General features: G+C 56.1%; 99 protein-coding genes. 48 read left to right on the forward strand and 51 right to left on the reverse strand.

Annotated elements, in window-relative coordinates:
• The coding region (locus LKO31_RS14425) for a sugar phosphate isomerase/epimerase family protein (RefSeq protein WP_227691275.1) at positions 1-509 on the reverse strand (509 nt) is incomplete at its 3' end.
• A gap of 42 nt (positions 510-551) precedes the next feature.
• On the opposite strand from LKO31_RS14425, the gene LKO31_RS14430 reads away from it, so the two are divergent.
• On the forward strand, positions 552-986 hold the full coding sequence (locus LKO31_RS14430; RefSeq protein ID WP_227691276.1) for a nuclear transport factor 2 family protein: 435 nt from the start codon (positions 552-554) through the stop codon (positions 984-986).
• 107 nt (positions 987-1,093) lie between these two features.
• Here the strand turns inward: LKO31_RS14430 and LKO31_RS14435 are convergent, their stop codons facing one another.
• A complete protein-coding gene (locus LKO31_RS14435) occupies positions 1,094-3,328 on the reverse strand; it encodes a TonB-dependent receptor (RefSeq protein ID WP_227691277.1) in 2,235 nt (744 codons plus the stop codon).
• 326 nt (positions 3,329-3,654) lie between these two features.
• Positions 3,655-4,749: a DUF1214 domain-containing protein gene (locus tag LKO31_RS14440; protein WP_227691278.1), complete on the reverse strand. Its 1,095-nt coding sequence runs from the start codon at positions 4,747-4,749 to the stop codon at positions 3,655-3,657.
• 40 nt (positions 4,750-4,789) lie between these two features.
• Between LKO31_RS14440 and LKO31_RS14445 the strand changes: the two genes are divergently transcribed.
• A complete protein-coding gene (locus LKO31_RS14445; protein WP_227691372.1) occupies positions 4,790-5,257 on the forward strand; it encodes a nuclear transport factor 2 family protein in 468 nt (155 codons plus the stop codon).
• Here the strand turns inward: LKO31_RS14445 and LKO31_RS14450 are convergent.
• Together LKO31_RS14450 and LKO31_RS14455 are read right to left on the reverse strand one after the other, a co-directional pair.
• Positions 5,242-5,997, reverse strand: a complete 756-nt coding sequence (locus LKO31_RS14450; protein ID WP_227691279.1) for an SDR family NAD(P)-dependent oxidoreductase — start codon at positions 5,995-5,997, stop codon at positions 5,242-5,244. The two genes, LKO31_RS14445 and LKO31_RS14450, sit on opposite strands and share 16 nt — an antisense overlap.
• 157 nt (positions 5,998-6,154) lie before the next feature.
• The gene (locus LKO31_RS14455; protein ID WP_227691280.1) at positions 6,155-6,385 is read right to left on the reverse strand and encodes a hypothetical protein; all 231 of its coding nucleotides are present in this window, start codon (positions 6,383-6,385) and stop codon (positions 6,155-6,157) included.
• A gap of 136 nt (positions 6,386-6,521) precedes the next feature.
• On the opposite strand from LKO31_RS14455, the gene LKO31_RS14460 reads away from it, so the two are divergent.
• From LKO31_RS14460 to LKO31_RS14470, 3 genes are all read left to right on the forward strand, one after another.
• Positions 6,522-7,151 (forward strand): nuclear transport factor 2 family protein, encoded by a 630-nt coding sequence (locus tag LKO31_RS14460; protein ID WP_227691281.1) that lies wholly within the window; start codon positions 6,522-6,524, stop codon positions 7,149-7,151.
• A 151-nt stretch (positions 7,152-7,302) separates the two neighbouring features.
• A complete protein-coding gene (locus LKO31_RS14465) occupies positions 7,303-8,943 on the forward strand; it encodes a GMC family oxidoreductase (RefSeq protein ID WP_227691282.1) in 1,641 nt (546 codons plus the stop codon).
• On the forward strand, positions 8,943-10,070 hold the full coding sequence (locus LKO31_RS14470; RefSeq protein WP_227691283.1) for a zinc-binding dehydrogenase: 1,128 nt from the start codon (positions 8,943-8,945) through the stop codon (positions 10,068-10,070). Before LKO31_RS14465 ends, LKO31_RS14470 begins: the two co-directional genes overlap by 1 nt.
• 95 nt (positions 10,071-10,165) lie before the next feature.
• On the opposite strand, the gene LKO31_RS14475 is transcribed toward LKO31_RS14470, so the two are convergent.
• Positions 10,166-11,245, reverse strand: coding sequence for a Rieske 2Fe-2S domain-containing protein (locus LKO31_RS14475; RefSeq protein WP_227691284.1), 1,080 nt, complete (start codon positions 11,243-11,245; stop codon positions 10,166-10,168).
• A 133-nt stretch (positions 11,246-11,378) separates the two neighbouring features.
• Here LKO31_RS14475 and LKO31_RS14480 point away from each other — a divergent pair, with 133 nt between their 5' ends.
• Both LKO31_RS14480 and LKO31_RS14485 read left to right on the forward strand, forming a co-directional pair.
• On the forward strand, positions 11,379-12,209 hold the full coding sequence (locus LKO31_RS14480) for a LysR family transcriptional regulator (RefSeq protein WP_227691285.1): 831 nt from the start codon (positions 11,379-11,381) through the stop codon (positions 12,207-12,209).
• A 193-nt stretch (positions 12,210-12,402) separates the two neighbouring features.
• On the forward strand, positions 12,403-13,593 hold the full coding sequence (locus LKO31_RS14485; RefSeq protein ID WP_227691286.1) for a sulfotransferase family protein: 1,191 nt from the start codon (positions 12,403-12,405) through the stop codon (positions 13,591-13,593).
• Between the two features lie 298 nt (positions 13,594-13,891).
• Here the strand turns inward: LKO31_RS14485 and LKO31_RS14490 are convergent, their stop codons facing one another.
• The 3 genes from LKO31_RS14490 to LKO31_RS14500 are packed head-to-tail and all read right to left on the reverse strand — an operon-like array spanning position 13,892 to position 17,729.
• Positions 13,892-14,875 carry a tetratricopeptide repeat protein gene (locus LKO31_RS14490; RefSeq protein WP_227691287.1) on the reverse strand — a complete coding sequence of 328 codons (984 nt, stop codon included), beginning with the start codon at positions 14,873-14,875 and terminating at the stop codon, positions 13,892-13,894.
• A gap of 29 nt (positions 14,876-14,904) precedes the next feature.
• The gene (gene amaB, locus LKO31_RS14495; protein ID WP_227691288.1) at positions 14,905-16,449 is read right to left on the reverse strand and encodes an L-piperidine-6-carboxylate dehydrogenase; all 1,545 of its coding nucleotides are present in this window, start codon (positions 16,447-16,449) and stop codon (positions 14,905-14,907) included.
• Positions 16,450-16,466: 17 nt separating this feature from the next.
• On the reverse strand, positions 16,467-17,729 hold the full coding sequence (locus tag LKO31_RS14500; RefSeq protein ID WP_227691289.1) for a metal-dependent hydrolase family protein: 1,263 nt from the start codon (positions 17,727-17,729) through the stop codon (positions 16,467-16,469).
• Positions 17,730-18,126: 397 nt separating this feature from the next.
• Here LKO31_RS14500 and LKO31_RS14505 point away from each other — a divergent pair, with 397 nt between their 5' ends.
• The 4 genes from LKO31_RS14505 (at position 18,127) to LKO31_RS14520 (ending at position 23,454) form a co-directional block, all read left to right on the forward strand.
• Entirely contained in the window at positions 18,127-20,556 is a 2,430-nt protein-coding gene (locus LKO31_RS14505) for a TonB-dependent receptor plug domain-containing protein (protein WP_227691290.1), read from the forward strand.
• 170 nt (positions 20,557-20,726) lie between these two features.
• Entirely contained in the window at positions 20,727-21,350 is a 624-nt protein-coding gene (locus LKO31_RS14510) for a helix-turn-helix domain-containing protein (protein ID WP_227691291.1), read from the forward strand.
• 86 nt (positions 21,351-21,436) lie between these two features.
• On the forward strand, positions 21,437-22,510 hold the full coding sequence (locus LKO31_RS14515) for a dipeptidase (RefSeq protein ID WP_227691292.1): 1,074 nt from the start codon (positions 21,437-21,439) through the stop codon (positions 22,508-22,510).
• Positions 22,507-23,454, forward strand: coding sequence for a tetratricopeptide repeat protein (locus LKO31_RS14520; RefSeq protein ID WP_227691293.1), 948 nt, complete (start codon positions 22,507-22,509; stop codon positions 23,452-23,454). The genes LKO31_RS14515 and LKO31_RS14520 overlap by 4 nt, the downstream gene beginning before the upstream one ends.
• A 78-nt stretch (positions 23,455-23,532) precedes the next feature.
• On the opposite strand, the gene LKO31_RS14525 is transcribed toward LKO31_RS14520, so the two are convergent.
• Entirely contained in the window at positions 23,533-24,429 is an 897-nt protein-coding gene (locus LKO31_RS14525) for a LysR substrate-binding domain-containing protein (RefSeq protein WP_227691294.1), read from the reverse strand.
• 124 nt (positions 24,430-24,553) lie between these two features.
• Here LKO31_RS14525 and LKO31_RS14530 point away from each other — a divergent pair, with 124 nt between their 5' ends.
• Positions 24,554-25,576 (forward strand): 2-oxoadipate dioxygenase/decarboxylase family protein, encoded by a 1,023-nt coding sequence (locus tag LKO31_RS14530; RefSeq protein WP_227691295.1) that lies wholly within the window; start codon positions 24,554-24,556, stop codon positions 25,574-25,576.
• Between the two features lie 17 nt (positions 25,577-25,593).
• A complete protein-coding gene (locus tag LKO31_RS14535; protein WP_227691296.1) occupies positions 25,594-27,057 on the forward strand; it encodes an FAD-binding oxidoreductase in 1,464 nt (487 codons plus the stop codon).
• A gap of 104 nt (positions 27,058-27,161) precedes the next feature.
• Here the strand turns inward: LKO31_RS14535 and LKO31_RS14540 are convergent, their stop codons facing one another.
• From LKO31_RS14540 to LKO31_RS14555, 4 genes are all read right to left on the reverse strand, one after another.
• On the reverse strand, positions 27,162-28,202 hold the full coding sequence (locus LKO31_RS14540) for an alcohol dehydrogenase family protein (protein WP_227691297.1): 1,041 nt from the start codon (positions 28,200-28,202) through the stop codon (positions 27,162-27,164).
• Positions 28,203-28,219: 17 nt separating this feature from the next.
• Positions 28,220-29,446, reverse strand: a complete 1,227-nt coding sequence (locus tag LKO31_RS14545) for an acyl-CoA dehydrogenase family protein (protein ID WP_227691298.1) — start codon at positions 29,444-29,446, stop codon at positions 28,220-28,222.
• Positions 29,447-29,531: 85 nt separating this feature from the next.
• The gene (locus tag LKO31_RS14550) at positions 29,532-30,269 is read right to left on the reverse strand and encodes an SDR family NAD(P)-dependent oxidoreductase (protein ID WP_227691299.1); all 738 of its coding nucleotides are present in this window, start codon (positions 30,267-30,269) and stop codon (positions 29,532-29,534) included.
• A gap of 48 nt (positions 30,270-30,317) precedes the next feature.
• On the reverse strand, positions 30,318-31,343 hold the full coding sequence (locus tag LKO31_RS14555; protein WP_227691300.1) for a phosphotransferase family protein: 1,026 nt from the start codon (positions 31,341-31,343) through the stop codon (positions 30,318-30,320).
• An 80-nt stretch (positions 31,344-31,423) separates the two neighbouring features.
• Between LKO31_RS14555 and LKO31_RS14560 the strand changes: the two genes are divergently transcribed.
• The gene (locus LKO31_RS14560; RefSeq protein WP_227691301.1) at positions 31,424-32,077 is read left to right on the forward strand and encodes a TetR/AcrR family transcriptional regulator; all 654 of its coding nucleotides are present in this window, start codon (positions 31,424-31,426) and stop codon (positions 32,075-32,077) included.
• Here LKO31_RS14560 and LKO31_RS14565 read toward each other — a convergent pair.
• A complete protein-coding gene (locus tag LKO31_RS14565) occupies positions 32,063-33,772 on the reverse strand; it encodes a hypothetical protein (protein ID WP_227691302.1) in 1,710 nt (569 codons plus the stop codon). The two genes, LKO31_RS14560 and LKO31_RS14565, sit on opposite strands and share 15 nt — an antisense overlap.
• Before the next feature lie 219 nt (positions 33,773-33,991).
• Here LKO31_RS14565 and LKO31_RS14570 point away from each other — a divergent pair, with 219 nt between their 5' ends.
• From LKO31_RS14570 to LKO31_RS14600, 7 genes are all read left to right on the forward strand, one after another.
• Positions 33,992-35,062 (forward strand): aldo/keto reductase, encoded by a 1,071-nt coding sequence (locus LKO31_RS14570; RefSeq protein ID WP_227691303.1) that lies wholly within the window; start codon positions 33,992-33,994, stop codon positions 35,060-35,062.
• Positions 35,059-35,925: an amidohydrolase family protein gene (locus LKO31_RS14575; RefSeq protein ID WP_227691304.1), complete on the forward strand. Its 867-nt coding sequence runs from the start codon at positions 35,059-35,061 to the stop codon at positions 35,923-35,925. The genes LKO31_RS14570 and LKO31_RS14575 overlap by 4 nt, the downstream gene beginning before the upstream one ends.
• A gap of 6 nt (positions 35,926-35,931) precedes the next feature.
• The gene (locus LKO31_RS14580) at positions 35,932-36,774 is read left to right on the forward strand and encodes a fumarylacetoacetate hydrolase family protein (RefSeq protein WP_227691305.1); all 843 of its coding nucleotides are present in this window, start codon (positions 35,932-35,934) and stop codon (positions 36,772-36,774) included.
• Complete coding sequence (locus LKO31_RS14585; RefSeq protein WP_227691306.1) at positions 36,771-37,535, forward strand: SDR family oxidoreductase; 765 nt, start codon at positions 36,771-36,773, stop codon at positions 37,533-37,535. Before LKO31_RS14580 ends, LKO31_RS14585 begins: the two co-directional genes overlap by 4 nt.
• A complete protein-coding gene (locus tag LKO31_RS14590; protein ID WP_227691307.1) occupies positions 37,532-37,879 on the forward strand; it encodes an L-rhamnose mutarotase in 348 nt (115 codons plus the stop codon). The genes LKO31_RS14585 and LKO31_RS14590 overlap by 4 nt, the downstream gene beginning before the upstream one ends.
• Positions 37,876-39,018, forward strand: a complete 1,143-nt coding sequence (lldD, locus tag LKO31_RS14595; protein ID WP_227691308.1) for an FMN-dependent L-lactate dehydrogenase LldD — start codon at positions 37,876-37,878, stop codon at positions 39,016-39,018. The genes LKO31_RS14590 and lldD overlap by 4 nt, the downstream gene beginning before the upstream one ends.
• Positions 39,019-39,106: 88 nt before the next feature.
• Entirely contained in the window at positions 39,107-39,928 is an 822-nt protein-coding gene (locus LKO31_RS14600; protein WP_227691309.1) for an alpha/beta fold hydrolase, read from the forward strand.
• Between the two features lie 8 nt (positions 39,929-39,936).
• On the opposite strand, the gene LKO31_RS14605 is transcribed toward LKO31_RS14600, so the two are convergent.
• Positions 39,937-41,037: a mandelate racemase/muconate lactonizing enzyme family protein gene (locus tag LKO31_RS14605; protein ID WP_227691310.1), complete on the reverse strand. Its 1,101-nt coding sequence runs from the start codon at positions 41,035-41,037 to the stop codon at positions 39,937-39,939.
• 500 nt (positions 41,038-41,537) lie between these two features.
• Between LKO31_RS14605 and LKO31_RS14610 the strand changes: the two genes are divergently transcribed.
• Complete coding sequence (locus LKO31_RS14610; protein WP_227691311.1) at positions 41,538-42,305, forward strand: IclR family transcriptional regulator; 768 nt, start codon at positions 41,538-41,540, stop codon at positions 42,303-42,305.
• A gap of 747 nt (positions 42,306-43,052) precedes the next feature.
• Here LKO31_RS14610 and LKO31_RS14615 read toward each other — a convergent pair.
• The 7 genes from LKO31_RS14615 to phhA form a co-directional block, all read right to left on the reverse strand.
• Positions 43,053-44,303, reverse strand: coding sequence for a replication initiator protein A (locus LKO31_RS14615; protein ID WP_227691312.1), 1,251 nt, complete (start codon positions 44,301-44,303; stop codon positions 43,053-43,055).
• 73 nt (positions 44,304-44,376) lie between these two features.
• Positions 44,377-45,474 (reverse strand): ParB/RepB/Spo0J family partition protein, encoded by a 1,098-nt coding sequence (locus LKO31_RS14620; protein ID WP_227691313.1) that lies wholly within the window; start codon positions 45,472-45,474, stop codon positions 44,377-44,379.
• Between the two features lie 66 nt (positions 45,475-45,540).
• Positions 45,541-46,740 carry an AAA family ATPase gene (locus tag LKO31_RS14625; protein ID WP_227691314.1) on the reverse strand — a complete coding sequence of 400 codons (1,200 nt, stop codon included), beginning with the start codon at positions 46,738-46,740 and terminating at the stop codon, positions 45,541-45,543.
• 214 nt (positions 46,741-46,954) lie between these two features.
• A complete protein-coding gene (fahA, locus tag LKO31_RS14630; protein WP_227691315.1) occupies positions 46,955-48,259 on the reverse strand; it encodes a fumarylacetoacetase in 1,305 nt (434 codons plus the stop codon).
• 25 nt (positions 48,260-48,284) lie between these two features.
• Entirely contained in the window at positions 48,285-49,673 is a 1,389-nt protein-coding gene (gene hmgA / locus LKO31_RS14635) for a homogentisate 1,2-dioxygenase (RefSeq protein WP_227691316.1), read from the reverse strand.
• 15 nt (positions 49,674-49,688) lie between these two features.
• On the reverse strand, positions 49,689-50,765 hold the full coding sequence (hppD, locus tag LKO31_RS14640; RefSeq protein ID WP_227691317.1) for a 4-hydroxyphenylpyruvate dioxygenase: 1,077 nt from the start codon (positions 50,763-50,765) through the stop codon (positions 49,689-49,691).
• 24 nt (positions 50,766-50,789) lie between these two features.
• Entirely contained in the window at positions 50,790-51,689 is a 900-nt protein-coding gene (phhA, locus tag LKO31_RS14645) for a phenylalanine 4-monooxygenase (protein ID WP_227691373.1), read from the reverse strand.
• Between the two features lie 110 nt (positions 51,690-51,799).
• Here phhA and LKO31_RS14650 point away from each other — a divergent pair, with 110 nt between their 5' ends.
• Positions 51,800-52,261, forward strand: a complete 462-nt coding sequence (locus tag LKO31_RS14650) for an Lrp/AsnC family transcriptional regulator (RefSeq protein WP_227691318.1) — start codon at positions 51,800-51,802, stop codon at positions 52,259-52,261.
• A gap of 44 nt (positions 52,262-52,305) precedes the next feature.
• On the opposite strand, the gene LKO31_RS14655 is transcribed toward LKO31_RS14650, so the two are convergent.
• From LKO31_RS14655 to cysD, 5 genes are all read right to left on the reverse strand, one after another.
• Positions 52,306-53,442 carry an epoxide hydrolase family protein gene (locus LKO31_RS14655; RefSeq protein WP_227691319.1) on the reverse strand — a complete coding sequence of 379 codons (1,137 nt, stop codon included), beginning with the start codon at positions 53,440-53,442 and terminating at the stop codon, positions 52,306-52,308.
• Between the two features lie 138 nt (positions 53,443-53,580).
• The gene (locus LKO31_RS14660; protein ID WP_227691320.1) at positions 53,581-57,126 is read right to left on the reverse strand and encodes a CHAT domain-containing tetratricopeptide repeat protein; all 3,546 of its coding nucleotides are present in this window, start codon (positions 57,124-57,126) and stop codon (positions 53,581-53,583) included.
• Between the two features lie 209 nt (positions 57,127-57,335).
• On the reverse strand, positions 57,336-58,088 hold the full coding sequence (locus tag LKO31_RS14665) for a 3'(2'),5'-bisphosphate nucleotidase CysQ (protein ID WP_407699292.1): 753 nt from the start codon (positions 58,086-58,088) through the stop codon (positions 57,336-57,338).
• A 23-nt stretch (positions 58,089-58,111) separates the two neighbouring features.
• Positions 58,112-60,025, reverse strand: a complete 1,914-nt coding sequence (gene cysN / locus LKO31_RS14670) for a sulfate adenylyltransferase subunit CysN (RefSeq protein ID WP_227691322.1) — start codon at positions 60,023-60,025, stop codon at positions 58,112-58,114.
• Positions 60,025-60,936 carry a sulfate adenylyltransferase subunit CysD gene (gene cysD, locus LKO31_RS14675; RefSeq protein WP_227691323.1) on the reverse strand — a complete coding sequence of 304 codons (912 nt, stop codon included), beginning with the start codon at positions 60,934-60,936 and terminating at the stop codon, positions 60,025-60,027. The genes cysN and cysD overlap by 1 nt, the downstream gene beginning before the upstream one ends.
• An 84-nt stretch (positions 60,937-61,020) precedes the next feature.
• Between cysD and LKO31_RS14680 the strand changes: the two genes are divergently transcribed.
• The gene (locus LKO31_RS14680) at positions 61,021-62,115 is read left to right on the forward strand and encodes a helix-turn-helix transcriptional regulator (protein ID WP_227691324.1); all 1,095 of its coding nucleotides are present in this window, start codon (positions 61,021-61,023) and stop codon (positions 62,113-62,115) included.
• A 7-nt stretch (positions 62,116-62,122) separates the two neighbouring features.
• On the opposite strand, the gene LKO31_RS14685 is transcribed toward LKO31_RS14680, so the two are convergent.
• Positions 62,123-62,782 carry a TetR/AcrR family transcriptional regulator gene (locus LKO31_RS14685; protein ID WP_227691325.1) on the reverse strand — a complete coding sequence of 220 codons (660 nt, stop codon included), beginning with the start codon at positions 62,780-62,782 and terminating at the stop codon, positions 62,123-62,125.
• A 118-nt stretch (positions 62,783-62,900) separates the two neighbouring features.
• On the opposite strand from LKO31_RS14685, the gene LKO31_RS14690 reads away from it, so the two are divergent.
• The 3 genes from LKO31_RS14690 to LKO31_RS14700 all read left to right on the forward strand — a co-directional run bounded on the left by LKO31_RS14690 (position 62,901) and on the right by LKO31_RS14700 (position 67,793).
• Positions 62,901-64,685, forward strand: a complete 1,785-nt coding sequence (locus LKO31_RS14690; protein ID WP_227691326.1) for an FAD-binding protein — start codon at positions 62,901-62,903, stop codon at positions 64,683-64,685.
• A gap of 108 nt (positions 64,686-64,793) precedes the next feature.
• Entirely contained in the window at positions 64,794-65,312 is a 519-nt protein-coding gene (locus LKO31_RS14695) for a nuclear transport factor 2 family protein (protein ID WP_227691327.1), read from the forward strand.
• Positions 65,313-65,525: 213 nt separating this feature from the next.
• Positions 65,526-67,793, forward strand: a complete 2,268-nt coding sequence (locus LKO31_RS14700; protein WP_227691328.1) for a TonB-dependent receptor — start codon at positions 65,526-65,528, stop codon at positions 67,791-67,793.
• 353 nt (positions 67,794-68,146) lie between these two features.
• Here the strand turns inward: LKO31_RS14700 and LKO31_RS14705 are convergent, their stop codons facing one another.
• Complete coding sequence (locus LKO31_RS14705) at positions 68,147-69,841, reverse strand: FAD-binding protein (protein ID WP_227691329.1); 1,695 nt, start codon at positions 69,839-69,841, stop codon at positions 68,147-68,149.
• 259 nt (positions 69,842-70,100) lie between these two features.
• Between LKO31_RS14705 and LKO31_RS14710 the strand changes: the two genes are divergently transcribed.
• The 3 genes from LKO31_RS14710 to LKO31_RS14720 all read left to right on the forward strand — a co-directional run bounded on the left by LKO31_RS14710 (position 70,101) and on the right by LKO31_RS14720 (position 72,530).
• Complete coding sequence (locus tag LKO31_RS14710) at positions 70,101-70,862, forward strand: SDR family NAD(P)-dependent oxidoreductase (RefSeq protein WP_227691330.1); 762 nt, start codon at positions 70,101-70,103, stop codon at positions 70,860-70,862.
• A 69-nt stretch (positions 70,863-70,931) separates the two neighbouring features.
• Positions 70,932-71,639 (forward strand): EthD domain-containing protein, encoded by a 708-nt coding sequence (locus LKO31_RS14715; protein ID WP_227691331.1) that lies wholly within the window; start codon positions 70,932-70,934, stop codon positions 71,637-71,639.
• 18 nt (positions 71,640-71,657) lie between these two features.
• Positions 71,658-72,530: an SDR family NAD(P)-dependent oxidoreductase gene (locus LKO31_RS14720; RefSeq protein ID WP_227691332.1), complete on the forward strand. Its 873-nt coding sequence runs from the start codon at positions 71,658-71,660 to the stop codon at positions 72,528-72,530.
• Positions 72,531-72,634: 104 nt separating this feature from the next.
• Here LKO31_RS14720 and LKO31_RS14725 read toward each other — a convergent pair whose 3' ends face one another.
• On the reverse strand, positions 72,635-73,420 hold the full coding sequence (locus LKO31_RS14725; RefSeq protein WP_227691333.1) for a glucose 1-dehydrogenase: 786 nt from the start codon (positions 73,418-73,420) through the stop codon (positions 72,635-72,637).
• Positions 73,421-73,532: 112 nt separating this feature from the next.
• Here LKO31_RS14725 and LKO31_RS14730 point away from each other — a divergent pair, with 112 nt between their 5' ends.
• The 4 genes from LKO31_RS14730 (at position 73,533) to LKO31_RS14745 (ending at position 76,876) form a co-directional block, all read left to right on the forward strand.
• Positions 73,533-74,465 carry an alpha/beta hydrolase gene (locus LKO31_RS14730; RefSeq protein WP_227691334.1) on the forward strand — a complete coding sequence of 311 codons (933 nt, stop codon included), beginning with the start codon at positions 73,533-73,535 and terminating at the stop codon, positions 74,463-74,465.
• A 128-nt stretch (positions 74,466-74,593) separates the two neighbouring features.
• Positions 74,594-75,055 carry an Lrp/AsnC family transcriptional regulator gene (locus tag LKO31_RS14735; RefSeq protein ID WP_227691335.1) on the forward strand — a complete coding sequence of 154 codons (462 nt, stop codon included), beginning with the start codon at positions 74,594-74,596 and terminating at the stop codon, positions 75,053-75,055.
• Positions 75,056-75,058: 3 nt separating this feature from the next.
• Positions 75,059-75,550: an Lrp/AsnC family transcriptional regulator gene (locus LKO31_RS14740; RefSeq protein ID WP_227691336.1), complete on the forward strand. Its 492-nt coding sequence runs from the start codon at positions 75,059-75,061 to the stop codon at positions 75,548-75,550.
• A gap of 240 nt (positions 75,551-75,790) precedes the next feature.
• Positions 75,791-76,876 (forward strand): alkene reductase, encoded by a 1,086-nt coding sequence (locus LKO31_RS14745; RefSeq protein ID WP_227691337.1) that lies wholly within the window; start codon positions 75,791-75,793, stop codon positions 76,874-76,876.
• 67 nt (positions 76,877-76,943) lie between these two features.
• Here the strand turns inward: LKO31_RS14745 and LKO31_RS14750 are convergent, their stop codons facing one another.
• Entirely contained in the window at positions 76,944-78,422 is a 1,479-nt protein-coding gene (locus LKO31_RS14750) for a flavin-containing monooxygenase (protein WP_227691338.1), read from the reverse strand.
• 346 nt (positions 78,423-78,768) lie between these two features.
• Here LKO31_RS14750 and LKO31_RS14755 point away from each other — a divergent pair, with 346 nt between their 5' ends.
• Genes LKO31_RS14755 through LKO31_RS14765 form a run of 3 tightly spaced genes read left to right on the forward strand, consistent with a single transcriptional unit; the run spans position 78,769 to position 82,297 of the window.
• Positions 78,769-80,919, forward strand: a complete 2,151-nt coding sequence (locus tag LKO31_RS14755; protein ID WP_227691339.1) for an oxidoreductase — start codon at positions 78,769-78,771, stop codon at positions 80,917-80,919.
• 39 nt (positions 80,920-80,958) lie between these two features.
• On the forward strand, positions 80,959-81,732 hold the full coding sequence (locus tag LKO31_RS14760) for an SDR family NAD(P)-dependent oxidoreductase (protein ID WP_227691340.1): 774 nt from the start codon (positions 80,959-80,961) through the stop codon (positions 81,730-81,732).
• On the forward strand, positions 81,725-82,297 hold the full coding sequence (locus LKO31_RS14765) for a nuclear transport factor 2 family protein (protein WP_227691341.1): 573 nt from the start codon (positions 81,725-81,727) through the stop codon (positions 82,295-82,297). Before LKO31_RS14760 ends, LKO31_RS14765 begins: the two co-directional genes overlap by 8 nt.
• Positions 82,298-82,362: 65 nt before the next feature.
• Here LKO31_RS14765 and LKO31_RS14770 read toward each other — a convergent pair whose 3' ends face one another.
• From LKO31_RS14770 to LKO31_RS14855, 18 genes are read right to left on the reverse strand one after another with little or no spacing between them, the layout of a single operon-like run.
• Complete coding sequence (locus LKO31_RS14770; RefSeq protein ID WP_227691342.1) at positions 82,363-83,913, reverse strand: FadD3 family acyl-CoA ligase; 1,551 nt, start codon at positions 83,911-83,913, stop codon at positions 82,363-82,365.
• Positions 83,914-83,924: 11 nt separating this feature from the next.
• Positions 83,925-85,127, reverse strand: a complete 1,203-nt coding sequence (locus tag LKO31_RS14775) for an acetyl-CoA C-acyltransferase (RefSeq protein WP_227691343.1) — start codon at positions 85,125-85,127, stop codon at positions 83,925-83,927.
• Between the two features lie 24 nt (positions 85,128-85,151).
• Positions 85,152-85,526, reverse strand: a complete 375-nt coding sequence (locus LKO31_RS14780) for an SgcJ/EcaC family oxidoreductase (protein ID WP_227691344.1) — start codon at positions 85,524-85,526, stop codon at positions 85,152-85,154.
• A 4-nt stretch (positions 85,527-85,530) separates the two neighbouring features.
• Positions 85,531-85,992, reverse strand: a complete 462-nt coding sequence (locus tag LKO31_RS14785) for a MaoC family dehydratase (protein ID WP_227691345.1) — start codon at positions 85,990-85,992, stop codon at positions 85,531-85,533.
• Positions 85,993-85,996: 4 nt separating this feature from the next.
• The gene (locus tag LKO31_RS14790) at positions 85,997-86,776 is read right to left on the reverse strand and encodes an SDR family oxidoreductase (protein ID WP_227691346.1); all 780 of its coding nucleotides are present in this window, start codon (positions 86,774-86,776) and stop codon (positions 85,997-85,999) included.
• Positions 86,773-87,951, reverse strand: a complete 1,179-nt coding sequence (locus tag LKO31_RS14795) for an acyl-CoA dehydrogenase family protein (RefSeq protein WP_227691347.1) — start codon at positions 87,949-87,951, stop codon at positions 86,773-86,775. Before LKO31_RS14795 ends, LKO31_RS14790 begins: the two co-directional genes overlap by 4 nt.
• Positions 87,948-89,009: an acyl-CoA dehydrogenase family protein gene (locus LKO31_RS14800; protein WP_227691348.1), complete on the reverse strand. Its 1,062-nt coding sequence runs from the start codon at positions 89,007-89,009 to the stop codon at positions 87,948-87,950. Before LKO31_RS14800 ends, LKO31_RS14795 begins: the two co-directional genes overlap by 4 nt.
• A gap of 3 nt (positions 89,010-89,012) precedes the next feature.
• The gene (locus tag LKO31_RS14805; protein WP_227691349.1) at positions 89,013-89,918 is read right to left on the reverse strand and encodes an SDR family oxidoreductase; all 906 of its coding nucleotides are present in this window, start codon (positions 89,916-89,918) and stop codon (positions 89,013-89,015) included.
• A 4-nt stretch (positions 89,919-89,922) separates the two neighbouring features.
• Positions 89,923-91,074: an acetyl-CoA C-acetyltransferase gene (locus LKO31_RS14810; protein WP_227691350.1), complete on the reverse strand. Its 1,152-nt coding sequence runs from the start codon at positions 91,072-91,074 to the stop codon at positions 89,923-89,925.
• Positions 91,067-92,098 (reverse strand): acyl-CoA dehydrogenase family protein, encoded by a 1,032-nt coding sequence (locus LKO31_RS14815; protein WP_227691351.1) that lies wholly within the window; start codon positions 92,096-92,098, stop codon positions 91,067-91,069. Before LKO31_RS14815 ends, LKO31_RS14810 begins: the two co-directional genes overlap by 8 nt.
• A 12-nt stretch (positions 92,099-92,110) precedes the next feature.
• On the reverse strand, positions 92,111-93,256 hold the full coding sequence (locus tag LKO31_RS14820; protein ID WP_227691352.1) for an acyl-CoA dehydrogenase: 1,146 nt from the start codon (positions 93,254-93,256) through the stop codon (positions 92,111-92,113).
• Positions 93,256-94,005, reverse strand: a complete 750-nt coding sequence (locus tag LKO31_RS14825) for an enoyl-CoA hydratase family protein (protein ID WP_227691353.1) — start codon at positions 94,003-94,005, stop codon at positions 93,256-93,258. The genes LKO31_RS14820 and LKO31_RS14825 overlap by 1 nt, the downstream gene beginning before the upstream one ends.
• Positions 94,006-94,024: 19 nt before the next feature.
• On the reverse strand, positions 94,025-95,089 hold the full coding sequence (locus tag LKO31_RS14830; RefSeq protein WP_227691354.1) for an NAD(P)H-dependent flavin oxidoreductase: 1,065 nt from the start codon (positions 95,087-95,089) through the stop codon (positions 94,025-94,027).
• A gap of 4 nt (positions 95,090-95,093) precedes the next feature.
• The gene (locus tag LKO31_RS14835; RefSeq protein WP_227691355.1) at positions 95,094-95,990 is read right to left on the reverse strand and encodes an enoyl-CoA hydratase; all 897 of its coding nucleotides are present in this window, start codon (positions 95,988-95,990) and stop codon (positions 95,094-95,096) included.
• Position 95,991: 1 nt separating this feature from the next.
• Positions 95,992-96,780: a CoA-transferase subunit beta gene (locus LKO31_RS14840; protein WP_227691356.1), complete on the reverse strand. Its 789-nt coding sequence runs from the start codon at positions 96,778-96,780 to the stop codon at positions 95,992-95,994.
• A gap of 12 nt (positions 96,781-96,792) precedes the next feature.
• Positions 96,793-97,683, reverse strand: coding sequence for a CoA transferase subunit A (locus LKO31_RS14845; protein WP_227691357.1), 891 nt, complete (start codon positions 97,681-97,683; stop codon positions 96,793-96,795).
• Complete coding sequence (locus LKO31_RS14850) at positions 97,680-98,603, reverse strand: VOC family protein (RefSeq protein ID WP_227691358.1); 924 nt, start codon at positions 98,601-98,603, stop codon at positions 97,680-97,682. The genes LKO31_RS14845 and LKO31_RS14850 overlap by 4 nt, the downstream gene beginning before the upstream one ends.
• Positions 98,604-98,607: 4 nt before the next feature.
• Positions 98,608-99,426, reverse strand: coding sequence for an SDR family oxidoreductase (locus tag LKO31_RS14855; protein WP_227691359.1), 819 nt, complete (start codon positions 99,424-99,426; stop codon positions 98,608-98,610).
• 143 nt (positions 99,427-99,569) lie between these two features.
• On the opposite strand from LKO31_RS14855, the gene LKO31_RS14860 reads away from it, so the two are divergent.
• From LKO31_RS14860 to LKO31_RS14910, 11 genes are all read left to right on the forward strand, one after another.
• Complete coding sequence (locus LKO31_RS14860) at positions 99,570-100,781, forward strand: acyl-CoA dehydrogenase family protein (protein ID WP_227691360.1); 1,212 nt, start codon at positions 99,570-99,572, stop codon at positions 100,779-100,781.
• Between the two features lie 33 nt (positions 100,782-100,814).
• Entirely contained in the window at positions 100,815-101,633 is an 819-nt protein-coding gene (locus tag LKO31_RS14865; RefSeq protein ID WP_227691361.1) for an alpha/beta fold hydrolase, read from the forward strand.
• Positions 101,620-102,408 carry a fumarylacetoacetate hydrolase family protein gene (locus LKO31_RS14870; protein ID WP_227691362.1) on the forward strand — a complete coding sequence of 263 codons (789 nt, stop codon included), beginning with the start codon at positions 101,620-101,622 and terminating at the stop codon, positions 102,406-102,408. Before LKO31_RS14865 ends, LKO31_RS14870 begins: the two co-directional genes overlap by 14 nt.
• A gap of 15 nt (positions 102,409-102,423) precedes the next feature.
• Positions 102,424-103,359 carry an acetaldehyde dehydrogenase (acetylating) gene (locus LKO31_RS14875; RefSeq protein ID WP_227691363.1) on the forward strand — a complete coding sequence of 312 codons (936 nt, stop codon included), beginning with the start codon at positions 102,424-102,426 and terminating at the stop codon, positions 103,357-103,359.
• A gap of 24 nt (positions 103,360-103,383) precedes the next feature.
• Complete coding sequence (gene dmpG, locus LKO31_RS14880) at positions 103,384-104,421, forward strand: 4-hydroxy-2-oxovalerate aldolase (protein WP_227691364.1); 1,038 nt, start codon at positions 103,384-103,386, stop codon at positions 104,419-104,421.
• A gap of 19 nt (positions 104,422-104,440) precedes the next feature.
• Entirely contained in the window at positions 104,441-105,073 is a 633-nt protein-coding gene (locus tag LKO31_RS14885) for an NADPH-dependent FMN reductase (RefSeq protein ID WP_227691365.1), read from the forward strand.
• Complete coding sequence (locus LKO31_RS14890; protein WP_227691366.1) at positions 105,070-106,536, forward strand: FAD-dependent oxidoreductase; 1,467 nt, start codon at positions 105,070-105,072, stop codon at positions 106,534-106,536. The genes LKO31_RS14885 and LKO31_RS14890 overlap by 4 nt, the downstream gene beginning before the upstream one ends.
• A gap of 28 nt (positions 106,537-106,564) precedes the next feature.
• Positions 106,565-107,335 (forward strand): SDR family oxidoreductase, encoded by a 771-nt coding sequence (locus LKO31_RS14895; RefSeq protein ID WP_227691367.1) that lies wholly within the window; start codon positions 106,565-106,567, stop codon positions 107,333-107,335.
• On the forward strand, positions 107,332-107,889 hold the full coding sequence (locus tag LKO31_RS14900; protein WP_227691368.1) for an SRPBCC domain-containing protein: 558 nt from the start codon (positions 107,332-107,334) through the stop codon (positions 107,887-107,889). The genes LKO31_RS14895 and LKO31_RS14900 overlap by 4 nt, the downstream gene beginning before the upstream one ends.
• Position 107,890: 1 nt before the next feature.
• Positions 107,891-108,424, forward strand: a complete 534-nt coding sequence (locus LKO31_RS14905) for a nuclear transport factor 2 family protein (RefSeq protein ID WP_227691369.1) — start codon at positions 107,891-107,893, stop codon at positions 108,422-108,424.
• Between the two features lie 74 nt (positions 108,425-108,498).
• Positions 108,499-109,467 (forward strand): aldo/keto reductase, encoded by a 969-nt coding sequence (locus LKO31_RS14910; RefSeq protein ID WP_227691370.1) that lies wholly within the window; start codon positions 108,499-108,501, stop codon positions 109,465-109,467.
• Here the strand turns inward: LKO31_RS14910 and LKO31_RS14915 are convergent.
• On the reverse strand, positions 109,464-109,895 hold a 432-nt coding region (locus LKO31_RS14915; RefSeq protein ID WP_227691371.1), incomplete at its 5' end, for a sugar phosphate isomerase/epimerase family protein. The two genes, LKO31_RS14910 and LKO31_RS14915, sit on opposite strands and share 4 nt — an antisense overlap.

Consider the following 109,895-nt stretch of genomic DNA (forward strand, 5'->3'; position numbering starts at 1 on the left):
AAATGCAACAGGTCCACATTCACGCCCACACGCTGGGGCCGTCCGACTGCCTGCACCAACGCCAGCGCCGCTGAAAGGGATGGGATTTGCGATACCGGATAAAATTCCAGCGCAACGCCCAGCCCATGTTTTTCGGCCAAATCGCTGAACGCACCAAAATTGTCCAAGCGTCGTTGGCTGTCCCGATCATAGACCAAAGCATTGACCAGCTTCGCCCCCAATTCCGCTGCGCAGGCCAAGGCGGGTTCCAAATCCGCAACGTGGGTGCGGCCTGCCAAGGTGAAGGGATAGGCCAAATCCAGCCCAATGTTCAGCGCCGCCATATGCGAGCGCAAGGCCCGCCGCTGGGCGGCATCACCATACAGGTCAAATGCAGGCATGTGCGGCAACACCGCCATCGGTTCCATGAACAGGCAAATGGCATCACAGCCAGCCTCGGCGGCAGCACTGACCAATTCCATAGGCCCCGCATCCACCGCGGTCAGATGATCCAATGCCAATCCTGTCATATTCATAGTCCCAAATTATCATGTGAAAGCGAGCAAAAGACGATGAGCCACGAAAGCAAAATTGCGAACCTACTCTATCTATATGCCGAACGAATGGATGGCGGAGATTTGGACGGGGCAGCCCTATTATTCCGTCACGCGGATATCATGGTTCTGGGCAAGGATGCACCCATAAATCATCAGGAATTAAGGGAAATTTGGAACAATTTTGTCCAAATTCACCCCTGCGGAACCCCGCGTACCAAACATATTGTGTCCAACCCGATTATCGATGTGGATGACGCGGGGACCAAGGCAAGCTGTCGGTCCTATTACACCGTCTTGCAACAGACGGACGAACTGCCGTTGCAAATCATCGCTGCGGGCCGATATCATGATCGCTTCCAGCGCGTGGACGGCGAATGGCGCTTTGTCTTTCGCGATTATCGCCTATTCGACCATGTGGGGGACGTCAGCCAACATTTGAAACACATGTAATCGCCGTTGAGCACCGCCGCGCGGCGGTCATGCGTTCACAAAAAGCAAAACAACAAAAAAGGCCCCGTGCGAACCAACGCACGGGGCCTTTTTATCAATTCAAGAAATTAGAAGCCCAAACGTGCTTCCACGCCGATGGTCCGTGGCTCTTGATAGGTCTTGGCTGCGCCCGTGAAGCCAGTCGCCAAGGTTCCACCGATTGCGGCCGAATAGGTGCTGCCGCGATGGTCCAGCAAATTGTCTGCAAAGACCGACAGCTTAAACTCTGCACCCGAAGCGGTCGGACGCTTGAAGCTGATCCGTGCATTCAACAGCTTGGATGGGTCGCTGAAATAAAAGTCACGACCAACAACCGCGCGTCCAGCGGCGACCGAACCCGATACCTTACCTTGATAGCCATAATTGGCATGCAGGCTGAATTCTGCATCATCAGCCGTCCGCAAGAATGTCCAATCACCGCCAAAATTATAGCTATATTTGGGAACAAACGGCAAATAGAGATAAGGTGCAGCATTATCGCCCTGATCCAAGACTTGGTCGAAGACCGAGCCTGGGATCACATCCACTTGCTTCACATTCTGGTCCATATAGCTGAATGAACCATAGAAAGAGAAGTCATTGCTGAGGCGCAGTGTCGCATCCAGTTCAACACCCTTGATCGACGCACGGCCCGCATTGCTGGTCGCGATGATTGTCTGATCATTGGTTTCCAAATAATCGACCTGCAGATCGTTGAAGTCATTATAGAAAGCAGCAAGGTTCAGCGTCAAACGACGGTCGAACAATTGCGACTTAAAGCCGGCTTCCCATGCCTTGACCTTTTCGGGGCCAAAGGTGTTGGCAAAATTCAGGGTCGATTCTGCGGAACCACCAGCCTTATAGGATTGCGAATATTTCGCATAGGTCATCAAATTGCTGGTCCACTCAACAGCCAAATTGGCCATTGGGCTGAAATTATCAAAGCTTTGGTTATTATATTCGCGTGGGTTCAGAACCTCTGGATCCGCGTCATAGGTGACACGGTCCGCACTGCGCTTATCCTTGGTGTAACGCGCACCCACCGTCAGCTTCAATCGATCGTCCAACACCCCTGGAGTCCATGTCGATTGAGCATAAGCGGCATAAGATTTGGACAGCGTGTTCACGTCGCGGCCTGAATATGCATCAAAGCCACCCGAGAGGGCATCTGTATAGAGATAAACACTATGGTTATCAGCTTTATGGCGGCCCTTTTCACGATAGAAATATAAACCGCCCGTAAAGGTCAGGCGATCATTAATGTCACCTACCAATTGCAGTTCCTGCGAATATTGGCTGGTGCGATAATAATGATCCTGTTCAACCGTTAGGTTAAATTCATTACCTGCTGGAACCAAACCTGCCGTCGAATAAACCGCGCCATAGTTCACATCTTGCGTAGCGCGGAAACCGCGATAGGCCGACAGGCTGCGGATTTGGAACTTGTCGCTGATATCCCATTCCAACGTCAACTGATGGTCGACGAATTTGGAAACGCTATAATCCAGATCCAGCGTAGTATAAGTCCGATCTTTGTCGGCTACATAGCCGTCCAACACCAAATCATTATTGATATAATAGTTTGGCGTGGTGCGAACGCGGCCAAGGTTGAAGCCATAGTTGGCCGTAAAATTATCGGTTGGGGCCCATTTCACGGCCAAACGGCCAGCGAATTGGTTGAAATCATTGTAATTGCGGTCCGAGTCGCCATTCTTGACCCAGCCATCCTTGTCCACATAGGTCAGCGAGCCTTTGACCGAGATATTGGCAAATTCTGGCAAATCAATGGTACCAAGCGCACGCACCAAATTGCGGCTGCCGGTCGCCAAGGTCACATTGCCGCCCAATTCGCCGCTTGGCTTTTTGGTAATGATATTCACCGCGCCGCCCGTGGTGTTGCGGCCATAGAGCGTGCCCTGTGGGCCGCGCAAAACTTCGATACGCTCTGGATCACCCAAATCCAACAGCGCGCCTTGCGGACGACCGATATAGAAACCATCCATATACAGACCCACACCGCCGTCGCGGGTGATTTGGCCTACGTCACCAGCGCCTTGGCCGCGCATGGTTAGGGTCAATGTGTCCGACGCGTTCGGATAGGCTGTGACCTTCAAGCTAGGCGCAGCAGCGGCCAAGCTGTTCAAATTGGTGACTCCTTGGTTCACCAATGTTTCGCTGGTCAATGCGGTCATGGCGACCGGAACTTTTTGCAGGCTTTCCGAACGACGCTGAGCCGTCACGATGATTTCGCCCGGTACATAAGCACCGCTTTCGGCTTCGCTAGCCTGCTGGTCATCAGCGCTGCTTTCGTTGGCATGGGCCATGCCTGACTGCAAAATCAGGGCCGCAAAAACCGGCAGCAAAAGCGAGCGATTAACGCGTGGAGCATTTATATTATTTCTACGCATATCAAATCGTCTCCCGATTATAAAAGAATGTTTGCGTTATCTATCATCTGCCAGATGGCATTTTTTTGGCATTTGTCAAAAGATTTGAACATGAGACGGCATGACTTTCATCAACAAAGTGTAAATATCTGTAATTATGGTGATAAATTTGCAACAATAAGATATCAAAAACAAAACGGCCCGTTATGTTGCAGTGCAACATAACGGGCCGTTTTGTTTGATAGAATACGAATCAATATTGGTTATTTAACCTTCACAACGCGGCATTCCGGTACGGGATATTGCTGCGCACCAATCCAGCGCAATAAACCTGTCCCTTGACGGTGACCAGCCAAGTCAATCCAGTTGCCATAGCCTTTATCTTGTTCGGCACAGACCAAAACAACACTGCCGTCCGCTTCATATTGAACCTGTGTATTGTTCACCCACACTTTTTGATGAACATGGTCCAGCGACTCCATCCACCAATTGTCGATCTGGAAATTCCACATGCGGCAGGGTGGCGGGGTAAAACGCAATTCCAACGCTTCGTCCGCCGCCAAATCAAAATATAAATGGCCATACCAAATATTGGGATCACCGCCTGCGGTTTGGAAAAAAGCTTGTTCCTTTTCATGAATTTGGTTCGGGGTTTGTTGGAACATCTCCGACCAATCAGCAAATGTATTGGCGGTCCCACGAACCCATGCGGCGGATGCCTGCAATTGTTGACGAATTTTCTCTGCCGTTAAAATATCTGGCACGGCTGGACCATCACCGATCCGCTCCACCTTCACATCAGCGGCGACTTCGGTGTTTTTGTCGTTAAAGGTTTGGCGGACGATCAACAGGCTGCTGTCATCGGCCATGGGCAACCAATTGCCAGGCTGCGGGGTGCAGCTGGCGATAATTTCGAAACTGCCGTCTGGACCAAATTCCATATCGTCAAATTCCAGCTCGCCCGTCGACGCCATGGTGCCGTCAATCGCGTAGCGGTTCGCTTTGCTGCCGATGCTGAAATAAGGAACGCTGTTGCGCTTGCCGGTAATACGATAGGTGCGGCTGGGGTTCACCACACATTGCTGATACAGATTGTCAGGATTGTCCGCCCCAATTTTCAGCTTGTCATCGCACAGCAAAAACAAGCGTGGAAAATCTGGGTCCGCGCTGTCCACCATCATATTCAGCGACGTACGCGCCAAACGGCTGAGATAGCGCAGACCTTCTGCCTGATCGATATCATTCAGCGGCGATGAGGGACGAGCAAGAACTTCCCCCGCTTCTGCCAATTGCGCGCAAAACTCGCGCCATATATGGTCCAGCGCCGGAGATGGTTTGAGGCCATTGTTGTTCGCCATGTTCAATCCTTTTCACCCATAGGAAAATATCGTGTCAAATATGTTGGAGAGCCTCGTCGCGCGCGTGCAATTGCTTGAAGATCGCGAAGCTCTGCGAAACCTGATCGCCCATTATGGCCCCTTGGCCGACAGCGGAGACAGCGAGGCCGTGAGCCAATTGTGGGATGTCGCCGGCAGCTATGAAGTGCTGGGATTTGCCAAAGCGACCGGCCAACAAGCCATTGCCGGATTGATTGAATCGGATGAACATCAATCCTTGATGCGCGATGGCTGTGCTCATCTGCTGGGCCCCGCCGCGCTGACCATCACGGGGGATAGCGCCGTCGCGACGGGCCACAGCATCGTTTTTCGTCGCAGCGACACCGGCTTTATCGTCTATCGCGTGTCCGCCAATCATTGGCAATTCACGCGCGGCCCAAATGGCTGGTTGGTCAGCCATCGGACCAATGCCTTGTTGAACGGCGACGAGGCGGCACGGGCGCTGCTGCATCCTTATCCGGCGAGCTGACCACCATCGACAACCATCAGCGACCCTGTCACCTTGCGCGCCCGTTCGCCCGCCAAGAACAGGAACATATTGGCGATATCGTCAGGGTCGCAGCTTCCGTCCTTCAGCTTGGGGGCATTGCGCATCACCAAGTCCCAATTCACATCGCCTTCGGGCGGCGCGGTTAATTCGGTCATTGGGGTGTTCACTTGTCCTGGGCAAATGGCGTTTACACGCACGCCCTTGGCGCCAAATTCAATCGCCAAGCCTTTGGTGATCGCCGCGACAGCATGTTTTGATGCCGAATAAGCGATGGTGTAAGCAATACCCTGAAGCGCCGCCGCCGACGCGGTATTCACAATATTGCCGCCCGATTTGACCAAATGGGGCAAGGCCGCCTGACACAGCGCGAAAACGCTGGTGGTGTTGATGCGCATGACTTTTTCAAAATCATCGATCGAGAATTCTTCCGACGGACCCCACATCAAAACACCGGAAATATTGCACAAAACGTCCAGACCATTGACGGCGGCAACGTCCACCAAGCGGCGGCAGCTATCAATATCCATCGCGTCATAGGGCTGAATCACGGGCTGACGCGCCATCATGGCAGCGGTTTCTTCAAGGCCAGCGACATTGCGATCGGCAATGGTCAGATTCGCGCCTTCGGCCGCAAAACGCAAAGCCGTCGCACGGCCAATGCCGGACGCCGCGCCTGTCACCAAAATATTCTTGCCGGCAAAATCACCCAATGTCGTCATGCTGATATCTTTCGTCAGCACCCACTGGGCAAGCCTGCGTGGGCGCAAGGTTGTAAATCATTATCGTGGCAAACTGGCGGCGTGTGACGCCGAAAACCCAATATTTGGGGCCGAATCTCGGGGACAGAGGCCAAGGATCAAAGCCCTATCGCCTGCCTTAATGCGAGGTAATCAGCGCCATCGTCTGGGGCGATACCATCGGATATTGCGCCGCATAAGCCGCTGTTCCGACAGAAAATTCACCAGTTTGCCGTTCTTGAATCCGTAAGTGCGCGGCCTGATTCTGGCTGTCGCTATATGTTGTTGTCGCCATTTTCACGGGCGCCGTCGGTGCGCCAATCATCATGAAAATAGGGGTCAGCAGCGCCGCTGCAGCCAATCTCAACATATTACCCTTGCCTCCCAAAATTTAATTTGCGCTTCCGTTTTATCGAAAGGCTTATGATTCATTGACATCCATGGTAGTTTAATTGTTTAATTCGTCAATTAAAGATATCAAATTTACGCAAATTTAGGATTTGGCAATGTCATCATTATCGATTGAAGCCCGTCTGGACCGTCTGGAATCGCTGGATCAAATTCGCCAACTTCCTGCGAAATACGCCCTTTGTCTCGACATGCGGGATATGGATATGATGGTGACGCTGTTCCCCGACGATGTTCGCGTGGGCAAGGATTCCAGCGGTCGTCAGGCTTTGCGCGCCTATATGGACCGCACGTTGCGCAGCCCCTTCACCGGCACATCCCACCATATTGGTGGCCATATTATTGAATTTGACGATGCCGACCACGCCCATGGCATTGTCTATTCCAAGAATGAGCATGAAACCGGTGACGAGTGGGTGATCATGCAAATGATGTATTCCGACGAATATATCCGCCGCGACGGCCAATGGTTTTTCGCCCGCCGCCTGCCGCTTTATTGGTATGCCACCGATTTGAACAAACCGCCTGTGGGCGACCAGAAAATGCGCTGGCCCGACAGCGACCCCGTCGATGGCAATTTCCACAAATTATTCCCCAGCTACGAAGAATTTTGGAGCCGCGATGGCGACCATGGTGGCCCCGTTCCCGAAGCCGCGCCCTTGGAGCAATTTTTAAACCATATGCGGCGCGGTCAAGCCGCACCCAAGGTCAAGGTCCGCGCGGACTGACGCTGCAAAGCGTCGCCATAGAGCATGAGTTTCAGGGGAAGGGCACCATGGTACCGCAATTTTGCGCGTCCCCCGTCTCCTGTTTCTCTTGCGCTTTTCTTCTTGTGCGGCGCTTGCCCACAGCGCCCAGACCACCCGTTTGAGGGACATTATGAATATCGATAGCCCCTATGATTATATCATCGTCGGCGCGGGTGTTGCTGGCTGTATTTTGGCCAATCGCCTGTCGGAAAACCCCGCCCACCGCGTGCTGTTGCTGGAAGCCGGCGGCCATGACCGCAGCGCGCTAATCTCTGCGCCCGGCGGATTGTTGGGTATCATGATGTCAGGCCGCCATGCTTGGCCCTATTTGTCCGCGCCGCAGCAACATTTGGATGGCCGCAACCTCTATGTCCCGCGCGGCAAGGTTCTGGGCGGCGGGTCGTCCATCAACGGCATGGTTTATGATCGCGGCATGCACAGCGATTATGACCGCTGGGCACAGGCTGGTAATGATGGTTGGTCCTTTGCCGAGGTCCTGCCCTATTTCAAAAAGCTAGAAAGCTTTGGTCCCTTTCCCAGCGCGTGGCACGGTCAGGATGGACCGATCCAAATCAGCCGCGCGTCGCAAGACCACCCCTTTTCCCAAGCCTTTGTCGCCGCTGGCCAGCAAGCGGGCTATGCGTTTTGCCCCGATTTTAACGGCGAACATCGCGAAGGCTTTGGACCGGTTGACCTGAATATCGGCAAGGGCAAACGATCCAGCGCCAGCCGCGCCTATCTTCATCCCATCCTATCACGTCCCAATTTAACCGTCCTGACCAAGGCTCATAGCAACCGGATTTTGTGGGATGGCACGCGGGCGAGCGGGGTCGAATATCAGCATCGCGGCGCCGTTCATACAGCCCATGCGGCACGGGAAATATTGTTAACGGCTGGCGCGATCAACTCGCCGCAATTGCTGATGCTATCGGGCATTGGGCCTGCCGCCCATCTGGCGGACCATGGCATAAAGGTTGTCGCCGATCTGTCTGGCGTCGGGCAAAATCTGCAAGATCATTTGGCCGCGCATGTCAAAATGCGCAGCACCAAGCCATGGTCGATGCTGCGTTACCTTAGCCCATGGCGCGGCGCTATGGCGATGGGGCAATATCTGATCAGCCGCACCGGACCTTTGGCCGACCCTGGCATGTCGGTGGCGGCCTTTGTGAAATCCGACCCCAATTTGCCCGAGGCCGATATAAAAATGCTGCTTGTGAGCGCCCTGATGGCCAATAATGGCCGGACGATGGTGCCGCAGCATGGTTTTTACGCCCATATCAACGTGGCCCGTCCCGAAGCACGGGGCAGTGTGACTTTGGCCAGCGCCGACCCCATGGCTCCGCCGATTATTGACCAAAATTACAATGGCACACAAAGTGATCGCGACGTGATGCGCGCTGGTGTCAAAATTGCCCGCACCATTTTCGCGCAAGCCGCCTTTGACATATGCCGTGGCCCCGAACTGGCCCCCGGCCCCGATGTGCAAAGCGACGAAGATATTGACCGCTATATCCGCACCACCGCCGAAGCGGATTATCACAGCGTCGGCACAGCCCGCATGGGCGATGATGCAGGGGCCGTCGTCAATGCCCAGCTTCAGGTTCATGCGGTACAGGGCCTGCGCGTTGTTGACGCGTCCATCATGCCGTCCATTCCGGGCGGCAATACCGCCATGCCGGTGGCCATGATCGCGGAAAAAGCCGCCGATATGATCATGGGCCGCCCTGCTTTGCCCGCCGAAAATCTCGGCCCCCTAAAAGGTCAGGCATAATGTCGAATAACGCCGAACACAGCCGCACCCTCAAGGTTCAAGCCATGGTTTGCCACGCGGCTGGCGAACCGCTGGTGCTGGAAACACTCGACCTCGCTGCGCCGGTTGACGACGAAATTTTGGTCGAAATCATGGCCAGCGGTTTGTGCCATACAGACGCCAGCCAAATCAGCGGCGCGTCCGCCCCCTTCCCCTTTCCGGTGGTGGCAGGGCATGAAGGGGCCGGTATTGTGCGGGAAGTCGGCCCCGCCGTTACCGACATCAAGGTCGGCGACCATGTCGTGCCCTTGTCAATTGGGGAATGCGGCGAATGTGAAAACTGCTTGTCGGGTAAAACCAATCTTTGCATGGCCTTTTTAGCGGAACTCGGCTCGTCTCAGCATCGTTTTTCCCTGAACGGCGTGCCGGTGTCGGCCTATGGCGGCGTTGGTTCCTTTGCCCAATTCATTGTGATCAAACAGCATAATGCGGCCGTCATTCGCAAGGATGTGCCCTTTGATCTGGCCTGCTTGGTCGGCTGCGCGGTGGCGACCGGTGTCGGCGCGGCCACCAAAACCGCCCAGGTTGCCAAGGGAGATAGCGTGGCCGTTTTTGGCTTGGGCGGCATCGGCCTGAATGTCTTGCAAGGCGCACAATTGGCGGGGGCCAGCCGTATCATTGGTATCGACCTGAACCCAGCCCGCGCCGAAGAAGGCAAAATTTTCGGCATGACAGATTTTATCAACCCTGCCGATGGCGACGCCGTCGATGCGGTACGCAGCTTGACGGCGGGCGGCGTCGATCACAGCTTTGAATGTGTGGGCCACCCCGCCTTGATGAAACAAGCACTGGATGCCACCCGCATTGGCTGGGGTTGTTGCACCGTTTTGGGCGTTCCCGCCGATGGTCAGCAAATCCAGATCACCCCGTTTGACCTACAATTGGGCCGCACGGTAAAAGGCAGCTTCATGGGAAATATGCGTGGACGCAGCGATCTGCCCATGCTGCTTGACCATTATGTCGATGGCCGGTTGAAACTGGACGAATTGGTATCGCATCATTTGCCGATCGAGCAAGTTAACACGGGCTTTCAGATCATGGAAGAAGGCGCAGCCAAGCGGGTTGTTGTCAGCTTTACTGGCGCTTAGCACAAAATATAGGGGGTGCAGAACCAGCTGCACCCCCTATCTTTCTGGCCGGTGCCCCACATCACCACCGGTGACATGGGGCGCGGAGCAATATTTTAAGCCGCTGTTTTATTAGGGCGGGTGTCATAGGTGACAACCAAGCCATTGACGCGGGCCTGCAAGGCTTCGGCCTTGTCGCGGGGGTTATAAAATTGCTTATACCAGCTGCGTACCTTGCCATATGGACCATCCGCAGGGATAGCCATCGGGTTGATGCAGGCGCGCTTATTGCCCCAAATTTCAACGTCCTGCGCAAAGGCCAGACGGCTGCCTTCTTGATAAGCAAAGGCGATTTCACGATCTTGGTCGGTGATTTCGCGCGAACCGTCATGCACCTTCACCATCAACGCATGCCATGAACGGGTCACGCCATTTTCGATGGGGGTGTTGGCAATCATGATAAAGCTGTCAAACGCGCCAGCCATTTCCGATTGCAGGAAACCGGGGCCTTCATACCATGTGTCCAAGACCAATTGGTCATCGGCTTCTGCCGTCAAAGTGCGGTGGCCAGCGCTATAATATTGGTGGACCTTGTGGCCGATGAATTCATTGGCGAAATATTGGAAATCCTTGGCACCATGGATCGGCACGAAGTGCGCATAGTCGGCCATATTGTCGACGATTTCGATGCCATGAACGTTCAAATCGCCCATATAGTCGATTTTCCATTCGACCCAGCCCGGTTCGCCATAATGGCCGCCGAAATCGGCCAATTCCACGTCCGGTTCCAAGCCTTCGGGGCAATGCCACATCCACAAAATGCCCGCACGTTCGATCACCGGATAGGTGCGCAGCGTCGCCGCCTTGGGAACAAAGTCCGAATAAGGAACATGGTTGCACTTGCCATCAGTGCCAAAGCGCCAGCCATGGAAGGGGCAGCGAATGGATTCGCCTTCGACCTGTTCACCATCCAAAACGATATAGGACGTGCTATTTTTCGCCAGATGCGCGCCCATATGCGGGCAATAAGCATCAACGACATAGGGCGTACCCGATTCGCCGCGATACAGGACCAAGTCCCTACCAAAATAACGAATTGCACTGGGCGTGCGGGTTGCGTCGGTCGCAGGTCCAATCATGAACCAGCCACGGGCGAATTCAAATTCGCCTAGGCCATAGTCAGCTGATGTAGCCATCTCGTCTATCCTCATCGTATCGCGCCAAGATTCCCGCGCATTTGTGAAATCGAATACCCCATGGGAATAAAAATGCGAAGTTATTTACGCTGCACACATCTTGTGCAAAAATGCACGCATGCAATGGGACGACATGAAAATCTTTCTCGCGGCCGTGCGGGCGGGGTCATATACCGCCGCTGCACGGCACTTGGGCATTAACCGCACAACGGTTGGACGCCGCATTGATTATCTGGAAAAACAATTGGGGGTGGAGCTGTTTCATTACCGCACCGCCAGCCCCTATCCCACCGATGCCGGCATGGCCTTGATGCAAACCGCCACGCGTATGGAAGACGCCGTTTTGGAATTGGACCGAAAATTGGCGGACCAAAGCCAAGCTTTTCCCACATTACGAATATCCGCCAGCGCAGGGATGGCATCGGAATTCATGCCAGAATTGGCGGATTTTCAACGCAGAAACCCCAATATTCCCATTGAAATATTGTCCGAACTCGATCCCGTCGATTCCGTCACCCATCGCCGTGCAGATTTGGGGCTGGCTCTGCTGCGCCTGCCGCCAAAGCAGCTGGATGGCATTGAAATTGCGACGGCGCATCAAGCCGTCTATGGGGCCAAAAACCGCGCCACCGATCGGGCCCTTGGCTGGGGCCATGAAATGGACGTGGCCATTCCCGCCCAATGGACCGGCAGCAACCCGTCCGGCCCCCGCGCCGAGGCAGCAGGCCTGCCGTGTTTCAACAATTGGAACGAGATGAAACAAGCCGTCATCGCGGGTATCGGAACCGCCAGCCTATGGACATTTGCCGTCCAAGATCAGGACCAATTGGACCAGCTAACGGAGCCAGACTCCCGTTTTTCCTTCCCCCTTTGGCTGATTCGGCGGGCCACCTTTCCCCCCAGCCCGTCGCTGCTGATGTTGATCGACTATCTCAAAATCCATCTCGCGGCGCGCCTTGCCTAGCGGTTAGGCGCACATGCGCCTCTCGAGGGTCCATCGCTATCATCGTATAAATATTTCAAAAACCGGTCTGAAATCGCTAAATTATCCTTGCATAAAGCATCAATGCGAAGAATATACGATCCCCAATAACGCAAATTAAATTTTATTGCTGATATGACGCATCCTGTGCGTAATCATTTGGGGAAGGTTTCATATGTCCGACACAGCCGCTGCAACAATGGCCATGGCTCGCTCCCCTTATTTTGATCGGGAACAGCTTTTGGCATTGGCCCGCGAACGGGCGGGCTTGGATGATTTTGGGGACACATGGTTTTTTGAACCGATGGACCAATTCATCAGCGCCAGCAATCGCGAAGCCAATCTGACGGAAATGGGGCTAGGCGGACAAATTGAAACCATCGTCAAAGGGTTGGTGAGCCGTTTGCGCATGGTCGATGATATCAAGCGCCACCCCGAAATTTTGGACGAGAAAATCGAGGTTGCGGGCATCATCTTGGGCTTGCCCCGCACGGGTAGCACTATTTTCCATCGCCTGCTGGCCTCGGCCCCAGGGATGACGGCTATTCGTTGGTATGAAGCGCAAAATTATGCGCCTTTCCCCGGTGAAGACCCCGTGACCTCCCCCGACCGCCGTGCCTATGCACAAGCGATGATCGATGGCTGGCTGAACGCCGCGCCCGAATTGGCATCCATCCACCCGCTGGACCCCGATGCACCGGACGAAGAAATTCTGATCCTTGGGCAATTGTTCGTCAGCACCATGGTCGAAGCCATGACCTTTGCGCCCAGCTTTGCGGCATGGTTGAACGATTATGACCAATCGCGCGGGCACGAAGACCTCAAGACCATCTTGCAATATCTGCAATGGCAAAACCCCAGCCGTCGCGGCAAAAAATGGATTTTGAAAAGCCCCTCCAATCTGCCCTATGCCGAGGTGGCGGCCAACGCATTTCCAGATGCCCAACTAATCATGACCCACCGCGACCCGCTGGAAATTGTGCCGTCCTATGTCAGCATGGAAGCATCACTATACAGTTTGGTGTCGGACATTAGCGACGCGGACGTTGGCCAATTTTGGTCGCGCCGCTTGGCGGATTGGATGAACCGCTTTGAAGAGGCGCGGGACCGCATCGGTGCCGACCGCTTCATCGACATCGATTATCGCGCCGTCACCCGCCAACCGATGGAGGAAGCCCGCCGCGTTTTGGCGGCTATCGGCATCGCGGATGGACCGGAAGTGGACGCAGCCCTCAGCGAATTTATGGCGGGTAACAAACGCGAACAACGCCCAGCCCATGACTATAGCTTGGAGCGTTTTGGCTTGGATGCCGATTGGATCAAGGAAGCCTTTGCAACCTATCGCGCCCGCTACACCCAGATGTGACAGCGGCAGATGCGATAGGGCATCGCCATCACAACTTACCGAAATGAAGCTATTGGGGGAGCCACGCCCATAGAGATATGGGCATAGGCTTTGCTTCATTTCCAACACTGACCCGCGCGTGACCTTGGCCCTTCGCCATGGCACGCGCGGGTCATTTTTATTTTACACCCCAGTGCGCAACTGCGCGCAAAGCTCGGCTACCATGGGATCAGGCCGAAAAGCAAAAGCCCGCCCGCAAGCATGGCATGAACCGAGCCATGATATCCCCCTTTCCAGCGATATCATGGCTAGATCTGAATTATGGCTGCTCTCCTGGGAACAGCTTTACCCAATCAGCCTCCGCTTGGATGCGCGCAAAAAAGCCCCAGCTTTCCACCGCAATGGAACGGGCGAGCCAAGGCTTGGCCTTTTCCCATTCACCGCGCAAAATATAATAGTTGGCGAGGCTATAGGCCGATGACGCCGCCACACCGTCCGCCGTTGCAAAGGCGCGGCCGCCGTCCTTATCGCTAAAGAAGCTAGCGGGGTCGCGGTGTCCTTTGAACAATTGGATACCATCAAAATAGGTATCCGACCCGCCCGCCGGATGAACGTCGAACAATGTCAGGTCATAGCTGTCGAGCAAGGCTTGTGCTTCGCGCATCTGACCGCCGCGTGCCAAGGACAAATATTCCCAATAGGTGTTGGCGGTGCGGGCATCCAAATCCTTGGTGAACATTGCTGCTTCAGCCGATTTGCCGAACCATTTTGCCGCATTATCAAAATCATGCTTGGCAAAATAAGCCGCGCCCAAATGATAATAGAGATAATATTGCACGACATCCGGATCGCCGCGGAAATAATCCGGACCCGGCTTCTCCCGTTCCAACGGCTTGCCTTCATAGAGGCGCGCTGCTTTCAGGCCGGTTTCAATGGATTGGTCAAATTGCCGCAGCGAAAATTGACGGTGCGCCAAATGCCGCAGCAATTTTGGCGAATTGGGGAATTTCGCCAAGGCCTTGGTATAAACGGCGGCGCTTTCCTTGCTATAGCCTTGATAGAAAAGAATGCGGCCATACCATGTTGCGGTATCGACCGTCATATTGCGGTCGAAATCGGCCTTGGCGTCGGCCGCTGCCCGTTCCAACAACGCCACCGAAGCCACACCCACATTACGGGCGGGTTCGGTGATCATGGGCTTGCCTAACAAGGATGTGCCTTGCAGGCTGCCCTGCGCTGCGGCGGGGGCCGCGCACAGCAACAGAGCAGCGCCCATCCAATATTTCATTTTGCCGTTCAGCATCCCTTATTTCCTCCTGCTATCTTTTGATTTTAGGCGTCAATGTCAAATTCCACGCCCTGTGCCAGCGGCAAAGAACTGGAATAATTGACGGTTGTGGTCATGCGGCGCATGTAATTTTTCCAGCTATCGCTGCCCGAAACGCGGCCACCACCCGTGACCTTTTCACCGCCAAAGGCCCCGCCAATTTCTGCGCCGCTGGTGCCGATGTTGATATTGGCGATGCCGCAATCACTGCCATTGGCGGATTGGAAACGCTCTGCCTCGCGCATGTCATTGGTGAAAATGCTGCTCGACAGGCCTTGGCTGACCCCATTTTGCAACATGATGGCTTCGTCAAACGCGCCATAGGTCATCACATATAAGATGGGGGCAAAGGTTTCTTCGCACACAATATCTGTTTGCGCGGGCATTTCCACAATGGCTGGGCGCACATAATAGCCACCATCCAGACCATCGACCATGACCCGTTCGCCGCCATAGACCGTGCCGCCCTGTGCTTTGGCCGTTTCCAAGGCACGCTGCATGGCGTCATAAGCCCGTTCGTCGATCAATGGACCGACCAACACGCCGTCTGTCAGCGGGTTGCCGATCTTCAGCGTCGCATAGGCCGCCCTCAAGCGCGGCATAAAGGCCTGCTTTACGCTTTCATGAACAATCAAACGGCGCAATGTGGTGCAACGCTGGCCAGCCGTACCGGTGGCGGCAAACACGGCCCCACGCAGGGCCAAATCCAGATCGGCCGATGGCGCAATAATGGTGGCATTATTGCCGCCCAGTTCCAAAATCGGGCGACCAAAACGCGCAGCCACCCGCAAATTCACATCGCGTCCCATCGCAACACTGCCCGTGGCGCTGACCATGGCAACACCGGTGTGATCCGCCAAGGCCTTGCCGCAATCCGCGCCGCCAACGATGGTTTGAATCAAATGATTGGGGGCGGGTTCAAATTCATCGGCAACCTTGGCCAGCAAGCCCGCCATCGCCAAGGCAATCAGCGGGGTCTTTTCCGATGGTTTCCAAATGGCCGTATCGCCGCACACCAAGGCCACCGTCGTTCCCCACGCCCAAACGGCAGCCGGAAAGTTAAACGCAGAAATCAGGCCCAAAACCCCCATCGGATGCCAATATTCGGTCAAGCGATGTTCTGGGCGTTCGGTTGCAATGGTCAGGCCAAATAATTGGCGCGACAGACCCACTGCATAGTCGCAAATATCAATAACTTCCTGAATTTCGCCGCGCGCTTCGGTCAGGATTTTGCCATTTTCCATCGATAGCAATATCGACAAATCTTCTTTGTGGGTCCGCACCACATCCCCAAAACGGCGGATCAATTCCCCGCGCACGGGACCCGGCACCAATTTCCATTGATCAAAAGCAAGCTTTGCGCGATTTACCATTTCGTCAATATCGCTGGCGACATGACTGTTCAGCACCGCCAAAGGCGCGCCGTCGATCGGGGAGTGAACAGCCAGACCATCACCCAAATAGCCGTTCAGATTCAGGCCCAGTTTTTCAAAGCTAGCGGTTACGCTTAGGTCGCAGTTCGTCACATGATTTTCCATTTTATTTGCCATCTTAATTTTATTCTTCGTTAATTGCGGATCAGCGCCGCCGACCGGACGATTTCCCCGTTTTTAATGACGGTGGTCACGCGTTCCAAATGCGACACATCGTCATAAGGATTGCCAGCTACTGCGATAATATCGGCATATTTGCCACGCTCTATGGAGCCAATGTTCGACGATTGATCTAGTAATTCCGCCGCTGTTACCGTCGCGGCCCGCAGGGCCTCCATACCGGTCATCGGGCCTTGCTCGACCATCAAGGAAAATTGCCGCGCATTAAGACCATGTTGCGATACGCCAGCATCGGTCCCAAAGGCGATCTTCACGCCATATTTTTTCGCGAGCCGGATATTTTGACCCGATACTTTGCGCGCTTCAGCCATTTTGGCCAAGACGGCGGGGCTTAGATTTTTCGCTGCACTATCTTGGGGATTTACCAACCCCAATGTCGGCACCAAATAGGTTCCGCGCTGGGCCATCGCCTTGGCGGTATCCACATCCAAATAGGTGCCATGCTCGATACTATCGACGCCAGCGCGCACCGAAGCTGCTACACCCGCCAACCCATGGGCGTGGGACGCTACTTTCAGCCCCAAATCATGCGCCGCCTTGACGATCGCCTGTAATTCTTCGTCGTTCAGATGCTGACCCAAACCACGGGCTTGCTGGGACATAATGCCGCCCGTCGCCGTAATTTTAATCAGATCCGCACCATATTTCGCGGCTTCGCGAACCCGCATCGTACATTCCACTGGTCCGGTACAAGCGCCCGTATAATCATAAGGATAAAGGGCCTCGGTCGCTTTGCGGTTCAGTCCCGACATGTCCCCATGGCCACCGATGATCGATAAAGATGTACCTGACAGGAAAATACGAGGACCAATAACCTTTCCTTTGTTGATCGCATCGCGCAGCGCGTGGATGGACTCGCCATCCGACCCAACTTCGCGGACCGTGGTAAATCCGGCATCCAATGTTTTTTTGGCATTGGCATAAGCGAAAAAGGCCACATCCTCGGGACGATCAATGGCCGCCGACCACACCTGCGTCGATGGGTCAAAGCTGAAATGCACATGGCTATCGATCAGCCCCGGCAACACTGTTTGTGTTTTCAAATCCAATATGCGGACGGCAGGCCGCGTGACATATCCATCGTAAACGTCCGATATGCGCCCATCTTGAATCGCAATTGTTGATGGCCCGCGCAAAGCTTGGCCAGCGATACCAATCATCTGCCCCGCATGAATGAGCATGTCATAGGGGCGGGCTTGCTGGGCTGAATTCTCCATATTCTGCGCTCCAGCGTCCGTAAAGCTATGGGCCCAAGCAGACGGCATCATCGCCAAAGAGCAAAGGGCCGTTGCCGCCAAAAGCCCAAGGGATGCTGTTGCACAAATATCACGATCAGCCAGAATTTTACGTATCGGAAAATTGGCTATGCGGCGCAATCTCGTCAATTCCATCCCCTTCATGCCTGTCCGCTCTCTCATCTCTCATGTTGAAAATTGCCAATTTCATGATTATTTTCAACGTATATGCCATCACGGCTCAATGGCAGCCTTGCCGTGCCACCACCCATGCTGTCTATAAACATAATCAATAATCGGCAATAAATTTTATGATAGGAAATTTATTGCGATGAATGTTAAGGAGCCATTACAAATTAAGACGAGAGTGGAGGGCAAATTGTCGAAACTTATATCCCGCCTGCTGCTGACATCGGTTCTAACGGTCGCGGCAACACCTGCGGCTTTGGCCGAAGAAGTCAGCGGCTATTCCGAAGATAACAGCCGCAACGACATTGTGGTGATCGGTTCACGCCGTAAAGATCGCACCGTAACCGATAGCGCCGTCGCTATCGACGTAATCTCGCCAGAGAGCATCACCGCTACGGGCTATTCGGACATGAACGACGCCCTGCGGACCTTGGTCCCCGCGTTCAATGCCCAGCGCCTGCAAGGCAATGATGGCTCCTCTTTCGTGCGCCCAGTGACCCTGCGCGGATCACCGGCAGACCATGTGTTGTTGCTGATGAACGGCAAACGCCGTCACCGTGCGTCGATCGTACAGATTGGCACAGGTCACGCCTCAACATCTGGTTCGCAGGGCCAAGACTTTAACGTCATTCCAACCATTGCTTTGGCCAATGTCGAGGTGCTGCGTGACGGTGCATCGGCACAATATGGCTCCGATGCCATCGCCGGCGTGATCAACATGGACTTGAAAAAAGACAAGTCTGGCGGGTCATTGATCGCACAAGTGGGTGAATATTATAAAACCGGTGGGCGCACCTACGACATTCAGGGCCATGTCGCCGTGCCGGTTGGTGATCGTGCCTATTTCAACATCGCCGCCCAATTTACCGATCAGGCCAAAGCGCTGATCAAAAAGTCACCGCACGTCGGCGCAGCAGCCCTAAATGCGCAAGGCGTCGAAGGCGTTCCCAAGAACCCAGGCGGCAATCTAGACCCCTTTTATCGCGCCTTCAAAGCCGTGTGGAACGCTGGCGTCGAAGTGGGTGACGAACTGGAAGCCTATAGCTTTGGTAACTATATGACCGGTGAAAGCTCGGTCACCTTTGGCATGCGTATGCCCTTTGCGGCAGGCGGCCTTGGTCAACATGCCACTTATGCGCCCTCAGCCTATGACAATAGCCCTGAGCATCCGGGAACATTTGACCTCGCAGCCCGCTATCCCGGCGGCTTCGCTCCAGAATTTGCGGGTAATCTAGAAGATTTCAGCGCCTTGCTGGGGTTGCGCGATCAGGTTGGACGCCTCAATTGGGACATTTCCGCCCGTTATGGCGAAAATACGGTCGACTATAAAATCACCGATACGATTAACGCATCGATGGGCAATGCGTCACCTTCGGCGTTCAAGCCCGGTTCGCTCACCCAGCGCGAATTGCAATTTGACGGTGAAATTTCCTACGAACTCACCGATAATATTCTGGCCTTCGCCGGTGCCAGCTATCGCAAAGAAACCTATGTGATTGGCCAAGGCGACGAAGCCAGCTATATTCAAGGTCCGCTGCGTGATTTGCCGGTGGGTTCCAACGGCTTCCAAGGCTTCTCGCCAGACATCGCCGGATCCTTTGATTCATCCAGCTATGCGGTGTTCGCAGAAATTGACGCTGACATCACGTCATGGTGGAATTTCTCGGCTGCCGGTCGTTACGAAGATTACAAGCAATTCGGCGACAATTTCAGCTATAAATTCGCAACCCGTTTTGAACTGAATGATGCCGTCGCCCTGCGCGGTTCCTTCAGCACCGGCTTTCGCGCTCCCGCGGCAGGACAGGTCTTTGGTACCAGCCTGACGTCCCAGCTTGATGGCCAAGGCGGCTTTGTTCTGGACGCCGTTTTGGTGCCTGGATCGCCAGCGGCTCAGATTTTCGGCTCCAAGGCTTTGAAACCCGAAACGTCGCAAAATATGTCGGCAGGCATTGTCTTGACCCCAGCCTCTAACTTCACCACGACACTGGATTTCTACCAGATCAAAGTGGATGATCGTTTGTTGCTGACCCCGTCGACAAACACGACACAAGAACAAAAAGACGCCTTGGCCGCCATTGGCTTCCCCAACGGTGGTTCGGTTCAGCAGGTTCGATATTTCCAAAATGAAATGGACACCCGCGTTCGCGGCTTCGATTTGGTCAGCACCTATCGTCATGCATGGGCCGATGAAGTGTCAACGGACTTCAGCCTTGCTGTAAACTATAATGAACAAAAGCTGCGCGGCGCGCCGCCTCCGGGCTTTAACCCTGTCATTGTGACCGAATTTGAACGCGGAACACCGCGTTGGCGCGGCAATTTCAGCGCCACCACCAAAGTGGGTGATTTCGGCTTTATGGCCCGTGCCATCCATTATGGAAAATGGCTGCGGAACAGCCAAGGTACGATCTTGCCGCGCAAGGCCGTGACGCTGTTTGACGCCGAAATTAGCTATTCCGGTATCGAGAATGTTGACCTGAGCTTCGGCGCGCGAAACTTGTTCAACATCTTCCCTCCCGGTCGCGGCCCCGCACTGGAACGTACGGGCATGCTGTACGACAATCATAGCGTCTTCGGTATTGCCGGCGGTTTTTACTACGCCAATGCCAAAGTCCGCTTTTGATGCACCCCCCGTGCCTTCCGATAGGCAAATAGCTTTCATGGCATAGCCTATCGGAAGTTTGTGGATTATAGAAAGGGCCGATGTATGCTCATCGGCCCTTTCTATCATAGGGGCCTATGGCTTCTCTTATTTATTAACAGAATATCGTAACCAGCAGGAATCATCTGTTTATGTCGCCCACCGAGGGAATAGATACCTCCTTTCAGGCCATATCGCGCCCCACGCGGCGCGCGAAGTCAGGCCCATTCCATCTGGGCAAAAGATTAAGAGAATTGCGCCGCGACCGTGGCATGACCCTAGAGGATGCAGGCCGTAGCACCGGCCTTGCGGCATCCACTTTGTCCAAGATCGAAAATGATCAAATGTCACCAACGTTTGACGTTGTACAAAAATTGGCGTCGGGCTTTGATATTGATATCACTGATCTTTTTTCAGTAGATGCGGAAACCCATGCCAATGGCCGCCGCAGTGTGACGCTGGCCGGACAGGGCCGTCCCATGGAAACCCCCGTCTATGCCCATCGCTTGGTAGCATCAGAAATTAAAAATAAAAAAATTCTGCCTTTTGTCACCACCATCAAAGCACGCAGTTTGGATGATTTTAACATTTGGTCCAAACATAGCGGTGAAGAATTTGTCCACGTTCTATCCGGTGAAATATGCTTTCATACGGAACATTATGAACCAGCCTATTTGGGCGCGGGCGACAGCATTTATATCGACAGCAATATGCAACATGCCTGTTACACCACAAGCGAAGAAGATGCGGTCGTTCTGTGGGTGAACACCGGCTAGAAAATAGGCCCCGATCCAAGCTAAATTTCTTGCAATAGATTTCGGAAACGCTAATATTTTTCCAATAGGAAAAAGGGGATGTTTCCATGCAAAGGCGTGACTTCATTTTTACTAGCGCAGCCTTTTCTGCGATGACCGCTGGGGCGTTTCTGTCGGGGGCCAGCCAAGCGCGGACGCCGCAACGCCCCCTCGCCTTTGATGCCATGGGCGAACTGCGCACCAATTATGAACCGGCACTCATCCGCCGGATGCAACAAAGCGGCATCGACGCCATCACCGTCACCCTGTGCGATCCCAAAAGCTATGAGGGAGAGGCATTTGTCGAAGCCTTAAAAGCGGTGCGCGAACATGACGCATTTATCGCGGCGCATCCCCAATTGCTGGTAAAAGCCACCAAGACCGATCATATCGACATCGCCCGCCGCAATGGTCAAATTGCCGTTTTCTATCTGTTCCAGAACAGCACCCAATTTGGCCGCGACCTGAACAATGTTGATAAATTTTACCAATTGGGTGTCCGGTCCGCACAGCTCACTTATAATGATCAAAACTGGGCGGGGTCCGGCTGCAAAGAATTGGGGGCCAATGGCCTGACCTTATTTGGCCGCGATCTGATTGATCGTATGAACCAGTGCGGAATGTTGTTGGACCTGTCGCACGTCAACATGCAAACCATGGGCGAAGCCATTCGGCATTCCGCCAAGCCCGTGATCATTTCCCATACCGCCCTGAGCAGCGTTCATACGAACACGCGCAACACCAGCGACGAAAATCTTCGCCTATTGGCCCAGCGCGGCGGTGTGGTGGGGATATGCCAAATCCGTCCCTTTCTGACTCAACTGCGGGATGGTGCACTGGAAGATTATTTCCGGCACATTGACCACGCCGTCAATATTTGCGGCAGCGACCATGTCGGCATTGGCAGCGACCGCGACCACCGTGTGGTTGAGATGGATGAAGCCTATATTGCCGAGTTGAAAGCCGAAGAAGGCAGCAATTTCAACGAATCTGAATGGCCCTTATTTATCAATGAACTAAACGGTCCCCACCGGATGGAAATTTTGTGGGATGGCCTGCGCAAACGCGGTTATCCGGCGGGCACCGCCGAAAAGATTATGGGCACCAATGTGCGCCGCATTTATCAAGAGGTGATCGGATGACCCATAATCTTGTCTCTTCTGCGCTTCTATGGACGGCGGCCTGCTTAGCACTAGCCACCCCCGCAGCGGCCCAATCAGCACCCAGCACCGTCACCGGCCAATGCGATATGGCATTGAATGGCAGCAAATTGGCCATTCCCACCTATCCCGCGGCAACCCAAAAACGCTTGGACGAAAATATCGCCATCGCTCGTTCGGCCCTAGCCATCGCACCAGATCGCGAGGATCATTATATATGGCTGGGTCGGCACCTCGATTACGCAGGCCGCGTGTGCGAGGCTGTCGAGGCTTTCAATGCCGGACTGGCCAAATTTCCGGACAGCTACAAGCTATACCGCTTCCGGGCGCGGGACTTAACGCGTGCGCGGCAGTTTGAAGCCGCATTGGCCGATTATGAAACCGCATTGCGATTGATGGGGGACAGCCCCGATATTTTTGAAATCGACGGGCTGCCCAATAAATTGCATCTGACGATCAGCACCTATCGTGGGAATATTGTTTATTATCATGCCCAAACCAGCTTTGCGACCGGCGACTATCTCACGCTGATCTTGGGCATGGCGACCGCCCTTGATCTGTCCTTCCCATTTGCGCGCGATGATATGCACGTGCCCACCGCCTATTGGTCTTATCTTGCCTTGCGAAAAATGGGTCGGCATGACGAAGCGCGCGCCCTAATTGCGGCGGTGCCGGACGGGCTCAATCTGATCGAAAATGATATATATTATGACGCGGTCAAGGTGATGCAAAAGAAGATCAAACCGGAAGCCTTGGCGTCCACCAAAGACAGTACGATCAAATTTGCTATCGCGATGGAATATCGCTTTGATGGGAATGAACGAAAAGCCCAGCAAATTTTTCAGGAAATATTGGCCGAAAATCCACAAGGCCATTGGCCGACGGAGGTGGAATTGGCTGCACCAGACCGCAAAACAGGCTGGTAAACGCCCCTGTGTCACCAAAATAGCTAGCGATGATGCGTTTTACGCATCATCGCAAAACTCGCACACGCGAATATCCACTTACCCAGCCCCTGCCTCGGCCTGCATCCACTGGGCGAAAACCTGAACCGCATAGGGGGTGCGGCCACCGTCCGGTTCCATGAAATAATAGCTGGCGTCGCTGGGAACGGCGGGGTCCATGATGGGGCGCAGCGTTCCGCCCTGCAAATCCGCGCCAACCAAGAAAGACGGCATTACGGCCACCCCCAAATTGGCGCGCGCCGCGGCCAGTGCCATCGCAAAGGTGTCGACGGTGATTTGGGGGTTCAGCGCCAAATCCGCCTCCCCCCAAAAACGCGCCCAATCCCGCCATGCAAAGGGCCGTGCGCGAACTTGGATCACATTTTCTTGCTGCAACGCTGGAAAGAGATCTGCCTGTGCCGATATTCGCGCCGCCATGTCCGGCGCGGCCACCGCCACCAAAGCCTCGCTGAACAGAAAATGCGCCTGTGCCCCCGGCCAATTGGGCTGGCCAAAATGAATGGCGCAATCCACCCGATCAAATGCAAAATCAAAAGGTTCGGGCCGTTCCACCAATTGAATGGAAATACGCGGAAATTGCGCGCGAAATCTGTGCAAGCGCGGCACCAACCAATGCGCGCCAAAGGTCGGCAGCGTCGCTACGCTCAGGGTGCCGGACCGGCCACGGCTGGTGATCAATGAGGTCGTCGCTGTTTGCAGCGCCTGCAAACTGTGCCGCACTTCGGGCAAATAAGCGGCCCCTGCCTCGCTGAGGGCCAAACGCTGGGATTGGCGCAGGAACAGCGCAACACCCAATCTTTGTTCCAGCATCGCAATATGGCGGCTGACCGCGCTTTGCGTCAGGTATAATTCTTTGGCAGCGCGGGTCACGCTGCCCAAACGGGCGGTGGCCTCAAAGGCAAGCAGTCCGTTCAGCGATGGGATGACACGCGACATAGTATATATTCCAAAAAAGAATGAACTCAGTGCAATATGCCGATTGGCCTGTTGATACCAGAACGGATAATGTCGTCGACATTCTTTCGCCATCAACCAAGCGAGTCGATCCATGAACGCCGACATGACCAGCCTTTTTCAACTCTTGCGCCGCCATGTGTCGGTGGATGATGCGAATATATTGTTGTCCAGCGTCGACATTCCCGCCGTTCTGCGCGGTGAGGCCGATGCAACAGCCAGCCGTGCCGTCATCGCACAGGCGCTCAACCTGCTGCTGCTGCATGATTTGCTGAACCGCTCCGCCGCCAGCCGCGCCTATTTTGACGATTTATTGCAATCAGGCGGTCAATTGCGTTTTGATCATGGCGCGCTGCGCACCATTGATATGGCGGATATGGGTAGCTTGCCTGCCGGTGAAGAAGCGATCACCCGCATTTTGCGGCCCTTGGGTTATGACATGGCGGAACTCTATCCATTGGACCGACTGCGCATGACGGGGCGCAGCTATCGCCATCAGGATTTTCCCGCCGACATCCCGCAATTTTTTGTCAGCGAATTGCATGTTGATCGCTTTTCCGCCGCCTTCGTACAGGCGGCCGCGCGCGTCACCGCCAGTTCGACCGACCCGCTGGACGCCGACAGCCTGTCTGCGCTGCAAATCTTGACGGACAGCCACAAATTGCCCGTGCCACAAGCGGCCGAGTTGCTGGGACCATTGGTCCGTTGTTTCAGCCGCCGCCACGCGGTTCCAGCCTTGGACGATTATGAAATTTTGCTGGCGGAATCCGCCGAGATGGCGTGGATTTCCACCGAAGGAAATGCCTTTAACCATGCCACCGACCGCGTCGGCAATATCGACGCCGTGGTCGCGGTGCAGCGCGATGCTGGGCGCGCGGTCAAGAAAGCCGTGGAAATATCCCGCTCTGGCCGCGTGCGCCAAACCGCCTTTTTGGCGGATAAGGTCGAACGCGACTTTACCAGCCATGGCCAAATCATCCGCCGCATCGTGCCCGGTTCTTTCTTTGAATTTATCGAACGAGACCCCCTGCCCGATGGCAGCGGCATCGACCTGAGCTTCGACACGGGCAACGCACAGGGTATTTTCAAAATGACGGCGGCCGCCGCATCTGCCAACACGACCGCCTGATCGGATATTGGGGCGATATGACGGCTGTTCCTTCTTCTTTGTTGCGCGACCTATCAGCTTTGCTGGGGCCAAAAGGGCTGATTTCGGACGCCGACCGCGCGCCCTATGAACGCGGCTATCGTTATGGCGCGGGACGCGCCGCCGCCCTTATACGTCCGGCTGACGTCGACCAATTGCGGTCCGTCATCCGCTATTGCCACGCACAGGATATTCGCTTTTTCGCCCAAGGGGCCAACACCGGCCTTGTCGGGGCCAGCACGCCCGACGACAGCGAAGAACAAATCCTCATCAGCCTTGGCCATATGACGGCCATAGAAACGCTGGACCCGCTGGACCGCAGCATGACGGTGCAAGCCGGCGCGCGATTAAGCGCCATCAACGCCGCCGCCGCGCCGCATGATCTGTTCTTCCCCATTGATTTGGGCGCGGACCCCAGCATTGGCGGCATGGTCGCCACCAACACCGGCGGGTCGCGGATGATGCGCTATGGCGATGTCCGCCGCAACCTATTGGGACTGGAAGTGGTGCTGCCCGACCAAGACGCCACCTTGCTCAGCAACTTAACGGGGCTGCGCAAAGATAATAGCGGGCTGGACTGGAAGCATTTATTTGTTGGGACCAGCGGCGCCTTCGGCCTTGTCACCCGCGCGCGCATCGAATTGCACGCCGTGCCCCGCCGCACGGCCGCAGCGCTGGTGGTGCCGCAAACCCAAGCCGCCGTGCCCCATATCATCGGATTGCTGGAAAATGCGCTGGGCGACAGCTTAACGGCGTGCGAGGGCATGTCGCGCCGTGCGATGCAGGCCGCCTTTGACCATAACCCTGCGCTGCGCCGCCCCTTTGGCGGCGATATTCCTGATTATGCGATTTTGGTCGAATTGGGCACCAGCCTGTCAGACCGCATCATGCCCGATCTGGATGGCATATTGGTCGATATTTTGGGGTCTGCCTGCGAAGGCCCTGCCGCGTTGGTGCAGGATGTGCTGTTCGGGCGGGCTGCCGATTTTTGGGCCATTCGCCACAGCATTAGCGACGGTGTCGCCGCCATGGGTCAGGTTATTGCCTTTGATATTTCGGTCCAGCGATCGGCCCTACCCGCCTTTCGCGCCGCGGCAATTGATCTGATTGAGCGGGAATTTCCGCAACTGATCCTGTGCGATTTTGGCCATTGCGGCGATGGCGGTGATCATTTCAACCTGGTGTGGCCCAATGACATTGGCCCTGCCCGCGAAGACCGCGCCCCGATGATCGCCCGCCTGCGCACCGCCCTTTATGATTTGATCACTACCGAATTTCACGGCTCGTTCAGCGCGGAACATGGGCTTGGCCCTTATAATCAGGGATTTTACGATCGGCTGAAATCGGCGCCAGAGCGGCAATTGACGGCCGCAATCAAAGATAGAATGGACCCGAAAAATCTGGTCGGGAATATCCGCTTTGAGCGCGGCAGCCTTTCGCCCGCACCGCCGCCCACCGCCTAGGCAGGTCCGCAGCCATATCTTGTCGCCGGTGGCGGCGGCTCCAATCAGCGAAGTGGTCAGGGCGTCTCAATTTCACCCCGACCGCCAACCACCCGCCTATCCACTCAATCGGGTGTCAGCACCATTTTCAGCGCCCCCGCTTCGCGCGCTTCAAACAATTGATAGGCTGCGGCCCCGTCACGCAGCGGCAGTCGGTGGCTGATATATTTTTCGGGACGCAAACGGCCCGATTGCACCAGCAGGAACAGGGTCGGCAATTCTTCGGGCACCGAACATGTCCCCGCGCGGAAGGTCAGCCCCGCTGCGAACGCCCGTTCCAAGGGGAAGGGGAAACGCCGCGATTGCTGCACCCCAATCACCGACACCGTGCCGCGCCGCCGCACCAAGCGCAGGGCCAAATCGACGGTGCTATCATGGCCCACCACTTCGACAACACAGTCCAATTTCTGGCCCTTGGTTGCTTCTTTAATGGCATCGAGCGCGCCGTCGGGGTGCAGGGCAATGGCCCCTGCTTGCTGGGCCAAGGCGCGCCGTTCGGCAATGGGGTCAATAGCATAAACCACATGCGCGCCCATGATAAACGCACTGTCCACCGCCATCAGGCCAATCGGCCCCAGACCAATGATCGCCACGCTACTTCCGGGGCCGATATCAGCGTTGCGGGCGCCATACCATGCGGTAGCCATGGCATCGGTCATCATCAACGCCTGATCCGCCGACACGCCGTCCGGTATCAGCACGGCATTGCTGTCCGCCGCCGGAACCCGCACGGCTTCGGCCTGTGACCCTTGCAATTGGGCGGACAATCCATAGCAACTGCCCAGCGAATATTCGCACAAGGCGACGACGCCCGACAAACAAGATCGGCACGCGCCGCACCCGACAGCGGCGGGGATCATCACCTTGTCCCCCACCTTCAGCCGCGATACGCCGCGCCCAACTTCGACCACTTCGCCCACCGCTTCATGGCCCACGCAAAATCCGACATCTTCGGAAAAACCATGCCCATGATATATGTGCAAATCGCTGCCACAAATAGAGCAAGCGTCCACCTTGATAATCGCATCACGGTCGGACTGGGGGGTCGGATCGTCCATGCTTTCATAGCGTATATCGCGCGTGCCATAATAACGCAGGGCCTTCATCGCTTCTCTCCCTTGGGTTAACGGGCTTTCGCGGCGACATATTCCGCGATTTTTTGCTTTCCAAGCTGGGACATATGCACTTCCTCGGGGCCATCGGTCAGGCGGACATAACGGTTCAGCGTAAAGAAGCTGGCGATCGGCGTATCGCCGCTGACACCCATGCCGCCATGCGCCTGAATGGCGCGGTCCGCGACTGTTTGGGCCATCGTCGGGGCAATGACCTTGATCGCGGCGATGAGATCCTTGGCCTGTTTATTGCCATATCGATCCATCGCATCGGCGGCCTTAAGGGTCAGCAGACGGGCCATTTCCACTTCGCAAAAGCTTTTCGCGACATCTTGCCGAATGCTGCTTTGGTCCGCCAATTTTTTGCCAAAGGCCACACGGCTGTCCACACGGCGCGCCATATATTCCAGCGCGCGCTGGGCTTGCCCAATGGACCGCATACAATGGTGAATGCGGCCTGGCCCCAAACGGCCTTGCGCAATCTCAAAGCCCCGCCCTTCGCCCAAAATCAGATTTTCCTTGGGCACCCGCACATTGTCGAACAGCAATTCCACTTCGCCGCCCGGTGAATTATAGGAACCAAAGACCGTCAAATGGCGCACCACGGAAATGCCCGCCGTGTCACGCGGCACCAAAATTTGCGAATGCTGGGCATGGCGCGGCGCGTCAAAATCCGTTTTTCCCATCACAATGAACAGATCACAGCGCGGGTGCATGGCATTGGAAATCCACCATTTGCGGCCATTGATCACATAATCATCGCCGTCGGGGATGATCGACAATTCCAAATTGGTCGCGTCCGACGACGCCACTTGCGGTTCGGTCATCACATAAGCCGAGCGGATTTCCCCGTTCAGCAGGGGCGTCAGCCATTTGTCCTGCTGCGCCTTGGACCCAAATTTGGCCAACACCTCCATATTGCCGGTATCGGGCGCGGAACAGTTGAACACTTGGCTGGACCATGGCACGCGGCCAAATATTTCGGCCAAGGGCGCATATTCCAAATTGGTCAGGCCCGGTGAAAATTCGCCATATTCATGGGGCAAGAACAGGTTCCACAGGCCTTTTGCACGGGCTTTGGCCTTTAATTCCTCCATCATCGGCCATTCTTGCCAGCGATTATTCTGGTCCTGCACAAAGTCGGAATAGGCCCGTTCATTGGGATAGATATGCTCGTCCATAAAGGCTTCGACTTGCGCGATCAGCGCGGCGACCTTGTCGCTAAATTCAAAGTTCATATCATGCCTTTGCAAAATTAGGGCGCTATGCCGCCAAGGGAGGAAATGTTGGAAATTCACGAAGTGGAAGTGGGAGCGGATCGGCCTAAAGCGACAAGCCCCCATCGACGACCAGCGTGTGCCCCGTCACATAGGACGCAAGGGGTGACGCCAGAAAAATAGCCGCGCCCGCCATGTCTTGCGGCGTGCCGACACGGCGTTGGGGGATATTGGCCAAGGCCCCGTTTAAGCGCGCCTCATTTTGGGTGGTTACTTTGGTCAGCTTGGTATCGACCAATCCGGGGGCCAGACCATTCACCCTTATGCCATCCGCCGCAAAGGCTTGGCCCAATGTCTTGGTCAGGCTGATCGCCCCTGCCTTGGACGCCGCATAAGCGGGGTTGCCGACATTGGCTTTCAGGCCGGAAATCGAACTGACGATGACAATCGACCCCGCCGCCGCCGACAGCGGGCTGCGAAATTTGCGGGCGATGTGCATCAAACTGTCCAGATTGACCGCCATCACCCGGTCCCACGCCTCGCGCTCAAATTCTGCGCGGCGATAGGCGACCGTGCCTTGGCACAAGATTAAAATATCCAAGCCGTCAAAGGGGGCGGGTGCAGCGTCAATAGCGTCGGGGTCGCCGACATCCACGGCGCTATAGCCCAGCCCCGTCAGGTCCGACCCATCGGCCGCGTCATAATCTGCTGCGCTGGCGCGCGTGCCCCAGACATGCACCTGCGCGCCGCGCTGGCTAAAGGCGTGGGCTATGCCATTGCCAATGCCGCTGGACCCGCCGACCACCAGCACCATTTTGCCCGTAAAATCTGTGTCTGATTGCATGGATCATTCTCTTTTGTTGCGGAAAATGGTTTGTTGTGGATGATGGGCTCAGGCGATGCGGCGCAGCGCCCGTTCAAACAGATGGATCGCATGGGCATGCAAACGGTCGCCGGTTTCCTTGGGCGCTTTTCCGGCGCAGGCCCGTGCATGGGTCCCCTCTAGGATGATGCCCAGTTTGAAACAGGCCAGCACAACATACCAATCCAGCGCATCCAAATTGCGGCCACTGACCTTGGCGTAATGGGCCGATAATTCGCCCGCGGTGGCAAATCCGTCCCACGGCCGCACGGCGACATCGGTGGCGTCCGGCATGTCCCCTTCGGGCCATGTCGCCAACAGCCAGCCCAAATCGAGCAAGGGGTCGCCAATGGTGCTTAATTCCCAATCGACCACGGCCGCCAAATCGCCGCTATCGGGGCGCACCATCACATTGGCCAGATGGAAATCGCCATGGATGATGCCCGCTTGGAAATCGCTGGGTCGGTGGGCGTCCAGCCATGCCCCCACAAGGTCAACCCCCACCAAGCCTTGCGGCCCCGCCCATCCCGGCATGTCGCCATAGCTGGCAAGCTGGGCTTTCCATCGCCCGACTTGGCGTTCCAAATAATTGTCGGGCTTGCCAAACCCATCCAGACCGACGGCGCGGTAATCCAGCGCGCCCAGCGCTGCTATGGCTTCGACCATCGACAGGCCTATGCGGTGCCGCATGGCGGCATTTTGGCTGTGCAGCGCAGGCAAGCCTTGCGTCGGGTTGAACCCTGATATCGGCTGCATCAGGTAAAAAGCCGCGCCCAGTACCGCTTCGTCGGCGCACGCCGCAATCAAGCGCGGGTGCGGCACATCACTGCCGTGCAACGCGGCCAGCACGCGCGCCTCGCGGCTCATGGTTTCATTGCTGTTTGGCCGCAAAACCGGTGGCGGTCGGCGCAGCACATATTCATCTGTGCCGCGCCGAAAATGCATCAAAATATTCTGCGTGCCGCCCGACAACAGCCGCGCATCCATGATCGGCCCCGTGCCGACACGCTGTTCGTCCATCCAACGCATCAGCGCTGGAATGTTGACGTCTTTCATGGCCTCTACCCAAAATTTTCACTTTATCCATTTGGATAAATGGAATTGACGCCTCCTAATGTCAATGGCAAATGTCGCCGATGCCCCAAACGCCCCCTTCACCGTCCAGCGACGCCGCCAAGCAGATCAAGCTGGTGGCGCTGCGGTTATTCGCCCAGCATGGCATTGACGGGGTCAGCGTCCGCCAAATTGCTGACGCGGCGGGACAGAAAAACCACAATGCGATCACCTATTATTTCGGTTCGAAAGACGCGCTAATCCGCGAATTAATCGTCGACGGGGCCAAGGCTATTGATCAGCGCCGCAACGCAGCCTTAGACGCCGCACAAGCGTCGGGCGGACCATCCACGGTGCGCCAAGTCATGGAAATTTTGGTCGATAGCTCGATCGACCCCAACCCGCCCATTTGGGGGGAAAGCTACACCCGCTTTATCGTCGGGATGCAAATGTCCAACCGCGCCTTGTTTATGGATGCCTTGGCTGGGCGGTGGAATTCTGGCTATTTGCGCTGTCTGGATGATGTTCGCCGGTTATGCGCCGACATGCCCGCCGATGTGTTGAACCAGCGACTAGTATTCATGGGGGCCGCGCTAGGCGGGATTATTTCCGGACGCGAAGCAGAGCTGTCTGACCACAGCCGCGGCCACCCCATGTGGTCCGCCCCCGAAACCCTGCGCCGCGTGGCCGCCGCATTGGCCGCGATCATCACACAAGACGCATCACAGACCGAATAATTTCAACAGGGCATCCAGCATCCCTTCCAGTCCGCGCCGTTCATGAGCGTCCCGCCTCGTCTTTGGCGCTTCCTCGACAATCAGCACCCCCTGCCCCGCCAACACACGGTCTTTCAGCAACGGTTCGCGCCCCAGAAAATAAGGCCAAAATGTTTCGGTGCGGGTGACGGAATAGGATAGGTCTGCCGAGAATCCGACCAGCTGATCTTGGCCGAAAATCCGTCCTTGCTCGGCCATTTCCACCCGCACCCCGCGCCCGCCCTTTAGGATCAAACGCGCCGGCCCGTGGAACACCAAATAGCGCAGCTGCATCGTCAGCCATGCGTTCAGTGATAATAGCCGCCAGTGGCTGGTGATACGCACCGGACGGCCAATCGGCTGGACCACCGCCGCCAGCGCGCGCGGTTGCAGCACACAAGCCGCGCCTTCATTCAAGTTCAGCGATGTCACCTCAGCAAATCCGTCGTTGATGGCCGACACATTGGTCATCTCTCCGTCCCCGCGCAAACAGGTCAGGAAGCTCAGGCCCGACACCAGACTGACCAAAGGCCGCCGCCAATCCAGAAACCAGCGCGTGCTTTTGCTGCTAGCATGGCTGCTGCTTTGCAAATAATCCTGCCGAACCAGCAATTCCTGCCCCGCACCCAATCGCACCGCCAGCGATGTGACCGATGGCAAGGACGGCGCAATGGCTTGCCCCATCGCAGCGGGAATATGCAGGCGAATATAAGGACGCCGCATCGCAATGGGGGCCAAGATATAATAAAGGAACAAGCGCAAGATCAGCGGTGTCATCATGATGACCAGCAATGCCGCTGCCGCCTTCCACATCAAGGATGCCAAGCCAATTTGCGCCGCCCACAGCCGCAATTTTTCGGGCACACTGCCCGACAAAATCACAGCTGCCTTTGCGGCATCCGCTGCCAAGTCACGGCCCGCCGCATCGATTTTCTGCGTGGTTTGGGCGGCGCTGGCAAAGGCGCTATCCGCCGCTTGCTGGGCCTGTTGCTGATAGCGCGCTGCCGCTTGAAAGCGTTGAACCGCGCGCTGCGCCTGATCGCGCGCGGCGCAGCTTTGCGCTTTTTGCGCCACCAAAGCGCGGTGATCGGCACTTTCAATCCATTGTCGCCAGCGCCAATGCCAGCGCGCTTCATAATCTTGCAAACGCTGCGCAGCCGCGCTGCAAAGCTGTTGCTGCTGGGCCAAAGCCTGCCTCTGCGCAGCAACATTTTGCTGGGCCAATATCGACCGCCCATCGCTGTCCACCGCGGCGCGGGCGGCATCAATCGCTGCCACTTGCTGGTCAATCATGGCGGCCCGCAATTTGCGCCGCTGCCCATCCAATAGCGCCTGTTGATCGCTGATCGCCAGCACCCAAGCGGGGCGCGCCCTATCCATTTGTTTTTGCAAATCCGCGCGTTCAGCCAATAGGCGTGTTTTTTGGGCGTCCAATTCCGTCAGGCTTTGTTGGCGAAGCGGACCCGCCTGTGTGCGAAATGCCGCCGCCGCACTGCCGGCTTCGCGGCGCAAAATCTGGTCTGCTTGCTGTAAGGCTGTTTGGCGCTGCTCGGCCTGCCGCGCTCCGGCCCAAATCTCTTGCACCCAAGGCACCGTGATGGTCGCAAGGCCAATCACCACAACCAACAACAGATAAAGAGCGGCTTTCTGGCCCAAAAAAGTGATTATGCGGCGCATCTTATTGTCAACTCATCATCCGCCCCAACGTCAGATATATGTTAAGCTATGCCGCCTATCGCGCGGCGACACCAGAATTTTGCACAACGCAGCGCCAATGGCGGTAAAATCCCCTGCTCAGCAATTGCATATATGATATATTTTTTATATGTGACACATCAACACGCCTCATAAGGCAGCTAGGCACGGTCATTTGCGCCTAAAGATGAAAGACTGGGCATGAAATTTCGGGAGGTCGCATCATCCAATGCCGCGCTGCGTTTGCCAGAATTATCTTTTGGCGCAGCATCCCTTGGCAATTTATATCATGCCATTGCGGACGATGATGCCCGCCATATCCTGACCACCGCTGCCCGACAGGGGATCAGCTATATCGACACCGCCCCCCATTATGGGCACGGCCTGTCAGAGCGACGCGTTGGCGATTTTATGCGGGGTCAAGATCATATCCTTGTCTCCACCAAGGTGGGACGGTTGTTAAAAGCCAATGCCAGCCTACCGAAGGGCGAAATCCGCGAAGGCTTTGCATCTGATCTGCCTTTTGATCGGACCTTTGATTATAGCTATGACGGCGTCATGCGATCTTTGGAGGACAGCCAGCAAAGGCTGGGGCTGGCATCCATTGATATTCTTTATGTTCACGATATCGGTCCCTTAACCCATGGGCCGCGCCACGACATATATTTCACCCAATTGACCAAAGGCGGCGGGCTTCGCGCGCTGGAAGAATTGCGAACAAGCGGAGTCATCAAGGCCTTTGGGGTCGGCGTCAATGAATGGCAGATATGCCAACAGGTGATGGACCATGCCCATTTGGACATGATCTTATTGGCTGGGCGCTACAGCTTATTGGAACATAGCCCATTGGACGAATTTTTCCCGCTCTGCGCCGCACGCGGAACATCCGTGGTGATCGGCGGGGTGTATAATAGCGGCATTTTGGCGACAGGGACGGCCCATGAGGAACCAATTCATTATGATTATGCCCCTGCGCCCCCGCACATCATCGACCGTGTCCGGCACCTAGAGGCGATATGCGCCGACCATCAGATTCCCCTGCCCGCTGCGGCTTTGGCCTTTGCGCTGGCTCATCCACAGGTGGTGTCGGTGTTGGTCGGACTGTCCAGCACGGCGCAGGTGGAGCACAGCATGCGCCTGTATCACCAATCCATCCCCGATGATTTATGGACCGACATGAAGCAAGCAGGGCTGTTGCCACAAAATGCCCCAACGCCCCATGGCACAACGCCCAACCCCATATTGGCGGACGCACCGCAGGCGGGCGGATGACAGTCATGAAGATTATCGACGCCCACCACCATAGTTGGCAGATCAGAGCCGCGCATCACCAATGGCCGAAGCCTGACGAGGCCGCCATTTACCGCGATTTTGAAATCCGCGATCTAACCGACGAAGCCGCATCATCACAAGCGATAGGCATCGATAGCGCGCCCCAACTGGTCGCTAGCGTCTTGGTGCAATCGCAGCCGGACGCCCGCGACACAGCGTGGATGCTGGAACGGGCGGCAAAGGCTCCCTTGGTACAAGCGGTGGTCGGCTGGGCTGATTTACTGGCCGATGATGCGCCGCGCCAAATTGCGGCGCTGGCCCGCCACCCGCTGCTGCGCGGGTTGCGGCCCATGCTGCAATCCATCCCCGATACCGATTGGTTGCTGCGCGATGATCTGGCGCCGGCCATCTATGCCATGATCGACCATGGCTTGCGGCTCGATGCCCTCGTTCAGCCGCGCCATTTGCCGATGCTGGCACGCTTCGCCGCCCGCTATCCCCAACTGCCCATCGTGATCGACCATGCGGCAAAGCCGCGCATTGCCGCCGCCCCTGATGCCAAATGGCGCGATGATATGATGATGCTGGCAGACCAAGGCCTGTGGTGCAAATTGTCCGGCCTTCGCACCGAACAAAGCCCAGACCAGCCCGCCGATAATCTGACGCCTTATGCGCAGCAGATTATCCGCCAATTTGGCCCGCGCCTGATGTGGGGCAGCGATTGGCCGGTGCTGCATTTGGCGGGCGACCAGTGGGGCGATTGGTATCAACAATGCGCGGCGTGGGCGGCAGGTACCATCGACGCCGAGCGCTTGTTCCACGGCGCTGCCGCAGAATTTTATTCGATAAATATAAAGGGATAAGGATAGATGAAACTGGCGCGCTATGGCCAAGCAGGGCAAGAAAAACCCGCCGCGATTGACGATCAGGGCATCGCCCGCGACCTGAGCGCTATCGTGTCTGACATTTCGGGCGATGTGCTGACACAGGCGGGCCGCGCCGCGCTGGCCAAGCTGGACCTTGCCGCCCTGCCCGCTCTGCCTGCCGACAGCCGCATTGGGGCGGCTGTGGCAGGGGTTGGTAAATTCATCTGTGTCGGCCTCAATTTTCGGGACCATGCGGCAGAAACGGACGCAGATATTCCGACCCAGCCGATCATTTTCATGAAGGCCACCACCGCCATTTGCGGCCCCAATGATGACACGATCATTCCGCGCGGGTCGGTGAAAACCGATTGGGAAGTGGAATTGGGCGTGGTGATTGGCGATGTCGCGCGCGATGTGTCGGTCGAACAGGCGATGCAGCATGTCGCAGGCTATGTGCTGATTAACGATCTGTCCGAACGCGAATTTCAACTGGAACATGGCGGCCAATGGGTGAAAGGCAAAAGCTGTGACAGCTTTGGTCCCATCGGTCCGTGGTTACTGACCGCCGACGAAGTTGCGGACCCGCAAAATTTGGCGATGTGGCTGGATGTTAACGGCCATCGCTATCAAGACGGGTCATCGGCCAATATGGTCTTTGGCGTCGCGGAATTGGTCAGCCATATCAGCCGCTATATGACCTTGATGCCCGGCGATATTATTTCCACCGGAACGCCAGCGGGCGTGGGATTGGGGCAAAATCCGCCCAAATATCTGAAGGCGGGGGATATTGTCCATTTGGGCATCGAAGGGTTGGGCACCCAACACCATCGCATGGTGAACGCATGAGGGCCGCCGCACCCGCCGCGCCCCATCCGACAGGCCGTCTGGCTGGCAAACGCTGTGTCATTACGGGCGCTGGCCAAGGCATTGGCCGCGCCAGCGCCGAACTTTTCACCCGCGAAGGGGCGGAGGTGATGGCGCTGGATATCAATGAAGCCAGTCTGTCGTCGCTTCAAGTCCATAGCCGCCATGTCATCGACCTGACAAACGCCGCTGCCATAGCAGAATTTGGGGCATCGCAACGCGCGGTCGATGTGCTGTTTAACTGCGCCGGATTTGTTGATGCGTCGACCATTTTAACGGTGGAGGACCGCAATTATCAGCTGTCCTTCGACCTGAATGTTCACGCGCCGATGCGGATGATCCAAGCCATGCTGCCCGCCATGTTGAACAATGGGGGCGGGTCGATCATCAATATGGCATCGGTCGCCAGTTCGATTTTGGGGGTCGCCAATCGCTTTGCTTATGGCGCATCAAAAGCCGCGCTGATCGGCCTGACCAAATCGGTCGCGGCGGATTATGTCCGCCAAGGCATTCGCTGCAACGCTATTTGCCCCGGCACGGTGCAATCCCCCAGTTTGGACGAACGCTTGGCCGCGACCGGCGATGCCGAGGCAGCGCGCACCCAATTTATTGCGCGCCAACCCATGGGCCGCATCGGCACGGCAGAGGAAATTGCCGAGCTTGCGCTTTATTTGGCGTCGGATGTATCATCTTTTACCACGGGGGCCTTGCATATTGTCGATGGCGGATGGAGCAACGAATGACCAACAGCAAACGCTTATGTTTGGCGCTGGACTTGCGGGATGATGCCGCCGCCATTGCCGAATATGACCGCATTCACGCGGCGGGCGCTGTCCCTGCCCCCGTCAACGCCAATTTGCGCAGCGCGGGCATCATCGACATGGAAATATGGCGCGTTGCCAATCGCTTGGTCATGATCTGCGAGGTGACAGAGACGTTCGACGGTTTCGGCCAAGCCGATCATAGCAACGCCGAAATCCGCGCATGGGATGTGCTGACATCCAGCCTCCAAAGCCCGATTGATGGCGCAGATGCCGTCGGATGGGCCGAAATGCGCCGCGTGTATAATTTGGCAGATCAAGCATGATCATTGGGTCCCCCGCCGATTTCTATCCCGCGGCACGGGCGCGTTTGCCCCGATTTTTATTTGATTATGCCGATGGCGGGGCGACCAGTGAAACGACCATGGCCGCCAATATCGCGGACCTGAACCAAATCCGGTTGCGTCAACGCGTGCTGCATGACGTGTCGAACATCAGCCTGTCTACCAATTTGCTGGGCCAAGACTTGGCCTTGCCGATCATCTTGGGTCCGGTGGGAATCAGCGGCATGTATCGGCGGCGCGGCGAAACACAGGCGGCCCGCGCAGCCCATGCACGCGGCGTTCCCTTCACCCTTTCCACCGTCAGCCTCTGTTCCCTGCAAGAGGTGCGGGCTGCGTCCAATGGCGCGCTGTGGTTCCAGCTTTATGTCATTCGCGACCGCGCCTTCATGCTAGACCTGCTGGCGACAGCGCGGGAATGCGGTGTGTCGACCTTGGTCTTCACCGTCGATATGCCCGTACCGGGCAGCCGCTATCGCGATATGCATTCTGGCATGTCCGGCCCCAATGCGCCCATAAAACGGGTATTACAAGCCATGACCCATCCCAAATGGGCGTGGGACGTTGGCCTGTGGGGCCGCCCGCACCGTTTGGGCAATTTAACGCCGGTGCTGGGCAAGGACAGCGGGCTAAATGATTATATGGGCTGGTTGGGGGCCAATTTTGACCCGTCGATCACATGGGCAGACCTTGGCTGGATTCGTGACAATTGGCACGGCAAGCTGGTAATTAAGGGGATTTTGGATCCCGAAGATGCCCGCGAAGCAGCGAATATGCAGGCCGATGCCATTGTCGTGTCCAATCATGGTGGCCGCCAATTGGACGGCGTCTTGTCCACCGCCCGCGCCCTGCCCGCCATGGCCGACGCGGTGGCGGATCGGCTGACCATCTTGGTCGACGGCGGCGTTCGGTCGGGGCTGGACGTGGTACGCATGTTGGCGCTGGGCGCGGATGGCGTGATGCTGGGCCGTGCGTGGCTGTGGGCCTTGGCCGCACAGGGCGAACAAGGGGTTGTGCGATTGTTGGACATGATGGCCCAAGAAATGCGCACCGCGATGGCCCTGACAGGTGTGACAGACATGAACCATCTCGACCGCTCTATTTTGGCTACGCCAATCGGCTGACGGCTTCGGCGCCAACACCCCCTGCCCCATTAAAACTGCTAGGGTAATTTCTTTTTTAAACACGGAAACAACATGCTAGTGCATGTTTATGTCCAGCCCCCTTCCCATTGATCGCTTTATCACGACGCCGCAGGGGCGTTTGTTCACCCGCTGTTGGCGCAGCGACTTGCTGGCCCAGCGAGCGCCGATCATTTTATTTCATGACAGTCTGGGGTCGGTTCAACAATGGCGCGATTTTCCGATGTTATTGGCGCAGGCCAGCCAACGCAGCGTCATTGCCTATGATCGCCTAGGATTTGGGCAATCCGATCATAATAGCACCCTGTTACAATCCTATTTTGTCCAAGCAGAGGCCGAACATGGGCTGGCACCGCTGCGCCATGCCTTTCATATCGACCATATGATCTTGCTAGGCCACAGCGTAGGCGGCGGCATGGCGCTGGCTGCTGCTGCCGCTTTTCCTGATGTGACAGACGGCGTCATCAGCATAGCGGCCCAAGCCTTTACCGAAGACCGGACGCTGGACGGCATTCGCCAAGCCAAAAGCGCCTTTCAGGATGCGGGCCAAATGGAACGGCTGGCGAAATATCATGGCGATAAGTCCCGCTGGGTGTTGGATGCATGGATTGAAACATGGCTAGGCCCTGCCTTTGCTCACTGGTCACTAGATGCAGAGCTTGGCCGTATCGCCTGCCCCATTTTGGCCTTGCACGGCGATCAGGACGAATATGGGTCGAGCGCCCACCCCCAGCGCATTGCGGCCCACGCCAAAACCCCTGTTCAGGCCGTGATTTTGCCAGATTGTCACCATATGCCGCACCGCGAAATGCCGGATATGGTGCTGAAACTGATCAGCAAATTCTTGGCCCAATTGCCCGCATGGCAAACCTTTGCCTCTGCCTCTAGCTGACGGGCGGTTTAGGCCAAAATTTCGTGCATCAACGTCATCTGCGCAATGGCGTCCATATCCCAATCGATACCCAAGCCAGGGACATCGCTGGGAATGGCGCGGCCTTGTTCAATCTTTATCCCGCTATGGGTGATGGCATCCAGCTGCGGTATATATTCCACCCAGCGGGCGTTGGGCACTGCCGCACATAGCGACACATGCAATTCCATCAGAAAATGCGGCGCAACCGATATGTTAAAACATTCGGCCATATGCGCCACTTTCAACCATGGCGTGATGCCGCCAATGCGCGCCACATCCACCTGAATGATCGAACAAGCCCCGCGCTCCAGATATTCGCGGAAATGCGACATGCTGTAAATACTCTCCCCCACCGCCACCGGAATGGGGGTGGATTGCGACAAGCGGATATGACCTGCCACATCGTCGGCGGGCAAAGGTTCCTCGATCCACCCCAAATTAAGCGGCGCCAGCAAATGCGCGCGGCGGATCACGTCATCGGACGTAAAAGCTTGGTTGGCATCGGTAAAAATCTCAAACTTCGGCCCAACCGCGGCCCGAACGGCGGACAATCGCTCGACATCCTCCTGCGGAGATCGGCCAATTTTGATCTTGCAACCCTGAAACCCCTCTGCCTGCGCCTCTAATGCGCCAGCGACCAATTCATCGCTTGTCAGGTGCAGCCAGCCACCCTCGGTTGTATAGGTGGGAATGGACGCCTGCGCCCCGCCTGCAAATTTGTGCAGCGGCAAGCCCGCCCGCTTGCAGCGCAAATCCCATAAGGCCGTATCAATGGCTGCCATCGCCAGCGCCGTGATCGCGCCAACCGATGTCGCATGAGTGATGCGCAGCATATCGCGCCAAATCGCCTCGGGCTCGTCGCCATCACGGCCCAGCACCAAAGGGGCCAAGCTATGCTGGATCAGCGCCATCACCGACCAGCCGCCCGTACCGATCGTATAGCTATAGCCGATCCCCTCTACGCCATCCGCATCTCGGATGCGCACAATGGGGGTTTCCTGGCTGACGAACGATTGAATGGCATCTTCCCGCCGCACCTTGGGCAACAGATCAACCATGAACAATTCAATATGAACTATTTTCGCCACAAGTGCCCCTTATATTCCCTCTCAATATGTGCCGCATGTTTTGGTCATCTGTGAATCCGCGAAACGGTCATGATCTGATGGTGTTGGATGACCTCTTAGAGGGTTGGCTGGAATAGTTACGCCGGACGCGTTCGATAGGCCCCAAAACGCAAAATCTCATCCCTCTCATTCCCCACCAATGCCACTTATTTCCCCCGTCACACGGCAGCAAAAAAGAAGCGGCGGCTAACAGCAAGCAAAGGGGTGCCAGTCCACCCTGTTACAGAAAGGAAAGGGCAACATAGGCGGCAACTTTAGTCGTCGCTATCTCCCCTCCCCTGTCAGCCGCCGCTCTTCATGCTTATTGGTGACAATATTTATATATGATGCATTTTTTACATATGCAAATATAAATATTGTTGCTGTCCACCAAAATCCGCTAGGAACAAGCGAATAATATTGGCTTTCGGGCCAAATTGACGCATGGTTTCCAAATAATTCCAGCACGATGCAGAGCATTTATGACCATTGAAACAGACAAGAAAATATATCGCGCACCAGCTCTGGAAAAGGGTTTGGATATATTAGAATTGCTGTCCAACGGCGATGCGCTGTCCTTTACAGAAATTGTCCAAAAGCTGGGCCGGTCCCATGGCGAATTATTTCGTATGACGCAGGTTTTGGAAGCACGTGGCTATATTGAGCAAAGCGACAACGGTCTGCGCCTGACCTCTCGCTTGTTCGAACTGGGTTTGGGCCGCCCGCCGGTTCGTAATTTGGTCGAAGTCGCCCTGCCGATCATGCGCGATCTGTCAATTGCGAGCGGTCAATCCTGTCATTTGGCTTTGCTATCTAAAAGCGACATCGTCGTTATCGCGCGTATGGAAGCCCCGCAACAAATTGGATTTTCGGTGCGCATTGGGTATCGGAAGCCTCTCACACTTTCTGGGTCGGGATTGGCAATTTATGCTTTTCAATCCGATGACGGGCGGGCGGAACTGGAATCGATGCTGTCGCCCAAATTGTCAAAGGACAAGATTAAAGCCTTGCGCGAACAGGCGAATGTCGTTCGCGAAGTTGGAACCGTGCAACAACCTAGTAGTGTCTATCAAGGGATTACCGACGTTGCGGCCCCGATTATGCGCGGCGATAAAGCCATTGCCGCTTTGACCATCCCTTATCTTCAACCACGGGCCGTTGCGGATGGATTAGACAGGCTTACGCTTGCCCTGCGTGACAGCGCGAATGCGATTTCTAACGCCATTCGGGTTGAAGATAACCGCGCGTAACAACCGGCTTTTTGTATCGTATCTGTTGCCCGTCCCAAAGCGAGGCGTGCGGTTGTGCGCCCTCCCCTTATCCTTTGTGAAAATATATATCTGTTAGGGTTAGACAAGTTAAAGTTTGTTAGAAGGTTAAACGCTAAAAATGCCCTAAAAATCGGCTATTTTCTTGGGATAATAGGCCATGGCTTGTTCTCGAAAGGTCGATCATCCGTTCCTGAAAGAGCGAAGCTTTGTTCCTATTGTGTCGTCGTCTCGTTCCCGAAAGGTCGATATCACGTCCAATACCGTTCCCAATATGTCGAAACATGTGCCATGGCGACGGATGAGAGTGAGCAATTGAATCATTTTCCAACTTCACGCTGCAGATAAGGTTCAAATTTTCAAATTTTCTGCTTCACCCATTTTTCTTCAATTCCCTTTTCAATCGCTGCACGACACTTCGGGAACAGTCATGGGTGATGTTAAATTCTGACTCTGTGATCGATTGTCCCCAATGCGTGATGAGCGGCTGTTCATAACGGCCGCTTAAGGGCGTACGTCTGCTTCCGTTCTTGGAATTTCCTGCACGAAATTGCGGATTTGCAGTTTCCTCGGGGAAACTTTTATGGGCAGCGGCATCATCGCCATATTTTTCTCAGCGATCGTGATGGTGGGGCCGTGACATTTAGCACGCGGATAGCGGCCATTTTTTTTGCTGAACAGCCCCCTTCCCTGCCATGGGCTATGATGATTGGGTCCGCTCAGGCTTTCTTAACCGCGCAGGCTATGCCGATGTTTTTCGTGATAACGCCGCACCCAGCCAATGAAGGCCTTTTGCCAATTGGCGGGTGTGCGATCGGCTGATCCAGCGACCCATTTTTCGAAATCTGCATGTAGGGCGTATAAATCCCACCCGGGGCATTGTTCGCGCAGTAGAGTGGCGGTTTCTTCGGTAAAATATCCCCGCGTGGCTGCGTCACTCAGTCCGACGATGGTGGAACGAACAAGGGATGATATGTCGACCATCTCGCTCGGTTCAACCTGTGGTGTGGACGACGTAGGGGTCGCCGCTGCTTTACGCGTCGGCTTGCGGCGAACGGGCTTGGCCATGCCATCGGTGATAGTGGGCGATGCCAGCGAAGCCGGGGGCAGGGGCGGATTTAGCTCTTCGCTATCGGCCCCGTCATCGCCGCGTTGGCGGACCATACGCAACAAAGGCTCTCCGCCCGATTTGCTGGGCTCGATATAGAGGGAATAGCCGGGCAGGGCGTTTTTCTCCGCCAGCTTGACGATCTCAAATTTAAACCGTCGATATTCGCCCTCTGCGCCGCTTTTCTCGAATAAGGTGGGCATGGCGATGGCAAAGCCATCCGTTCCTGCACCGCCAGCATGTTTGCGCGCAACTTTATACAGCCAACGCTCACGCCCGCCGCTGATGTTAAAATAGGCGCGATCAATGGCCAATACGCCGCCTTTCATCATCACGCCTTCGTAAAACCAGTTGGACAGTTCCAGCGTCATTCCCTTGGAGCGCTCGGTGCGCTCGTCTACCAACTGGGTCCAACCGTCCAGCCAGCTAAAGGTCGCCTCACGGCGATTTTCAGCGCGAATATTGGTTTTGATGGTCGTGGCGACCAAACGGTCCAGCGCTTGGCCCAATAATTCATAGGCACGGCCCGTTGTGGGGCGGCCAATGGAGCGCAGCAAATCATAAGGCATGATGTGTAATTTGCGCGGGATATCATTGATGCCACGCCGCGCCATATCGGCCAATAGGCTGGCGCAATAAATCAAGATATCGGCGTCCCAAATGGTGGCCATGCCATAATCGGGGTTGGCGGATACATGGACCCATAATTTCTGATCAGGGCTGGTGTAATCAATCGGTTTGACCCGCTTGGTCTTCGCCAAACTGAAAAAAGGGCGTTCCATCATTTCGCGTTGGTCGCGGAAATTGAGGTCGGCAATATAGGGTAAAAACAAGTCGAATTGATCGCCGGCAGGGGGCTTGGCACCGCGCATGATCAAAAGTTTCCTGTAGGAAACTTTGATATATGATCAAAAGGCATTTGCCAGCGGCGGGCCATGAATATGATCATTTCAGCTCAACGCCTTGGCTGCGCAGCATCGCAATAATCTGGCGGACGGCGTCCATATATTCATCATCATCAGCGCCGCTAGCCATTGGCAGGTGCAGGGTAATCCCTTGTCGATTAACATTTTTTACCGACATGATGGTGCGCCCCATTTTCCCTTGAATATCCATTTCAAGATTGGGGGCCGGGGCGATGGTATCGGCTTTTGCGGCCATGAGACGGGCCATTGCGGCCGCGCCAGCCAGCGGAGGCAGGCCCTGCGCCATGGCCTTGCGATTGTCTGCGGCGATCAGCTCGGCCTCTTTGCGAATGATCTTGGCGCGCAACTTATCGTCCATCGCCACCGCCAGCTTATAGGCAGGGTTGAGCGACAATTCGGTCAAATTTCCAAAGGCCGATAAAATAGCGTCGGGCAGGGTCGCTGCTTTAAGCATTTTGGACAGCCAGCCTTTGGACAGGTTTAACCGTTCGGCCATACGCACAGCCTTGCCGCCATAATGGCGGTCCACAGCCTCGGCATAATTTCGGGCCCGTTCGATATCGCTAATGTCTTTGCGGGCGCGATTCTCGATATCGGCCAAGCGAAAAGCGGCCTCGTCGTCCAACTCCGCGACTTGAGCCAGCAGCTTCATGTCCGGATAATTATTGGCGCGCAGCCAAGATATGGAAAAATGACGGCGCGTGCCCGCGATCAATTCATAATCATGGTCAGGGTCGCCGCTCAGGTGCCGGACAACGGCCGCCACCTTTTGCCCACCCTCGGCCAAAATACTGTCGATCAGATCGCGGCAATTTTCTTCGCTCAGCTGTTTTTGAATGCGCGCATTGCCCGCCCAAATCCGCACACGGGCTGGATCAATGAGCAACTGGGTGATCTGGCGTACTTCACCGCTGGCCACGCGGGCCAAGGCATTTTCACGGCCCAACAGGGACAATCCGGCGCGCGCTGTTGGCCGCTCCGTGAGCGGTGTGATACGCGGTTCGGCGCTTATTTGCGGCGTTTCCGATGTTTTTTCTGTTTGTTTTTCGATGCTTGGTTCATGCGAAATGTCTGCCGCCAACAGGCTGGCTAAATATGCATTTTGTTTTTTCGCCATCACCGCACCCCATGCAGAATCGCCACGTCCACCATCATAGGCAGCGCGGAATTTTGTAGGAAAGGCTTAAACTGTCGCATTGATCACCTCCCGCTCCGAAGCGGGGGGCGCAATACCCCATCCGCGCCGGACCAAGGCTTCGACCTGACCCATGGCTTCGTCCAGATTATTCTTGCATCTTTTGTGGGTTTTGGGCGTGCCAATCGCCTTTTCTAATTCATAAACGGTCATCATGCGCAGGGCCGCATGGCTGATTTCGGCGCTTTCCAAAATCGGAATGGGCAGCAACGCCGGACCGAAAGTTTGCTCCATAATTTGACGAACCATGGCATGGCTGGGGTCGTTGGAGTCGAATTTCGAACAAATGAGGCGGACAAAATCATAATCCACATCAATGCCCGCATCGGCCAATTGGCCCGTCACTTGGTCCATCATCGACATAAATTGAACGGTGGAACAAAAATCCGGTGTGGTGGCGGCCAGTGGGATGATCAAGGCATTGGCGGCTTGCATGACAGCAAGGCTGATGGTCCCGAGCGCAGGCGGGGGGTCCAATATGACAACATCATAAGCCTGAGCAAGATCTTTAAGACCCTGTTTTAGCTTGCGAAAACGCGAAGCGAGAACACTTCCGCCATCTGCACCCGATGCGGCCAGTTCATATTCCACATCGAATAATTCCAAATTGGATGGGATCAGATCGACATTGGGCCAAGGGGTTTTTTGCACCGCATAGCCCAAATCGCTTTGGGTCGGATCAATCGACAAATAGGGGTAAAGCGTCTGTTCGCGCGTGATGTTAAAATGGGGGTTAAAGCCAAATAATGTGGTCGTGGTCGCCTGACTGTCGCAATCCACCACAAGCACCCGATATCCTTGCACCGCAAAATAATGGGCCAAATGGGTGGTGACCGTAGATTTTCCAACGCCGCCTTTGAAATTCTGAACTGCGATAATCGCCGGATTATCCAGCGGTGCGCGGGCGGGCGAAGCGCCCAAAATTTCGCGCATATGCAGGATATTCTCGATGGAATATCCCGGACGGCGCCCATTTTCGGTGGCAGAGGGCGGTGGTAAGCGGCCATCTTCTTCGGCCATGCGAATGCGATTGGTGGAACAGCCGAGCAAAGCGGCCGCCTCTGCGATGCCATAGCGGACGGACAAGCCCTTGCGCGATTCTGGCAAAAAGGCCTGCCGGCGCAAACGCTCGATCATGCGTTCGCCAGCTTGCGCCATTTCGGCAATTTGCTCGACCTCTGAATGCATAGCCCGCCCAATATCTAAATTTGAATGTAATTTACACTATATGGCTTTGAAATGCTTCAGTCTAGCGAGATTTAGCGAAATATGATCTCGCCGCAAGCTCTGACCATCGCGCCGCATGGGCGCGGGCGATGCCATGTTTCATGCATCGCCCGACATGATTTTTCAGGGAAATATTATCATATTATATCAATAATATATGGGCAAATCGACGATATTAAAGGGCGGATAATATGGTCGCGCGGCATTCCCCAAACCCGATGGTGGCACGATCCGGCGCGGCAGCCTGTGCCCGCAAGATCACCTCATCACCGTCCTGCAGAAAGCTGCGACTCTCGCCATTGGGTAGGGGGTAGGGGGATGTTCCGCCGTTGCTTAACTCCATTAAACTGCCGAAACCGCTGATATCCGGTGCAGAAATGGTGCCTGTACCCAGCAAATCTCCAGCCATTAAATTGCACCCATTGGATGCATGGTGGGTGATGATTTGATGGACGGTCCAATACATATTGCTGGCTGGCCCTTGGCTGAGCAGGGCAGGGGCGTCACCCGATTGCCGCATCTGATCGGTCAATAAATAGACGGATAATTGAATAGCAAAGCCGCCATGGGCCTGATCGTCGACATCCATCAAATAGGGTAGGGGCACGGGGTCGCCTGCTGGGCGCGGGGGCTGGGCGATGCGATAGGGGGCCAAGGCTTCGGCGGTTACCACCCATGGCGACACGCTGCTGTGAAAATTTTTCGCCAAAAATGGCCCCAAGGGTTGATATTCCCATGCCTGAAAATCACGGGCGGACCAGTCATTGAGCAAGCATAAACCAGCAAAATGCTGGGCGGCATCAGCAATGGAGATGGGCTGACCCAGCGCATTGCCTTCGCTAATCCAAACCCCCATTTCCAGTTCGTAATCAAGGCGCTGGCTGGGTTCAAAACGCGGCAAATCTTGGTCCGGCGCCTTGCGCTGGCCCGATGGTCGGCGCACATTCACCCCCGATGCGCGAACCGATGATGCGCGCCCATGATATCCGATCGGGATATGTTTATAGTTTGGAAGCAACGGGTTATCGGGCCGAAATTGGCGGCCAATATTTTCGGCATGATGCAGGCCGACGTAAAAATCCGTAAAATCACCAATTTGTGCTGGCAAATGCATGGTGCATTCGGCTTGGGGATAAAGATGGGGCGTCAAATCATCGCGATATTGCGGGTCGGACAAGAAACGGCTGATATGTTGGCGCAGCAATTGCCGCTGAGCAGACGGTAAAGCCATCAGCGCGTTGAGGCTGTGACGTTGCAGGCAACTGCTGAGCGCGGGCGATGAGAACAGCGCTTCGGCGGCGCAGGCCGTCAGGTCCAAAATGGCGTCGCCAATCGCGGTGCCGATACGCGGCCCTTGTTGCTGCGGTGAAAATACCCCCAGCGGCAGATTTTGGATCGGAAAATCCCTATGTCCTTGGGCGCTTTTCACCCATGATGTCCGCTGCGCATCATGGGTTTCGTCCGTTGACCACCAATTCATGATTATATGCTCCCTATCGTGCCGCTTATCGCTGCGACGCTGATGTTGTTTCGGGCAATTGGGCTTTGGGAAAATTGTCCCAGCACCGATCATAGCCTTGTTGCAACAAGCTGGTTTCTAGCGCCCAAGGAGTTGTTGTAAAAGGGAAATTACTTTCCAGCATAAAGGCCATCGTGCCATCCAATTTTTGGGGATGCAGCGCGGCATCAATGGCGGCGTGATAGCTGGCAGAATCAGGGCCATGGGCGGCCATACGGTTGTGCAAACTGGCCCCGCCTGGTGCAAATCCGCTGGCTTTGGCGTCATATTCGCCGCAAATCAGGCCCATAAACTCGCTCATGATATTGCGGTGGAACCATGGCGGGCGGAAACTATGTTCGGCGACCATCCAGCGCGGCGGGAACAGCACAAAATCCAAATTGGCGGTGCCGGCATGCTGACTAGGTGATGTGAACAGGGTAAAAATCGACGGGTCGGGATGGTCAAAGCTGACGCTGTTCATTGTGTTAAATCGGCGCAGATCATAGCGATAGGGCGCGGCATTGCCATGCCAAGCCACCACATCAAAGGGACTGTGATTTTGGGTCATCGTCCAAAGATGATTTTGAAATTTCTGGATGATTTCAAATTCTTCGTCGATATTTTGAAAATCCGCATGGGGGGCCTCAAAATCGCGGGCATTGCCCAAGCCATTGGCCCCGATGGGGCCGAGTTCGGGCAAGCGAAAGGGCGCACCATGATTTTCGCACACATAGCCACGGGCAAAATCGTCCAGCAATTCCACCTGAAAGCGCAGACCGCGCGGGATCAGCGCGACCTCTAAGGGGCCGATTTCCAGCACGCCCATTTCTGTACGAATATGTAGCCGCCCTTGTTGGGGAATGATCAGTATTTCCCCATCTGCCGAAAAGAACGCCCGATTTTTCATCGAACATGTTGCGGTATAAAGATAAATTGTGCCGCCCATATCGCTGCCGCTGTCGCCGTTCCGGCAATAGGGGATGAGGCCGGAGACAAAATCGGTCCCGCCCTCTGCCATGCTATTCTGTTCGGCGTCATGCGGGGCGGAAGCGGAGAGGGGGGCGGGCAGGGGGTTCCAGCGCAAGCGATTGGGGGATGCCACACCCCCGCCATCGCCCAGCCCGCGCCATGAAGCGGGGCAGGGCAGGGGGGCATAAGGCGGATGGGCGGCGCTGGGGCTCAGGCGGTATAGCCAAGATCGGCGGTTTTCAGCGCGCGGCGCGGTGAAGGCCGTCATGGAAAATTGCTCGGCATATAGGCCATAGGGCACATGCTGCGGCGAATTTTGTCCAATAGGCAAGGCCCCGCTGACCGCCTCGCTGCTATGGTGATTGCCAAAGCCGCTTAGTGGTGGGCGGGTGTCCGCCAGATTAGAATGTGGACCGCCGGACATAGCCGTTCCTTTTGCTTATGATGGTTGCTGCACCGCGATCACGCCTCGGCGGATCTGGTCCAGTTCAATGCTTTCAAACAAGGCCTGAAAATTGCCGTTGCCAAAGCCTTCATTGCCCTTTCGCTGAATGATTTCGACAAAGATTGGCCCGAACAGATTTTCGGTAAAAATTTGCAGCAAAATACCTTCGCCGGTCTGGGCGCTGCCATCAATTAAAATGCGGTTTTGGCGCAAACGCTCTAGGTCTTCGCCATGCTCTGGCACGCGCTGGTCGACCAGATCATAATAGGTTTCGATCGTGTCTTGCAATCGTACACCCCGTGCCCGTAGTTTTTCGATGGTGCTATAAATATCGTCGGTCGTGAAGGCCAAATGCTGAATGCCCTCGCCATTATATTCGCGGATAAATTCTTCGATTTGGCTGTTGTCATCTTGGCTTTCGTTCAACGGAATGCGGATCGCACCGTCGGGTGCGATCATCGCTTGGCTGAACAGGCCCGTTGCTTGGCCCTTGATATCAAAATGCTTTTGTTCCTCAAAGTTGAACAGGCTGCGGTAAAAATCGCTCCACACATGCATTTGGCCGCGTCGCACATTATGGGTTAAATGGTCCAGCAAATCCAAGCCGACCTGATTGTCGGCCTCCGCCTGTTGCCAACCCGCAATTTCTGACCAGTCAGCATAAAGATTTTCGCCATCTTTGATGAAATATAGATAAGATCCGCCAATGCCTTCGATCACCGTGTCGGCTTCGATGGTCGGTTTGGCACCATGGGCCAAGGCCCATGCGAGCGCGGCATCGGGGTCCGCTACACGAAATCCCATGGCGCTGGCGGATGGGCCATGCGCGCTGCGAAAGGCGGTAATGCGCGGGCTATCGTCTTCATTCAGCATCAAATTGATGCGGCCTTGCTTGAAACGGGTGATGTTTTTGCTGGGGTGACGATGGCTAGCGACAAAGCCCAATTGTTCCAACTGTGCCCGCATTTGCTGTGGGTCGGGGGATGTGAATTCCACAAATTCAAAGCCGTTGAGACCCAAGGGATTCTGCGGGTTGGCGGGGGTTGGCGGCGTGTGGGGTATGGCGGTCATGTCATTAGGTCCAATCATGAGCAATCAGAGACTATGGGGTGAAAGTTGATCGTCGCGCGCGGCGCGGCCCGCCTGCTGGCGCGCATAATCTTGGGTGCCGCGGGTGATGGCGGCGTCGCTGGGCAGCAGGGTGGCGGGCGACAGGCTGGGTTGCTGCGCAAGGTCGCGGTATAGCGGCGCAAAATCCTGTTGGCGCGTTTCGGTCAACAGATCGTCAAAGCTGTCGATCACGAAATAGCATTGTTGGAAATCATCGATGCGATAGTCGGTTCGCATCACCCGTTGCAGGTCAAATTTGATGCGGTGGGGCGATGGGTCGCGCAGCGCAAAGCCGCATTCCCCAAAGGACGATACCAAGCCTGCGCCATATAATTTCACATCGTCATTTTGGAGTATCAGCCCAAATTCAATGCTATACCAATATAGGCGGGCCAAATAGGGCAGGGCGTTGAGGCCACTGGCGCGCAGGCCTGCTTGGCCATAGGCCTGCATATAGTCGGCGAAAATGGGGTGGGCCAGCATTGGCACATGACCGAAAATATCGTGGAAAATATCGGGTTCTTGCAAATAATCCATCTGGTCTGCTGTGCGGATAAAGCGCCCCGCCACAAAGCGGCGATGGGCCAGATGGTCAAAGAATAAAGCGTCGGGGATCAATCTGGGGACGGTGATGATCTGCCACCCCGTGCGCTGCATCAGCGTCTCCGACAATCGCTCGACATTCGGAATGCCGCCATCACTCAGCCGCAATAAGGATAGTCCATCCAGAAATTCATCGGCCGCATGGTCCCGCAACAAGCGGGTTTGGCGGGCAAAAAGCTGGTCCCACCGCGCATGTTCGGCGGCGGTATAGGACGCCCAATTTTGCGCCACGCTGCCGTCGGCGTTGGGGGTAAATCCGCCGGATGATGGGACATTTTCCATTGATATATTTTGCACGATATCGGTGAAAATATGTTTCAAATTTCACGTCTTATGCCTGTATAGTGAAACATATGGTTCGATATTTTCTAAAAACTGAAATGAAATGATCGATGAAAGATTTGGACGCGATTGACCGGCGAATCATCAAGGCATTGCAAGAAGATGGCACGATCACCCACAATGACTTGGCGGAACGGGTGGGCGCCTCTAGCGCGTCTTGTTGGCGCCGGATTAAGGCCTTGGAGGCAGCGGGCGTTTTGGGCCGCACCGTGCGTTTGGTAAACCCCCAAGCCATTGGGCGCGGGGTGAATGTTATGTGTAATGTGCGGATGAACAGCTATACGTTGGACGTGCGGCAAGCCTTTGAAAAATTTGTGCGCGACCGTGCCGAAATTATCGAATGTTTTTCTATGTCCGGCGATTGGGATTATCTGATGCGCGTCGTGGTGCCGGACGTCGAGGCCTATAATCATTTCATGATGCATAGCCTGCTCAACCATCCATCCGTGGCGGGGGCGTCTTCGCATTTTGCCTTGGCGCACACCAAATATAGCACCGCTTTGCCAGTGTGATGGGCGGGGCAGCGTCCAAACCGGCGAACGCCACGCCCCGATCCTCACCGCAATTGGGCGAAGCAGGTCCGCAATTCTTGGGTGAAAATTTGGGGCTGTTCCCACGCCGCAAAATGACCGCCGCGCGGCAATTCATTCCAATGGATCAGCTGAGGCATCAATCGTTCGGCCCAGCGGCGGGATGGACGGATGATTTCCTTGGGAAAGACGCTGACCCCCACGGGCAAATCCAAGGCGGTGGGCACGAAATTGGCAAAGCTTTCCCAATATAGCCGCGCCGATGATGCGGCGCTGCGCGACAACCAATATATCATGATATTGTCCAAAATCGCATCGCGCCCCAGCAAGGCTTCGCAATCGCCATCATGGTCGGTCCATTCGTGGATTTTCTCATAAATCCAAGCGGCTTGTCCCACTGGGCTGTCGGTCAGGCCATAGCCCAATGTTTGCGGGCGGGTGGATTGAATGCGGGCATAGCCATTGCCGTTTTGCTGATAATCGGCGGCCGCCGCCAAAGCCGCCATTTCGCTGGGCGATAAATTGGCCATATCCTCTTCATTGGGCATGGCCAGCGCGAAATTCAGGTGGATACCCAAACAGCTTTTGGGGCGGCTTTTGCCAATGGCGGTGGTGACCGCGGCGCCCCAATCCCCGCCTTGGGCAACCCAGCGATCATAGCCCAAATGCTGCATCAATTCTGCCCAGCACAAGGCGATTTGATCGACGCCAAATCCGGCGGTTCGGGGTTTTTCCGAAAAGCCAAAACCGGGCAGGGCGGGGATGACCAGATGAAAGGCATCGGCTGCACTGCCGCCATGGGCTTCGGGGTTGGTGAGCGGGTCGATGACATTTAAAAATTCGGCCACCGAACCCGGCCAACCATGGGTCATCACCATGGGCAAGGCCTCTTCATGGCGCGAGCGTATGTGCAGAAAATATATATCGATGCCGCCAATGCGGGTGACATATTGCCCGATATTGTTCAGCCGTGTTTCAAACCGCCGCCAATCATAATCTTGCCGCCAATATTCGCACAGGCTTTGCACCTTATCCAGCGGTGCACCTTGGCTCCAATCGCCGACCGCCTCGCGCTCTGGCCAGCGGGCGGCGTCCAAGCGCCGCCGCAAATCGTCCAATTCGCGTTCCGCGATATTCAGGTGAAATGCGTGAATGTCCGCCATATGCTGTCCCCCGTCCCACATATCCCCACCCTGCGCTGTTGTCGGCGCGGGCGGTGTTGGGGGGAATATGGCACGATGATGGACAATTGCGACAGGATTTTACGGGCGCAGCCTAGCGTGCGCCTCAGCCCGCCCGCCTCAATCGAAATTGGCGATATTGGTAAAGGCCGCCCAAGCGCTGGGGTGCGCCCAGTCCGATTTCCAGCCCGCCAGCTTGCTGCCATCCGCGCGCTGGCCCGTGCGGACATAGGCCATGGCCGTGGACAGCGCCTGAGCGCGGCTGAGGGCGGGCTTATTTTGCTGCACCGACAGGGTTTCCACCGTCAGGGCGGCGGTGGCATCGTCGGATACGCGCCAATGGCTGGCCAATAACGCCTTGGCCCCTGCGAACAGAAATCCGCGCGCCAAGGCCGACAGGCTGTCATTCCCGCCGCTATTATGCGCCGATGCCGTATTACACGCCGACAAGATCACCCAATCGGCGGACAGGTTTAATTGGGCGGCCTCGCTGGCGGTCAGCAATCCGTCATCCAAATTGCTGGGGTTGTTGGGCGGGGTTAAGACCAAGCCCGGTTCGCCCATCCCCAAAATTGGGTCGGGTAATAGTCCGTGGGTGGCAATGGCGATGATGCGGCTGTTCGCCAGCAAGGGGTCCTGACGCAAGGCTTGTTCGGTGGCCTGCTGCGCCAGCACCAGATTTTTGTCGGGCGTGCCCAGCAATTTCGCCAGCGCCGTCAATTCGGTGGTGGTGCCGGGCAGGGGGGCCAATTTTCGCAAAGCGTCGGGATCGGCCAAGGGCGCGCCCGATCGGGACAGGCTGGAAAATACCCCCACCCCAGCGCCCACGGCGGCGCGGGTTGCCCCCTCGCTGCCTTGTAAAATTGGCGCGCCATAACCGCGAAAATTCACGCTGACCTTATTGTTCCCGCTGGACGTCGCCGCGCCATTGGTGCTGATCGTCCGCACATCGCGGGGCAGGGTGAGCGCGGCGACCGAGGGCAGGTTGGTAAAGGCATAGCGGTCCGCCAGCCATTGGGCCCGTGCCAACATATCAGGGTCCGCGACATCCGCCCCCACGGGCATGGGGGAAGCAGACAGCATCGCCAGCGGCAAATCGCCCAGCTTGCCCGATGCATTGACATAGAGTCGCTTGCTATTGGCCAGCAAGGGTTCGATGGGCGCAAATAAATGCTGATACAGACGGTGGGCGGTGGCCAAGTCAAAACGGCGGCGGCCATTTAATTCTTGTTCGCTCATGGGCATGGCGTCCAGCTCGGCGGTGCGGGCGGCGGAACAGGTTTCCACATCCACATCGCAGCGCAAGTCGCCAATATCCTTCATCATCATCGCCAATTCGACATTGGGGCGGCTCCACCCGACCACATTGGGTGTAACGACAAACAGATGCATGGTGTTGGCGGCCTCGGTCATCAGCAACAAGGCTTCGTCGGGCTTCAGCGCCTTTTGCACCTCGGCCAAGCCAGCGGGGCGGGGGGCCACCAATTGGCGATATTCGGGATAGCGATGGTCAATTTGGGCGCTCAACTCCGCAAGCTGGGCGCGCACGCTTTCCAATTCCCCGCGCAGCTTGGTGGCGGTGACGCTTTGCCCCTCACTCAGGGCGCGGAGCAGATTTTTATCCAGCATCTGAGCCTGCGCGGCCAGATTTTGTTCCTGCCGCACGGTTTCGGCCATTTGCGGGCTTTTGGCCGCATGGCGCGCAGCGGTTTGCATCATGGCGCGGCCCGACGCCGAACTAATGGCATCTTGCGCCGCCATGAAGGCGCGGTCTTGCAGGCGCGATTGCTCCGCCGCATCGGGCGTATGGCTCATCAGGCTGAAGGCGGCGTTCATATAGCTGGTGTAAATTCCGCGATCAGGGTCCGCTTGTCGGCGATCCAGTGCCGACAGGCCCAGGGCATCGCGCCCCATCGCTTCGCGGCTCAATCGGCGGTAAATGTCCATGGCCTTGCCTGCCATTTGCTCTGCCTCTGCCGCCCGCCCTTGACGGTTGAGATTGGAGCTCAGGCTTTCATAGGCCCGCGCCGTATCAATATGCTGATCGCCAACCGCATGTTGGTAGATCGCCAAGGCTTGGCGGTAATAAGGTTCGGCGGTGGCATCGCCTTGGCCGGCACGGGTCAGGGCGCTGGCGGTTTGGTGATAGCTGGTCGCCGTCAACACATGCTGTTCACCCAGCACATGCCGACGAATATCAAGCGCCTTGCCCATATAGGATGCGGCCTGTTGATGCTGGCCCGCTATGCTCAGCTCGCCGCCCAATGCGCCATAAGCCCATGCTGTGTCGATATGGTCGGTGCCCATGGTTTTTTCATAAATTCCGACGGCGCGCGATGCCATCTCCTGCGCGGCGGCGGCATCGCCATTGTTCCGCTGAACGGCGGCATAGTTAATCAGCAAAATAGCATAGGATGGATGGTCGCTGCCCGTCAGGCGTTGGCGCAAATCCAAAGCGCGGCGATACATGGCGTCTGCTTCATTATAACGCCCCTGTGCCGCCAGATTTTGGGCAATATTGCCATACAACACCGCAACGGATTCATTGCCTTCACCATTGGCGGCGCGGCTGATGTCCAAGGCCTTGCGCAGCATGGGTTCAATCACGCTGGGCGGGCGGCCTTGGTTTTCCATGGTCAGCGCCAGATTATTATAAATTTCACCCGTTAACGGATGGGCCGCACCCAATTTTTTCTCGCGAAGTGTCAGCGCGCTGCGATAGGCAGCCTCGGCTTCATCAAAGCGGCCCGCCCGCCCCAGCACATAGCCCATCGCTGCATGGCCCAGCGCGGCGTCCGCGCTGTCGGGGCCGGAACTGGCCTGCCACATCGCCAAGGCTTGTTCGGCCTTAGCCATGGCGGGTTGTTGCTGGCCCATATCGGAATAGTTGATGGCGCTGTTATACAGACGCAAAGCGACGCGGCTATTCGGCCCGCGCGACAGGCTTTGATCAATGGTCAGCGCCTCTGCCAACATCGGCTCGGCGGCTTGATATTGCCCGCGCGCCCGCAAGATAACGGCCAAATTCCCATAAGCACTGGCCGTTTCCAAATGATGCCGCCCATGAACCGCCAGATTTCTGTCCAGCACGCTGCGATATAGGGCCTCTGATGCGGCCAATTCGCCCACATTATGCAGGCTGGCGGCGACATTGCTGTCTGCGATGATCGCTTTGGGGTCATTGGCACCCAGACTAGCGGTGCGTTCGCGGGCAATATATTGGCGCAGCGGCAGGGCATCGGCAGACCGGCCTTGTGCGACATAATTGGCCGCCAAAAATCCGGCGGCGACCAATGTTTCTTCGTGGCGGTTGCCCACTTGGGCCAAATTTTGTTCATAGAGGCGGCGACGGATCGGTTCGGCGGCGGTCCAGCGGCCTTGGCTTTCCATGCTGCCGGCCATCAACCGATAACCCAGCCCGGTCATGGGGCTGTCGTCGCCATATTCCTTGGCGGACAGCGCAATCCAGCGTTCATATATTTTCTGCGCGGCGGGAATGTCGCCGCCGCGTTCCAAATCCATGCCTTTGTTGATCAGATCTAGCATTTTTTGCTGATCATCGTTCAGCGGAGCAGGGCTGTCTGCTTGGGCCACTGCGTGGGGCGTCACAAACCATAAAGGCGCGGTGATCAGGGCGGTGATCAGCTTGTTTTTGGTGCGTGGCATCAGTCTGCGACCCTTTTTCTTTGTTCGGACAGGTTGTTCTTGCCGGTTCTTATGCAAACTAGCCCAGCAGATCGGCTGTGACGATCCTCACGCTTTGAAAATTATCCACCTTTTTGGGCATAAGGGCACGAATGATGGCTTCCCAAAGAAAAGGGGCACAGCGGGCCTATATACCTGCTGTGCCCCTTGATCATCAGCCATGCCGAAAATCAGGCCGCTATTTCCGCCTTTACGTCGGCAATCATGTCCAAGATTTGGTCGGCATGTTCTTTTCGGCATATGAGGAGGTCGGGCAGATAGACGTCGGCTTGGTTATAGACCAACGGGCTGCCGTCGATGCGCGAACAATGGAGGCCGTGGGCCGCCGCGACGGCGACGGGGGCCATGCTGTCCCATTCATATTGGCCGCCCGAATGCAGATAAATATCAGCTTGGCCCAAAATGATCGCCATGGTCTTGGCACCAGCCGATCCCATGGGGACCAGCTCTGCGCCCAGTCTTTCTGCCACAGCCAGCGCTTCGCTGGCGGGGCGGGTGCGGGACACCACCATGCGCAGCTTTTCAGGCGCAGGGGGAAGGGGGCGTGGCTGGTCGGAACGCAGCACCGTGCCGCCATCCAAATCGGGCAGGGCGACCGCACCCAGAACCGCTGTGCCATTCACCGCCATGCCGACATGCACCGCCCAGTCGGGCCGTTCTTCGCCATATTCCCGCGTGCCATCGACGGGGTCGATAATCCAAACCCGTTCTTGGGTTAGGCGCTCGGCATTGTCCTTTTCCTCTTCGGACAATAGGCCATCGGCGGCGCGGGTTTCGCGCAGCGCATGACACAGAAATTGGTTGGCGGTTTGATCGCCAGCCTTGCCCAGCGCTTTCGCGCTGAACAGGCCGGAGCGACGCACTTCGATTAAGATACGTCCTGCGACATCGGCCAAATGGGCCGCCAAATCGCCATCGCTCATTTGGGTGTGGTCCAAGGCTTGGGTCATGGGATCAACCTTGCGATAATGGCATCCGCCGCTTCTTCGGCTGACATGATGCTGGTGTCGATGTGGATTTCGGGATTTTCGGGCACTTCATAAGGGCTATCAATGCCCGTGAAGTTGCTGAGTTCGCCTTGGCGGGCCTTTTTATACAAACCCTTGACGTCCCGTGCTTCGGCAGCGGCCAGACTGGTATCGATATGGACTTCGATAAACTCCCCAGCTTCCATCATCTGGCGCACCATGTCGCGTTCCGACCGGAAGGGCGAGATAAAGGCCGTGATGACAATCAAGCCCGCATCGGTCATCAGCTTGGCCACTTCGCCCACGCGGCGGATATTTTCCACACGGTCGGCATCGGTAAAGCCCAGATCGCGGTTCAGGCCATGGCGCACATTATCGCCGTCCAGCAAGAAAGTATGGCGGTTCATCCGCGCCAATTTCTTTTCGACCAAATTGGCGATGGTGGATTTGCCAGCGCCTGACAGGCCGGTGAACCACAAGACACTAGGCCGCTGGTTCTTGATGTTCGCATGAAATTCGCGAGTGACATCGGTGGCCTGCCAATGGACATTTTGGGCGCGGCGCAGGCTGAAGTGCAGCATACCAGCGGCGACCGTGGCGTTGCTGATCTTGTCGATCAAGATAAAGCCGCCCAGCGACCGGTCATCATCATAAGCCGCAAAGGTCAGCGGCTTGTCGGTGGCAAGATTGGCCACACCAATGGCGTTGAGGTCCAGCGTCTTGGCCGCCAGATGCTCCATCGTGTTGACGTTGATCTGATATTTGGGCGCTTGCAGCGATACCGACACCATTTGCGTGCCCAGCTTCAGCCAATAAGGGCGGCCCGGCAGCATTTCTTCGTCGGCCATCCACACCACAGTGGCTTCGAACTGGTCGGCGCTTTGGGGCGGACTATCCGCCGCCGCGATCACATCGCCGCGTGAACAATCGACTTCATCGGCCAAGCAGATGGTCACCGATTGCCCAGCAATGGCTTGTGGCAAATCGCCGTCCATGGTGACGATGCGGCTGACCGTGCTGGTCTTGCCTGACGGAACAATCCGCACGGCATCACCAACGCGCAAAGTGCCCGATCCGATCTGGCCCGAAAAACCACGGAAATCCAAATTGGGGCGGTTGACCCATTGCACCGCCATGCGGAACGGCTGGTTCTGGGCCGCTGTCTGGTTGACCTCGACCGTTTCCAGATGCTCCATCAAAGAAGGGCCGCTATACCAAGGGGTGTTGTCGCTCAGCTTGGTGATATTGTCGCCCTTGAAACCCGAAATCGGAATGGGCGTGAAGGCCGAAATACCAATGCTGGCGGCAAATTCGCTATAATCTTTCAAGATTGAGTCATAGACGGCGGGATCATAATCCACCAAGTCCATCTTGTTGATGGCCAGCACAATATTTTTGATGCCGATCAAATGCACCAAATAGCTGTGGCGGCGGGTTTGCACCGACATGCCTTTGCGGGCATCGACCAAGATAACGGCCAGATCTGCGGTGGATGCCCCCGTGACCATGTTGCGCGTATATTGTTCGTGGCCGGGTGTGTCCGCGACAATGAATTTGCGCTTTTCCGTCGAGAAAAAGCGATAGGCCACGTCAATGGTGATGCCTTGTTCACGCTCGGCGGCCAAACCATCGACCAGCAAGGCAAAGTCAATTTCCTGACCTTGTGTGCCCACGCGCTTGCTGTCGGCTTCCAAGGCGGCCAACTGATCTTCAAAGATCATCTTGCTGTCATAGAGCAAGCGACCGATCAGCGTGGATTTGCCATCGTCGACGCTGCCGCAGGTGATGAAGCGCAACATGCTTTTATGCTGATGCGCGTCCAGATAGGCATCAATGTCTTGGGAAATCAGATCATCGACCTGATAGACGCTTTCTTGGGCTGCTTCCAACATCAGAAATACCCCTCTTGCTTTTTCTTTTCCATGCCAGCGCCGCCAGCGTCTTTGTCAATCGCGCGGCCTTGGCGCTCCGATGTGGTGGTCAGCAACATTTCCTGAATCACTTCGCTGAGCGTCGCCGCTTCGCTTTCCACAGCCCCCGTCAACGGATAGCAGCCCAAGGTGCGGAACCGGATCGAGCGTTCCACCGGCACTTCGCCTGCTTCCAAGGGGAAGCGATCATCGTCGACCATCACCAACATGCCATCACGTTCCACGGTCGGGCGCTTGGCGGCGAAATAGAGCGGGACGATGGGGATATTGTTCAGCTTAATATATTGCCAAATATCCAGTTCCGTCCAATTGCTGATCGGAAAGACGCGGATGCTTTCGCCCTTGGCTTTTTGGGCGTTATACAGGTTCCACAGTTCTGGACGCTGGTTCTTCGGGTCCCAGCCATGGCTGGCGGTGCGGAAGGAATAGATGCGTTCTTTGGCCCGCGACTTTTCCTCATCGCGCCGTGCGCCGCCAAAGGCCGCGTCAAAGCCATGAAGGTTGAGAGCCTGCTTCAACCCTTCGGTTTTCCACATATCGGTGTGCAGCGCGCCATGGTCAAATGGGTTGATCCCGCGATCAACGGCTTCTTGGTTATGATAGACCAGCAATTCCATGCCGCTTTCGCGCGCCATCTTGTCGCGCAATTCATACATGGCGCGGAATTTCCACGTCGTATCAACATGCAGCAAGGGGAAGGGCGGCGGCGAAGGGTAAAAAGCCTTGCGCGCCAAGTGCAACATAACCGCGCTGTCTTTCCCGACGGAATAGAGCATCACAGGGTTTTTCACCTCTGCCACAACTTCGCGCAATATATGGATGCTTTCCGCTTCCAGACGCTGAAGATGGGTGAGCGTTTGTGGATCTGTCATCTTTCCTCCCAATTTCTATGTCCCAGCTATGCAAGACAAAAATTACAACTGGACCTCCCATATGGGAGGTTGTAGAAAAAAAGGATGATCAGGCCCAATGACAGCAATTTACTTTTGGCATTGCATGATGGTGCGTCCGATGAGCCCTATTGGGGCGGCTTTTTGGACATGCTGCGGGAGAGGACAAAAACCGCGCGGACCTCTATTGTTTTACGCCATGAAGCAGAGGGGCAGGCGGTCTATTTCTTTTCTGGCCAGCATCCCCCGCCGGACCAGCAGAGCATCTCTCGCGATAAATTCTCGCGTGCCCCCGCGCCCTATCAAAATATGCGCGATGGGCGGGTCTATGCATTGGAAGAGCTTCTGGACCTCGCCAATGCGGACCACCGCGCCATTTATGGCGAGATTATCTTGCCTTGGGGTTTGCCAGAAAGCCGGACTATGCGCGTAACCGTCGAGGGGGGCTTAACCTTGTGGCTGGGCTGCGCAGGGGGGCCCGGCATTGGTTGGTCCGCGATCAGCGCATTGATGGCGTCACTGGCACCCCATTTGCGCGTCGCCTTTCGGAATTTTTCGGCGCTGGAAATGGCCAATATGCGGGTTCATGTGTCCTCCGAAGCCTTTGAGCGCCGCGATTTTGGTTGGGTGACGTTGGACGCGCGGTGCCGCATGGTGGACGCCAGCCCGCATATCGAGGATTTGCTGCGCCGGTGCCATACGCTGCAACGCGATCGTTATGGCCGTTTGACCCCGCGCTCGCCCGCCATTGATCGCGAATTGACGGCATTGATAAAAAGCTATGCGGAACTGGGCCATGGCCCAGCCAAAGCGATCAGGCTGAGCAGCGACCCACAAATGGAAATGCTGGTGCGCCCCATGAAAGACGGGGCTTTGTCCACCGCATCCTCTCCGGTTGCGATTGCTTATCTGAGCGGTGATCATTGGTCCCATGCGGACCGCTGTGACCAATTGGTCGATCTGTTCGGCCTGTTGCCCAGCGAAGCGCGTTTAGCATGGGCCTTGGGACGCGGCCTGTCGATTAGCGAAGCCGCCGAGGAACTGGGCTTGCAGGTGGAGACGGCGCGCTACTATAGCAAGAAAATATATGCGAAAACGGGCGCCCGCGGACAAGCAGAGTTGGTACGCAATATTTTGATGAGCGTGTTGGGAATGGGCTGACCCGGGGTTATTGGGTTGCCGTTGCCGGAAAGGCCGATTGGACGCCCCCCAGAAATATATCGACCGCCATTTTGGCATGTTCGCGCTGTTCCTCCAGCGGCGGTATGTGCAGCCCCAGTCCAGCGGACCGCAAGGGACCAGCTAAAATCATATCTTGCAGCATCAACATCATACGGTGCTTGTCGGCAGTCGATATAGGGCTGGTCATCGGGTCGCGGTCCAAAACCGTAAGCAAAGCCGCGCGGCCTGGGAAATGTTGGTCCTCGTCGCTCAATTTCGCAAGCTGGGGAAAACGCGCGGCTTCGGCCATGATGATGCCGTGCATACGCACCATTTTTGAATCCAGCATTGCTGTTAAAATTTGTTCCGCGACATGAATCAGCGCATCGCGCAGCGGGCGGTCGCTGACGAAGATGTGATCAAAGCGCGGGGCCAGCATGCGATTGCTCACGGCGATGAACAGCGCCTCCTTGCTGCCAAAACGGGCATAGATCGTTTGTTTGCTGGTGCCGGCTTTGGCGGCGATGGTGTCGATTGCGCCGTTGCTGAAGCCATGTTCCAGAAAAATATCTTCGGCCGCATCCAAGATAGCGAGCTGCAATTTCTGGGCGTCTGCGCGGGCAGGGCGGCCGCCTTTGCGGCGGGGGGACGGATTATCGTTCATCATCGGACCTCAATAACTTGACTCATAGTTAAGTTTATTTTTAAAAGCTGTCTAGCAGATAGGCCGCAACATCACCGCATGCACGGGTTGATGTTGGGCGGAATGGAAAAGGTTACAAAGAATGAACGAGATTAAGGGCGCGGCCTATATTCCCCCCAACCCGTGGAAGAATGACCGTGCGAAAGCCCCGCCGCCGCCCGCGGGACAAGATATTCGGCAATGGGGATTGGCCATTGATGCGCCGCTGGTGTTGAACAATCCCGACACCCATGATTGGCAGGACAGTGCGGATGTGGTGGTGGTGGGCCTTGGCGGTGCCGGCATTGCGGCCGCGCTGGAAGCCTTGGAAAATGGCTTGAGCGTCACGGCGCTGGACCTTTATGATGGGGGTGGGTCGTCGGCGGCCAATGGCGGTGTTTATTATGCGGGCGGCGGAACCTCTATTCAACAAGAGGCGGGCGTTTTGGATGACGCCAAAGCGATGGAGGATTATCTGCGCTTTGAAGTGGGCGATGTGGTGTCCCCAGAAACGCTGACCGATTTTTGTGAGCAAAGCGCTGGAACATTTGAATGGCTGCGCCGTCATGGTGCGCCGTTCAGCGCGACTTTATATAGCAAGAAAACATCCTATCCCCCGCTGGATAAATTTTTATACCATCCAGACAGCAGCTTGGCCGGCCCGTTTCGCGACCTGACGCCGCCCGCCGCGCGCGGGCACCGTACGGTGCATCGCAATGGCAAAAACCCCTTTGGCTTGGGTGTGGGTATTTATGCCCCCTTAAAGGCCGCCGCTTTGGCCAAGGGGATGCGCTTTCATGACCATGCCGATGTGCGGCAATTGGTTCAAGATCGCCAAGGGCGGGTCATTGGCGTGCGCGTTGAGCGTCTGGCGGACCCACAGCTGCGAGCGGATCATGCCCGCTTGATTGCCAAGGCCAGCAAATGGATGGGTATGTTGCCGTCCACTCTTCCGGGCGCGCAGGTGACCACGCGCATAGGTTATCGCTATTTGGAAAAGGCGCATAAGCTGGCGAATGCTGCGCGCACCAGCCTGTGGATCAGGGCGCATAAAGGTGTGGTGCTGAGCGCAGGCGGATTTATCTGTAACCCCGCGATGGTCGAGCATTTTGCTCCAGATTATGCGGCGGGTCTGCCCAATGGAACCTTGGGCGACAATGGCAGCGGCATCATGTTGGGCGTGTCGGTAGGCGCGCAAACGGGTCTGATGGAGCGGGTGTCGGCATGGCGCTTTTTGTCCCCGCCCAAGGCGTGGGGCCAAGCGATGGTGGTCGATGGCACCGGCCAGCGTTTCTTGAATGAAAGCTGGTATGGCGCGCGCATTGGTGACGAATTGGTCGAACGCCATGCAGGGCGCGGTTATATCATCATGGACCGCAAATTGTGGAAACAGTCGCTCAAAGATGCGTTTGGCGAAGGTGTGTTGACCTTTCAACGCGACATCACCTTGATCAACGGCCTGTTCGGCGCTGCCAAGGCCAAGGACCCGCAAGCTTTGGCCGCGAAAATGGGCTTTGACCCACAAATATTTGCGGAATCCTTGTCGGCGTATAACCGCGCTGCGGGCGGCGTCGAAGCCGATGCGTTCCACAAAACACCGGATGAAATGGCCGTTTTGGACCAAGGCCCGTATTATGCGGTGGATATGTCGATTGATGCGCGGCTCTTCCCCTTGTCCTGCATGACCGTTGGCGGTCTGGTTGTGGACGAAAAGACAGGCGCGGTGAAGGATAGCAGCGGCGCGGTAATGGACGGGCTTTATGCCGCAGGTCGCAATGCGGTGGGCATTTGTTCCAACCTTTATGTCAGCGGATTAAGCTATGCGGATTGCATTTATTCGGGACGGCGGGCCGCGCGGGCCATGGCGAAAGAGGGCGCGCAGCCCTAGCATTTGCCCATGAAAAGCGAATGCAGTTGCGATATGAAGGACTTATGGGCACATCAGCGCCTGTTTGGAATTTATATCGCACAGGATTAACGGATTTAGGGAGGGCATATGTCCACACAGATTGAACAGATTTTGGCGCGTTTGGACCAATTGGAATCCAAAGAGGCCATCCGCGAGTTGAAATCCCGCTATTTGCGCGGCTGTGATACCAAGCAGGTGGAGGATATTCGCGCGACGATGTTGCCGAATGTCGAGATTGATTATGAAGGATTCCCTCCTTTTTCCGATCGCGAAGCCTTTTTGGCCATTTATCAGCAAATGGCTTGCCAACCGGGTGTCTATGACATTCACCATGCGACCAACAGCGTCATTACCTTTCAGGGGCCCGATGAAGCGACCGGACATTGGTCGCTCAATTTCCGCTCCGTCATCGTGTCGATGGACCTGATCACCCAATTGGGCGTGGAATATGAAGACCGTTATGTGCGCGTCGATGGCGAGTGGAAAATTGCGGCAACCCAGTCACGCCGGACGTCTTGCTTGATGCAGAAGGTCGATGAGCAAGGCAGTGCCCGCTATATTGCATTGGGCGAAGCCCCCGCCGCCTATGGCGAAGAAACGGCGTAAAGCTAGATAGCTAGGTTCTGACCCTAGGAACCATGCGGCGGGATAGGCCCTGCCGCATGGTTTTTTTGCAACATATTTTGATAAATATAGCGCAATGATGGCATAAACATTGATAGAATGCTTAATATGCGCATAGATCGCCGCCATTCACTATGCATTTAAATTTTCCTCGCATGTTTTTGTGCGAAGGGAATGCGTGCGGAGAGAGCGATTATGAAATTATTGAAATCCACATCCTATTCCATTTTGGGTGCAGCGATGCTGGCGGCTGCGCCATCTGTCCACGCCCAAGAAGATGACGGCGGCATCGCCGACATCGTCGTAACGGCGACCAAAATGGGCGAAACCCGCCTGCAAGCCACGCCCATCGCGGTGACGGCCTTGTCCAGCGATGATATGGCATCGCGCGGCATTCGCGACGTGCAAGACCTGAAGGCCTTGGTGCCCAGCCTGCAAGTTGCCGACCTCAGCGGTTATACCCAAATGTTCGTGCGCGGCATTGGGTCGAACATTGTGTTCATTGGTTCGGACCCCAGCACGACCCTGCATTTGGATGGCGTCTATCTGGGTCGGCCCATGTCCTATATGAATGACTTTTTGGACGTTGAACGCGTCGAAGTGCTGCGCGGTCCCCAAGGGACCATTTATGGCCGCAATTCGGTTGGCGGCACCGTCAACGTCATTTCGCGCAAGCCCAGCACGACCCCATTAATGGAATTGCGCGCCGAATATGGCACCTATGACCGCTATGCTTTGAAAGCCTATGCAACCGCGCCCATTGGCGACGGCGGCGCAGCTTTTAGCATCGCGGGTGATGTTTCGGGTCATGACGCATTTCGTGAAAATATCTCGACCGGCGATGATATGGAAAGCCTGCGCTCGCGCGGCGTACGTGGTCAATTGCTGCTGCCATTTGGCGGCGTCCACAGCCTGACTTTACGTGCCGATTATGGTCACCAATCGGGTTCGATGGGTGCTTATCCCAAATTATTGGGCCCTATTGGTGATGCTGCAACCGATGGCATTTTGGGTGACCCTGATAAAGTCGCGCTGGACGCACCAGCCCACACCGTCATGCGTAACTATGGCTTTGCCGGTGAACTTGATATTGCGGTCAGCGACGATATCACGCTGCGCAGCGTGACGGCCTATCGCGGTCTTCGCGGCAATATTCAAAATGACAGCGACAGCAGCCCGCTGTCGATCTTGCCGATTAACATTGGCCCGATCCGCCAGAATCAGTTCAGCCAAGAAATCAACCTGATCGGCAAAAACGATCTGGTCGATTGGGTTGTCGGGGCTTTCTACTTTGACGAAAAGAACCGTGAAGATTTGACGCTGGCGATTGTGCCAGAGAATTTCACTCATGTTCAGCGCCCACATTTGCGCGCGAAATCGCTGGGTCTGTTCGCGCAAACCGAATGGCATTTGACGGAACAGCTCTCCTTCGTTGCGGGTCTTCGCTACACCAAGGAAAAGAAGAGCTATCAGCTGCTCGACAAATATGTTGTTGGGGCAATCTCGGATCCCGCACTGGCCGATCAGGCTCCGGTCGTGATGCTGCCCGGCGCGACACCGAATGACCCGCTGATTCCATGGCAGTTTACAGTCGATACCAGCCGCAAGGATGATGCCTTCACGCCGAAATTTGGCCTGAATTACAAGCCAAATGATAATGTAATGGTCTATGCATCGGCGACGCGCGGCTTCAAGAGCGGCGGTTACGACTTTGGCGCGCTCAACTATGAAAATTCGGTTGCGGGTTTCGCACCGGAAAAGCTGTGGTCCTATGAAGCAGGGATTAAGTCCGACTGGTTCGGTCGCCGCCTGCGCGCCAACCTGACCGGCTTTTATTATGACTATAAGGACCTGCAGGTTCAGGGCTATTTGAACGACGGTCTGGCCTTTGGTGCCACCACCAACAATGCTGCCTCCGCCCGCGTCAAGGGTTTGGAATTGGAATTGCTGGCTCGTCCGCTGAGTGGTTTCAGCCTGTCGGCCAATTTGGCTTATTTGGATGCGACCTATAAGAACTTCACCGATGCTTCGGTTGGCCAGCTTCAGTTTGACGCATCGGGCAAGCGCCTGAACAATGCGCCGAAATGGGCCGGTACCATCGGCGCGGCCTATGAACTGGGCCTAGCTGACGGCAGCCGCATTGAATTTGGTGCGGACCTGCGTTTCCAAAGCAAGATCTATTTCACGGCTTTGAACGGCGGCGGTAAAGTGGTGGACAACACCAATTCGGCTAATCCCGTTGACCGTGTGATCGCAAATTATCTGGAACAGCAGCGCGGCTATGAAGTCGTGAGCGCGCGTATCGGTTGGAAGGACGCGGACGATCGTTTCGGCATCAATTTGTTTGCGTCGAACTTGTTCGACAAAAATTATATTGTCGGCACGGCCAATTACACGCCAGCCATTTCGGCACGTCAGGGCCGTCCTCGTGAAATCGTCGGCCAAGTGTCGATGAAATTCTGATCAAGCGTGGAATGGTCAAGTCTTGGACGGAGCGCCGTGATTTAACCGTTCGATCTGCTGGATATTAAATGACAGAATAAGCCGCTTGGTATTCCCAAGCGGCTTATTTTATATTTGGCTGTTGGCCGGCCTTCGATATCTGTAGTTTTGTGGCACGGATTTAGTGTAGGGTGCACCTGTTCTTATAAGCGGAGCAGTCGAGATAAATTTAACCGATAATAAAGATTATGTTAAATTAAATATGTGCGCCATCACTCTATCGGATAAGAGCGACGCCATAGAAAACCCCCGCGGAGCATCAGCTCGCGGGGGTGATCATATCTTTCATAGGCCCCGCAGGGCCGCTGGCTTTGTTAGTCGTTCACACCCAGCATATCGCGCGCAGCGATATAACCAAAGGTCATGGCTGGGCCAATCGTAACCCCTGCACCCGGATAGCTTTCGCCCATCGCCGATGCCGCATTGTTCCCGACAGCATAAAGACCGCCAATGGGTTGACCGTCATTACCCAAAACGCGGGCCTTGTCGTCGGTCAGCAGGCCGCCGTTGGTGCCAATGTCACCGGGATAGATGGGAATGGCATAAAAGGGCCCTTGGTCCAGCGGACGCAAGCATGGGTTTGGCGCTTGGCGCGGATCGCCATACATTTTGTCATAGGCGGCTTGACCGCGCTGGAATTCGGGGTCTTCGCCATTTTCCGCATGTTGGTTGAAGCTGCGAACGGTGTCGCCCAAGGCCTTGGGGTCAACGCCCATTTTCTGGGCCAATTCCTCGATCGTGCGGCCTTTTTTCAATATGGACCGAACCGCGCCATTGTGCATCCAATCCGGCATCAACGGATAGAGCGGGCCCATGGGATAATTGTGGCGATAACGATGGTCAAACACCATCCAGCTTGGGCTTGCGTTGCCATATTCTTTTTCTTGCTTGGCCATAATTTGACCAACCACATGATAGGATGCCGCCTCGTTCAAGAAACGTTTGCCGCTTTGGTTCACCATGATGCAACCAGGCAGCGCGCGTTCAATGGTGGACAGGCGTCCACGATCTTCGCCGGGCACATAAAATACTGGGGCGGCCCAGGCCGATTGCATGTTCAGCGTTTTCGCACCCAAGGCTTGGCCCGCGCGAATGCTGTCACCCGTGTTGCTGGTCACACCGCCGGAATAAAGGGCTGTTTGATAGAGCGGTGCATTTTCGTCGCGCATTTGCTGGTTTTTATCAAAACCGCCGGCGGCCAGAATTACACCCTTTTTGGCCTTAATCTTCAAAATCTTGCCGTCATGACGGATCAGCGCGCCGACAACCCGGCCATCTTCGCGGATCAATTCTTCCAGCGGGCTTTCCAGCCACAATGGCACATTTTGCCGATTGAGCGCCATGCGCAGGCCGCCGGTCAAGGCATTGCCCAAAGTCAGGCGGCGATCCTTGCCCGACGTAAAGCGGAACGGCAGGTCCAGCCAATAGCGTGCCAAGCTTTTGGCCAGCAGCATTTGCCAACCCTTGGAGCGGTATAAAATCGAGTAAGTTTCGTCAAAATGCCAGTTCAAATAGCCGAACAAGCTGGCGGCTGGGGATGCATAGCGCAGCGAGCGAACATCATTGCCCAGCTTCTTGCCGTCGATGGGCATCGGCATGTGGGTGCGGAAACCCGTTGGCGAACCGCCCGGATTTTCAGCGTGATAATCAGGGTATGGAAAGGCCAGATATTGGACATCGGTATTTCCCATCAACCAACGCAGCATGGGGCCAGCGTTGGTGACATAGGACCGAATATTGGCATCGGGCACATTGTCGGCACTCAGATGGCGAAGATAGGTAAAGGCATCGTCCAGATTGTCTTCAAAGCCAGCCGCTTTTGCGACATCGCTGCCCGGAATCCAAATGCCCGCGCCGGACGTGGCAGAGGTTCCGCCCCATAGTTCGGCTTTTTCGACGATCAGTACATCGGCGTGATTTTTGGCAGCCACCAACGCGGACAACATGCCGCCAGCGCCGGACCCGACCACCAAAACATCAACTTCTTTATCCCAATTTCCTGTCGTCATCCTCATCACCTTCGCTGGCTTTGGCTTGGCAAATGTCCCAGCAGTGCATCGGGCAATGCGGGCCAAAGCTTTATGGGCGTTATCTATCCCCAAAGATTTGGCATAAGGGACACCCAACATCAAGCATCTCATTTTTTATATACCGTAGAAAATATTGCATCACAAAGCGCAAATTTTCTGTGTTTTGGGATTTAGTCCTTGCAATTGCGTAAATTAAAACAAATTATTATGCGATAATAGAGCGGGAGATGTTTCGGGTATGTCGCATTTATCAGCCAAGGTGGCGCTGGTCACCGGTGCCGGTCAAGGCATTGGCCAAGGGACCGCGCTGGCTATGGCCGCCGCTGGCGCTGCTGTGGTCGTCGCAGGCCGAACCTTGGAAAAAGTCGAAGAAACACGCGCCGCTATTGTTGCCGCTGGCGGACAAGCGCATGCGACTGCGTGCGATGTGAAAAATCCTGCCGACCTTGCACGGGCGGTTGATGCCGCCGTTCAGCAATTTGGCGGTTTGGATGTTTTGGTCAACAATGCCCAAGAAGTTCCGCTGGGTGCGCTGAATGATGTCACCGACGAAGCCTTTTTGGCGGGCTTTGAATCGGGGCCCTTGGCCACGATGCGCCTGATGAAATTGGCGCGGCCCCATATGGTGGCGCGCGGCGGCGGTACTATTTTCAATTTCACCTCCTCTGCCACCATTCGTTGGGACATGAGCGGCTATGGTGCTTATGCGGCGGTGAAACAGGCTGTTCGGTCGCTGACCCGCGCCGCCGCAGCAGAATGGGGGCCGGATAATATTCGTGTCCTCAGCATTGCACCGCACGCGGAATCCCCTGCGCTCAAAGCGTGGATTCAAGGCAATCCTGATGAAGCAGAGGCTTTCTTTCGCACCATTCCGCTGCGCCGCATTGGGCAGTTGGAAGAGGATATCGGCCGTGCGCTGGTGGCGCTGTGTGCGACAGATTTGTCCTATTTAACGGGCGCGACCATTCCGCTGGATGGTGGCCAAGCCAATTTTGACTGAGCCAAACCAAGCCTGATTGCGAAGGCCCATATGGCTCGGACGAATTGATTTTTTGGGAGAGGTTGTTTCATGGAAAAAGTCATTGCTGCCCTATGGGCGCCGGACGGCGAAAGCCGCGCGACATTTAATCAGCGCCTGCTGGAAGAATTGGTGCCAGAATTGCAAGCGGCGGGCGCCCTGCATATTCGTTTGAACTTGCGGGACGATGCCGTCGAACCAGCCCAAAGCCTGACGCAAATTTGGCAAGCCCCTCAACAAGATGCGGTGGCGCAATTTTGGGTGCCATCAAGCCATGCAATGTTTTTTGGCGCTGTCGACACGGTTTTGAACCAATATAGCGCGCACCACGCGGCATGGCTGGTGATCGAATCGACCATCATCCCCAATAAGGACCATCCGCCAGTGCGGGGCGAGCGCAGCTATGGCTGGAGCCAGATGGCCTTTTTAAATTTCCGCGTCGATCAAAGCCATGCGGAATCCATCCAACATTGGCATGATCATCACACCAATGTCGCCATCGTCACCCAAAGCAATTTTGAATATGCACAGAATTTGGTCATTCGGGCGCTTACCCCTGATGCCCCGAAATATGATGCCATTGTCGAAGAATGCTTCCCACCCGAAGCGATGAGCGATCCGGCGGCCTTCTTTGACGCGGTGAATGACCCAACATTGTTGGAAGATAATATCCGTCGCATGATGGAAAGCTGTGCAGGCTTTTTGAAATTTGGTGAGTTGGACGTGATCCCAACTAGCCAATATGTAATTCATGATTAATTTTACGGGAATAAAAATATGACAAATCCAAAAGTTGCGCTGGTAACTGGGGCCAGCCGCGGAGCCGGTGCTGGGATTGCACGTGGTCTGGGGGAATTGGGCTATACCGTCTATGTGACGGGGCGCAGCGTCACCACAAGCGATGCCAAAGGTTGGGACGGTTCTGTCCTGCCGGGCACGATCGGCGAAACCGCCGCGCGCGTGACAGAATTGGGCGGCAAAGGCATTGCGGTGGCATGCGACCATAGCAATGACGAAGATGTTGCACGGGTGTTTGAACAAATCAAAGCGGAACAAGGACGTTTGGACCTGTTGGTCAATAACGCGGCCTATATGCACCATCAGTTGATCGAGAAAAAACCTTTTTGGGAAAAGGAATTGGATGCGGTTAAGTTGCTCGATGTGGGCCTGCGTTCGGCCTATGTCGCTAGCTGGTATGCAGCACAAATGATGGTACCGCAAAAAAGCGGCTTGATCGCCTTTACCTCCTCCTTTGGTGCGACCTGCTATATGCATGGTCCAGCCTATGGCGCGCAAAAGGCGGGCGTCGATAAATTTGCGCATGATATGGAATTTGATCTGCGCGATACGGGTGTTTCCACGGTATCCTTGTGGCTTGGCCCACAAATCACTGAACGCTCGGCCATCGCCCGCAAAACCAACCCCGAACAATATGAGCAATTTATTGCCATGGCCGAAAATCCCGAATTTTCCGGTCATGTGCTGGATGCCATTTCCAAAGCGCCCAATATTGCAGATTTGTCGGGTCAGACGGTGATTGTCGCCGAAATCGCCAAGGAATTGGGGATTCAGGATCGCGGATATGATCGCCCATCGCACCGCGAAATGCTGGGCAGCCCGCGCCCTAAAAATCCCGCGGCTGTCTATTAAAATACACGCTTTTCAGGCGGTAAAATCATAAAAGGGCGGCTCTGGATAGAGCCGCCCTTTTCTATGTCATCCGACGCTGCCCATCACAATAGGGTGCTATCTTGTTACGCAGGCTTGGGCGGCTCGCCAGGCAGGCCCATATAATAATGACCGGCATTCAAGCCGCCATCGACGGACAATTCGGTGCCCATGCAATATGCTGCGTCGTCCGATGCCAAATAGGCGGCGGCGGCGGCAATATCAGCAGGGTCGCCAGCGCGCTGGGCGGGGTAGATCCAAAAGCCCTTGTCATATTCTTCGCGCTCGGTCTGCATCGGGTTGGCCAATGGCGTATAAATGCCGCCGGGATGGATAGAGTTGACGCGAATTTTACGCGGGCCCAATTCCAACGCCAAGGCCTTGGTCAGGCCGCGCACCGCAAATTTTGTCGCGCAATATACAGTCACCGCATTGGCACCGGCGATACCATCGGCCGAGCTCATGTTGACAATGCTGCCACCACCGGCTTTTTCCAAGGCCGGAATGGCGGCCTGACAACCCAAAATAACGCCGCGCAGGTTGACGTCCAGCAACCGATCAATATCGGCGTCTTGATGGTCTTCAAACGCACGGAACAAGATGGTACCCGCATTGTTGACCAAAATATTCAGGCCACCAAATTGCTTTTCTGCGGCTTGAATGGCGGCGTCCCATTCGCTGCGGCTGCGCACGTCATGGTGGAAATAAGCGCAATTATCGCCCAGCTCGGCGGCCAATGCTTCGCCCAAATCATCCAATATGTCGGTAATCAGTACTTTTGCGCCTTCGGCAATAAAGCGACGCACGATACCTTCACCAATGCCGCGCGCGCCGCCGGTTACCAATGCAACTTTATTTTCTAACCTTCGCACTTCATTCTCCGACAAATATCTATACGCAATATACGAATTTTTATATCCTATTTTCGACGTTTACGTATATAGCTATTATAAAATCAACGCAACAAAAGTGAGAGGGCGTATTATGTCTGTTGATCCGCAAATCCTCGGTCTGCTTTCTGCTATGGCCGACCGCCCAGCCCTAGACCCTGCGGCGATTACGCCGACGATCCTGCGCGAAGCGATGGATCAACCCATTCCGGTTGAAACGCCGCCGCATGTCGCCAGCATCACCGATTTGACCCTGATGCTGGACGGCCGCAGCCTTGCTGCGCGTTTATATATGCCGGATACGGGCGATGCGTCGCCTCCCCCGCTGACGATATTCTTCCATGGTGGTGGCTGGGTCATCGGCACGATTGAAACGCATGACAGCACCTGCCGTGCCTTGGCTTTGGCCAGCGGGTCTGCGGTTTTGTCCGTTGCCTATCGCTTGGCCCCTGAACATCCTTTTCCTGCGCCGCTGGATGATTGCAGCGATGCTGTTCGCTATGCGGCCGCGCATGGTGCATCATGGGGCGTTGATAGCAGCCGCTTGGCTGTCGCAGGTGACAGCGCCGGTGCCAATCTGGCGGCCGCCGCTGCGATGCGGCTGCGCGACGAAGATGGCCCCGCTTTGCGGCACCAATTGCTATTTTATCCCGTAGCGGACAGCGATTTCTCGCGTTCGACCTATGTGGAATATGGCAATGGTGAATATTTTCTCAGCACCCAAATCATGCAATATTTTTGGCACTGCTACCTGCCCGCGGATCAGGACGATGGCGGTTTGGCCTGCTTGGTTGATGCCCCCAATTTATCAGCTTTGCCATCTACGACATTGATTGCGGCCCAATATGATCCGCTGAGCGATGAAGGAATGGCCTTTGCAGACCTGTTGGAAAAGGCCGGAAACAAGGTTGCTGCCTTTAACGCACCGGGGATGATCCACGGCTTTATCAGCATGTTTCCCTATGTCACGGAGGCGCAAAATTGGATTGATCGCGCTGGTGCTAGGTTGCGAGAAGCACTCGCTTGATGCAAAAAGGTCTCAATGCTGCGCGCACTCGGTCGACGGATCCTGAATCGAAGGAGAAGCCGCCCCTTGCGCGCAAGCTGTCCGCCCTGCATGGGTTGACACAGAAACGGGGGCTTATGAAAGCGAATATGAGCGTAGATACGACAGACCTAGCGATTGTTGATCTGCTCCGGCAAAATGGGCGTGCCACAAACCAGCAAATTGCTGAAACCCTTGGCTTGACGGCGACGACGGTATCGACCCGTATTCGCCGGATGGAAGATGCCAATCAACTGCGCGTTGTGGCTGTTTCGGACTTTGCCGCTCATGGCTATGACCTTTTGCTGAAAATCAATATTGATGTGGAGGGGCGTGCAGCGTCTGATGTTGCGAATGATATTTCGGAACTGCCCGAAGTCTTCGCCGTCCATCTTGTGACAGGCCGTCACGATATTGATATGCTGGTTGCTTTGCCGGAATTTAGCGGGCTGGACCAATTTTTGAACGAGCGCCTTGCCAAAGTGCCGGGTATTCGCGCCATGCAACCCGCCATTTTCGTTGATATTTTAAAATATCAATTTGATGTCGCACCGATTGAGTCGAGGGAATAAATCATGGCTTCCATCCAACTCGACGATCTGGATCTGGAACTGATCAAACTTTTGTCGCGTGATGCCCGCGTGTCGAACCGCAAAATTGCGGCGCTGCTGGGCGTGACCGAGGGGACAGTGCGCGGACGCATTAAGCGATTGCAAGCGGATCAGCTGATTGCCTTTACCGCGATTACCAGTTTCGACATGGCCGAAAATTCTCGCCTCGCCTTCTTCAATATCGAAGCCGATGTCGGAAATGTTCGCGCCATTGCCCAGCAAATATCCGAATTACAGCATATCAACGCCGTAATGTTGATGATGGGTCAATTCAACATCTTGGCCATGTGTTTGTTTCAGGACATTGATTTGGTGGTTGATCTGGCATCGGATCATATTTTGCCGATTGCTGGCGTCCATAATGTCGAAAGCTCAATCGCGGTCCGAACCTTTAAATATAATGCGCGGATGGCCAAAATCACCGCGCCTCAGCTTGTGAACGGCTGCGACGACTAAGCTTTACACCAAAATAGATATCAAAAGGGCGCTTCCCATCGGTAGCGCCCTTTTTGATGCGCTGACACCGCGGCATTGGCATCGCGGCATTTCGGCCGATATCGCACGGATTTTGCGGCGCGGATCCTGACGCATCGCACCCACTTGGTGGGTGAAATCCTATCCGTCCATCTTGTAATTCGTATTAAAAAGAATATTCTGTAACGCAAATTATCATTTTACTAAATAAGGATGGCAGCAATGCGAACAGATACCATCTTCTCCCCTATCACGCTGGGCGCGATTGAACTGGCCAATCGTGTGGTGATGTCGCCGATGACGCGCGATCGCGCTGGGCCAGCGGACGAACCCAATGCCATCATGGTCGAATATTATCGCCAACGCGCCAGTGCTGGCCTGATCGTGACCGAAGGAACGCAGCCCACCGCCGAAGGCAAAGGCTATTGGCGCACCCCCGGCATTTATACGCAGCAGCAAATTGATGGATGGGCCAAGGTTGCCGAAGCCGTTCATGCCGAAGGCGGCAAAATTGTCATGCAGTTGATGCACACGGGCCGTGTCGTGGTGCCCGCCAATCGCGGGTATGAAGCCGATATTATCGCGCCATCGGCTTTGCCTTGCCCCGCGCTAGTCCCCGGACCGGATGGAACACCCGTGCCGACCGCCATGCCCCGTGCTTTGGCGGCGGATGAACTGCCCATGATCGCCGAACAATATGCCACAGCGGCGCGCAATGCGCGAACAGCGGGCTTGGACGGTGTGGAACTTCATTGTTCCAGCGGCTATTTGATCAACCAATTTTTGAACCCCGCCAGCAACAAGCGGGATGATGAATTTGGCGGCGATGCGCAAGGACGCGTGCGTTTTCCTGTGATGGTGGCAAAGGCCATGGCCGACGCGATTGGCGCGGACCGCGTGGGTATTCGTATTTCGCCGGGTAACCCCTATAACGGTATGGACCCCATCGACGCCCATGACAGTTTCAGCGCCTTTTTAACCGCCCTGACCGAAGAAAATTCGGGCCATGCCTTTGCCTATGTCCATCTGGCGGATATTAAATTGGAAGATATGGACGCACCCGCTTTTGTGCGTCAGCATTGGACCGGACCGATTATCCTGAACAATATGCTGACCCTCGACACCGCCAACCAAGCCTTGACCAATCATGTGGCAGAGGCGGTCAGCTTTGGCCGCCCCTTCTTGGCCAATCCCGATTTGGTGGAGCGTTTCCGCGAGGGTGCCCCCTTGGCGAAGCCGGATTATAGCTTGCTCTATCAAGGCGAAGAACGCGGATATATTGACTATCCGCCTTATCAAGCAGCCTAATTTGCCGCCTAATATTATGGGGCTGATCCGGCACAAACCGGATCAGCCCCATTTTTATTACCCGATATTATTGATAAATATAGGCGTCAAAATCGGGATTGGCCATGGCGTCAGCAAAATCCTGATAGCTCCATGGCCATGTCGCGGGAACGCCCGTGGCATCCAGATACCAGCTGGAACAGCCCGACCCGAACACTGTTTTACGCGCAGCGTCAGCGCGGCGCTTTTCAAAGTCTTGGTGTGCTTCAACGCTGGGGGCCACTTGCGCCGCGTCACCCGCGCGCAATGGGGCCAGCACTTGTTCAATATAATCCCATTGCCGTTCCGCAATGTCGATCAACGAGAAATTGCCGACCGGACCAGACGGGCCATTTAACATGAAGAAATTGGGAAATTCGGGAATGGTAACCGCGAAATAGGCGGTGGGGGTCGGCTGCCAAACATCATCCAGCGACTTGCCATTGCGTCCCAAAACGACCGTGGGACGAATGAAGCGGTCGGCCTGAAAACCGGTGGCCAGCACCAAAGTATCGAGTTCGATCAACGCGCCATTTTTCAGACGCACACCATTGGCTTCGATATGCGAAATGCCTTCGCGTTCCACATCGACATTGGGCTGCTGCACAGCGTCATAATAGCACCAGCTATAAATCAAACGCTTACATCCGACGCGATAATCCGGACGCAGCTTTTCGCGCAGCACAGGGTCGGTAACGCTGTTGTTCAGATTATCTTCGCAGATTTTCTGAACTTCCGCCAATTCGTCGCCATCGACATTCATGATGGCAGCCGTGAAACGGTAAATGGAGGCCCAATAATCGGGATTGTTACGGATTGCATCGATTAGGGCCGGGTCTTTGCGGAAAGCCTCACGCTCTTCATCGCTATAGTCAAATTGGGGAACCGGCATGATCCACTGCGGCGAGCGTTGGAAATGCACAACCTGCGACGCGGTTTTTTGCAAAGCCGTCACAATCTGAACGCCTGTCGAGCCATTGCCGATAATGCCCACGCGGACATTGTCCGTTTTGACGCGATCATCCCAGCGGGCGCTGTGGACAATATCGCCCTGAAAATCATTCAGGCCGTTGATATCCGGCATGGTCACATGGTGCAAAACGCCCGATGCCGCGGTAACAACATCGGCTTCATGCACTTCGCCATTGGCCAAGCCGACCTGCCAAACCGACTTTTCATCATCCCATGTGCAAGACGTCACTTCGCAGCCAAAGCGCATATGCTGCAAAACATCATATTTTTTGGCGGTTTTTTCGAAATAGACGCGGATTTCCTCGCCCGTCGCATAGAATTTTTGCCACTCGGCATAAGGTTCAAAGCTATAGGTATAAGCATGGGCTGGTACGTCACAGGTCAGGCCGGGATAGCGATTGTCCCGCCATGTGCCGCCCAATTTGTCGGCTTTTTCAAACAGGATGAAAGCTTCGCCCTTTTCCTTCAGTTTGATGGCCGCCAAAATTCCGGCCATGCCGCCGCCGACAATGATGTGGCGCAATGTTCTTGCCTGCTTCAAATTATCCTCAGCCATATCTCATCCTATCGCTGACCGCGTCACGGTATTGATTTATAATGTTTTTATCTGTCAGCATGAAAGATTATGGATTGCAGGGAATGGCCCCCATTATCGCATAATATCTCTGCCTATTTGCCAGATGCTATCATTAGCCTTCTTTGACGTAGAATCCAGATTAATTTTACGAATATCATTACATAATGATCTTGCATTATCTAAAGGCGCAGACATAGATATAATCATCTACGCATAGCGCGATTACGAGAATAGTCAGTTCTGGTTGACACGCCCAAGTGTCTGGGCCGAATTTGCTGTTCAAAGCGTGCAACCACGCGCAATTTATATGGGGAGAGCCGTGCTTATGTCGGCCCAAAAACATCCAAGCCTCACCTCTGTTGGCCGCATTGGTCAGATGGACATACGCAACCGCATGGCCGTCACGGCCATGGGCGTGTCCCTGAGCGAAGAAGATGGCAGCTGCGGTGAGCGTCTGATCGCTTATCATGAAGAACAAGCCAAGGGCGGTGCCGGCCTGATCATTTTGGGCGTTGCTGGCGTTGCATGGCCGGTGGGCGCTGTGGCTCGCAACCAAATTGCCATTTCCGATGATCAATTTTTGCCAGGCTTGCGGGACTTGTGCGACCGTGTGCATGCCCATGGCGCCAAGATAGCCGCCCAATTGCACCATGGCGGCTTGATCGCGCAATTCAGCCACGCGGTGTTCGGCCATCCTTTGTGGGCACCCGCCATCCCGCCGCAACCCAGCGGTGATTTCACCGAATATTTTCTAACAGAAGAATTGGCTTTGCTCGAAGGCATGACTATGCCGTCCGTCAAAGTGTTGGAGCAAGCGGACATTGATCTGGTCGTCAGCCAATTTGGCCAAGGCGCGCGCCGCGCAAAAGAGGCCGGATTTGATGGCATAGAAATTCATGCTGGCCACGGCTATTTGCTGTCCTCCTTCATTTCGCCCATCACCAACAGCCGCACAGATGCCTATGGCGGCAGTCTGGAAAATCGCGCCAAATTGCTGTTGGACGTCGTGCGCGCCGTTCGCGGCGAAGTGGGCGCGGATTTCCCTGTCTGGGTAAAAATGGACAGTCAGGAAGTTGGGCAAAGCAACGGCATCACCGTCGAAACCGCCAAAGAATTGGCCCAATTGCTGGAAGCCGAAGGCGTCGACGCGCTCACCATCACCACTTATCATGACACGGGACGTGGCAAGTTGCACAGCGCATCCCATACGCCCCATGACCCGATTTCAAACTTGCCCGCTACGGCAGCGATCAAAGCAAGTGTGTCCATTCCAGTCATCGGATCGGGGCGCATCTCGCCGGATGCTGCGGACAAAGCCATTTCGGCGGGCGAGCTGGACTTTGTTGCGATGGGCCGCAAATTATTGGCGGACCCGCATTTGCCCCGTAAAATCATGGAAGGGACGCCCGACAAAGTCCGCCCCTGCGTCTATTGCTATACCTGCATCAGCGCCATTTACATGGGCGATGTGGCGCGCTGTGCGATCAACGCCGATTTGGGCCATGAATATAAAGGAGCAATCCCGCCAGCCTCGTCAGCCGATCAGCGCCACTATGTGGTGATTGGCGGCGGCCCTAGCGGTATGGAGGCTTCGCGGCGCTTGGCTGCCGCAGGGAACCGCGTCACTTTGCTGGAAAAATCGGCCCATCTGGGCGGCACGATGCGTTTCGCAAGCCTGGCCTATGAACCCAATGAGCATTTTCTGCTGTGGCTGAAAGCCGAAGTGGCCGCAGCGGGCGTTGACGTTCGCTTGTCGACCGAAGCGACGCCGGAGCTGATCAAAGCCTTGAACCCCGACGCGGTGTTGGTTGGCAATGGCGCTATTCGCGCCATGCCCGACATTCCCGGTGGTGATTTGCCCCATGTGCTGTCCGGCGATGATTTGCGCGGCATGATGATGGGCGAAAGCACCACGGAAATTAAGCGCAAGACCAGCCTGTTCACCCGTTTGGCTACCAAGGTGGGCGCAGCGACCGGTGCCACCGCCAATTTGGCCTTGGTTCGCAAGGCGACAAAAAGCTGGATGCCGCTGGGCGATAAAATCGTCATCATTGGCGGCGAATTGGTCGGTATCGAACTGGCCGAATTTTTGATCGAACGGGGCCGTCATGTCACCGTGATCGATGACGATATGCGTTTTGGTCGGGGCCTGACCTTGGTTCGGCGGATGCGCATTTTGGAAGAAATCGCAGAACATGGCGCGGTGCTGCACAAGGGGGCGCAAAATGTCCGGATCACCGATGCAGCGGTGATCTTTACCGACCCACAGGGCGCAGAACAGCGGGTAGCGGCGGATCATGTGATCGTTGCCACTGGCGCCACCGCCAATCCCCAGCTCGCTGATCAATTGGAAGCAGCAGGGCTGACGGTGTACCGCATGGGCGATAGCCGCGGCGTCACCTATATCGAAGGCGCCGTTCGCAGCGCCACCGACGCCGTGCGTGACATCATGGGCGCAGAGCCCATTTCCGCATAACCCAAATCATATAATCCACATTTAGGGAGCAGGAAAATCATGGTTCAACCAACATTTCCATCAGGGGCCGTTGCTGTATTTGGCGGTAGCGGCGGCATTGGCCAAGGCGTGGCAGAGCAATTTGCCAAATCGGGCACAGATGTTGCGATCTTTTATCGCAGCAAGAAAGACCAAGCGGAAGCTGTTGCCGAGAAAATTCGCGGTGTAGGCCGCAAAGCCAGCATCCACCAAGTCGATGTTCGCGACTATGACCAGATCGACCGCGCTGTGGCCGACGCCATTGCCGAACATGGCCGCATTCATACCGTGATTTGGGGTGCCGGACCCGTGGTAGCGCAAGTGCCGATCGCGGACTGGAGCCTAGAGATGTTCCGCGCATCGATGGAAATCGAAGCCTTTGGCTTTTATCAAACCAGCCGCATCATCATTCCACATTTCCGTGCCAATGGTGGAGGCTCCTTTGTGCATTTGGGTTCCGCCGGTCATGATTGGTGGCCACATCTGGATGGCCTGTCCGTGGTTCCCAAAGCGTCGAATGAGGCGCTGATCAAGGGTATCGCCAAAGAAGAAGGCCCTAATGAAATTCGCGCCAACAGCATTTTGGTCGGCGTGATTGATGCGGGCCAATTCAAGGTCGGCCAAGAGGCGGGCTATTTTGACGAACAATGGGAAAGCGAAGTAAAAAAAATGCTGCCCCTAAAGCGTTGGGGCAAGCCCGAAGATATTGGCAATGCGGCCGTATTTTTTGCGTCTGACCAAGGAAATTATGTCACCGGCCAAACCATTTCGGTGGCGGGCGGATTTGGTGTCTAATGACCAACATCGCATGGGCGGCACGCTGGCCGCCCATGCGATAGACATGGCCGAAATGCTGGATCGCGCCGCGCTCCAGCATTTGGTTTGCACCTATGGCCATGCGATTGATCGGCACGATTATCCGCTGCTGCGGACGCTCTATCATGCCGATGGCACCGACGATCACAGTCCTTTTTTCAACGGCTCAGCGGATGAATATATCGATTGGCTGCCCAGCATGATGGCGCAGTGGAGCCTGACATCCCATGCCATGACCAATATGGTATTTTTGTTGAACGGCGATCAGGCCGAAGGCGTCACCACCGCCCGCACATGGCATCGGTCCGCAGACCAAAGCTATGATTTTATTGCATGGGGCCGTTATGCCGACCGTTTTCGCAAGCAAGATGGAATTTGGCGTTTCCAGCACCGCTTTTTCATTTTGGAATCCAGCGAAACACGGCCTGTGGACGGCGGAGATGCGTTCCCAACGGAGGGCGTCGCACTGGCGGCGGCGGGGGGGAATGACCCGATGTATCGGGGCCTGAATTTGATCCGGACGGACCGCGAGCAGCGCGCTTAAGCCGCCCAAACTGACCAAGATGGCCCAAGCTGCACGCCTTGGTGGTGCAGCTTGGGTCCTTGTTTTTAATCCCGCAAATCCATGCGCAGCACTTTGCCAGCGGCATTGCGTGGCAGCGCGTCGACAAAAACAATGGAACGCGGTACCTTGTAATTGGCCATATTAGCGCGGGCCCATGCCACCAATTCCTCGGATGTCAGCGCCATACCGGGACGCAGCACCACAAAGGCTTTGCCTACCTCGCCCATCCGTTCATCCGCTACGCCGATCACAGCCGCCATCTCAATCGATGGATTGGCGGCCAGCAGTCCTTCGATTTCAGCGGGGTAACAATTAAAGCCGCCGCTGATATACATGTCTTTTTTGCGGTCGGTGATTTTCAAATATCCGCGCGCGTCAATGGTGCCGATATCACCGGTGTGCAACCAGCCATCCGCATCAATCGCTTCGGCGGTGGCGGCTGGGTCATCCAAATAGCCTTGCATGACGGACGGACCGCGCACCCACAATTCGCCCGCTTCACCGGTCGGCATATCCACGCCGTCGTCCCCAACACAGCGCACTTCTGTGCCCGGCAAGGGATAACCACAGGTATTGGCAACGGTTTCGGCATCATCACCCTGACGGGTCATCGCAATGGCGCCGCATTCGGTCATGCCATAGCCATTGACGATATTTTGCATACCCAATTCCGCGCGCATCCGTTCGACCAGCGCCGGTGCCACAGGGGCGGCGCCGGTGACGGCGACGCGTAAGGACGAGAAATTGCGCGGCTTGTCGCCCGCCAATTCCTGAAGCAGCGACTGATAAATGGTCGGCGGTCCGGGAATGAAGCTGATGTGATGGTCTTCGATCAGCTTGGCGGTTTCCGCCGCATCGAACATTGGCTGCGGAACAATGGTGGCCCCGCGCGTGAAGCAAACCACCCAGCCTGCTTTATAACCAAAGGTATGGAAGAAAGGATTGACGATCAAATAACGGTCGCCTTCGCGCAGGTCGACGCGCACGGCCCAATCGCCGAAAATCTGCACGGCTTGGCGGTGCGCCGTTAGCGCGCCTTTGGGCCGGCCTGTGGTGCCGGATGTAAAAATAATGTCGCAAATATGATCGCCGGTCAGCTTGTCCATTGCCGCTGAAACCGCCGCATCACCCGCGCCCTTGCCCCGCGCGACAAAATCATCCCATGGCTGGCCGTCCATCACGATGATGTCGGCCAGATCGGGCAAATCTTCGCCTGAAATCATCTGGCGATAATCGGTGCCCAGAAAATTTTCGGGGACAAACAACATCTTCACATGGGCACGGCGCAAAATATCCGCCGCTTCGCCGCCCTTGAAGCGGGTGTTCATGGGAACGATAATCGCGCCCACGGTTTGCGCGCCCAAGGCCGTCAAAATCCATTCACGGGTGTTCGGTGCCCAAATGGCGACACGGTCGCCCTCCCCCACATGGCTGGCGATCATCGCAGACGCCACAGCGCGGGCATCCGCCCATATCTGTGCATAGGTCCAGCTGTGATCGCCCGTGATGAGCCCTAGCCTATCTGGCCATTGCTGTGCTGCCTGCGCAGCGGAATGCGGAATGGTTTCCGGCCAATGGCCCATCACGTCGGTCATATAATTTAGCCTTAAGCTACTTCAAACAGGCCAGCAGCACCCATGCCGCCAGCAACACACATCGAAACGACTACATATTTTACACCGCGGCGCTTACCCTCGATCAGGGCGTGGCCAACAAGGCGCGAACCGGTCATGCCAAAGGGGTGACCAATGGCGATACCGCCGCCGTTCACGTTCAGCTTGGCTGGGTCGATTTCCAGCTTTTGCTGGCAATAAACGGCTTGGCTGGCAAAGGCTTCGTTGATTTCGAACAGGCCGATATCGTCGATTTTCAAACCCGCACGATCCAACAGCTTGGGAATGGCGAAAACAGGGCCAATGCCCATTTCATCCGCGCCGCAGCCCGCCACTTGGAAACCGCGATAGACACCCAAAACCGGCAGGTTTTCACGCTGTGCGGTGGCCAAATCCATCACCACTTGGGCCGATGCACCATCCGACAATTGGCTGGCGTTTCCGGCGGTGACATGCTTGCCTTCTTGAATGACCATGCCATTTTTGAACACGGGCTTCAGGCCAGCCAAGGCTTCATAAGTGGTACCAGCACGCACGCCTTCGTCGCGGTCCAGCGTCACTTCTTCCTTGCCGGTTTCATTGCCTTCCTTGTCAAACAAGGCCTTTTGCACGGTAATCGGCACGATTTCGTCGTCAAATTTGCCGGCTTCTTGGGCGGCAGCCGCGCGTTGCTGCGACAATGCGGCAAATTGGTCCTGCACTTCGCGGCTAACGCCATAGCGTTCGGCCACGATTTCCGCCGTTTCGATCATCACCATATAGGCGTAGGGATCTTGTGCCTTGACCAGTTCCGAACGGTTGCGAAATGCGGGGGCATGCTTGTTCAGGGTCAACGACACGCTTTCGCAGCCGCCAGCAATCGCCACGTCAATTTCGTTGGTCATGATGCCGCGCGAAGCCAGCGCGATGCTGTTCAGGCCTGACGAGCATTTGCGGTCCATCGCAAAACCAGCAACCGTGTCGGGCAACACCGACGCATGAACCGCCAAGCGGCCCAGATTATAGCTTTGGGTGTTCCAATGATTGGCGACGCCCAGATACACATCGTCCACGCGCGCAGGGTCAATGCCCGCACGGGCCACGGCGGCATTGACAACATGTGCGGCCAACATCGGGGCTTCAGTGTCGTTAAAGGCGCCGCGATAGGCTTTGCCTACGCCCGTCCGGGCGGTGGATACAATGGCGGCTTCCCGCATGATCAATCCTCTTCTTTAATCGTCTTAAACGACGTGCATATTGGCAGCGCCAAAATATGCCCGCATTTCTGTCACTTGATTTTCAGCATTAAAGCGGAACGTATCGATCACATCGATGCGCTGCTTCTGGCCTTCCCATTCCAGATGGACGGAAAAAGGGAATACCGCATATTCATCGGTCAGGCGCACAGGCCCTTCCAATTGCAGCGTCGCGCCCGTCGCCATCGAAGCGGTGTAAAATTCGCGGATCGCATCACGGCCACGCAGCACCGGCGCGCCCACAGGATCTTCTACCGTCGCATCTTCGGCGAACAAGGCCACCACCTGTTCAGGCTCGCCCGCCGCAAAAGCGGCGACATAGGCCTGCACGACCGCTTCCATTTTTGCATGATCGGCCATTTGCTTATCCTTCTGGAAAATAGCGGCTGATGGTGTCAACCACACAGGCTGGCTTGTCGCTGCCTTCGATTTCCACCGTCACACGAACGGTGGATTGAATGGCGCCTTTAATTTCTTCGACCGCTACCACTTCGCCGACGCCGCGAATGCGGCTGCCGACTTTGACGGGGGCCAAAAAGCGCAAACGATCCGCCCCGACATTCACCGCATGGGCAAAGCCGCGCACTTCAATAAGGTCGGGCAAAAAGAAATTCACCAAGCTCATGGTCAAATAACCATGGGCGATGGTGCCGCCGAACGGGCCATCCTTGGCACGGTCCACATCCACGTGAATCCATTGATGGTCACCCGTGACCTCCGCAAAACCATTGACGCGGTCTTGGTCGATCATCAGCCATTCGGTCGCGGGCAAAGCCGTGCCTTCTTTGCCAATCAAATCAGCGGGTTTGTCGAAAATTACGGGCATGACATCAGGCCCTTTGGCTGGAAACCGACAGCACTTCGCCGGTCATATAGCTGGACAGGTCCGACGCCAAGAACATCATCACATTGGCGACTTCCCACACTTCGGCAGGGCGGCCAAAGGCTTCTTGCGAGGCCAATTTGGCCAGCATATCTTCGGTCGTCACCTTGGCGAGAAAAGCGTGCATCGCGATGCTTGGCGCAACCGCGTTAATGCGCACACCATGTTCTGCGGCTTCGACGGCCGAACAACGAGTGAAGGCCATGACGCCCGCTTTGGCGGCGGCATAATGGGCTTGGCCCTTTTGCGCGCGCCAGCCCAAAACCGATGCGTTGTTGACGACCGATCCGGTGCCGCGTGCATACATGCTGGGCAAGAAAGCGCGGCTCATGCGGAATACGCTGTTCAGCGTCACGTCCAGCACGCGGCTCCATTGGTCATCGGTCATATCAACGACATCGACTTCGCCGCCCAGACCGGCATTGTTGATAAGCACATCCACATGGCCCAGTTCCGCCAGCGATGCGGCATGCAGCGCATCAACCTGTGCTTGGTCGGTGACATCGCAAACAAAGGTTGCTGGACGCGCCACGCCGACTTCATCAGCAATGCGATCGGCGGCTTCGCCCAAGCGGCGTTCGTGGAAATCGCTGATTAGCACGGTTGCACCTTCTTCGGCGGCGCGCTTGGCGGCCGAATAGCCAATGCCAGTGCCCGCCGCAGCGGTGACAACCACGGTCTTGCCCTTTAGCAGACCACGGGCTTCGGGATAGGCTGGGATTTTCATAGATTTCCTCGTGGTTCGCGCGGCAGACCAAGACCCCGTTCAGCGATCAAATTGCGCTGAATCTGGTTGGTGCCGCCATAAATGGTGTCGGATCGGGAAAAGAGATACATGTTGGGCAGCATCGGCCAATGATAGTTGTCGCCGTCCACCACTTCGCCGGCTTGGCCCAGCACATCCATGGCCAATTCGCCAAGGTCGCGCCGCCATGTCGCCCATTGAATTTTATAGGTCAGCGCCGCGCCGTCGATAGCCGACAAATCAGTGTTCGACAGCATCCGCAGCGCGCCATAGCGCATCAAACGCAGGCCCACTTCGGCCTTGGCAATGCGGCTGCGCACCACGCCGTCGCTTGCCATGCCATTGGCTTTGGCTGCAGCGATAATGGCATCCAACTCGTTGCGGAATTGCATTTGCTGCGCCAGCGTGGATACGCCGCGTTCAAAGGCCAACAGACCCATGGCGACGCGCCAACCATCGCCAACGCTGCCGATCAAACTGTCGGCAGGGCATCGTGCGTCGGTAAAGAAGGTTTCGTTAAATTCCGCTTCGCCGTTCATTTGGCCAATCGGCACCACTTCAATGCCGGGTTGGCCCATCTTCATCATCAAGAAGGTCAGGCCTTTGGGGCCTTGTGAACCTTCTTCGCTGCGCGCGATGACGAAAATCCAGTCGGAAAAATGCGCCAAACTGGTCCAGACCTTTTGGCCATTGACCACCCATTCATCGCCGTCCAGCCGCGCTTTGGTGCGGACATTCGCCAAATCAGAACCCGCATTGGGTTCCGAATAGCCTTGGCACCAAATATCCGTTCCTGCGGCAATACCGGGCAAGAATTTGGCTTTTTGTTCTTCGGTTCCAAAGGCCAAAATGGTGGGACCAGCCAATTCCACACCAATATGATTGATGCGGTTTGGCGCGCCCGCACGCGCATATTCTTCGGCGAAAATCACTTGCTGTGCCAAGGTGGCGTCGCGCCCGCCCCATGCCTTGGGCCAGCCAATGCACGACCAGCCATGGGCCGCTAGCTGCTGTTCCCACAAGCGGCGGCGGTCCACCTTGGACACCAAATTGGTGATGCCCCGAATATCGGCAAAGGGACCATCCATTTGCTCTTGCAGCCATGCGGCGCATTCCTGACGAAAAGCTTCGTCAGCAGCAGAAAATCCTAGCTTCATAGCGCGGCTCCCATCACCAAATCGGCGATTTTCTGGCGGTGCCATTCGCTATCACCCATCATGGATGAAATGCTGCGCGCCCGTTTGAAAAACAGATGGGCGTCATGTTCCCATGTGAAACCAATGCCGCCATGCAATTGAATCATATGCCCCGAACAGGCACGATAGGTATCCGCGCAAAAGCTTTTGGCCGAATGCAGGGCCAAGGCTTGTTCCTCGTCACCCTCATCCACCGCGCAAGCGGCCCAATAAACCGCCGAACGAGCTTGTTCAATGTCGACCATCATATCGGCCAAACGATGTTTATAGGCCTGATAAGACCCAATTTGGCGGCCAAATTGCACCCGTTCTTTGGAATAAGCGACGGTGATATCCAGCGCCGACTGCGACCCGCCCAAGGCTTCGGCGGCCAAGCATAGCCAACCGCCTTGACGAAAGCCTGCATGGGCTTTGTCGGCATCATCCAACCGGTCGACAGCGGCCTGATCCAAGATCAGTTTCGCCAATGGACGCGTCTGGTCCATGGTGGTTTGCGCGCTGATGCTTACACCCGCTGCTTTGCGATCCAGCACAAATACGCCAAGGCTGCTGGCGATCACATAAAGGTCGGCCGCCACACCATGCGGGACAAAGGGCAACGTGCCCGACAATTTGCCGTCCGCAAAATGCAGCGCTTCGGCGTCGGCTTCGACGGCAGCGACAAGAATATCGCCGGACAATATGCCGCCCAGATAGGCCTGATGCTGGTCCGTATTGCCGCCCAGCGCAATGGCGCGAGCGCCTGCCGCCAGACCCAGCAATGGCAAGGCCGCAACATGGGTTCCCGCTGCCTCGGCGACGATGGACAATTCCACCATGCCCAGACCAGCGCCGCCCAATTCTTCGGCGATGCCAATGCCCGCTAGGCCCAGTTCCTTGCAAAAACTGGACCATAGCGCACGATCCACACCATCTGCGGCCATGGCCGCGCGGGTGCGCTCGCTGCTGGCATTTTCCGCGAAAAAGGCTTTCACCGTTTCCGCGATCATCGCCTGTTCGTCAGTAAAGGCGAATTCCATCGCTCAGCCTGCCCCGTAAACGGCTTTGGCGGGTTCCCGCACGTTCAGCAATTTACGGACCACATCGTCCAATTCGCTGGCGTTATAACGCGCACCCTTGTCAAAGCCTTGGCTGTCGGTCCAGCCTTGCGACAAGAAGATATTGCCGCCCTTCAACTCGAACACCTGACCGGTCACGCCCTTGGACTGTTCCGACACCAAATAGGCCACCAATGGGGCCATATTTTCCGGTGCGAACACGTCGAACGCGCCGTCTTCCACGCCCATGTCAAATGCGCCCGTATCGGTCATACGCGTGCGAGCATTGGGGGCAAGGGCATTGGCTGTGATGCCAAGGCGTGCCAGTTCCGCCGCCTGAACCAAGGTCAGGGTTGCGATACCGCCCTTGGCGGTCGAATAGGCCGACTGGCCCACCGAACCTTGCAAGCCAGCGCCGCTGGTGGTGTTGATGATGCGCGCATCGACCGGATTGCCCGCCTTGGCCTGTGCCCGCCAATATTCAGCGGCATGGCGGCTGGTGCAGAAATGCCCACGCAAATGCACGCGGATGACGGCATCCCATTCTTCGGGCGAGCAAGTGAAAAACATACGGTCGCGCACAAAGCCAGCGTTGTTCACGACGGCATCCAAGCGGCCAAAATTCTCGATCGCCGCGTCGACCATGCGCTTGCCAGCGTCCCAATCGGCCACGTCATCGGTGTTGGCGACCGCTTCGCCGCCAAAGCTGCGGATTTCATCGACAACCTGTTCGGCGGCGCCCTTGGTTAAGCCCGCTTCCCCGTGCGTTCCAACGCCCAGATCGTTAATAACCAGCTTGGCACCTTGGCGCGCCAATTCCAGCGCATATTCCTTGCCCAAACCATTGCCTGCGCCCGTAACAATCGCGACGCGTCCTTCACAAATACCCATGTCCTCAGAGCCTTTCGATGATCGTTACATTGGCTTGACCGCCACCTTCGCACATGGTCTGCAAACCATAGCGACCGCCTGTGCGCTCCAGCGCGCTCAGCATGGTGGTCATCAAGCGAGCGCCGGTTGCGCCGATGGGGTGACCCAATGCGATGGCGCCGCCTTGTACGTTCACTTTTTCGTGCGGGATGTTCAGCTCTTTCATCCATGCCATGGTGACAGATGCAAAGGCTTCATTGCATTCGAACAGGTCGATGTCGTCCACCGTCATACCCGCCTTTTTCAGCGCATATTCTGTGGCGGGGATGGGACCCGTCAGCATCCACACCGGATTGGCGGCGCGAACCGACAAATGGTGAATGCGCGCACGCGGCTTCAGGGCGTGGGTTTTCACCGCATCCGCGCTGGCGATCAGCAAAGCCGCCGAGGCATCGCAATTTTGGCTGGCCACACCAGCGGTGATGACGCCGCCTTCATTGACGGTGCGCAGGCTTGCCAAACCTTCCAAGGTGGTGGTGGGGCGAATGGTTTCGTCGCGGCTCAGGCCGTTCAGCGGCGCGACTTCCTTGTCAAACCAGCCTGCATTCCACGCCGCTTCGGCGCGCAGGTGGCTGGCGAGGGCGAATTCTTCCATCGCTTCGCGGCTGATGCCCCATTTGTCGGCGATCATTTCCGCCGAACGAATTTGGTTCACCTCTTCGTCGCCATAACGGGCGTTCCAGCCGGGCGAGCTGTCGAACGGGGTGTTGAAACCAAATTGTTGGCCAACCATCATCGCCGACGAAATCGGAATCTGGTTCATCGCTTGGCTGCCGCCCGCAATCACCAAATCCTGCGTTCCGCTCATCACGCCTTGCGCGGCGAAATGCACCGCTTGCTGTGACGAACCGCATTGGCGATCAATTGTCACGCCGGGCACATGTTCGGGGAGACCCGCGACCAACCAAGCGGTGCGCGCAATATCGCCCGCCTGACCGCCGATGGTGTCGCAGCAACCCCAAACCACATCGTCCACGGCATTGGCGTCAACGCCGCTGCGTTCAACCAATGCCTTGATCGCATGTGCGCCCAAATCGGCGGGGTGAATTTCTGCCAGACTGCCCTTTTTGCGGCCAATTGGCGACCGAACAGCGTCAATAATATAGGCTTCAGCCATTTTCATTTTCTCTCGCAAAAGTGGTGGACGGTCCGACCGGCTGCGTAAACAGGCGCGCCGCAACGCGCTGACGGTGGAAATAAGGGGTTCCCCAAGCACTGGTCAGCGCCAAGGCCCGTTTCAGGAACAAATGCACGTCAACTTCCCAGCTATAACCCATGGCACCATGCACTTGGATCGAGGTGCGGGCCGCGACATCAGCCGCCTCCAACGCCACGATTTTAGCATGGCTGATGCGGGCGCGGCTTTGGATGTCGCCGGATTCCAGCGTCGCCGCCGCCGCCAGCACCACGGGGCGGGCAAATTCAATCGCCGTTTGCGCGGTCGACAGATGATGTTTGACGGCTTGATAGCTGCCAATAGGCTTGCCAAATTGTTGGCGCTCCTTGGCATATTCAACGGCCATATCAACCGCGCGCTGTGCCAAGCCCAAGCCTTGGGCCGCCGCAAATATCGCGCCGCGGTCCAAGGCCAAGTCCCAATCAGCTTGGCCCAATGGCTGGACCTTGCTGTCATCCCACTCCACCGCGAACAAACGGCGCATGGGGTCGATGCTTTCGCGGCGGGTCAGCGTCACTTGGTCCGGCGAAGCGACAAAGGCTTGATCGCCCTTGCGCAGGATGATCGCAGCCGCGCTATCGGCGTCGAGCACCAAGCCGCCTTCCTCTTGCTGGATCGCAATACTGGCTGCTGGGTCCGCCAAAACGGGATCGTCAGGGGCCAAGGCAGCCAACATCGGCGCCGCAACACCGGCGCTGTCCACCAACGGTTCGCTCAGGGCAACATAGCCTGCTTTTTCTGCGATCAAGGCGAAATCGAGCGCGCCCAAACCCAAGCCACCAGCTTCTTCTGGCAATTGGATCAATGTCAGGCCGGTTTCGACAATCTGGTTCCACAACGCCGCATCGCGGGCGTCGCCAGATTCCATCAATTTGCGCCAATGTTCTGGCGTTACAAGGTCATAAAACAGCGTTTCTGCTGTTTCAGCGAACATCAATTGTTCATCGCTCAGGGTGAAATCCATTGCGCCTCTCCCTTAGCGTGGCAGGCCAAGCATACGCTCGGCGATGATGTTGCGTTGAATTTCGTTGGAACCGGCATAGATCGGCCCGGCGAGCGAGAAGATGAAATCATCAATCCAATCATGGGCACCAGGCGCGCTGATCAGTTCGGCTTCAGCACCCAATATGGCCAAAGCCGTGCGGTGCAGATGAATGTCCAATTCCGACCAGAATAATTTGTTGGTGCTGGCTTCGGGACCGATTTTGGCACCCGCCATCAACGAACTGGCGGTTTTATAGATGGACAAAGCATAAGCTTCGGCATCCATAAACGCCCGCACAACATCGGCTTCCAATGCCGGATCGCATTGATCCTTGCGCGCTTGCCACAGCTTGGCGAGTTCGGCAGCGGCCACTTGGTAACGCGCCGGCGAACGCAGCATCAAGCCGCGTTCGAAGCCAGCGGTCGCCATGCAAATATGCCAGCCCTGACCCTCGTCACCCAAGCGGTTAAACGCTGGAACGCGGACATTTTCCAAAAAGATTTCGGCAAAGCCAACATGGCCGTTGATCTTTTTAATCGGATTGCGGGTCACGCCCTTTTGATCCAGCTTAAAGAAAATCAGGCTCATGCCCTTATGGCGTTCGGTGCCCGGTTCGCGGAACAGGCCAAAGGCCCAATCGGCAAAGGCGGCGCGGCTGGACCAGATTTTATGGCCGTTCAGTACATATTCGTCGCCGTCGCGAACCGCCGTGGCGCGCACACCAGCCAGATCGCTGCCAGCTTGGGGTTCCGACCATGCCTGCGCCCAAATTTCTTCGCCGCTGGCCATTTTCGGCAAGAAGCGCGATTTTTGTTCGTGCGTACCAAATTCCATCAGGGTTGGACCCAGCAGGAAGATACCATTTTGGTTCACGCGGCCTGGGGCCTTGGCACGATAATATTCTTCTTCGAAGATCAGCCATTGGATCAGGTCCAAGCCGCGCCCACCATATTCCTTGGGCCATGTGACCATGCCCCAATCGCCGCTTTTCAGCGTGGCTTCCCATTGGCGATGGGCTTCAAATCCTGCACGTGTGGCGTCATAATGTTCCAAGCTAGCGGTCGGCACATGGGCTTCCAACCAGCCGCGCACTTCGGCGCGAAAGGCAATTTGTTCAGGCGTATAACTAAGCTGCATCAGAAACTCGCGGTCTTTTTGCCGTCGACAAAGGCGTCGCGCGACGCTTGGCTGTCTTCATGGGCATACATTTCCAGCGTGAAACCCTGTTCAATGCGGTACATATTGCTGGGGTTCACCGGCTCAATCAGGTTCAATGCCTGCTTGGCAATCACCAGTGCAGCGCGGCTTTTCGCGGCGATCACGGCGCACAAAGCGCGGGCTTCTTCTTCCAGCTTGTCCAGCGGGACGATCTTTTCCACCGAACCATGGCGATACAGATCTTCGACCGGAATATTGCCGCCCGTAAAGAAGTTGGTGCGAACCTTTTGCACCGGCAACATGCGCGACATAAAGGCTGCGCCGCCCATGGCGCCGCGATCAATTTCGGGCAGGGAAATATAGCTGCCTTCGGCCGCGATCAGACTGTCGCAAGCGCCAGCGATATTCACGCCGCCGCCAATTACAAAGCCATGCAGCGCGCCAACCACCGGCACGGCGCAGTCCATAATCGCTTTGAACGTCAGATAATTATTGCGGTTCAATTGCGAAATACGTTCGGGATGCTTTTGCATTTCCTTAATATCCACACCGCCGCAAAAGCCGCGACCCGTGGCGCGGATCAACACGCAGCGTACCTCTTCGTCTTCGGACGCGCGGTTCAGATATTGGGGAATGGAACCCCAACCCGCCGTGTCAAAAGCGTTGACGGGTGGATGATCGAACACAATCTCAGCGATCCGATCTTTAACGCTATAATGGATAGGCATAAGTCCTCCCCTAAATTGGTTACGCGGCGGTCAAAGCGGCAAGGCGCGCTTCGGCATCAGCGATGATGCGCGACACCAGTTCGTCGCACGTGGGCAATTCGGTAATGCGGCCACCAACAACGCCGGTCGCCATGACGCCATTTTCAATATCACCATCCACAACGGCTTTTTGGATCAGCATCGGCGCGGTGGCGGCCATGATCGCTTGTTGCAGCGGCATCGCACCATGGGCGGTCATGCCCTTAGCACTGCGCAGCAATTCCAACCAGCTTGCGCCCGTTTGGCGCTTCATTTGCGCGCCCGCTTCAAACGCGCGCAGCCACATGGCGATCGGGCCAGATTTTTCAATCTTGTCCATCAATTTCGACCGCACCATGCGCTGGGGAATACCATCCAGCTTGGTCGTCACGACGATGCCGTCGGTGGTGGCCTTCAGATAGGCCCCCTTGGTCGTGGCGGGAACGGGGCTTTCTTGGGTCAGCAAAAAGCGGGTGCCCATGGCAATCCCCGCCGCGCCATAACCCAGCGCTGCCACCAAACCGCGCCCGTCCGCGAAGCCGCCAGCGGCAATCACGGGCACGTCCACGGCGTCCAATACTTGCGGCAACAAGACGGTGGTCGGGACGCTGCCCGTGTGTCCGCCGCCTTCGCCGCCCTGAACCGTCACCATATCGACGCCCAGTTCGACCATTTTTTGTGCGTGCTTCACCGCCCCCACGGTGGGCACGCACAAGATGCCAGCGTCTTTGAAACGGCCGATCATTTTGGCATTGGGACCACGGCCAAAGCTGACCGCGCGCACCTGTTCCTTATTGGCCAGAATATATTCCACAATTTGTTCCGCACCGGGCTGGAACATGTGGAAATTCACGCCAAAAGGCTTGTCGGTACCCTCGCGCACGGCCTTAATTTTGGCGCGGGCTTCGTCCGGCGTCATCACCGCCGCACCCAAAAAGCCAAAGGCCCCTGCGTTGCTGCTGCCAATGACGAGGCTGGGTTCGGCAACCCAGCCCATTGCAGTCTGGATTACCGGCACGCGGCAACCCAGACGCTTCACCATTTCTGTGTTTAAAGCTTGGTGCATATAATCAGGCTTCACCCGCTTGTTTTTTGTTCGCGGCGGCCATTTCCTTGGCACCCAAACCGCCAATGCTATTGCCTTGAACCAAATCATTTTGGGCATGGGCAAAATGATGCATGTGGAACACGGCATCCATCGCGCTGCGCTTGCCGCGCAGTTCCTCGACATGATTGACGGCTTGCTTGGTCAGCCAATTGCCAAGGCGCGGCTGGGCAGCCAGCTTGGCAGCAACCGAGGTCACTTCAGCGCGCAAATCTTCGCGGCTGACGATACGGTTGACCATACCAAATTGCTGAGCGCGCTGGGCCGTCATCCGTTCGCCCAGCAACAAAAATTCCTTGGCGACGCGGGGCGGCAATTCAAAAGCGTGGGCGAAATATTCCACGCCCGGAATGCCCATGCGGTTCACCGGATCTTGGAAGAATGCGTCTTCGGAAGCGATGATCAAATCGCACACCCATGCCAACATCAAACCACCCGCGATGCAGGCGCCTTGCACCATCGCAACGGTTGGCTTGGGAATGTCCCGCCAGCGGCGGCACATTCCCAAATATTGTTCTTGTTCACGGGTATAGAGCAATTCTGCCGCAGGTTTGGTCACATGCGGCGGCACCATCAGTCGGTTTTCAAACTGCTTATGCAGATCGCGTCCCGGCGTTCCGATGTCATGGCCAGCCGAAAAATGCTTGCCATTGCCAGCCAAAACAATGACGCGAACATCATCGTCTTGAACGGCACGGTTAAAGGCATCGTCCAAAGCATAGGTCATCTGACCATTTTGCGCATTGTTGAAATCCGGACGGTCCATTGTGACCCAAGCCACATGGTCGATCACTTCATAAGTGACCGGATTTTCCGTTTCATAGACGATATCAACTTTTTTCGGCTCGACCAATTCGTGCATTTTACTTCCTCCGGCCCGATGGATTTTCCTTAAATACCGTCGCGCGCACATTATGCGGATCCAACTGGGCAATCAGGCTCAGCTGCTCTGCGGTGGGTGCGGGCGTTTCTGGAATATTGTCGCCAATCTTGGCGAGTTCGAAACCAGTGTTTTCCTGAACCTCGTCAAAGGTCACGCCGGGGTGCAGGGAAATCACGCGCATCTGGCGGTCAGGACCGCCAAAATCCATCACGCACAAATTGGTGACAACGATGCGGTAATCCAGCCCCATCGGCGGCTTGCCGTTCAGGTAACGCGCTGGATTGTAACCGGCCATGCACACGAAATCGACTTCGCCGTCCACAAAGCTACGCTTATTGTGGTTGGGCATGAAGAAGCTGTTCGGGTGGCTGATCGAGTTACCGGGGAAACCACGCGCGCCCAGCATCGCTGCCTTGGGCTTTTTATGGTCGCCGATCACCGAGATATTGGCCTGACCATAACGGTCGATCTGCACCGGCGTCACCATGGCATGGCGGCGGCCGCTCCACAGCGTGTCGAACACGCGGGCATAGGTGCAAAGCCCTTCGGCTTCTGGCAGCGGGCGCTTGCCCAAGCTGACGGGTTCGCTGGTGTACCAGCATTCGCCGTCCGTCGATTGAAGGGCGGGGTTGAAGGTCAGCTTGGCCAGACCTGCACCGATGCGGGGCAAGGGACCAATGCCCGTTACCATCACTTCACCGTCATCACGAAATGCTTCTGCGCAAGCCACGATGACCAGTTCAGCCAAAGAAAAATCTACTTCGCTCACGTCCAGCGCTCCTTAATAAATCGGCTTGGGCAGCGCGTTAATGGCGTCAGCACCACCAACATTGGCGACATATGTGTCCTGATCGACAGCAACATATGTTTGGCGATATTCTTCCCATGCTTCCGGCGAAGCCGCGCTGTCGCAATAGGTTTTGATATGCTTCAGATCGAGCTGATAGTCCGGATTAGCGCTGGTCGGGTGCGCGCCAAAGGGCAGTTCCACCACGCCATTGACAAAGCAACGATCGACCAAGTTAAAACGGCCATTGTTGCGCATGTCCAGTTCCGCCGTCGACACGACCTTTTCTACGCTGACAAAGCTCTTGGCCGATGCACGCACCAACAGTTCGTCGAACAAGGGATCGTCGCTCAGCGTCAAGATATTGCCGCGCTCGTCCGAACGATGGGCATGGATCAAGGCCACGTCCACCTTGATGGCGGGCATTGCGACCAATTCTTCGCCATCTTCATAAGGGCTGGTCACCGTCTTAAATTCAAACGATGATTGCTTGATGATGTCGGTACCCACGCCAGCACGGCTGGGCAGGAACGGCAGGTTCATCGCAGCGGCGCGCAGGCCCCAGTGGAACATGCCTTCGTCCAGTTCCAGCACTTCATAAGCGCCAGCCTGACGGCTTGCACGAAAATGCGGGTCCAAAGCAATTTGGTCCAGCGTACAAAAAGCAAAAACCAGCTTCTTAATTTTGCCAGCCGCAGCCAGCAAACCGATTTCCGGACCACCGAAACCAGCCACGATGGTCAGATCCTTGAGGTTCGAGCGCGCGATTTCGCGTACCAGAGCCATCGGCTTGCGGCGGGTCGCCCAGCCACCAATGCCGATGGTCATGCCATCGGACAATTGCGCAACCACATCGGCTGCGCTCATCCGCTTATCAAGCGTCACGCTTTTTCTCCCTGCTGCTCTTCCAAGGCCTTTTGCCAGGCCCAAACATGACCCCATTCGCTGGGCTGCTGATGCGCAGTTGCTTCCCAAGTCTGGGGGTCGATCACCAACGGGTCAGCGCCGATTTCTAAATCGAAGCCACCCGGAGTTTGCATATAAAAACCAAAAGTTTGATCGTTCACATGGCGGCCAATGCTGGCGCTTTCTGGCACCTTGTTAATCCGCATACGATCATAGCATTTGCCCACATCGGACTGGGTCTTCATTTCCAGCATCAAATGCACGCAGCGCGACGGCGGCACGGGCATTTCGATAATCGCCACGCTATGATGGCGGCCATTGTCCGCATGCATGAACGCAATACCCATGCCCGGATCATCGGGCTGGCCGCTCAGGCTGATGCGCGGAATATCGGTATTGCGGAAACCAATGGCTTTGTAGAATTCATGCACTTCTTCGAAATTCGGTGCGTTAAACACGGCATGTCCCATGCCCATGTCACCCGTCACAAAGCCCGAAACGCCGACTTCCGATACAAATTCCACATTATCGCGGCTGTCGCCCAGAAAAAATTCCAAGCCATTGCCAGCGGGGTCGGTTGTGCGGAAAAACTCACCAACGCCGCGCGCTTTGGCTTCTGCCGCCGAACCATCTTCAACGGGTCGGCCCAAATTTGCGATTTGCGTTTTCAAATCGGCATAATTTTGCGCATTATCGATTTCATAAGCAGCGGCCAGCAATTCATCCGATGCACCCCGTTCCACCCAAAAACGAAATGGGCGATCATCGACGCGGTAAAAATCCACGCCTTCGGGCGCATCGCTGCCGCGCATTGCGCCGACTGTTTGGATCATGAATTGATCCCATGCTTCCGGCTGGGTCGAACGGATGACCACATAGCCCAAGGCTTTGATGCCCATTTGCTTAGCTTCCTTTCACAAGATCGAGGAAATAAGGACGCTCGCCGCCCCCATCGACGTTGATACGCGCGCCGCTTACCCAGCACGCCAATTCCGAACACAGCCACAAAACCGCGCCAGCAATGTCATGGCCCGTGCCCATGCGCTGCAACGGCATGGACCGCCCAACCTCGGCCTGCGCCTCGGCGTCGCCATAGGTTGCTTCCGCTGTTTCGGTTTGCATCAGGCCCACGATGATCGCGTTAACGCGCACTTGATCAGGGCCCCATTCTTGGGCCAGCGTTTGCGTCAAGTTCAGCAAGCCCGCCTTGGCCGCGCCATAGGCCGCCGTGCCAGGCGATGGACGAATGCCGGAAACACTGGCGATATTCACAATATTGCCGCCGCCCACGGCCTTCATTGCGCCATAAGCCGCCTGCGCCATATACATGGGTGCGTGCAGGTTCAGCTTGAGGATGGCGTCAAAAAAACGCGGGCTGGCCGTTGCCGCATCGGCGTTGGGCGAACCGCCCGCATTATTCACCAGAATATCCAGCCGGCCATGTTCTGCCACCACATTGGCGACAAAGGCCTGTGCCTGTTCGGGGTCACGAATATCGACAGATTGGAAATGCAAATTGCTCGGCAGATCTTCTGGCGCATTGCGGCCACAAACCACGACGGTTGCCCCCGCTGCGGCCAAAGACGATGCGATTTGCCGGCCCAAGCCACGGGTCCCGCCCGTTACAATGGCAACTTGCCCCTTGAGATCTATGGCTATCGCACTGCCCACTGCTGCATTCCTTCCCAAATTTGCCGTCGACACATCGCGAGACAGCGACATCTTGTGGCTCATCAGATTCGAAATCGTCAATATCGAAAGATAATACGCTTTTCAATTGACGATTTGCGTATCCTATGGCAGCAATTTTTACGAATGCAATGCTCAATGGGTTTGCTTGAGTCGATCATGGGAGAAATTTCTTTATGTCCAGTGCAGCAGCGAACGGGGTGGCCGCAGGCACAATTCCGACGCCAGCAGAATTGGTTGAGCGCGCTCGCGCAATGATCCCGACACTGCGGGAACGCGCGCGCCAAACGACGCTTAACTATGACGTGCCAGCAGAAACCGTAGCGGAAATGACCGCTGCCGGATTTTTCCGCGTGCTCCAGCCAAAGAAATTTGGTGGCTATGAAATGCATCCGAATGTCTTTTTCGACATTCAAAAGCAGTTGGCCGAAGGGTGCATGTCCACTGGTTGGATCTATGGCGTTTTGGGTTGCCACCCATATGAAATCGCTTTGTTCCCGCCCCAAGCCGCCGAAGATGTTTGGGGCGAAAACCCCGATATGCTGGTGTCGTCCACCTATCAGCCCGTCGGCAAAGTCGAAAAAGCCGAAGGCGGATATTATCTATCGGGTCGTTGGGGTTTTTCGTCGGGTTCGACCCATTGCGGTTGGGTGCTGCTAGGCGCGCTCATTTTTGACGAAAATGGCGGTCCGCCGGATATGCGCACCTTCTTGTTGCCGCGCAGTGACTATAAGGTCCACACGGGCACGTGGGACGTTTTTGGTCTGCAAGGCACGGGCAGCTTTGATATCGAAGTAGAGCGTGTGTTCGTTCCCGAGCATCGCACTCACCGTGCCGTCGACGGCTTTACGTGCAACAACCCCGGCATGGCTGTGCATGATGCCCCGCTTTATCGTATGCCTTGGGCGCAATTGTTCATGCGGTCGGTTTCGACCTCTTCCTTTGGCGGCGCACGAGCGGCGGTAAAGGCTGGTATTGAAATCATGAACAGCCGCGTTTCCAGCAACACGGGCAAGGCATCCAAGGCCGACCCAATGCTGCACGCCGCCTTGGCCCGCGCTATTGCCGAAATCAACGAAATGGAAATGGCGCACCGCGCCCAATTCCAAGAATTGATGGACTATGCCGAGCGCGGTGAAGCCATTCCAATGGAACGCCGGACCTTGTTCGCTTTCCAATCGTCCAGCGTGGTTCGCCGCATGGTCGATCTGGTGGACGATATCGTCAAATTGCTGGGTGGCCGCGCCGTTTATATGTCCAGCCCCATTCTTCAGCCTTGGCTGGACTTGAATGCGGCCCGTGCGCACGTCGCCAACGACCCAGGCAACCGTACAGCGGATGTGCTGGCGACCATGGCTGGCGAAGCACCAAGCTTCACCTTCGTCTAATTATAGCAATAACTTATTGGGGGATGCCGCATCATGGCTGACATCAAATCTGCAACATATCGCGTATCGGACGGTTACGACATTCACATTCAAGAGGCCGGTTCGGGACCAGCCGTCGTGTTCTTACACGGCAGCGGACCGGGCGCCTCAGGGCTCTCCAACTTCCGACAGAATGTGGATGCATTTGTAAACGCTGGTTATCGCGTAATTTTGCCCGATTTGATCGGCTATGGCGCATCCTCCAAGCCCGAGGGTATTGATTATACCCTCACCTTGTTCACCGACACAGTCTATGAAGCCCTGAAAGCACATGGTGTGGATCAGGCTGTGTTGGTGGGCAATAGTCTGGGTGGCGGCATCGCCATTCAGTTGACGCTGGATCACCCAGAATTCACCGACAAGCTGATCTTGATGGCCCCTGGCTGCATCGAAGAATTGGACATTTATTTCGCGATGCCCGGCATCGCCAATATGCGTTCGGCCTTTGGCAGCCCTGATTTCAGCCTCGCGGATCAGCGCGCCTTGGGCGAGAGCTTGGTGTATGACCCCAAGCATATCACCGACGCTTTGGTCGCAGAGCGTTTCGCCGTCGCCAAGCAACAACCCAAGGATGTGATCGTCCGCATGCGCACCCATAATGTGCGCCCGCGCCTGAACGAACTAAAGGTCCCTATTCTGCTGTTCTGGGGCTATAATGAACGCTTTATGCCGCTGACTGGCATCAATTATTTCTTCGATTCATGCGAAGATGTGCGCTGCGTGACCTTCAATGGCGTCGGCCATTGGGTGCAAGTGGAACGCGCCGCAGAATTTAACCGCTATTCGACAGAGTTTCTTCATGAGCATCGCTGAAACACATGGCAAGGCGCTGTATGACGCGCTGCGCCAACGCAAAACAATCCAGCCTTTGATCGAAACCGATCCATCGCTGACCATTGATGACGCTTATGCCATCAACCTCAATTTCCTGTCGCGCCGTTTGGCCGATGGCGAAAAGGTGGTCGGCAAGAAAATTGGCGTTACCTCCAAAGCTGTTCAGGATATGCTGGGCGTTCATCAGCCCGATTTCGGCTTTCTGACCGACTGGATGTATGTCGCAGGCGATATTGATGTCGACGCCAAAGGCCTGATCGCCCCGCGCGCCGAAGCCGAAATCGCCTTCATCCTGAAATCCGATCTAAACGGCCCCGGCGTGACCGCTGCGGACGTTTTGGCAGCGACGCAAAGCATCGCGCCTTGCTTTGAAATTGTGGACAGCCGCATTGACGATTGGAAAATCGCCATTGTCGATACGGTGTCGGACAATGCCAGCTGCGGCGTCTATGTGCTGGGCGACGAACGGATTGACCCCAGCGCCCACGACCTGCCCAATTTGCATGTTGCCGTGACCAAAAATGGCGAGCCTTTGTCCGAAGGCTATGGCCATGCGGTGCAAGGCGACCCTGCGCAAGCGGTCGCTTGGCTTGCCAACACGCTGGGCGCTTATGGCGTCACGCTGAATGCAGGCGATGTGATCCTGTCCGGCAGCCTCGTCCCCCTCGCCCCCGCCCAAAAGGGCGATGTTTTTGAAATGACTCTCAGCGACGGCGAGCAAAAGCTCGGCACCAGCGTCGCGCGCTTTGTCTAAAGATAAGGAAATATCATGGCACGCGTGAAAGCCGCCATCATCGGTTCGGGCAATATCGGTACCGATTTGATGATGAAGATGATCAAATACCCCCAAAATATGGAATTGGCTGCCGTCGTCGGTATCGACGAAAACAGCGAAGGCTTGGCTATGGCCCGCTCGCACGGCATCGCCACGACGCACGAAGGTATTGAAGGCCTGAAAAAGCTGGATTGCTATAGCGAAATCGGCATCGCCTTTGATGCGACCAGCGCTTATGCCCATAAAATCCATGACGAAGCCCTGCGCGCAGACGGCATTCAGGTGGTCGATCTAACCCCTGCCGCCATTGGCCCCTTCACAGTTCCGCCCGTGAACATGATGGCCAATCTCGATGCGCCCAATGTGAACATGGTCACCTGCGGCGGCCAAGCCACCATCCCGATGGTGGCAGCCGTCAGCCAAGTCGGCAAAGTTCATTATGCCGAAATCGTCGCATCGGTTTCGTCGCGTTCGGCTGGTCCCGGCACGCGCGCCAATATTGACGAATTCACCCGCACGACAGCCAATGCCATTGAAGTGGTGGGCGGCGCGACCAAGGGCAAGGCGATCATCATTTTGAACCCCGCCGAACCGCCCATGATCATGCGCGATACCGTCTTCACTTTGTCCGAAGGGGCAAGCGAGGAAGACATCAGCGCATCGGTCAAGAAAATGGTCGCCGAAGTGCAAAAATATGTGCCGGGTTACCGCCTGAAGCAAGAAGTTCAGTTTGAACGCTTTGGCGACAACAACCCGCTGCACATCCCCGGCATGGGTCAGTTCACCGGCATCAAGTCGATGATCATGCTCGAGGTCGAAGGCGCTGGCGATTATCTGCCCAGCTATAGCGGCAATCTCGACATCATGACCGCCGCCGCAAAAGCCACTGGCGAATTGATGGCCGAACGTCGCATGGCTGCCAAAGCCTAAGCGCCTGAGTGAGAAGAAAAGATCATGGCAAAATTTAACGTCGAAAATGGCGATAAGCTGTATATTCAGGACGTCACCCTGCGCGATGGCATGCATGCTGTTCGCCACATGTATGGCGTCGATCATGTCGCCGCCATCGCCAAGGCTTTGGACCAAGCGGGCGTTGACGCCATCGAAGTGGCGCATGGCGACGGCCTGTCGGGTGCCAGCTTCAACTATGGTTTTGGCGCGCATACCGATTGGGAATGGCTGGAAGCTGTGGCCGATGTGCTGGAAAAAAGCGTGCTCACCACACTGATCCTGCCCGGTGTTGGCACGGTCGAGGAACTGCGCCGCGCTTATGATATTGGCGTACGTTCGGTTCGCGTCGCCACCCATTGCACCGAAGCCGATGTGTCCAAGCAACATATTGGCATCGCGCGCGATTTGGGCATGGACGTATCCGGCTTTTTGATGATGAGCCATATGATCGATCCCGAAGCCTTGGCCCAGCAGGCCTTGCTGATGGAAAGCTATGGCGCAGAATGCGTCTATGTGACCGACAGTGGCGGCGCGCTCGATATGGACGGCGTGACAGCGCGTCTCGAAGCCTATGACCGCGTGTTGAAGCCTGAAACCCAGCGCGGCATTCACGCCCACCACAACCTCAGCCTTGGTGTGGCGAATAGCATTGTGGCGGCCCAAGGCGGCGCGGTGCGTATCGACGCATCGCTGACCGGCATGGGCGCCGGTGCTGGCAATGCGCCCTTGGAAGTGTTCATCGCTGCCGCAGACCGCAAGGGCTGGAATCATGGCTGCGACGTCAACGCCTTGATGGACGCTGCCGAAGATCTGGTCCGCCCGCTGCAAGACCGCCCTGTGCGTGTTGACCGCGAAACCTTGGCCTTGGGCTATGCTGGCGTTTACTCCAGCTTCCTGCGCCACGCGGAAAAAGCCGCCGAAACCTATGGCTTGGATACCCGCACGATCTTGGTCGAACTGGGCCGCCGCAAAATGGTGGGCGGTCAAGAAGATATGATCGTCGACGTCGCCTTGGATCTGTTGAAAGCACAAGAAGCTTAAGGGCAAAGGGGCCAATGATATGACAACGCTCAACAAAGCGATTGAGCTGGCGTCCACAGGAAGGCCGGATATGCCCCGGCCTTTCGTCGTGGCGCTGGGGGGCACCACCAGCCCGAACAGCAGCACGGAAAAGGCGTTGAACATCGCCTTGGAAGGGGCCCGCGCTGGCGGGGCAGAAACCTTGTTGATCAGCGGTCCCGAATTGGAACTGCCCATCTATGCATGGGAACGCAAAGAACGCAGCGATGCCGCCAATCATTTGATTGCATCGCTGCGCCGCGCAGACGGCATTATTTTGGGTTCGCCCGGCTATCATGGCAGCATTTCCGGTCTGGTGAAAAATGCGCTCGACTATGTCGAGGACATGTCAAAAGATGATTGGCCCTATTTCCACGGCCGTCCGGTCGGCGCGGTGGCAACTGGCGCTGGCTGGCAAGGCGCGGTCATGACCTTGACCGCACTGCGCAGCATTGTGCACGCCCTGCGCGGTTGGAATACCCCGCTGGGCGTCGCCATCAGCACGGCTCAGCCCATGTTCGACGCCGAAGGCCAATGCTTGGATGCCAAAACGGACGGCATGTTGCGCGCCATGGGCCAAGAAGTGGCCGAAGCCGCGCTGACCCGTGCCTTGCTGAACGGTACCCGCGCATGACCGAGCCCAATCTGCACCAGCTTTTTCCTGCCAGCGAGGTCCCGCAATGGGATAGCGAAACCGATGTGATCATCATTGGTTTCGGGGCCACCGGCGTTTGCGCCGCCATCGAAGCGGCAAACGCCGGAGCCAGCGTTACCATCTTTGAACGCAACAGCGGCAGCGGCGGGGCCAGCGCCTTGTCGGGCGGCGAAATCTATATTGGCGGCAGTGGCGGCAGCGATGCCCAGCGCGCCGCTGGGTTCGAAGATAGCACAGAAGATCTTGCAGCCTATCTCAAGGCCGCAGGCGGTCCCTATCACGACCCTGCAAAATGCGATCTTTATGCCGCAGAATCGCTGAACCATTATCAATGGTTAAAGGATCAGGGCATTCCGTATCGCGGCAATTATTTGCCTGGCAAACATATTGAACCCACCGATGAAAGCACGCTCATATGGTCGGGCAGCGAAGCGGCCGCCCCCTTTTGCAACGTCGCAAAGCCAGCCCCGCGCGGTCATGTGATCCAACATATGGGCTGGGGCGGTGGACGCCCCTTGATCGATATTTTGGAACAGCGCGCCCGTGATTTGGGGGCCAAGGTCGTCGTGGATGCCCGCGCCATTGCCCTGATTGCTGACGGTGAACGCATTGTCGGCACGGTCTTCCGGATCGACAATCAACTGCATTTTGCCCGCGCCAACAAAGGCGTCGTTTTGGCGACGGGCGGCTTTGCATTGAACGAAGATATGCGCCGCCGCTATTGCCCCGAAACCTTTAAAATCAATTCGCCCATTGGCGACAAGGATGATGGAATCGGCATTATGCTGGGTATGGCCGCTGGCGGCGATGCTGTTCATATGGAACAGTTTTTCACCACCTGCCCGTGGACGATGCCCGAAAGCCATGCTTATGGCGTGTTCGTCAACCAAGCCGGCCAACGCTTCATCAACGAAGATTGCTATCATGGCCGCGTCAGCCGCGTTGCCGTCGATCAAATGGGCGACCGCGTTTATCAATTGCTGGATGTCGCGCATTTCGTTCAGCCCTTGGAACTGGCCGGCATCACCATCGCTGGAACCGGTGACACATGGGAAGAAGTGGAAGCCGAACTGGAAATGCCAGAAGGCACGCTCAGCACCACCATGGCTTTTTACAACAAACATGCCGCCGAAGGTCGTGATCCGTTGTTCGACAAGCGCGCGCCGATTTTGACGCCGCTCGACCAAGGCCCGTTCATTGCCTTGGAACTGAATTTCGAGACCAGCTATTTCAGCTTCTTCACGCTGGGCGGTCTGCGCACCAGCGCCGACGCCGAAGTGTTGGACCGCGCGGGCCAGCCCATAGCAGGCCTCTATGCGGCGGGTCGCTGCACGTCTGGCCTGCCAGCATGGGGACATGGCTATAGTTCTGGCCTCAGTCTGGCCGACTGCACCTTCTTTGGCCGCCGCGCAGGCGCAAAGGCGGCCCTTTCGACATCATAATAACCATCTTTGAGAGGATAATAAGAATATGATCTTAAAAGACAAAGTTATCATCATCACAGGCGCTGGCCCCGGTATGGGCCAAGCCATGTGCCACGGTGCAGCCGTCGAAGGCGCCAAGGTCGTCATCACCGCCCGTTCTGTGGATGCCATTGAAGCGGCAGCGGCTGACATCCGCGCCAATGGCGGGGAAGCCATTGCCGTGCGCTGCGATGTATCCAGCGCCGACGATTGCCAAGCCGTTGCCAAAGCCGCGCTTGACCAATGGGGCCGCATCGATGGGCTGGTAAACTCCGCTTATTATCACCCCGATTGGTCAGTGCTGGAAAATCAATCGATTGACCAATTGCTCCAAGCCTTTGACGTCAATGCTGCCGGTCCCCTGCGCATGACCCAAGCCGTTTTGCCCGCCATGAAGGCGCAAAAATCTGGCTCGATCGTCAATGTATCAACCTTGGCGACCCGCAAAGCCAACCCCGCCGAGGGGGCTTATGCGATGTCCAAGGCCGCCTTGGCCCAAATGACGCGCCAGTTGGTCACCGAATTGTCGGGCAGCGGCATTCGTTTTAACACCGCCTTGATGGGCTGGATGATGGGCGCACCTTTGCAAGCCTATTATGACAGCTTGGGCGCAGAAGGCCCCGCAGCGATGGCCCAGCGCGCCTCCGAAATCCCCATCGGCCATATTCCGCCCGACAAGGATTGCGCCAAAGCCATTTATTTCCTGCTGTCTGATTATGCCAGCGAAGTGACAGGCGCATCGCTCGATATCAACGGCGGCGATTGGTATCCGGCATGACCATCTCCCTTGATCAGGCACCCCTTTGGGAGTGGACGAAATCCGTTCCGACCTTGACCGAAGATCCCGTGTCCGGCTTGGACCCGAACGCCATCACGGTCAGCGATATCGTCGACATTGATGCACCCGCCCATATCGTGTGGCAAATTCTGATCGACCTGCCGCGCTACAGCGAATGGAACCCCTTTTGCATTCGCGCGGTGTCGACCTTGGAAATGGGTGCCGCCGTGGAAATGACGCTGTGGAGCTATGCGGTGCCCGGCACTTTGGTGCCCAATTTGGAATATGTGTGCGCCAAAGACGAAGATCAGATGCTGAGCTGGGAAATGCTGCACAGCGACTTCTGGCCTTATCCCGCACGCCGTGACCAAGTCATCGAAAAAACAGGTGAAAATAGCTGCCGCTATATCTCCACCGACGCATTTTTGGGGGCCAATGGCATCCATGTGTTCAACTTCGCTGGCCCATGGGTCAAGCGTGCATTTGATGACAGCGCCCGCGCGCTGAAAGCCCGCGCTGAAATGATGTATCGCGCCGAGCAAGAGAAAGCATAACATGGCATATACACTGCAACAATTGTCCGATTTCCACGATATTCAAACATTGAAGCATCGTTATTTTCGGGCCATCGACACCGCCGATATGGCCTTGTTGTCGACCTTGTTTACCGACGATATCACCGTGGATTATCGCAGCGATGGTTATCGCGTTCAATTGGCTGGTCATGCCAATATGATGGAGTTTCTGGCCAGCAGCTTCAACTCGGACTCCTTGGCGATGCACCACGGCCATATGCCCGATATTCAATTGACCGGCGACACCACCGCAACCGGCATCTGGTATTTGGAAGATATTTTTATCGACCTGAAAAGCCGGAATCACTGCATCGGAACAGCCATTTACAAAGATCGCTATCGCAAAGTCGCCAACAGCTGGAAAATTGCCCATACCGAATATGATCGGGTGATCGAATTGAACCAGCCGCTGGACGATAATATTACGGTGACATCCCATTATCTGGCCAAACATGGCCTGAAGCCCGAAGAGCGCAAAGATATCTCCCACCTCATCCAATGGAAGGCTGGTTAAGTCCGGCTCGTTGATAAACGAAGATTATATTGGGGTTGAACGGGCTAGGCTATGTTCAACCCTCGGAGATGAAGATGTTAGATAAAGTCACCCTTGGCAAAACGGATTTGACCGTCAGCCGTCTTTGCTATGGCACCAACATGCTGGGCTGGATGCTGGATCAAGGCGCCTCCAATGCCATTCTCGATAGCTTTGCTGCGCAGGGCGGCAATTTCATCGACACCGCCCGTTCCTATGGCGACTGGATGCCCGACGCGCCCATCGGCGCAAGCGAGCGCGCCATTGGTTCGTGGCTAAAAGGCCAAAAGCGGGACGATTTTGTCATTGCGACAAAGGGCGGCTTTTTCGATATGCGCGTTGGCGATTATCGCAACCGCGTCACCCCCGCCGATCTGGAGGCCGATCTGTCGCAAAGCCTCGACCATCTGGGCATCGACACTATCGACCTATATTTCGTCCATATGGACAATCCAGACGCCCCCGTTGAACCGATCATCGACGCGCTGATTGCCCACCGCCAAGCCGGACGCATTCGTCATTTTGCGGCGTCCAACTGGTCGGCCAGCCGCTTGCAAGCCGCCAATGCTTATGCCGCATCCTTGGGCAAAGCCGGTTTTGTGGCATCGGAAACATTCTGGGGCTTGGCCCTGCCAGATGTCGCGGCAGCGGCCCAGCAAGGCTATGTGCATCATTATGAAGGCGAATATGAAGCCATTCATGCCGATGGCCTGCCGATCATCGCTTATGCTGCGCAAAGCGGCGGCTATTTCACCAAATTGGAAAAAGACGCGGATGTCATCGGCGAACAATTGGCGGCGCGCTATGCCAATCCCGCCAATGCGCGCCGCTTTGCCGTGGCCAAAGGTTTGGCAGAAACGCATGGCCGCACCATCAATGAAGTGGTGTTGGCCTATTTGCTGAACCAGCCGCACCAAACCGTGCCCATCTTTGGTGCGTCCAGTGTCGATCAACTGAACGCCAGCATCAAGGCCGCGACCTTGGTCTTGACCGCCGACGAACTGGCCCAGTTGAAAAGCGCTTAACGATTGGCTTTTGCCCGAGCGATGGCGGCACGCATCCCGTCCACCGCTTGGGCAACACGCTGTGTCCGTGTTTCCGTGCCAATGGCATGATTGCGCGGCAATTCGACGCTGATCGGACAATCTTGCGGCAAGGCCGCGACAAAGGCCGCCAGATCAAAAACCCCTTCCCCTGCCAACATGCGTGCGGTGGAGGCTTCTTCATCAAAAGTGGGGGCCGCACAAATCGCAGGTCCATCACATAATTGGGCATATAGGATCATATCGGCGGGCGCCGCCGCCAGTTCGGCCACGCTTCCGCCAGAACGCATCAAATGCAACAGGTCCACATTCACGCCCACACGCTGGGGCCGTCCGACTGCCTGCACCAACGCCAGCGCCGCTGAAAGGGATGGGATTTGCGATACCGGATAAAATTCCAGCGCAACGCC

This window comes from Sphingopyxis yananensis (assembly GCF_020687785.1).
Classification (GTDB): domain Bacteria; phylum Pseudomonadota; class Alphaproteobacteria; order Sphingomonadales; family Sphingomonadaceae; genus Sphingopyxis; species Sphingopyxis yananensis.

Excerpts from the sequence above, each read along its gene's own strand:
- LKO31_RS14735 (WP_227691335.1), top strand. The coding sequence starts at position 74,594 with ATGAGCGTAGATACGACAGACCTAGCGATTGTTGATCTGCTCCGGCAA.
- LKO31_RS14815 (WP_227691351.1), bottom strand. The coding sequence starts at position 92,098 with ATGGATTTCACCCTGAGCGATGAACAATTGATGTTCGCTGAAACAGCA.
- LKO31_RS14860 (WP_227691360.1), top strand. The coding sequence starts at position 99,570 with ATGTCCAGTGCAGCAGCGAACGGGGTGGCCGCAGGCACAATTCCGACG.
- LKO31_RS14790 (WP_227691346.1), bottom strand. The coding sequence starts at position 86,776 with ATGAAAATCCCAGCCTATCCCGAAGCCCGTGGTCTGCTAAAGGGCAAG.
- LKO31_RS14530 (WP_227691295.1), top strand. The coding sequence starts at position 24,554 with ATGACCAGCCTTTTTCAACTCTTGCGCCGCCATGTGTCGGTGGATGAT.
- LKO31_RS14625 (WP_227691314.1), bottom strand. The coding sequence starts at position 46,740 with ATGCATTCAGAGGTCGAGCAAATTGCCGAAATGGCGCAAGCTGGCGAA.
- LKO31_RS14610 (WP_227691311.1), top strand. The coding sequence starts at position 41,538 with ATGACCATTGAAACAGACAAGAAAATATATCGCGCACCAGCTCTGGAA.
- LKO31_RS14660 (WP_227691320.1), bottom strand. The coding sequence starts at position 57,126 with ATGCCACGCACCAAAAACAAGCTGATCACCGCCCTGATCACCGCGCCT.
- LKO31_RS14525 (WP_227691294.1), bottom strand. The coding sequence starts at position 24,429 with ATGTCGCGTGTCATCCCATCGCTGAACGGACTGCTTGCCTTTGAGGCC.
- LKO31_RS14850 (WP_227691358.1), bottom strand. The coding sequence starts at position 98,603 with ATGGGCATCAAAGCCTTGGGCTATGTGGTCATCCGTTCGACCCAGCCG.
- LKO31_RS14785 (WP_227691345.1), bottom strand. The coding sequence starts at position 85,992 with ATGCCCGTAATTTTCGACAAACCCGCTGATTTGATTGGCAAAGAAGGC.
- LKO31_RS14905 (WP_227691369.1), top strand. The coding sequence starts at position 107,891 with ATGGCATATACACTGCAACAATTGTCCGATTTCCACGATATTCAAACA.
- LKO31_RS14545 (WP_227691298.1), bottom strand. The coding sequence starts at position 29,446 with ATGAACTTTGAATTTAGCGACAAGGTCGCCGCGCTGATCGCGCAAGTC.
- LKO31_RS14485 (WP_227691286.1), top strand. The coding sequence starts at position 12,403 with ATGTCCGACACAGCCGCTGCAACAATGGCCATGGCTCGCTCCCCTTAT.
- LKO31_RS14895 (WP_227691367.1), top strand. The coding sequence starts at position 106,565 with ATGATCTTAAAAGACAAAGTTATCATCATCACAGGCGCTGGCCCCGGT.
- LKO31_RS14475 (WP_227691284.1), bottom strand. The coding sequence starts at position 11,245 with ATGGCTACATCAGCTGACTATGGCCTAGGCGAATTTGAATTCGCCCGT.
- hppD (WP_227691317.1), bottom strand. The coding sequence starts at position 50,765 with ATGACCGCCATACCCCACACGCCGCCAACCCCCGCCAACCCGCAGAAT.
- LKO31_RS14440 (WP_227691278.1), bottom strand. The coding sequence starts at position 4,749 with ATGGCGAACAACAATGGCCTCAAACCATCTCCGGCGCTGGACCATATA.
- LKO31_RS14740 (WP_227691336.1), top strand. The coding sequence starts at position 75,059 with ATGGCTTCCATCCAACTCGACGATCTGGATCTGGAACTGATCAAACTT.
- phhA (WP_227691373.1), bottom strand. The coding sequence starts at position 51,689 with ATGGAAAATGTCCCATCATCCGGCGGATTTACCCCCAACGCCGACGGC.
- LKO31_RS14620 (WP_227691313.1), bottom strand. The coding sequence starts at position 45,474 with ATGGCGAAAAAACAAAATGCATATTTAGCCAGCCTGTTGGCGGCAGAC.
- LKO31_RS14555 (WP_227691300.1), bottom strand. The coding sequence starts at position 31,343 with ATGAAAGACGTCAACATTCCAGCGCTGATGCGTTGGATGGACGAACAG.
- LKO31_RS14540 (WP_227691297.1), bottom strand. The coding sequence starts at position 28,202 with ATGAAGGCCCTGCGTTATTATGGCACGCGCGATATACGCTATGAAAGC.
- LKO31_RS14680 (WP_227691324.1), top strand. The coding sequence starts at position 61,021 with ATGATCAGGCCCAATGACAGCAATTTACTTTTGGCATTGCATGATGGT.
- LKO31_RS14480 (WP_227691285.1), top strand. The coding sequence starts at position 11,379 with ATGAAAATCTTTCTCGCGGCCGTGCGGGCGGGGTCATATACCGCCGCT.
- LKO31_RS14865 (WP_227691361.1), top strand. The coding sequence starts at position 100,815 with ATGGCTGACATCAAATCTGCAACATATCGCGTATCGGACGGTTACGAC.
- LKO31_RS14500 (WP_227691289.1), bottom strand. The coding sequence starts at position 17,729 with ATGGAGAATTCAGCCCAGCAAGCCCGCCCCTATGACATGCTCATTCAT.
- LKO31_RS14570 (WP_227691303.1), top strand. The coding sequence starts at position 33,992 with ATGAAATTTCGGGAGGTCGCATCATCCAATGCCGCGCTGCGTTTGCCA.
- LKO31_RS14700 (WP_227691328.1), top strand. The coding sequence starts at position 65,526 with ATGAAATTATTGAAATCCACATCCTATTCCATTTTGGGTGCAGCGATG.
- LKO31_RS14590 (WP_227691307.1), top strand. The coding sequence starts at position 37,532 with ATGACCAACAGCAAACGCTTATGTTTGGCGCTGGACTTGCGGGATGAT.
- LKO31_RS14470 (WP_227691283.1), top strand. The coding sequence starts at position 8,943 with ATGTCGAATAACGCCGAACACAGCCGCACCCTCAAGGTTCAAGCCATG.
- LKO31_RS14760 (WP_227691340.1), top strand. The coding sequence starts at position 80,959 with ATGGTTCAACCAACATTTCCATCAGGGGCCGTTGCTGTATTTGGCGGT.
- LKO31_RS14515 (WP_227691292.1), top strand. The coding sequence starts at position 21,437 with ATGCAAAGGCGTGACTTCATTTTTACTAGCGCAGCCTTTTCTGCGATG.
- fahA (WP_227691315.1), bottom strand. The coding sequence starts at position 48,259 with ATGAATTGGTGGTCAACGGACGAAACCCATGATGCGCAGCGGACATCA.
- LKO31_RS14560 (WP_227691301.1), top strand. The coding sequence starts at position 31,424 with ATGCCCCAAACGCCCCCTTCACCGTCCAGCGACGCCGCCAAGCAGATC.
- LKO31_RS14750 (WP_227691338.1), bottom strand. The coding sequence starts at position 78,422 with ATGGCTGAGGATAATTTGAAGCAGGCAAGAACATTGCGCCACATCATT.
- LKO31_RS14835 (WP_227691355.1), bottom strand. The coding sequence starts at position 95,990 with ATGCACGAATTGGTCGAGCCGAAAAAAGTTGATATCGTCTATGAAACG.
- lldD (WP_227691308.1), top strand. The coding sequence starts at position 37,876 with ATGATCATTGGGTCCCCCGCCGATTTCTATCCCGCGGCACGGGCGCGT.
- LKO31_RS14885 (WP_227691365.1), top strand. The coding sequence starts at position 104,441 with ATGACAACGCTCAACAAAGCGATTGAGCTGGCGTCCACAGGAAGGCCG.
- LKO31_RS14800 (WP_227691348.1), bottom strand. The coding sequence starts at position 89,009 with ATGGAATTCGCCTTTACTGACGAACAGGCGATGATCGCGGAAACGGTG.
- LKO31_RS14745 (WP_227691337.1), top strand. The coding sequence starts at position 75,791 with ATGCGAACAGATACCATCTTCTCCCCTATCACGCTGGGCGCGATTGAA.
- LKO31_RS14665 (WP_407699292.1), bottom strand. The coding sequence starts at position 58,088 with ATGAGCGATGGCGATTTGGCGGCCCATTTGGCCGATGTCGCAGGACGT.
- LKO31_RS14900 (WP_227691368.1), top strand. The coding sequence starts at position 107,332 with ATGACCATCTCCCTTGATCAGGCACCCCTTTGGGAGTGGACGAAATCC.
- LKO31_RS14550 (WP_227691299.1), bottom strand. The coding sequence starts at position 30,269 with ATGCAATCAGACACAGATTTTACGGGCAAAATGGTGCTGGTGGTCGGC.
- LKO31_RS14585 (WP_227691306.1), top strand. The coding sequence starts at position 36,771 with ATGAGGGCCGCCGCACCCGCCGCGCCCCATCCGACAGGCCGTCTGGCT.
- LKO31_RS14575 (WP_227691304.1), top strand. The coding sequence starts at position 35,059 with ATGACAGTCATGAAGATTATCGACGCCCACCACCATAGTTGGCAGATC.
- LKO31_RS14695 (WP_227691327.1), top strand. The coding sequence starts at position 64,794 with ATGTCCACACAGATTGAACAGATTTTGGCGCGTTTGGACCAATTGGAA.
- LKO31_RS14890 (WP_227691366.1), top strand. The coding sequence starts at position 105,070 with ATGACCGAGCCCAATCTGCACCAGCTTTTTCCTGCCAGCGAGGTCCCG.
- LKO31_RS14580 (WP_227691305.1), top strand. The coding sequence starts at position 35,932 with ATGAAACTGGCGCGCTATGGCCAAGCAGGGCAAGAAAAACCCGCCGCG.
- cysN (WP_227691322.1), bottom strand. The coding sequence starts at position 60,025 with ATGTTGGAAGCAGCCCAAGAAAGCGTCTATCAGGTCGATGATCTGATT.
- LKO31_RS14810 (WP_227691350.1), bottom strand. The coding sequence starts at position 91,074 with ATGGCTGAAGCCTATATTATTGACGCTGTTCGGTCGCCAATTGGCCGC.
- LKO31_RS14875 (WP_227691363.1), top strand. The coding sequence starts at position 102,424 with ATGGCACGCGTGAAAGCCGCCATCATCGGTTCGGGCAATATCGGTACC.
- LKO31_RS14520 (WP_227691293.1), top strand. The coding sequence starts at position 22,507 with ATGACCCATAATCTTGTCTCTTCTGCGCTTCTATGGACGGCGGCCTGC.
- LKO31_RS14705 (WP_227691329.1), bottom strand. The coding sequence starts at position 69,841 with ATGACGACAGGAAATTGGGATAAAGAAGTTGATGTTTTGGTGGTCGGG.
- LKO31_RS14775 (WP_227691343.1), bottom strand. The coding sequence starts at position 85,127 with ATGCGGGAAGCCGCCATTGTATCCACCGCCCGGACGGGCGTAGGCAAA.
- LKO31_RS14655 (WP_227691319.1), bottom strand. The coding sequence starts at position 53,442 with ATGGCGGACATTCACGCATTTCACCTGAATATCGCGGAACGCGAATTG.
- LKO31_RS14490 (WP_227691287.1), bottom strand. The coding sequence starts at position 14,875 with ATGCTGAACGGCAAAATGAAATATTGGATGGGCGCTGCTCTGTTGCTG.
- LKO31_RS14870 (WP_227691362.1), top strand. The coding sequence starts at position 101,620 with ATGAGCATCGCTGAAACACATGGCAAGGCGCTGTATGACGCGCTGCGC.
- LKO31_RS14820 (WP_227691352.1), bottom strand. The coding sequence starts at position 93,256 with ATGCAGCTTAGTTATACGCCTGAACAAATTGCCTTTCGCGCCGAAGTG.
- LKO31_RS14465 (WP_227691282.1), top strand. The coding sequence starts at position 7,303 with ATGAATATCGATAGCCCCTATGATTATATCATCGTCGGCGCGGGTGTT.
- LKO31_RS14755 (WP_227691339.1), top strand. The coding sequence starts at position 78,769 with ATGTCGGCCCAAAAACATCCAAGCCTCACCTCTGTTGGCCGCATTGGT.
- LKO31_RS14715 (WP_227691331.1), top strand. The coding sequence starts at position 70,932 with ATGGAAAAAGTCATTGCTGCCCTATGGGCGCCGGACGGCGAAAGCCGC.
- LKO31_RS14770 (WP_227691342.1), bottom strand. The coding sequence starts at position 83,913 with ATGACCGACGTGATGGGCCATTGGCCGGAAACCATTCCGCATTCCGCT.
- LKO31_RS14710 (WP_227691330.1), top strand. The coding sequence starts at position 70,101 with ATGTCGCATTTATCAGCCAAGGTGGCGCTGGTCACCGGTGCCGGTCAA.
- LKO31_RS14855 (WP_227691359.1), bottom strand. The coding sequence starts at position 99,426 with ATGTCGCTGTCTCGCGATGTGTCGACGGCAAATTTGGGAAGGAATGCA.
- LKO31_RS14445 (WP_227691372.1), top strand. The coding sequence starts at position 4,790 with ATGTTGGAGAGCCTCGTCGCGCGCGTGCAATTGCTTGAAGATCGCGAA.
- LKO31_RS14780 (WP_227691344.1), bottom strand. The coding sequence starts at position 85,526 with ATGGCCGATCATGCAAAAATGGAAGCGGTCGTGCAGGCCTATGTCGCC.
- LKO31_RS14730 (WP_227691334.1), top strand. The coding sequence starts at position 73,533 with ATGTCTGTTGATCCGCAAATCCTCGGTCTGCTTTCTGCTATGGCCGAC.
- dmpG (WP_227691364.1), top strand. The coding sequence starts at position 103,384 with ATGGCAAAATTTAACGTCGAAAATGGCGATAAGCTGTATATTCAGGAC.
- amaB (WP_227691288.1), bottom strand. The coding sequence starts at position 16,449 with ATGGCAAATAAAATGGAAAATCATGTGACGAACTGCGACCTAAGCGTA.
- LKO31_RS14650 (WP_227691318.1), top strand. The coding sequence starts at position 51,800 with ATGAAAGATTTGGACGCGATTGACCGGCGAATCATCAAGGCATTGCAA.
- LKO31_RS14910 (WP_227691370.1), top strand. The coding sequence starts at position 108,499 with ATGTTAGATAAAGTCACCCTTGGCAAAACGGATTTGACCGTCAGCCGT.
- LKO31_RS14805 (WP_227691349.1), bottom strand. The coding sequence starts at position 89,918 with ATGGGTATTTGTGAAGGACGCGTCGCGATTGTTACGGGCGCAGGCAAT.
- LKO31_RS14435 (WP_227691277.1), bottom strand. The coding sequence starts at position 3,328 with ATGGCCCATGCCAACGAAAGCAGCGCTGATGACCAGCAGGCTAGCGAA.
- LKO31_RS14455 (WP_227691280.1), bottom strand. The coding sequence starts at position 6,385 with ATGTTGAGATTGGCTGCAGCGGCGCTGCTGACCCCTATTTTCATGATG.
- LKO31_RS14830 (WP_227691354.1), bottom strand. The coding sequence starts at position 95,089 with ATGCACCAAGCTTTAAACACAGAAATGGTGAAGCGTCTGGGTTGCCGC.
- LKO31_RS14615 (WP_227691312.1), bottom strand. The coding sequence starts at position 44,303 with ATGCGCGGTGCCAAGCCCCCTGCCGGCGATCAATTCGACTTGTTTTTA.
- LKO31_RS14460 (WP_227691281.1), top strand. The coding sequence starts at position 6,522 with ATGTCATCATTATCGATTGAAGCCCGTCTGGACCGTCTGGAATCGCTG.
- LKO31_RS14535 (WP_227691296.1), top strand. The coding sequence starts at position 25,594 with ATGACGGCTGTTCCTTCTTCTTTGTTGCGCGACCTATCAGCTTTGCTG.
- LKO31_RS14430 (WP_227691276.1), top strand. The coding sequence starts at position 552 with ATGAGCCACGAAAGCAAAATTGCGAACCTACTCTATCTATATGCCGAA.
- LKO31_RS14720 (WP_227691332.1), top strand. The coding sequence starts at position 71,658 with ATGACAAATCCAAAAGTTGCGCTGGTAACTGGGGCCAGCCGCGGAGCC.
- LKO31_RS14685 (WP_227691325.1), bottom strand. The coding sequence starts at position 62,782 with ATGATGAACGATAATCCGTCCCCCCGCCGCAAAGGCGGCCGCCCTGCC.
- cysD (WP_227691323.1), bottom strand. The coding sequence starts at position 60,936 with ATGACAGATCCACAAACGCTCACCCATCTTCAGCGTCTGGAAGCGGAA.
- hmgA (WP_227691316.1), bottom strand. The coding sequence starts at position 49,673 with ATGTCCGGCGGTCCACATTCTAATCTGGCGGACACCCGCCCACCACTA.
- LKO31_RS14510 (WP_227691291.1), top strand. The coding sequence starts at position 20,727 with ATGTCGCCCACCGAGGGAATAGATACCTCCTTTCAGGCCATATCGCGC.
- LKO31_RS14600 (WP_227691309.1), top strand. The coding sequence starts at position 39,107 with ATGTCCAGCCCCCTTCCCATTGATCGCTTTATCACGACGCCGCAGGGG.
- LKO31_RS14690 (WP_227691326.1), top strand. The coding sequence starts at position 62,901 with ATGAACGAGATTAAGGGCGCGGCCTATATTCCCCCCAACCCGTGGAAG.
- LKO31_RS14450 (WP_227691279.1), bottom strand. The coding sequence starts at position 5,997 with ATGACGACATTGGGTGATTTTGCCGGCAAGAATATTTTGGTGACAGGC.
- LKO31_RS14795 (WP_227691347.1), bottom strand. The coding sequence starts at position 87,951 with ATGAAGCTAGGATTTTCTGCTGCTGACGAAGCTTTTCGTCAGGAATGC.
- LKO31_RS14565 (WP_227691302.1), bottom strand. The coding sequence starts at position 33,772 with ATGCGCCGCATAATCACTTTTTTGGGCCAGAAAGCCGCTCTTTATCTG.
- LKO31_RS14825 (WP_227691353.1), bottom strand. The coding sequence starts at position 94,005 with ATGCCTATCCATTATAGCGTTAAAGATCGGATCGCTGAGATTGTGTTC.